Origin of the sequence: Pseudomonas sp. WS 5071 (assembly GCF_012985765.1) — a bacterium.
Lineage (GTDB): Bacteria > Pseudomonadota > Gammaproteobacteria > Pseudomonadales > Pseudomonadaceae > Aquipseudomonas > Aquipseudomonas lundensis_A.
The window spans coordinates 1-85,398 of record NZ_JAAQWY010000025.1; the positions used below are offsets into that span (position 1 = coordinate 1).

The window sequence follows — 85,398 nt, forward strand, 5'->3', positions numbered from 1 at the left end:
TCGGCGGGTTTGCTTGCGCTTGCCGGCGTACTCAAAGTCGGAAAAGCTCATCTGGCTCATGGGCGGCTCGGATCAGGTGTTGCGGGGATTCTCGCATAACTGAAGGCTTGTTCGGAGATTCCTTAGTTTTGCACTAATTCTGTGAAATTCTGACTCACTGATAATCGCAGGATAGTAGTTTTTAATCTCTTTGTTAACGATTGTTCGCCTGCCATTTTCATCGTTTTTCATCGCGAGAAAAGAGCCGTAAATTGCTGGTTTGTGAAGAAATTTTCCGACACTGCTATCCGTGTATTTCCTTGCGTTGCTCTCTTTGTTTAGTTCTTTTGAAATTAATTGAAAACCCATTTCAAAGCACAACTCTGTCGCTTTTTTTACTGCTTTTGCGTGTTCGTTTAATACAAATTTTCCGTCAATAAAATCAATCCAAAAAGGGCAGCGCTTAGTTACTATTCCACCATTAGCCCCTTTTTCGAGATTTCGGGCTTTTGCGTCTAAAACTCTGCTGCTCTTCGCTCTGCTCTCATCATTAGCACGTTCAAGAATATTTTGAATAAGATTTATATCTGAACTGCTGTTTATTTTTCGTTTTGAATATAAGCGATTATCGAAAAGTGTATATATTGCACAGTCTGATTGAATTATTGAGATGATTAGTTCTAATGCGTCATACCCGCCGACCCGCGAAATCCTGTCGAATGACTCGACAAGAAGTAAAGCGTTAGGTTGAATTTCTTTTGATTTGATACGTTCAACGAATTTTGCGAGTTGTCCAGATTTGAGATTTTTGCCTTTAAAAGCCGAAACCCCAAGGTCTTCATAGCGTTCGACTTGTCGAGCGCTGGGGTATTGCTCGAAAAAACGGTTGATTTGCTCAATCTGTCTAATCTCGCCAAAGCCTAGGCTCTGGGCTTTTGAAGAGAAACGCACGTAACTGTATACGTTTATCGTTTCATTGCTCTGGAACACGTCAGAGAAGGCGTGAGGCAGTGGATTTTTGAAGGTCATAATGCTCTGAAAGCCCCGGAAATTCTGGATTGTAGCATTTTATACAAAAGGCTCTGTTCATTGCGTTCATCGGCGTACGGATTTCATGGCTCATGGTTGCCAGAAAGGTGCTTTTGGCACGGTTGGCCTCATCTGCACGCTCTTTGGCAGCACGCAGTTCGTCCATCAGTTGACGACGATCACTGATGTCAATCCAGCCCCCGATAATGCCTTGAACTTCGCCCAGAGAATCCCGGTAAGGGAGAATCCAGTGATAGATCGTGATGGCCTGATCGCCCAAGTGCAGTTGACGGTCCATGATCAATGGAGTGCCTTCGCGTATGACGCGCAGGTAGTCCGCCTGGAAGTCGTGTGCTTCGTGTTCATTGCTAATGGCACGCCGGGACTTGATGACTGTCTTGCCGATTACATCCTCGCGTTTGGCTGCAAAGGCTTTCAGGTAACTGTCGTTGCAGGTTTTCAGTACGCCTTCACGGTCACGTACGTAAATGGGATGGGGGGTCTCATTGACCAGTGCGCGCATGAATTCGAATTGGTCGTTTAGCGCGCGCTCCGCCCGTTTGCGATGCTGGATCTGACGGCGCATGTAGGCATTCCAGAGCAGCGACAGTAGCAGCAGCAGCGTGGTACCGATGATGACTTGGTAAATCAGGCGATGATAATTGCGCCAGTAGCTGTCAGAAGCTGGGACATAGCCCCGCCAGCGACTGTTGATAATCCCCAGTTCATCGGGAGCAATGCTGAGCAGGGCTTTATCGAGGATGGTGCTCAATTCGCTGGCATCACGGGCGGTCGCCAACGCGAAAGTGGCGGGTTGGGTTCCGATCGTGGCGCTGATTTGTAAACGGTCCTGAAAAAGCTGGGAAGCCAGCAGGTAGTTGGCAATGACCAACGTATTGACCGCCCCCTCGACTTTTCCTTCTGCCAATAGCTGTGTGGCCTGATAAATGTCGTCGGTTTCAACCAGGGTAATGTCGGGAAATTCTTTTTTCAGGTAATGGGTCAGTGGATTGCCCAACGTCAGTGCAAGACGCTTACCGGCTAATTGTTCAAGATTTGAGGGGTGGTCATGGCCTTTTTCAGTCAGTAGAACAAAAGAGTTTTCGAGGTAGGGGCGGCTGAAGTGGAGCTGGCTCTCCCGGGACAACGAAGGGCTGATCGCTGAAATGATGTCGGTTTCGTGACGCTGGATCATGTCGATCATGTTGCCCAGACTGCGGGTTCGCTGGATCTCGAAACGTAATCCGGTACGCAGTCGAATCATTTCAAGTAGGTCTGCGGTAATGCCCCGAAAATTACCTTCGGCATCGAAAAAGCTGAGTGGGGCCAGGGTTTCGTTGACCACGACCTTGACCGTGGGGTGTTTGGCCAGCCAGCGCTCTTCCCGCTCGGTCAGTTGAAGTTTTTGGTCGGAGAGCAGGATATCGCTACCTGCGCTCCAACGCTTGGCGATGCTTTCACGTTCGCTGTTGGGGATGGCCGCCAGGGTGGTATTGAGAATGTTGAGCAGCATGGGGTTGTCGCGGTGCACGGCGAAGCTGAAACCATACGCTTCATGCTTGCTGAAATTGGCCATTTTGATGTTTTTCAAATAGCCCTTGTTGATCATGTAGTGCGTTGAAATTGTATCGCCAAGAAAGACATCGGCCTGATCGAAGGCTACCGCATTTATTGCATTCTGATAGGACGGGTAGGACTGGATAATTGCCTTGGGATACAGCTTTTTGACATCCTCCAGTGGCAAATAGTGGTACACCATGCTCAGGCGCAGGCCTTGCAGACCTTGGGTCAGCGAGCGATTTTCCCCTTCGCGGCTTACCAGTACAGGCTGGTCAACCGCGTAGGGAATGGACAGGACCAGGTCGGGGTTCGCTGCTTCATAGCCATTTGAGGTACCGAGCATATCGATGGTGCCTTCCACGAGTGCCTGAATCGCCTGGTCTCGTGAAGTAAAGCGTTGAACCCGGATGGACACGTTGAGAGCCTGAGACAAAAGCCCCGTGTAATCGGCGGTAAACCCTTCGTAGTCCTGACCACTGGTGGTCATGTCAAAAGGCGGGTAGTCCGGAGACGAAATACCCACCCGTAATATGCGCTTTTCCTGCAACCAGGTACGTTGATGCTTATCGAGAGGCGCTTCCTGATAATAGATGCCCGAGCGGCTTAGCAATGAATAGTTGTCACGGCCGGTGGCATGGGCCAATACCGGGTAGCACAGGATGAAACCTGCGATCAGTGATAGGAAGTGTATTAACCGCGTGGGCATCCTGTTTCTCACACTAAAGAATTGCGTTTGGCCAATTCGATAAGATCAACCAATGAATTCGCTTTTAGTTTTTGCATGAGTCTCTTCTTGTAAGTGCTCACGGTTTTGTTGCTCAGAAACATGCCTTTGGCTATTTCCTTGTTGGTTTTGCCCTGTGCAAACAGCTGCAAAACCATCAGCTCCCGGTCGTTGACCGATTTGAATAGTTCGATCTCTGAATAATCACCACCCTCGTGGCGTTCTGGTGTCAAGGCCTGGCTGGGGAAATAATTGTAGCCAGCGAAGACAGCTTTAATTGCACTGACAAGTTCGCTCAGTTCTTCTTGTTTACACACATACCCGGCGGCCCCGGATTGCATGCAGCGCATGGCGAACAACGTAGGAGATTGCGCTGTCAGGACGAGTGTTTTAAGGGTCGAATTCATGGCGTTAAAGCGTGCAAGCACTTCCAGTCCGTCGAGTTTCGGGATGCTGATGTCAAGAATGATTAAGTCCGGGACACATTCGCGCACCATTTGCATGGCATCCACACCGTTGTCGGTTTCACCGACTATTTCATACCCTTCATGTTCTAACAACATACGAATAGCGAGCCGGATAACCGGGTGGTCGTCAACAATAAAGACGGTGGTCATAGTTAATTCCTGTTAAGCGCGGTATAGAAAGCGCGCACCATAGCTCAGTTATAGGAGTGGGCACACGAACCCTTTGGCCTACAAACGTAGTATGGGAAAAATCCTACGCAAATTAAGGCGCAAGAGCACGGCTGCTTGATATGAGGAAGTGCCGTTTGTTTAAAGCTTTGGCTGTTTCTTGACTGATATGTTTGATATGCAAAGATTAGGTTTAGTATGTTGAAGGAAATGGACTACAGATATTTAAGTTGTTTACATGTTGTGTTTGGGTATTTGGTTTTAATTCTTTCGCGTGAGGTGTCATTTTCTGACAGTGCAATACAAGGCTAATCGCTGAGCGTGATTAGCCTTGTATTGAGGGCGGGGCTCAGGTAGGGCTTGAGCGGCCAGTCATTTCCCTGGCCATTTCTGTGGCGTAGCTGTCGGTCATGCCGGCGATAAAGTCGATGATGCGCATGAAGGAACGGTGCAGTGGCCAGTGAGGGGCTGGCGCGTTATTACCCAGCAAGTCGAGGATGCGACGGCTCTTGAATGAGGGCGTACGACCTTTGTGCTGCTCCAGCGCTGCCCCGCAAAAGGCATTCAACAAGATCTCCAGCGTCGTATAAGCACCAATCTCATGAAGGGTTTTGCGTTTGTCCTGAAATATCTTGTGCCTGGCCATGTTTTTGGCATCCAGCACGCAACGTTTTGCCGGACCATGCATATGCTCGACCAAATCGCCCGACAGCGTGCCTTCAAGCAATGCATCCTGCTGCTCGACAAATGTACGTGCCGCCGCATTGGTCAAGTGTTCAATGGCTTTGCCGCGCAGAATGGCGAGCTTGCGCCGTTGCGAGTCTTTGGGCCCCAGCTGGCGATAGGTCTGCGGCAAGTCATCGCCTACCAGCCCCAGCAGCAAGGCTTCAACTTCCGGATAGGCCAGTAAATCCATTTCCAAACCGTCTTCGAGGTCAATCAAGGCATAGCAGATATCGTCCGCTGCCTCCATCAGATAGACCAGAGGGTGACGTGCCCAGCGTTCGTCCTCGAGTTGCGGGAGGCCCAGCTTCTGGGCGATCCCTTCAAGCAGGGGAAGCTCGCTCTGATAGCATCCGAACTTGTGTTTTTTGTACCCGAGCGAATCGGCATGCTTTGCCGTCCACGGGTATTTGAGGAAGGTGCCCAGCGTGGCGTGGGTCAGGCGGGTGCCTCCGTCAAACTGGTGATATTCCAGCTGCGTGAGCACCCTGAAGCCTTGGGCGTTGCCTTCAAAACTCAGGAAGTCCAGTCGCTCGGCGTCACTCATGTCATCCAGCCAGCCGCGGCCAGCGGCCTGTTGAAACCAGTTTCGGATGGCGTCTTCGCCCGAGTGCCCGAAAGGCGGGTTGCCGATGTCATGGGCCAGACAAGCCGACTGCACCACCATTCCAAGATCGCCGGGGTCACACCAGTCAGGAAGGGCGCCACGCAGGGTTTCACCCACGCGCATGCCTAAAGAGCGGCCGACACAACTGACTTCCAGTGAATGGGTGAGGCGGGTGTGAATATGATCATTGCTGGTGACCGGATGAACCTGGGTTTTACGGCCAAGACGGCGGAATGCACCCGAGAAGATGATGCGGTCATGATCTTTATGGAAGGGGCTGCGCCCTAGTTCTTCCGGGCTGTGATGGGGTTTTCCGAGACGTTCGCGATTAAGTAGGGTTTGCCAATCCAAGGCGCAGTGCTCCGTCAGTGAGTCCGGGCTCAGCTTCTCGCTTCACGCAGGAGGGTGCAAGGGGGAGGAGGTTGCAAAAAAAGGCGCAGCGCGCAACCGTCGTTCAAACAACGGTCACGCGATGCGCCGGTCAGGCATGTTCAAGGCTTGCGCGCTGTACCCTGGATGACCAGTTTGATCAGCGGCAATAAACCGGTCGTCAGGCCAATCAGGCGTGACATGCGGCCGGTGCCCTTGGAGCGTGCACCTTTGCCTGTCAGAAAGCCCAGCAGGGTAACAGCGGCCACGCCCCATAACGGGGCGTGCTTGATGCCGAGGCTATCTTGCCAGTTAGTCGTCATCCCGCGCATCTTCTGCAGAGGTTGCATCAGTTGCTGGGCTTCGTGGCGTATTTCCTGGCGGTGCATCTCCATGCGCAAGCGAATCAGCACTTTGCGCATTTCACGCCGGGACGCTTTTGGCGGCATTTCAGGCAGGTTCATGGCAACAAACGCTCGCGGTCTTTGGCCAGCTCTTCAAGCGTGGCATTGAAAGGAGAGGACTCATCGAACACCGCCGCTTTGAGGCGCAGGCCGCAGAAAATGGCGGCCAGCGCATAAAACACGCACAGTCCGATGATGCCGGCCAGACGATAACTGTCCCAGACCAGAACCAGCACCAGTGCCGAGAGCCCGATCAGCAACAACAGACCGAACACCAGTGCCAGCCCCGCAAATAGCAACAGACTGACCGTACGCGCTTTCTGTTCTTGAAACTCAATGCCGAGCAACTCGACATGGCTGTGCAACAAGCCCAGAAACGCGGCACCCAGGCGCCGGGGTGAGGAACGAGGGGATCCGGATTCTTCTGTCATATTCAGCGCCGAGTCGCCAGCAAGCCGATCAAAAAGCCCACGCCAGCAGCAATACCGACCGATTGCCAAGGGTTGGCCTGGACATAATCTTCGGTAGCGACCACAGCAGCCTGCCCGCGCTCCTGAAGGGTTTCCTTGGTTTGTTCGAGTGATTCACGGGCCTTTAGCAGGCTGTCCTTGATCTGTGAACGCAGTTCGTCAGCCTGATCGCCAGCCAAAGAGGCTGTGTGTTCCAGCAAACGTTCGGTGTCGGCAACCAGCGTCTGGAAGTCAGCCATCAAAATCTCTTGCGCATTTTTTGCTGTATTGCGGGCCATGATGATCTCCGTGAGTGGCTTCTTGATGGTTCAGAGTGTAGGCATGGATTGAAGGTTCACTGAAAATCTGTCGCCGGGCATGCCGGCGTCTGAGATGTTCACCCTCGGTTGTGACAAGACCTTACCTTAAATTACTCACCTTCGCGGGTGAACCCCGGGGTTTCGCGTGCGTCAGCATTATCCAGGCAGCCGTCCAGCAAGTGATAGCGGTTGTGACGGACCTCATCGACCCGGTGGCGCACACTGCGCTCCGGTATGCCCAGAAGGATCAGTGCGTGGGAGGCCAGCATCAGGCTCGACTCCAGCAGCTCCGGCACCACTTCAGTTGCTCCGGCGGCTTTGAGTTCGGTGAGCAGACTGTCGTCGCGGGTGCGCACCAATACAGGCACATCGATTGTGATTAAACGCGCCTCCTTGAGCACGCACATGGCCACGTCGGTATTGTCGACGGCGATCACCAGCAAGCGCGCACGGTCCAGGCCCACCGCCCGCAGTAAATCCCCGCGGCGAGCATCGCCGTAATGCACGCAACTGTCGACTTTGGCCGCTTCCTGAATGCGATCCGGGTCGTAATCCAGCGCGACGAACTCATGCTGCTCACTGCGCAAGAAGCGTCCGATGGACTGGCCGACACGGCCGTACCCGCACATCACCACATGCCCGTGTAATTCGGCGTTCTGTGCGGCGATTTCTTCCAGTTCCGCTTCCTCGTTGGACTTGCGGTGCAAGCTGGCCGCAATTTGTGGCGCTGCGCGTAACAGCAAAGGCGTCAGCAGCATGGAGCAGAAGGTGGCAGCCAGCAGGTAACCGGCCATTTCTGGCGGGATCAGGGCACTGCTCTGCATCTGCGCCATCAGCGCGAAACAGAACTCGCCGCCTTGGGCCAGGGCCAGGCCACTGCGCCACGCGGTCTCGCCATCGCTGCCGCGCATTTTGACCAGCAGCGCAACCACGGCGCCCTTGATCAGCAACAGCGCCAGGGTCAGCCCCAGAATCAGAAAACCGTCATGCACGAACAACTGCAGATCAATCAGCATGCCGATACTGACGAAGAACAGGCCCAGCAAAATGTCACGGAACGGGCGAATGTCTGCTTCGATTTGATGACGGTAATGGCTTTCACCCAGCAGCATGCCAGCGAGGAATGCCCCCAGTGCCGGCGACAACCCTAACAAGTGGGTAAGCCACGCCGTCAGCAGCACGATGACCAGGGCCAGCAATACAAACAGCTCTGCCGAGCGCGAGGCTGCGACTTCATGAAACAGGCGCGGTAATAGAAAGCGACTGGCCAACAGCAAGCCGACAAACAGAATCACGGTCTTGCCCAGTGTGACGGGCAACGCCCAATACCAGGCCTGATCGCTGCTGCCGGCAAACACCGGCACCAGGGTCAGCAAAAGTACCGCCACGACGTCCTGAAACAGCAAGACGCCAATTGCGTTCTGGCCATGGCGACTGAAAATTTCCCCCAGGCTGGTGAGTTCCTTACTGACGATGGCCGTGGATGACAGCGCGAGGCCGGCACCGAGCAGGAAGGCGGCATTCAGGCTCATGCCAAAGGCGTACAGCAACCCCCCCAGCACCAACGAGGTGCACACCACTTGCAGGCTGCCCAGCCCGAACACCACCTTGCGCAGTGCCAGCATTTTGGGCAACGAAAACTCCAGCCCCAGCGAAAACAGCAGAAACACGACGCCAAGTTCGGCCAGATCGGGCAAGTCCGGGCTGTCGTTGATCCAGTCCAGAGCGGTTGGCCCCACGAACAGGCCCACGCACAGATAGCCCAGCACCGGGGGCAGCTTCAATCGCCTGAAAAAGGCAATCACCACCAGTGATGAGGCGAGGATGATCAATAAATTGGCAAACACAAACGTCTTCCCTGTGAGTTCAAATAAAAAAGTCGCGAGCTTCCAGCAAATGAGGGGGGCTGGCGCTGATATGCATCATTCTTTGAGAGCAAAATTCCAAAATCACGGTCCTTCGCTATGCTCAGAACCAGCAGTTTAATGGGATGTTGAACAAGCGTAGTCGTCAGGAGCGTTATGGAACGTCTGTATTCCCTCCAAGGCTTGAGAGGCGCTGCCGTTCTGGGGGTGGTTGTATTTCACATGGCCTCGGTTGAAGCGAAGTATTCCGGGGGCGATCTTCTATTGCCAGCATTGGTGAATTTTTTCCAACTGGGCGTCGATCTTTTTTTTGTCATCAGTGGCTTTGTTATGGTGATCGTCACCCGTGGCCGTTTTCAAAACAAAGTGCAGACCCAGCGCTTTGTGTTTAATCGACTCTCACGTATTTACCCCAATTACTGGCTGTATTTCTTTATTACTTTGGGGGTGACCCTGGCCCTGCCAGGTGTCGTGAACACCTCCCACGGCAGTTCTAACTGGCTAATGTCGTTCCTGCTGCTGCCCAATGACCGGGTGTTGTTGGTGATGGTGGCGTGGTCACTGGTCTTTGAACTGTGGTTTTACCTGGTGTTTACCGGCTTGCTGTTGTTCAAGGAGAAACACCTGCCACTGCTGCTGGGGGTGTGGGCGATCGGGTTGATTGGCTTCAACGTGTCTGCCAATTGGCAGGACTTCAACCCGGCATTGAAAATCATGCTTCACCCGTATGCGCTTGAGTTCATCGCGGGCAGTGCGCTGGCCTTGTTTTTTTACAGCAAATTCAGCGCCAGGTTGCCGACGCCCTGGGTGTGGGCAACGCTGATAGCCGCTCTGTGTATCGGTTTTCCCTTGATCTATGGCTATCAGTTATTTGCTGCCGAGGGGCTGATGCGCATGCTATCGGTCGGTGGTGTTTTTGGCGCACTGGTGGGCGCACTGGTGCTGCTGGAGCGCCGTAAACGGATCCGCGTGCCTGCGTTCCTGATCTTTACCGGTGATATGTCCTACACGATCTACCTGTCGCACCTGTTAGTGCTGGGTGTGATCGGTCATCTGTGGCAACGGGTCGGGGTGTGGCCTGCCAGCCCTTGGGACAATGCTGTTTTCCTGCTGCTGATGATGGCGGCCGTGTTGTGTTACGGGGCACTGGCGTATCGTTTTTTCGAGAAACCGGTGCTGGATTGGGCAACGGCCTATTGCGCCCGAACATTTGCAGTCAGTCCACGGCATTCGCAAACAGGCCCGGCCAAATGACTGTGCAGTTTGATTGCAGGTCGACGACGGCATGGGAGGCTCTTAAAATGGCGGCTTATTTCCTTCAGGTCGAAAATCATGCTTCCCGAATGTCAACTGTTCGGCACATTGGGCTGTCATCTGTGTGAGATCGCGGAAGCGCAATTGATGCCGCTTATCGAACATGGGCTGTTGGTAGAACTGATCGATATCGCCGAAGAACCCGCGTTTTTTGACACCTATAGTTTGCGTATTCCGGTATTACGCCGTGTGGACACGGGGGCTGAGCTGGACTGGCCTTTTGATGTAGAGCAGGCGATTGGTTTTTTGCGCGTTATGGATTGTTAACCCTCCAGCTGCAGGCCGCACGGCCTGCAGCTGAGAGCCTGCCTATGTGTGTCACGCCCTATAAATAAACCCGGTGGGCACGTCAGCGAGTGGCGTCTGCATGACCCCTCCTAAAAACGCCAGTAATTTACCTTCATGGCGGGCTGTTTTCATGGCCAGCGACAGCGGTGACAACGGGTTGCGCTGGATCATGGCCTCGATCGACTCCGACAGGGTTTTGGCTAGCGAGATCTGCGGCGAGTTGATGCTGTGCAGCTGTAGATAGTTCATGGTTGCGGCCCCCTTGCGGCGGAACACCAATTCAGTGGCACTTGGGATGTCCGGATAAATTTGATAGCCGAGGCGCTCCAGCACACGTCTCATCATGTTGTTCAGGCCCAACGGTTCATTGAGTAGCAAGCGTTCGCTGGCGAGCAGAATCAGATCCAGCTGATTGAAGAATGATGTGCGTGCCAGTTGCCCGAGCGTGAAGGTCTTATTGCCGGCGGCTGTGCCTTTTTGCGCCAGCAGGGCGAGCGGGTCCCCAAGATGGAGATGGTCTGGGACGGCGTTGCCTGTGCGCCAACCATGCAAAGTGTTGTTGATAGTGCGCATGCGTTTCGGGGTCAGGTCGGGGCTGGAGGTATCGGCGAATTGATACAGCCTTTTTGCCACTGCACTCCTTGAAACAGGTGTCAGGGCCGGCAAAAGAGAACCGACAAACTGGGCCAGCGACTTATGGAAAAACGGCGGGTGGACAACCCATTGGCCATTAATGAACTCGGCCAGCCGGGGTTGCAGGTAACGGCTCTGGTGAATCAGCAAACCTAACTGTTCATACGTGTTGCAGGGTTTGTCGGGGTAGCGGATGAACACCCGGTTGCCTTGGGGGAGATTGCCCTGTGGCAATATCTCGTAATACAGCTCGTCAATGTTAATGACCCGGTAAGTTCCTTTTGCATCGGTGACTTTGGAGATGGGCGGGTTCAGGCTGACCGGGGTCAACTGTGTTGCTTCCAGGGCTTGCCCCCAGTGTTTCCAGCTCGTGTTGTTCAGGGGTTCAATCACCACCGTCGTGGTCGAAACCACAGGCTGTTTTGGCGCGTTGCGCGGGAAATCCCCGGCGGGTTCCGCAAGCTTGCGTTTATTGCTCAGGCCCACAGTGCTGCTGGAAGTGCTCGGCTGTACCCGGGCGGCTGCTTCCCCCAGTCCGGGTTTCAAGTACTGCCTGGACCAGATCGGAAACACGTGATGTTTGACCAGGTATTCCGCCAGGTCCAATTCCAGCCGCATTTGACTGGCAGGGGGGAAGTCAAATTGATCAAGCAGTTTTCGCGCTTCTCTAAAGCTGAAATTGGGGAATGCAACACGTACCCGAAACGGCGCGAGTGTGGAGCGAATCCCGCCCAGCAAGCCTGCCTGCGCTGTTTCGATGCGCCACACGCCCTGGCTGTCACGGGCTATGGGGGAGCGATACCAGGCTTGTGGATTGCGCATGTCGATCACCCGCCACAGGTTCAGGTGCGAGTCGTGGACGATTTGAAACCAATGCTCATCTTGATGAATGAAATGCTGTAACGAGCCGCTGCCCGAGGGGGCTCTTTCATAAATGCCCTGATAAATGCCATCGCTGCGCAAGGTCAGGTCAGACACGCTGTGGCTGTAACTCAGTTTTGGATCAAGGGGGGGAGCGGGGGTAGCAATCGTTTTAGGCCCGCGAATGAAGCCAACGCCGATATCAATGCTGGCGTCTGCCCAATGCGCAATCATGCCCACCCAATGCCCGATGGCTTCCCTCTGGCTGTCGCGTTTAAGGGCGTCGATGAAACGCCACAGCGACATCAGGCTGCGTCCCAAGGCGATGGGCGCGGTCACTTTTAAAGGCAGTAGCATGGTCACCACGTCCACCACCGTTTCAATGCTGTTCCAGACCGTGAGCTGATTGATTTCGGAGGTGGAGGTACTCAGTGCTTCGGCATTGGCGATGCCATGCCGCGCTTCGGCCAAGCAGGCTTGCTCGATGAAATTGCCTGCAATAGGTATGAGCTTGATATCGGGTGCTCTCAATCCTTGCTCAAGCAAGAGACGGACCCGCGCCTTATTGCCTTGACTGACGCGCGAAACAAAGTAGTCGAGCAACTGCGGGTTGCCCAGAAAATGCCTAGCAAAATGCTGGCGGCTTTCGAACTCCCTGAATCGTTTTCCGTCCGGCGCATACGGGGTGTACACCACCAGCGACTTGACGGGGAAATGGGGGGGCGGCGCAATAATATCGAGCATCACCAGCGTGCTGTCGATTGGATGGGTTGCAGGTGTACCAAAGATCAATACACCGCGCACGGTGGCTTCGCTGATGAGCAGTTGGAAGGTGGCAAGGGCATGCCCTTCAAAGGTCGCCGTGAGCTCCGGATTTTCGGCCGCTTTAAGCGCCGCTTCCACCCATCGATATCCCCGGTCAACGCGATCGGGCGAAAAATCACCGTTGATCTTGGCCTCCAGTGCATCCACCTGCATTTGCGCATGCATCAGCCGCATGGCGGTTTCACGTCGCGCCACGGCCTTGGGCGAATCGATCAGTGCATCGTGCAGATAGGCGGGGTAGTTATCACCGATATTGACGGTTCGGATAATGGCTTTGATTTGCGCTGCATTGAGCGGAGCTGCGGCGGTATCGCTGTTATGAACGGTGGTCACGCGGGCCGTCAGTGCGTAGTCAATGTCAAATTTGCTGACGTTTTCGATGGCCAGTTCCGTCATTGTTCGTGTGGTGCTGCTCAGCCTGATCGTAGGTCCGGTACGCGAAAGGCTGTTTACTGCCGTGTAGGAGGTGGGGGCCCAAGCTGTCGGCGGAATAACCGGCCCGGCCCCTCGCTCGGCAGCGGTGACGGTGATCAGGACCGTGTCGGGATCTACGTTCAGCCCATAGTGCACCTGAATATGTTGCTGCAATTGTTCACGCGCATAGCGCAGCAAGAAGGGCCTGTCGCCAAATTGTTCGGCTGAAGGCTCACCGTTTTCATTGGCCAGCAGGCTCATCAGGCGATAGTGCTCAGACGCATCCAGCCAGGCCTGACGATCGGCGCTGTTGGCTTTAAGCAGCCATTCACGGGCTTTTAGTGCGATGCGTTTAACGGATCGCGCATTCAGCGCATTGGCCTGTTTAAAACGATGCGCGTAGTCGACAACGTGCGCCAAGCCTTCGCTGATTTGCGTGACTGAGCGGTTAGCCGAATGGAGCAGGACGTGGAAAATATTCTGTTCACGCTGCTGGTCATGGGCGCTGAATAGGTGCTCGAACAGGGAGCCCTCTATCTCGGTGAACACCAGCCCCAGCGGCGCCTGCGGCCCTTTATCCCACGTCAGGACCCGCTTCAGGTCCTGGGTCGAAAGCAGTTCCAGCAGCGACTCAAATTCTGACGTGCTGCGCCAGCGGCGTTCGATTTCATCGTGCAAGGCTTTCAACGAGGTAAAACCCGACAGGCCACCGGAAGGCGTGTACAGCACCACGGTGCCAGCATCGGCGCTGGCGCTGATCTGCACAGCCGCTGTTTTGACAGGAATCGCATACGCCCCGGCTGCATCGTCCGCACCGGTGCCATCCCGGGCGGTAATGACAAATGCGCCCGCCAAATCAGCCAAGGCTGGGTCGTCCTCGGTTTTCAGTGCGAGGGCGTAGACGGCGGGTCGTGAAAACGCGGGCAATGCTCCGCGTGCCGTGACAGTCGGGTAGCGCACGATGTGATCGATCAGCACGCGATGATCCGGAATCAGGGTGCCGTCGAATGACAGCAGTTGAGATTCGACGGTCAGCAACTCACTGAGCTTTTCCTGTAACCAGGCTTTGCGGGTACGGGTGCCGGTCAGAGGTGTTTGTGCGTGCCAGAACGCTGTCGTTTGTTGCTTGAGGTAGCGTTGTAAGTGTTGGCGGACGTCGCCACAAAAGCCCTCAAAAAGGGCGATATCCAGAAGTGAGTTTGTCGCCTCGACCTGCGTGGAAATAAAGGTTCGTTCTTTTGGGTAGCGCGGGTAAAGACCGGTACGGAAGGTATCCAGAACCGTGTCCAACACGCTTAACGGTTGCGGTCTTACAGAGGAGGACGTCTCGCCGCTGGGTTTGACGATCACCAGCAGACGCTCCGGGTCAAGCGGGTCGGTTGCGTCAGGGAAGGTTGTGTTCAACGCTTCTTGCAGCACGGATTCAACGGTGGGCTGTTGCGCCAGTAGTGTTTGGATCTCGACGTCCAGCGCTGTCCACTTCTGGACATGCTGCCGTTCTGCAGGGGGGCTCAACGAAACCAGTTCGGCGCTCAAGGCATCCGACAAATGAAAGACATCACTCATGGGCATCACTCACGAAAATTCTGATACCCCGGCCTTGTATCTCGGTCCAGCCGATAGCCGGGAGGGGGAGGGAAACGTGAGCAGTGTGTACCGGCATAAACGCCGGAAATGGCTACATATATAGGGTGGGATGCGATTGGCGGTTTCTTGAACGGGGACGCTGGGCGATAATCCCGACTGCTTTTTTATTGCCCGAGCCCACTATGTCGCCCCCTGTTTTCAACGCCGCCGCGCATCAAGCCAGCACCCTGTATCTACCGCCCGGCCAGTGGTCGACGGTACTCGACTGCCTGTGTGATCACTTTCGCGCAATCAGCCGCGAGCAATGGCTCGATCGTATGGCCCGCGGTCGGGTGCTGGATGCCCACGGGGAGCCTGTCAGCCCGCAGTTGGCGTACAAGGAAGGCCTGCGCATTCACTATTTTCGTGAAGTGCCCAACGAAACGCCGATCCCTGTGCAAGAGACCATCCACTATGCCGATGAGCATTTGGTGGTGGCCGACAAGCCTCACTTTTTGCCGGTGACGCCTGCGGGGGAATACGTGGAACAGACCCTGTTGCGTCGGTTGATTCGCACCCTGGGCAATCCGAATTTGGTGCCGCTGCACCGTATTGATCGTCACACCGCCGGGCTGGTGCTGTTCTCGGCCAACCCGGCGAGTCGCTCGGCGTATCAGTCGTTGTTTCCGACGCGCAAAATCGACAAGCACTACGAAGCCATTGCGCCAGCGTTGCCGGATCTGCCACTGCCCCTGGTGCATAAAAGCCGATTGATTGATGGCGAACCGTTCTTCCGCATGCAAGAAGGCCCAGGTGTCAGCAACACCGAGACGCACGTAAGCGTGATCGAAAAAAATGGCGACTTGTGGCGTTACGGGTTATCGCCGGTGACCGGCAAGAAGCATCAATTGCGGGTGCATATGGCGGCGTTGGGGGCGGGGATTTGCAACGACCCGTTTTACCCACAGGTGATCAAGGATGCTGAGGATGACTATGCCAACCCGTTGAAACTACTGGCAAAGACGTTGCGCTTTACCGACCCTGTGACAGGTCAGGCGCGTTTTTTCGAGAGTCAGATCAGCCTCGACTGGTAAGAAACAACACGCGGGGAGCCATAAACAACAAAACCCGCACCAGGCGGGTTTTGTCTTAATGCATGAAACTTACAACTCTTTAACGGTGCGAACCTGATCTTTGTTGATGCGGGTTTCTTTACCGTCCAATTGTTTGAACTGGTAGAAGCCCGAATCTTCATCGTACTTAGGCGTGTCGATTGCCTGGATTTCACGACCGTCGTTGAGTGTGATCACGGTTGGCGAAGCACAGCCAGCAAGGGCGGCCAGGCCAGCAGTGAGCATGAGAGCGGCGAGAGTCCGATGAGTCATGGTGTTTCTCCAACAAATGAATGTGCGTGATAGGTAACTGACCCTGAGACGTATACAGCGTCTGCAAGTTCCCTGAAGAGTGGCGCAAGAATAGCTATTGCGGTTAGTCCAGTAAATCCGGGGTATTGAAATTGACCAGCCGCGGGTCATTGTCTACGCACTCGCAAGCGTGTGCATTGAGCTTAAGCATGATATTGCGCGGGCTGCGTTCGCCGTTTGCCCAGGCATTATCAAACACGCCGCGCTGGTTCACGGGGATGACGCAGAGCAAGGGTTCCCACTGTTGGCCCTGGCGCACCATGACCGGTCGGCCGGGGTGCTGACCTGCCGTATCGAGCAACCGGGCAATCAGTGCGGCGTCGATCTTCGGTACGTCACAGGGCAGCACCAGCAGATGGGCATGCCGTGCTGCTGCCAGACCCGCGCGGATCCCGGCCAATGGCCCGTCGAAGTCGTCGTTGCCATCGCTGACCAGTTGATCGGCCAGGGCTGCGTAGCGCTCGCGATTACGGTTGCAGGAAATAATCAGGTCATCGGTGAAGGGACGTGCCACGTGCAGGGCATGGGCGATCAGCGGCTGACCCTGCCATTGCACCAGCCCTTTATCTTGCCCGCCCATGCGCTGGCCGCGTCCGCCCGCCAGAAGCAGGATGGAACAAGGTAACCGGTTCATGAATTGACTCCGCGCAGTCAGGCAAAAGAAGGGCTGTGATATAACACCGGGCTGTTCTTCCTACAACTGGACCTCGTCTATGAAAGCCAAGGTTGATGCGCCTTTCGTACCTTTGAACATCGCTGTTCTGACCGTCAGCGATACCCGCACCCTCGACACCGACACCTCGGGTCAGGTGTTTGTCGACCGCCTGACTGAAGCGGGCCATCGATTGGCGGCACGTGTGTTGCTCAAGGATGACCTGTACAAAATTCGCGCCCAAGTCGCGCAGTGGATTGCCGAGGATGAGGTTCAGGTGGTGCTGATCACCGGCGGCACCGGTTTTACGGCCCGCGACAGTACGCCTGAGGCCGTCAGTTGCCTGCTGGACAAACAGGTGGATGGCTTTGGTGAGTTGTTCCGGCAGATTTCCGTGGCCGACATCGGCACCTCGACCGTGCAATCGCGCGCGCTGGCCGGTCTGGCCAACGGCACGTTGGTGTGCTGCCTGCCGGGTTCGACCAATGCTGTGCGCACGGGGTGGGACGGGATTCTGGCCGAACAACTGGACGCCCGTCATCGCCCATGCAATTTCGTGGCGCATCTGAAGCAGGCAACGGCCTGTGAAACCCGTGGGTAAGCCGGGCCGTACCGGCGAGTTGATGCCGGTTGAAGTGGCACTGGCGCGCCTGCTGGCACTGGCTGAAGCCGCGCCGATTCGCGACACCGAGACGTTGCCACTGGCGGCCTGCGAGGGGCGAGTGCTGGCTCAGGATCTGATCGCCACCCTGGACTTGCCGCCCTGGCCGAACAGCGCCATGGACGGTTATGCGCTGAACCTGGCCGACTGGACCGGGGAGCCGTTGCCTGTCAGCCAGCGTATTTTTGCCGGTCAGGCGCCCGAGGCGCTGACTCCCGGCACCTGCGCGCGGATCTTCACCGGCGCGCCGGTGCCTGCCGGGGCGGATTGCGTCGAAATGCAGGAAAACGCGCAGGTACAGGCCGATGGCCGGGTAGTGTTCAGCCAACCGTTGCGCGTCAATCAGAACATTCGCCCGCAAGGGCAAGAAACCACCGTCGGTGAGGTGGTACTGCCCGCAGGCACCCGCCTTGGGCCGATCGAACAAGGACTGGCCGCGTCGTTGGGCTGCGCCACGCTTGACGTGATTCGCCGGGTCAACGTGGCTGTATTGTCGACAGGCGATGAACTGATAGAGCCAGGGCAGCCATTGGGGCCGGGGCAGATCTACAACAGTAACCGTGTGTTGCTGTGCAGTTGGCTGAGCCGTCTGGGGTGTGACGTGCTCGATGCAGGCATCTTGCCGGATGACCTGCCTGCCACCCGCCAGCGCCTGATTGAGTTGGGCGAGGTGGATCTGATTCTCTCCACCGGCGGCGTTTCGGTCGGTGAAGCTGACTTTCTGGGGGTTGCCCTGCGTGAAGAAGGTGAGCTGGCGCTGTGGAAGCTGGCGATCAAACCCGGTAAACCTTTGACCTGTGGCCACTACCGTGGCGTGCCGGTCATCGGGTTGCCGGGTAACCCGGCTTCGACGTTGGTGACGTTTGCCTTGTTGGCGCGCCCGTACCTGCTGCGCCGTCAAGGGGTGCAGGCGGTCGAGCCGCTGACCTTCCAGGTGCCAGCCGGTTTCGTCTGGGCCAAGCCGGGCAATCGTCGCGAGTACTTGCGCGGGCGTCTGGAGCAAGGCCATGCAGTCCTCTACAACAACCAGAGTTCCGGCGTGCTGCGTAGCGCCGCGTGGGCCGAAGGGCTGGTGGAAGTGCGTGAAGGCAGCACGCTGGCGCCAGGCGATGAGGTCGGGTTTATTCCGTTGAGCGAGGTGCTGGGCTAACCCCTGCGCCGTTACTGACGATCCGCGCGATGGCTGCACGTGATGCAGCCATCGCACGACTCAGGCAAACGGCCCGTCCCAATAGCGTTGGTACATGCCGAGTTTTTTCTTCCAGCGAGTGGGCAAGCGTCGCTCCTGCTGACCCAGTTTGTAAGCCCCCAGTTTGACCGCGTTACGCAGCAGCGAGCCGGGCCAGTCGAGCACGCGCCGGGGGCCCAAAAACGTCAGTTCGGATTTCACGTAGCGCAACCCTTCACCCCCGGCCCCGCCAAACGTCTGCCGGATCCACGGCTCGCGGGCCTGAAAAACGCCAATGTCAAAGTAGCGGCGAAACTCTTCCTTGAGCGAATAGTTGTGCGAGTGCCGACAGCACGCCAGGCCTTCGTACGCGACTTTCCAGCCAGCCAGCAACATTTTGGCGGCGACGTACATGTCCTCAGACAGGATCACATGGTTTGGAAAGCCACCCACGGCGATCAGCGCATCACGCCGATACGCGGAAAACGAGTTGGACATGAACGCGGTCTTGATCCCCAACTGCGCCGCATCGTCGAGGCTTTTGAGCTGCGAGGTGGGCGGATAGTTGAAGTGCCGCGCATGTTGCGCCAACGGCACGGCATCCAAATGCGCTAACTGCCGCCCGCACACCGCGCCCACAGACGGGTCGCTAAACGGGCGAACAAGCGCGGCCAGCGCGTCGGGGTCGTCCAGATAGGCATCCTGGGTCATGAACACGCACACATCGTAGTCCGGGTTGCGCTCGACCATCATCTGCCGCGTGCCGCCGTGGTTAAAGTCCTTGCTGTCGATGCGCTGCACGTTCGGGCAGCGCGCCTGCGCCAGCTCGAAGGTGCCGTCACGGGAGCTGGAGTCGACGATGAACGTGTCGAACTCGGCGTTCTGGCGCGCCAGTGAGTCCAGCAGGCGCTCCAGTTCCTGACGACCGTTGTAGGTCGGGATAATGCAGGCAACCCTGAGCAGCAAATTCATTGAACCTCCGGTTTGTCCGTGCCCCAAGGGCGTAACCACAGGGCCAATGCCAGCATCAGCAATGCGCCGAACGCAGTGCTCAGGCCCAGTTGTAGCCAGATGGACTGCAGTGGGTGCAGCAACAGGGCCGACACCAGCATCATGCCCAACCCGAGCAACCAATGGCTGCGCCACGGCACGTGGGCGAGCAGGTGTTGGCGGCGCATCAGCAGCAGTCCGGTGAGCACCACGCCTCCCACCGCTGCCAGGGCAATCCCGACCAAGCCAAAGAAAAACGGCAATACGGCCAACAGGACCGCGTTGAGCAGGCTGCCGATCAGTTCGCACGTCAGCGGCATGCGCGTGTCTCCAGCAGCGTAGGCATAGCGGGCGAGCAGTGCGTTCCACGCGCCAAACATCAAGGGCACCGAAAACCACGCCAGCAACTCAGGCAAGGGGCTGTCTGCCGCCTGGTTGGGCAGCAGCAGGTGCACCAGCGCTCCAGCGGCGCCAATCAGACCGGCCACGGCGGGCACGGTCAGCAAGGTGGCGCTGGCCAGCCCCTTGCGCAGCAGGCCCAGACGTTGCTCGCCCGAACTGCCACTCATCAGGCCCAGCAGCACTTGATTGAGGCTCATGAGGGCAATCAACGGCAGGTTGATCAGCTTGCGCGCCAGGTTGATCCACGTGACCGAACCTTCGCCCAGCAGCGAGGCGACCATCCGTTCCAGCAAAGCCAGCCCCTGACTGGCCAGGTTACTGCTCAACAACGGGCCGATGCGTTGCAGCAGCTCGCGGCTGGCACCGGGCGCGGACTCAATCTGCCAGGGTTTCCAGCCGTCGCGGTACAGCGTCAGCAGCATCACCGACGGCATCAGCACACTGCCCAATACGCAGGCGCTGGCCAGCCCTTCGGCGGTGGATTGGTGCTTCAAGAGCGCCAGGTACACCACCGGCGGCAGGTTAAACAGCAGCGATCCGAGGCCGGCCAGCACGAACCGTGAGCGGGCTTGCAAAGGGACGCAAAACAAACCGTGGAGCACAAAGCCCGGGGCGCACCACGCCAGAATGCGCAAGCTGTGGCTGGCCAGTTCGTAGCCCTGAGTGTCGAGGCCGGGGCCGATCAGGCGTACCCACAGCAGCGAACCCAAGCCGAGAATCCCGCTCAGCAGCAGTCCGCACAGCAGCAGGCGAGGGGCCAGCGCGCTGAGCCAGGCGCGTTGCGCCAGCGGTGAGCGTTGCTGATACAACGGCAAGGCGGCCGCGCTCAACAAACCTGCGGCCAGCGCCATGCGCAATGCTTCAGGCAGGAACATGGCCACTAAAAAGCCGTCACTGCGCCCGCCCGCGCCCCAGGCAGCCACCAGCAGCCACTCGCGGGCGAACCCCGCCGCGAGCCCGGTAAGGGTTGCCAGGGTCAGCCACAGGGTTGATCCGAACATGGCCCGGGCCTAGTGAAACAACGTGAACAGGCCTTTGCCGCCCACTTTGTAGTTCAGGTTGCGGCAGCGTTCGCCTTTGATCGTGGCGTCAGGGCCGCCGACGATGGCATACGGCGGAATCGGTTTGGACACCACGCAGTTGCCGCCTACCACCGCACCCTCTCCAATATCGGCACCAAAGGAGAGCAAGGCGCGGCTGGCAATCCAGGCGTAATCGCGGATGTACACGGGGCCGCCCACGGCCCAAAACTCGGGCGCTTGCACGTCGTGGCCGCCCGCAATAATCAGGACGTGGGAGGCGATGGTCACATGGTTGCCAATGATCAGGCCGCCCCGTGCGTCCAGCTGGCAATGCCAACCCACGGTGCTGTCGTCACCGATGCGCAAGCTGTCCACGCCGAGGATTTCGGTGTTGCGCCACACCGTTGACCCTTTGCCGATTTTCGCCCCGCCCGCGCGCAGCCACAGCAGGCGCAGGGTGTGGCTGGGGATTTTGCAGATCAGAATGTTGTAGGCCAGCTCCCACCAACGCAGCAGGCGGTCGCGCAAGGTCGGCCAGTTTTTGCCGTACAGCGGGATCAGCGCGCCTTTGAGTTCACGCCCCAGCAACGCATAAAACCGTCGGGCCAGCGGGTGTTCAATACGCGGCTCGATATTCAGGTAGCTGATGAAACACAAGGTATCGCCCTTGAGCGGTTGTTCGAAGCACACGTCATTGGCCAGCATCCAGTCGTAGGCGTCGGTCAGTTCTTCGAGGCTGACGCCCATTTTTTCGGCGTACTCGGGCAGGGCCTGACGCAGGTTTCGCGAGTGGAAAAGGCGGTGTTTCATGGGCGAACTCCTGAATAAGGCGGCGAGGCAGGGTGTTTAAGGCGCCGGGCTTCCTGCAGGCTCAAACCGAGCATCAGCCAGAACAACGCGATCAACACTTGAGTGAAGCTGAAATAGTGGTCGAACAGGCCACTGACCAGCGCGGCCAGCAGGCCGACGGTGGTGCCGAGCCAGATCGCATTGTCGGCAGTCAGCACAATGGGCTTGTGGACCGGGCGCACACTGCGCCACCAACTGGCGATGACGGCGATGAACAGCAGCATGCCGGGCAGGCCGAGTTTGTACATGAAGTTCAGGAACAGGTTGGAGATGCCCAGCAAACCGGTGCCCGCTACCCCGGCTTCGACCTTGAAACCGATGCCCAGCGGGAAGCTCGCGATGGCGTTGGGGAATGCCCGGTATTCATCCAGCCGCACACTGGTACTGCCGGAGTCGGACGTAGAAAAGATGGCGGCCAGACGTTCTTGCAACGGCGGGTACACCAGCAACAGCACCACCACAGCGGCAGCCGCAGCCAGCAGCATGCGCCCGGTGTAGGGCACGCGTTGGCTGGCGCACCAGATCAGTACCACCATCATGCTAATCAAGGCCCCGCGCGAACCGGTCATGGCCAGTGCCAGCACCCCCAGCAGGCCGACACTGAGCCCAAGCGCTCTGAGCCAGCCGCGTCGGGTATAACCGAAGCACAGGGCCAGCGGCACGAGCAAGGCCATGGCGCCGCCCGTCACGTTGGGGTGCATCCACGGCGAACTCATGCGGGTGGTAAAGGACTGCAAACGGTCGTCGAGCATGCTCACGCCGCCATAGCCCAAGTGCCCGAGGATTGAGGTAATGCCGCTGGCAGAACGGTCCCGCAGGTACACCGGGATCGACAGCAGCAACAGCAATAACGTGCCGAGCAGCAGCGCGATAACCATCTGCTCACGTGCTTTGGGCGTATCGAGCAGGCGCGGCACTAAAAACAGTACGGACAAGTTCAACAGCCAGCGCACCCAGTTCACCGGGCCGTTGCCTTCGGCAGTGACCATCCACTGGCCGACCACAAACGGCACGGCACTGAACACCATCAACCCCAGCACCCAGCGTTCGGTGCGCAAGAGTGGGGGGGCGGGTCGCAGGTTGTTGAGGATTTTTTGCACCAGCACGCTGCCCCATACCAGCAGGATCAAAAGCTCCGACACGGTGGTGCGAAAGCCGATATTGATCGTCGTGTAGGGCAGGAAAGTCGCGAGCACGCCGAACAGCAAAAGCCCCCACAGGGGATGGCGCAGCACCGTTACCACTCCGGCGACGCCCACCATCAGGACGATCACAGTGAGCGGCGCAAGCACCCAGGCCATAAGCCCGAATAACAGACTGAACAGCAACGCGAGCGGAAGTGCCAAGGGCATTATCGAAGCTCCTCCAACAGCGTATTGAAGCGCTGGCGATACGCTTCGTCAGCGTAACGGGTTGCCCAGCTCTTCATTTGCCCGGCGTCTTCCGGGCCCTGATTGGCCAAGGTCACCATCAACGCGGTGAGGGCTTGTGTGTCGGTTGGGGAGAAGCGTGGGCTCTGGGCCGGGGTGATCTCATCCAGCGCTGAACCGCTGGCCACGGCCACCGAGGTGCCCACACTCAGCGCCTCGATGACTGGCAGGCCAAAACCCTCGGCATATGAGGGCTGCCACAGGCGTTCGGCGTGCTGATAAACCGCGTGCAATTGAGCGTCTGTCAGGTCGCTTAAAAAATGCAGGCCGGCTAATTGCTGCAAGGGCTCAGGCAGGTGTTCCCGGGCGCCCACCAGTACCAGCTCCGGCACCTGTTCCGAGCGTTGACGCGCCGCCTGCCAGGCACTGACCAGCCAGGGGATATTTTTGCGCGGTTCGCGGGTGCCCACCGCCAACCAATAACGCGCGGGCAGGTCAAGGTCGCTGATGTCCGCCGGTTCACCGACAAAGCCGCTGACCAGATTCGGCAGCACCCTCACTTTGTCTTTGGCCTCGGGGAAGAGCTTCACCACCTCGTCCGCCGTGTATTGCGAGGGCGTCCAGATGCGGTCCGCGACCTTGATCGAGTGCCCGATCGAGAGTTTGTCGCTGGTGCGATACACCTTTTCTTTGAGGCGCGAGCCGTGGTGGTTGATGTGGGTCAGCTGGAACACGTCGTGCAGTTGCAGCACATAGCGCATGCCGGAGGGTTTGGCGCCCAGGGGCAAGCCCATGTTGAAGTTGCAGATGTGAATTTCAATACCGGCCTCACGCAGGGCGCCGGGCAGGAAGCCGCCTTCGAAGCGAATGCGGCCGGGCAGGCGGTGCACGCTTTGCAGCGGCGCACCCCAGCGCGGGCAATGCACGCGGCGGCGCAGCGGATGGTCCTCCGGCGCGACGCCGAACAACTGCAACTGCACATCGGGGTGCGCCCGCAATGCCGCTTCCAGTGCCAGCGTCTGACGTCCAATGCCACTGTTGCCATAGCCCGCAGCGGGGCGGTAATCCAGACCTATGCGCATACGCTGACTTCTTCTTTTAAGGAGGGAAGGCGGGTGTAAACCTGTTCCAGCTGGGCCGCCGCCACCGACCAGTCATGCTCGGCCTTGACGTAGGCGCGTCCGGTCTCACCGATGTGTTGCAACAGGGCGGGGTCGCTCAATGCCGTGTTCAGCAGCTGTGCCAGTTCTAGCGGGTGTTCGCTGCCCAGGTAGTGCTCGCCGTTACTGACGTTCAGCCCTGAGCGGCCTTGGGCAGTGGTGACCACTGGCAAGCCTGCGGCCATGGCTTCGAGCACTTTGAGCTTGGAGCCGCCGCCCTGACGCAACGGGGCAAAAAACACGGCGGCCTGACGCTGCAAGTCGCGTAAATCCGGCACGAAGCCTTGCCATTCAATGCGCGGGTCGGTCCAGCGCTGGCGCCAGTGATCCGGCAGGCCAAAGCCGCAGATGGCAAAACGCACGTGGGGATTGAGCGCCCATAACTCGGGCAGGATGCTGTCCAGCGCCCATTCCACGGCATCGACGTTGGGGTGGTATTCGTAATTGCCGACAAACAGTAAACGTTGGCTGTGCAGGTCGGGCTGTACCTGAGCGTAATGCCCGCTGTCGACGCCGTTGACCACCACCGACACCGGCGTGTCCGTCAGTTGGCGCATGGCACGCGCGTCCTGCTCGGTGACAGCAATCAGCTCCTTGGCCAGCCCGAACACGCGTTTTTCCCAGCGCCGATAGCGCCACTGGTCATAGGACGTAAAGGGTTTGAGCCAACCCGGCAAGCGATCATAGCTGGCGGCGCCAAGGGCTGATTCGAGGTTGTGCTCGGTGAGGATGAAGTCGCGCCCGGCGGCGCTCAGTGCCCGCTCGAACGGCTGAAAACTGTAACTGTGTTCGATCTGGATCACGTCCCACGGCTCTTGCAGGAGTTGCCCTATTTGCTGTTCCAGCGGGGCCGTCACGCCGTTGATGCCGGCCAGCATCGGGTAGGGCGCCAAGGCCACGGCCAGAAGGGTCTTAAGGCTGCGCAAAGGGCGGCGGCGGAGCACGATCAAACGGTCGAGAAACGGCTCAAGCGCTGCCCGGGTGGCGGCGTCGAGGGCTGTTTTTGACTGCACCAGCAGGGTGATTCGATGCCCGCGCGCGGCCAGGCTGCGCAGCAAATGGTATTGGCGGGTCTTGCCGCCACTGGTGGTTGGCCAGGGCAGATAGGGCAACGTCCAGAGTATTTTCATGGCGTCCATACCAACAGTTGCAAACTGGATTTAAGCGGCACGGTGATCGCCGCCGCATCGTTTAGCGGGGTTTCAGTACCGGAGAGCGGGTTGTAGAGGGTGGCCTGAGTCACGCCTGGCAACTGCACCTGATTGCCGCTGGCGCTCCAGAACATCCATAAGCGTTTACCGTCGCTGCGGGTCCAGCCAATGCTGTACAGGTCGTTTGGCGCACCGTCGACAACGGGGGGGTCGGCCGGGTCGAGGCGCGGGCCGGTGACCTTGAACACATGCTGCAACGCTACGTATACGGGCTTGGGATTGCCCTGCAGGTCCAGCAAGCCGTAGTACTGGTCGCGCGGCGTGGCGCGGCTGTCGAGGTCGCTGAGGTTGAACAGGAAGATGCGCTGAAAATCCATCGCACTCATCAGCGCTAGCCGACGCAGGGTGAAATCCGCCTGCCCGTCGACGCCGATCAGCAGTTGCATTTCCTGTGGGCCGTTGTAGCTCGACCAGCCCCATTCCGTGGCCCACACCTGGTCAATGCCTTTGGCGTGCAAGGCGTTGTTGAGGAAATTGGAACGGGTCAGAAAGTCGTTGTCGGCGGGGTTGTCGCCCTCCGGGTACTGCGAATACGGGTGGTATGCGGTGATCAGGTGTTGCTCGGCCAAGCCCTGCTCCAGCATTTTTTCCAGCATCAGGCCCGGTTGCTTGGGCATTTGGCTGTAATACGCCATCCCGGCCGTGGCGATGGGGTGCTCTGGCAACGCGGCGCGAATCGCCCTGACGGTGGTGGTCAGCAGGCGGTAGTACTCGGCAGGATCGGCCTGGGGCAGCCACATGATGTTGGGCTCGTTCCACACCTGCCATACGTTCACTTGCGGGTAACGCTGGGCCAGCATCAGCATGCGTTGGGCAAAGACTGAAAAATCCTTGGGCGGATAAAGGTCAGTGGTCGGTTCGCCGGGGGGCACGCTGCTGGCGAACGGCGCAGAACCCACCAGATAGGCCAGGGTCTTGAAATGATGCGCGCTGATGGCCTGCATCACGCCATCGAGCGGCGCCAGTTGCAGGTTGTTTTCTTCGGGCTCGATCATCGCCCAGTGAATGGTCAGGCGCACCCAGTCCAGCCCCAGCGCATCGAGGCGCTGCATTTGTTTTTCATACACCGGCTGCGGGAAGTACTGGAACTGCGCGTTAACCCCCAAAAAGTCCTTCCATACCACCGGGCGCGGGGCGCGTAACGTTGTGCCCTCGGCTTCGGCGGGCGGGCTCCATGGCAGCAGGCTGACCCCGATAACCACGATCAGCAGTGCGGGGAGCCAGAACACAGGTTTACGCCACATGGGTGCGCCCCCAGCAGGCGGATTTGAACATCTGGTGAAAGCGCTCGGCGGTGTTGCTCCAGACGCGTTCATTGCCGATCTGTTGGGCGTGCTCGGCCCAGCGAACAGCCATCATCGGGTCGGCACACAAATGGCCCAACTCGGCGGCCAGCGCGGCCACATTGCCTTGGGGGTAAATCACCCCGTTACCATGATCGACCTCCTCGGCAAATGAACGCGCATCCGACGTAATCACCCCGCGCCCACAAGCCGCGGCCCATGACAGCGCCCCGCTGGTGCCGCGCAACTGGCCCAACAACTTGAGTTTGCTCGACTCGCGGTAGGGCAGGACCATCACGTGGTGCGCCTGAATGACCGTGGCGATGTCGCTGGCTGGCAGGTCAAGGCGCCACGCGATGCTCTTCTCCAGCCCCAATTGCTCAATGCGTTGACGCAGCAGGTGCAGGTAGCTGCCGCCGGATTCGAAGGCCATTTCCGGTTCGCTGCCCCCGGCCAGTGTCAGGGTCAGTTGCTGCTTGAGTTCGGGCTTGTGCATGAAAGCCATGGCCAGGGCTTCGAGCAAATCCTCGATGCCTTTGCCGCGATAAATAAAGCCGAAATACAACAGCTTCACCGGGTTGAGATCAGGCAGCGGCGCAGGCGGAATCAGTAAGTTGCCATGGGGGATGACCACCATTTGCTCGTTATGCAGGCCCATGCGCTGTTTCAGGCAGTCGCTGCCTGACTGCGTGAGGGTGACCAGGCGCGTCAGGCTGCGGGCCAGTTGTCGTTCTTCATACAGGCACAAAGGGTCGGCCAGCACGGTCGCCAGTTGCGGCAACGGCGAAGGCAGGCGGCTGGCCAGTGACAACGGCCAGGGCAGCCGGGCGCGGCGCCAGACCAGCCGCTCCGGGTCGTGCACCGTGGCGGTCAGGGGCAGTTTCGGGAACCGTTCGCGCAAGGCATGCAGGGCGTGGAACTCTGCCAGACGCCCGCCACCCAGTTCGGCGTGCACCAGATCAATGCCGCGCCAGTCCGTGCTGGCCACCCGTTGCAGCGCGCGTTCGGGATCGTTGCCGATGCCAGCCAGCGGCGTACTGACTTCAATGCCTTGACTCTGCAGGGCGGCCTTGAGGTGCCCTGCGTAGTCGGCGATACCGTTTTGTTCAGGCGCCAGGGGCGCTAGCAGGGCGATGTGCATCAGGCTTTACCCCGAATCCGCGCCAGGAAGTTCAACACCTTCTCGGGGATGTCGAAACGACGGCGGTTAATGATGATGCCATCCACCCGCTTGAACGCTGTGTTCAAGGTGTTGAGCGCGGTTTGCAGGATCGGCACAGTGGTTTTTTCAGCCTCGACGATCAGGCAGATCAAATCGGCCTGACGCAAGATCACGAAGGCTTCCTGATTGGAGAAGAACCCGGAAGCGTTCAACAGCAAGATTTCTCCCGGCGCCGCAGGGCCGGTACCCTCGACCCGCACCTGATGGCCGCGCTCTTCCAGCAGCTTGCGCAGGTGCTCGATGACGAAACTCACGCCTTCGCCCCTGCGCGCAGAGGTCAGGCCAATGCTCAACCCGCGTTCGGCCACTTGTTCCAGCGGCAGCACCCCATACAGCCGGTACATGCTGGCGATAAAGGCGCTGCGCCGCTGGGGCTGGTTATCGCTAAGGTCTTGCAGGCTGGTCCAGACCTTGACCCCAAAGCGTTCTTCGATGTGGTCGCCGTCGTGGATGCGTTGGTCCAGCAGGTAGAAGAAATACAGCGCCAACAGCCCGACTGCGAGGCTGATCGGAAGGGCTAGAAACAGCATCAGCAAGCTTTTCGGGAACACGCGATTGGGGTTGAGCGTGGCTTGCTCGATCACCGCGATGTTACTGATGCGGCTCTTGTCCAGTTCACGGTCAATACGCGCTTTTTCAGTACTGTCGCTGTACAGGGCAAAGCTTTTTTCGGCGGCGGCCAACTCACGTTGCAAACGTGACAGTTCAGGCTCAAGGGCCAGCGCCTCGCGGCGATCTTGCTCAAGTTTTTCCAGTTGTACTTTTTGCTGGGCAGCCTGGGTTTTGAGACGACTGAGGCTGGCCTGCTGATCAGCGAAGCTGTTTTGCAAGCGCGTGTACACCGGGTTGGGCGCAAGGTTTTCACTGCGTTGCACCACGGACTTCTCGCTGTTGAGCAGCGCTTGCAGGTTGGCGATGGCCGCGTCCAGCGCTTTGACCGGCGGCGCGGTTTCTTTGAAGGTGCGGGTCATTTCCTGACGTTCGATCAGTTTGGCGTTGATACGTTGTGCCAAATCCTGGCGGTCCGGGTTAATGCTGATTTGCCGCCCGATGCTGATCTCTTTTTTCATGCTGTTGAGCTGCGCCTGAATCGTGTCCAGGCCGCTCTGGGTCGAGGCCACCGCGCGGGTAGTGTTGAGGTGCTCGCCCTTCAGGTTGTTGAGGTTGCGGGCAATGTCGCTCAGGCGTTCGTCGATGCTGACGGCGCCCAACTGGTTGAGGATTTTTTCGATCTGGCGCTGGTAGTCGAGGATCCGCGCCTGAGTGGCGGCCGCTTCGGTTTCATAAAAGCCGTAGAGGCTCTTGCGGCCCATGGTCGAGGTGCGTTCCTGCTCGTATTGGTCGATCCACGATTTGACCACCTGCTGGGCCACTTCAGGGTCATTCCAGGTAAAGCTCACTTCCATCACCGATGAGCCGGGGGCATGGGTGACGCTGAAATTTTTGCTCAACTGATCGGCCAGGCGCTCAACCGGGGTTTGTTTCTCCACCAACCCGAGCATTTGCAGGAACCCGCGACCGATGTCCACCAACCCTTGCACGGTGGCTTTGAGCGTATTTTTGAGGGTCGCAACGACCCCGGTGGGTTGTGGTTGACGCGACAGGTCGTCGAGGTATTTCTCGGCCACCATGCGCACGATCGGGCGCCCGGTGAGGATGCGTTCTTCGTCAATGATCGGATCGCGCATGGCACTGGGGATCACAACGGCCTGGCGATCGGCAATTTCGATCGGCAGGGTGCTGGTGTCGCGGCCGGGTTTGACCAGCAGCAAAGCGGTGGACTCAAAGCGGTTGGGCAGCAAAAAGGCGCCCAGCACAATGATGATGAAGGTCACCAGCACGGTGATTTTGACTTCGCGCTTGAAGATGAAGAACAGGCGCAATAAATCGCGGAAGGAACGGATATTGATCATGTCTGCAGTCCTTTGGCGATTAGTTATTGTCGTTTTTACGCAGTTCGTAGGACGCCCCAATGCCAATTGATTTGGTAAACGGAATCAATTGGTTGAGGTAAAGATCGACCCACTCGATGCCATTGCCCACGGAGGACTTGGGCACAAACACAACGTCGCCGCGCTGCAGCAAAACAGGTGCCTGCTGACTGTTGCCCCGCGCGATGGAGTTTTTGTAATCGAAGAAATACGTGTTGTAGCGCCCGTCGTCTTCCTGACGCAGCAGCGCCACGTTGTTGCTGTCGCCCACCGGCAACACGCCCCCGGCACCGACGATGGCCTGTTCCAGCGTGGTGGCGATGTTGACTTGCAGGGTGGCCGGGTTTTGCACCGCGCCGCCCACATAAACGGTGTTGCTCGGGGTTTGCGAGAAGTTGATGGTCAGTGACGGGTCTTGATAGACGTGGGTCAGTTTCTTTTCCAGCACGGCCGTCAGTTGGTCGGGGGTCATGCCCGCCGCCTTGACGCTGCCAATATAGGGATAAGAAAACGTGCCGTCGGTGCGCACATTGAACAAGGTCAATTCGTAGATCGAGTTGGCGGTAAACGCCGAAATCGACGGCGCTTCACCGGTGTTGCGCACAATGCGCAGGGTGTCGCCGGCGCGTATGCGTTCAAGGGGGAGGAGTTTTCCGGCCAGGGCCTGTCCGGCGCGGTGGCCTTCACGCAAAACAGCATCGTCCGGCAGCGTCACTTTGGACGGCAAACCGCACGCACTCAGCAAAACAACACTCAACAGCAACAGGATTTTTTTCATTATTCGCGCTTCCTGGCATGCAGGGTCACAGCCCTCTTGCGGGGCTGGGACAAATGGAAAACGGTGTTTAATGCGTGCTGGCATCGACCGGGACGCGCCCGTATATGTCAGTAAAGCGTACGATGTCGTCCTCTCCCAAGTACTCGCCGCTTTGCACTTCGATCATCACCAGATCAACCACCCCGGGGTTGAGCAGGCGATGGGTTTTACCGGGTTTGATAAATGTGGATTCGTTGGTGTCGAGCAGAAACTCGTCGTCGCCATTGGTGACCCTGGCCATGCCGCTGACCACGATCCAGTGTTCACTGCGGTGGTGGTGCATTTGCAGGGACAAGGTGCCCTGCGGCTTGACCACGATGCGTTTGATTTTGAAGCGGCGTCCCTCTTCGAGCACGGTGTAGGTGCCCCACGGGCGGGTCACCGTGCGGTGCAGGCGATACGCGTCATGGCCCTGAAGCTTGAGGGTCTGGGCGATGTATTTGACGTCCTGACTGCGGCTGGCGTCAGCGATCAGCAGGGCGTCCGGGGTGTCGATGATGATCAGGTTATTGAGCCCGACCCCGCCCACCAGACGCTTGGGCGAATCGATGTAGCAGTTGTGTACGTCATGCAGCACGTTTTCGCCGTTGCACTGATTGCCATTGGCGTCTGCCGGGCTGAGTTCGCGCACCGCCTCCCATGAGCCGATGTCACTCCAGCCCAGATTGCAGGGGACCACGGCGACTTTCTTCGAGCGTTCCATCAACGCATAGTCGATGGAGATGTCCGGGACCTGGGCGAAGGTGCTGCTGTCCAGTTCGAGATGGATTTCCTGTTTGCCCTGAAACACCTGGCTGTGTTCCAGGCAGTGGCTGACCGCCGTCAGCACGTGCGGGGCGTAGGCTTTGAACTCGCGCAGCACGCTGTCCACGCGCATGCAGAACATGCCGCCATTCCACAGGTGCAGGCCGCCGTCCAGATACTGTTGCGCGGTGGTGGCATCGGGTTTTTCCACAAAGCGCGCGACTTCATAGGCGTCACTGTTCAGCGCGGGGCCTTTCTCGATGTAACCGAACCCGGTTTCCGCCTTGGTCGGCAGAATGCCAAAGGTCACCAGCCAGCCCTCATCGGCCAATTGGCGCGCACTGTCCACCGCGTTGGCGAAGGCGTCGATGTCGCGGATCAGGTGATCGGCGGGGAGCACCAACAGCTGAGCGTCTTGGCCATAACGTTGCGCCACGTGCAGGGCCGCCGCGGCAATCGCGGGCGCGGTGTTACGGCCAAAGGGTTCGAGGATGAAATCCAGCTCGACCCCGCCTTTGTTCATGTGCCGGTAGTCGTCGAGGGTGCGGAAAAACACCTCGCGGTTGGTCACGGTCAGCACTTGCCCCGCATCGCGCAAGCCGCAGGCACGGCGGAAGGTCTTTTGCAGCAGGCTTTCACCGTCGGGCAAACGCATGAACGGTTTGGGCATGGCCTCGCGCGAAACAGGCCACAGTCGCGTACCGGCGCCGCCGGCGATTATGCAAGGAATGAGTAGGCTCATTCAGAACGCCTCTTTAGTCAGGAGCACCGCCGGAACTGTGCGGAACAGGATGTACAGGTCGAACCAGACCGACCAGTTTTCGATGTATTCGAGGTCGAACTCGACACGTTTTTCGATCTTTTCCAGGGTGTCTGTTTCGCCCCGGTAACCATTGATTTGCGCCCAGCCCGTAATGCCGGGCTTGACCCGATGACGCGAGGTGTATTCCTGCACCGCTTCTTCGAACAGAATGCCTGCGGCCTTGGTTGCCGTGGCATGCGGGCGCGGGCCGACCATGGACATGCTGCCGGCGAAAACGTTGAACAATTGCGGGAGTTCATCAAGGCTGGTCTTGCGGATAAAACGCCCGACGCGGGTGACACGCGGATCGCCCCGGGTCGTTTGCTTGTCGGCGGTGAAGTCTGACTGGTTCTGGTACATCGAGCGAAACTTGAATACTTCGATCAACCGGTTATTGTAGCCATAACGCTTTTGCCGGAACAGCACCGGCCCCGGCGAGTCGAGCTTGATCGCCAGTGCCACCAGCAGCATCACCGGGGACAGTACGATCAGTGCGAGGCTCGACAGCACCATGTCTTCAATGCGTTTGAACACGGGCGACCATCCGCGTAAAGGCACTTCGGAGGCGTTGAACATCGGCAGGTTGGCCACTTCACTGATGCGATTGTGGGCATGGCGAAAGGCAATCATGTCGGGCACCAGCAGTACGTTCACCGGGAATTTGCGCAGGTTGCGAATGATGTAGTCCAGGCGGTTTTCCGCCGACCACGGCAGCGCCACCAGAATCTGCGTGACGCGCTCTTCGCGGATCATTTTTTCCAGGTCCTGGGTATTGCCGAGCACAGGCAGGTGAGCCACGGTGTCGGGCAGGCGTGCCATCCGGTCATCAATGAAACCGATCACGCCGGAGCGGATGTCTTGATGCTGGGCCAGGTATTCGGCCAGGCGTACACCGTTTTCGGTGGCGCCCAAAATGACTGCTTGTTGCAGAAAGATCCCGCGGCTCATCAGGCGCTTGAACAGGGTCAGCAAAATCATCCGCTCGACACCAAACAACAGCAGGCTGCCGAGGTACCAGACCAGTAATTCGGCGTTGCTGATGTAGTTGAACAAGTCCAGCGCGCGGTGCATGAACAGCAACAGGCAAAACGCCGCCGACCAGGCGAACAGGGTGAGTTGCAGGCGCCAGCGGTTGCTGAAGATGTTTTCGGCATAGACCCCCAGTGCCTGGAAAAACAGCACGCTGACCACCCCGAAAAATATCAGTACGGCGAAGTAACTGTTGGTGGTTTCCGGGTGTTGTTCGCGCAAATAAAACAGCAGCAACAAACCGGGCAGGATGGCGGTAATGCCGTGTACCACGCGGATGGCGAACAAGAAGTACTCGACCATGCTCGGGCGGGTAAGGGACAAGCTGTCAACGGGCTGCAAGCGCATAAGGATCCCTTCTTAATCGCTACCCCTGGAAAAGGCGCGGACTGCAAAGCAATGTCGTTCATCCATGCTGCTTAACGCCAAATGACGGCTAGATACGGAAGTCGCCATAGAGGGTTTTATGACTATTTATTTGGCGTTCTGCGTCTGACACTGCAGTGTAGACGCGATATTTTTTTGTGTGCTTGATTGGGTGCAGGCCCGTGTTTTCGGGCTGTTAGCAGCCTCTGTGCGGGTTTGCTTTGCTAATGGTCTGTAGTAAAGGACATGAAACAGGTTGTTGCGAATCGAATTTTTGGATCCGCTTTCCGGCTGCGTTTTGGGCCCGATGGATCGGGCTTGAAGCAGCAAAAAAAAACAACAGGCCATTTTCATTTGGCTGTTGTCCAACACCCAGACTCACTGTTTGAGGGACGATGAATGAGCGCAGCAAAGGCCTTTTTAATCTTGCATGGCAAGCAGGCACTCAATGAAGACGTGCGTGCTGCGGTTGAACACCAGCGGACGCAGGGCTGGGACCTTGCGGTGCGGCTCACGTGGGAAGCCGGGGATGCGCAGCGTTTGGTGCATGAAGCGCTGGCCGCCGGTTACACCCACCTGATCGCCGGGGGCGGAGACGGCACCCTGCGTGATATTGCCGAGGCCATGGCTCAGGCGGATGCCCGGGCCAGTCTGGTGTTGCTGCCTTTGGGCACCGCCAACGACTTCGCGCGGGCCGCTGGCGTACCACTGGACCCGGCCCAAGCACTGGCGCTGCTCGATGCCCCGGCCTGCAGCATTGACTTGGGCGATGCTGACGGCGAGCTGTTTTTGAACATGGCCACGGGCGGCTTTGGCAGTCAGGTGACGGCCAACACGTCAGAGGACTTGAAAAAGGTTTTGGGCGGAGCAGCGTACCTGTTTACCGGTCTGACGCGTTTCAGTGAGTTGCACGCCGCCTATGCTGAGTTGCAGGGCCCCGATTTTCACTGGAAAGGCGATCTGCTGGCGTTGGGCATTGGCAACGGCCGTCAGGCCGGGGGCGGGCATGAATTGTGTCCGTCGGCGGTGGCCGATGACGGGCTGCTGGACATCAGCATCCTGCCTGCGCCGCAAGAAGTGGTTGGCACCCTCAAGGGCCTGATGGAAGGTGGCTGGGGCATGGACAACCTGTTTGTGCGCGCGCGCCTGCCCTGGGTGGAAATCAAGTCCGCGCAAGGGCTGTCCATTAACCTCGACGGTGAGCCGATGGCGCAGGAAGCGAGCCGATTCTCTGTGCGCAAGGGCGTTTTGCAGGTGCATTTGCCCGAAGGCTCACCGCTGGTCAGTCGTCAAGGCTGATGATTTGCTCGCGCACAGCAAACAGCACAAGCCCGGCAACGTCATGGATGTGCAGGCGCTTCATGACCTGAGCGCGATGGGTTTCGACGGTTTTGATGCTCAGGCCGAGCCCGCACGCAATTTCGCGGGTGGACTTGCCGCGCACGATCAGGCGCAGGATCTCCAGTTGGCGTTCGGTCAAGTTGTGCTGCCTGGCCTGCGTCGTGCAGGGGGCTGGGCCGCGGTTGAGCGCCTGATTGATCACGGTATGGGCGATGGCCGGGCTCAGGTAACGCTCGTTGTTGCGCAGTGCGCCCAAGGCCTGTTCCAGCTCCACGGCGCTGGTGTCCTTGAGCAAGTAGCCGTGGGCGCCGCTTTCGAGGGTTTGCATGATCAGGGACGGGTCGGTGTGCATCGACAGGATCAGCACTTTGCAGCGCGGCATAACCGCTTTGAGCTGACGCAAGGCTTCCAGGCCGCCGGTATGGCGCATCGACAAGTCCAGCAGAATGATGTCCGGTTGAAGTCGTTCGGCCGCCTCAACCAACTGCCCGCCATCTTCAACTTCGCCAATCACCGCGTAGCCCGGCAAGTCATTGACCAGTGCCTTGACCCCGGCCCGAATCAACAGGTGGTCATCCACCAGCAGCAGATTGCACGTCATGAGGTTTGGCCCAACTGTGCACGTGGATGAGTGCGCTGGGGCCAGGGCAACAGGACTTCGGTATGCGTCCCGGTGCCGGGTTCACTGATGACGCTGATGCTGCCATTCAACTGCTCGACCCGCTCAAGCATACCGGCCATGCCCCGTTGCCCGGCCTGTCTAGGGTCGCTGGCGGGGACGAAGCCGACGCCATCATCGCGAACGCTCAAATGCAGGCCGTCCGCCTGGCGCCGCAGTTGCACCAGCAGGTTGCTGGCCCTGGCATGACGCAGCACATTGGTGACGGACTCCTGGGTGACGCGAAAGATAACCACGGCCATGTCTTCCTGAATATCGCCCAAACGCGGGTGGCACTCGAAGGTCCAGCGAAGCGATGCGTTTTCGAGGGTTTTCATCAAGTGTGCCCGCAGGCTGACGTCGAGGCCGAGGCTGGCAATTTGCGTTGGGTTAAACGCGGCTGAAACATCGCGCACCTTGGCCAGGGTTTCTTCAAGCAACGTGCACAGGCTCAGGCAGTGCGCCTGCAAGTCTTCGGGTGCGCGGCGTTGCAGCCAACGGGTTTGCAGGGTGGCAGCTGTCAGCAGTTGGCCAATGTCATCATGCAGTTCGCGGCTCAAGTGTTGGCGTTCGCTTTCCTGTACCTCAATCATGCGGGCCGCCAGTTCCTTGGGTTGCAGTGTGATGGCGTTGCGCGAGTCCCGGTGAAGCCACCAGATGCTGGCCAGGGTGGTCAGGTCGAGCAGCATTAAAACGGTGGGCAAGGAGTCGCACGCCCAGTAGGCGACGATGCTTGAGAGTGCAGAGCAAAGACAAAGCGCTGCCGTCAGCCGGCGAGCGGTTTTACCCGTAGGGTACAAAGGCTTGAATGACTTGAGGCTGGCGTGCATAGCGTGTGGAGCCAAAGGTGTTCGCTGAAGGACCTGGCAGGTGGCTGGCAGGTAAAGAGTTAACGGGATCAACGTTCATGGCTGATGCCAAGCCTGAACGGATTTACACACAGGCGTTCGGCTTAACGATCGGCGCGCATGGTATCACTTCATTTAAAGCGGGTCGCCTTTGACATGGGTTAAATGGCATTTTGCACAGCATGGTTAGTTGCGCATTACAGGTTTTGCCTGTGCGCTTAAATAGGAAATAAGTCGATAGCTTAGTTGGCCCTTAGATGCAAACGCCTGAACCGCGCTGACAGTCTGATATCAGAATTAACTTACAGGATAGTCGACATGTAATGTATTCACGGCGCAGGACGTTTTAATGCGTCATTGAAGACGTGGACCGGGATAAGGCATCGGGGATGCGAGGCTAACCGAGTGGCGGCGGGGCCGTTCGCATGGCTTCGACCTGTTCGGTGAACGACGTGATCAGCATCTCTTGCTCACTGTCATCGAGGCTCAGTTGGCCTGTAGAGGGGTCTATCAGTTCAACCTGCCATGCCAGCAGGCTAAAGCAGTCTTTGAGGATTTCAACCGCTTGGTCGTGCAGGGTACCCAGGTTTCTTGCCTGCCTGAGCAGGGTGCGCAGGGTTCGGCAAAAGCCCGCAATGGGGGCAATGGTCAATGCTTTGGCACGCTTCTCCAGCCTGGAGAGGGTATTGACCATGCAGTCGATCGCGTCCTCGTCATTGTGAATCAATCGCAAGTGGGTCAGGCATTCTTCTGCGGTGGTCAATAACACCTGGGCTTCGATTAAAAAGTCGGCTAGCGCTAATGGCCGGTCATTGCCATTGAACATGCTTATTCTCACTCTTCTGGAACGCCTTTTAAGTAATGTCCGGGCTCATCGTGCAAAAGCCCTCAATGAGCATGGCAACTGGATCAGCGTTTTGGGTGACTTTAAGTGCAACTTTTTGGGTGTGAGTAATGGGTGCGTTCACATAGAAAGTTTTAAAGCGTTGTGTGCAGATATGTAAAACCCGGCACAAGACAGCGCTGTTTCAGTAATAAAAAGTTCCTGCGGTGATTCATATAATGCGAAGGGGGTCACAATAATGGCAATCGAATAGCACGAATATCAGGTCGCTCCTGAGCACTGCTCAGGGAATCCCTTAGAGAGAGGCAAGGGGGAGAGTTGCGAGGGGAGGTCGGACGAAAGACGAAACCGATAATGGCACTGGATGATGTTAAAGTGCCACCACTTTTATGAGGCAGATTTTCGCAGGGGGTCAAGCTCGCGTTTTTTCTGCCGATAACGCTAGACATTCAGTACCCACGCCCAGGAGTTATTCATGGCCGGCATTCTCGACGCGGTAGACCAGCGCACCCAGTTGGTCGGTGAAAACCGACTGGAAATTCTCATGTTCCGTCTGGCGGGTCGGCAGCTGTTCGCGATCAACGTGTTCAAGGTGCAAGAGGTTCTGCAATTACCCAAATTGACCTTGATGCCGCAGCGACACCCGTTTGTGTGTGGTGTGGTGAATCTGCGTGGCCAGACCCTGCCAGTGATTGACTTGTCGCAGGCCATCGGCATGCGCCCTCTGGTGCCTGGCCCTGACAGTACGATCATCGTGACCGAGTACAACCGTTCGGTTCAGGCATTTCTGGTGGGCGGAGTTGACCGCATCGTCAACATGAACTGGGAAGCCATATTGCCCCCGCCCACCAGCGCCGGTCGCCAGCATTACTTAACGGCCATCAGTAAGGTCGATGAGCAACTGGTCGAGATCATTGACGTTGAGAAAGTGCTGGCGGAGATCGTGCCGTACAGCGCCAAGGTCTCGCGCGAGAAGCTCGAAGACCCGATCCTGGAGCATGCGCGTGGCCGGGAAGTGCTGTTGGTCGATGACTCGAAAGTCGCCCTGTCTCAACTGCGCGAAACCCTTTCGCAGTTGGGGGTCAAGATGCACGTGGCCAGCGATGGCCTCAAGGCACTGAACATGCTCAAGGGGTGGGCAGACGCCGGGCAGGTCATGACCGACAAACTGTTGATGATCTTTACCGATGCCGAAATGCCCGAGATGGATGGTTATCGCCTGACCACCGAAATTCGTAACGATCCGCGCCTGCGGGGGCTGTACGTGGTGCTCCACACCTCGCTGTCGGGCAGCTTCAACGAATCCATGGTCAAGAAGGTTGGCTGTGACAATTTCCTGTCCAAATTCCAGCCGGACAAACTGGTGGATGTGGTGCGCCAGCGCCTGATGCTGGATCAAGTACCCGCCTGATTCTTTGCACGCGGGATCGGCTCGTATACTGTGGCGTTTTTAATCCGCAGGGAGCTGATCCATGCTGCATCTAAGTTCGATTTACCGATTCCCGCTCAAGTCCGGGAAAGGCGAAAGCTTGTCTCAGGTGCGCCTGGACAAACTGGGTGTGGAGGGTGATCGACGCTGGATGCTGGTGGATGAAGCCTCCGGGCGCTTTTTGACCCAGCGCTCCCACCCGCAGATGAGCCAACTCTCTGCCTTGTGGAATGCCAATGGCGGCCTGACGTTGACGACCGAAGGTTTTGAGGCGCTGGACGTGCCGTTGCCGCAGGCCGACAGTGACCTGCGCGGTGTGACCATCTGGCGCGATACGTTGCGTGTGCCCGATGCAGGCGACGAGGCGGCGCAGTGGTTGAGCCGCTTTATCAACCAGAGCGTGCGACTGGTGCATGTGCCGCTGGAGCGGGCGCGGACCACCGAAGCCGGTTATGGCCGCGATGATGACAAAGTGGCGTTCGCCGATGGTTACCCGTTGTTGCTCATAGGTCAGGCATCGCTCGACGACCTTTCACACAAGGTCAATCGAACGTTAGAGATGCTGCGTTTTCGCCCCAACCTCGTGGTGTCCGGCAGTGAAGCGTTTGCCGAAGATGGTTGGAAACGGGTGCGCATTGGCGAGGTGGAGTTTCGCGTGGTCAAGTCATGCTCGCGTTGCATCCTGACCACTATCGATCCCCAGACCGGCGTGCGTGACGAGCAGCGTGAGCCGTTGCAAACCCTGATGAGCTACCGCAAGCAGGAAGGCGGCACGATGTTTGGGCAGAACCTGGTGAACGACAGCCATGGCCTGCTGGAAGTCGGCATGCCGGTCACCGTGCTGGAATAAAGCGCGGCACTTGCAGGTGCGTGCGCACCTGCAAAGTGTTACCCACGATCACTGATCGTCAAAATACCGCTCATGCCAGTCCACCAGAGGTTGAGGCACGTTGAGTTTCTGGCCGTAGATCACCGAGTACGACAAAACGTTCTGCACGTATTGGCGGGTTTCGTCGAAGGGAATACTTTCAATCCACACGTCGAAGCCCAGGTGGTTGGCGCCCCGCAGCCATTGGCGAACACGCCCCGGCCCTGCGTTATATGCCGCTGAAGCCAATACCCGGTTGCCGTTGAACTGGCCATGCACCTGACTCAGGTAGGCTGCACCCAGTTGGATGTTCTTGTCCGGGTTCAGCACTTGTTGGGGCGATGCCAGCGGAATGCTGAATTTTCTGGCAGTTTCTTTGGCTGTGGCCGGCATCAATTGCATCAAACCGCTCGCGCCTACGCCGGAACGTGCGTCATCCATAAAAGCACTTTCCTGACGGGTAATGGCGAACACCCAACTTGAATGCAAACCGCGCACTTTGGCCTCGCGCACCAGTGTGTCGCGGTGCGCCATCGGAAAGCGGATGTCCAGATCGTCCCAGTACTGAGCCTGACTGATGGTGCGGATGGCCGGGAAATACCATTTGCGGTCGTAGGCTAATTTAGCTTGCGCCACCATTTCGTCGCGGTTGAAGTGACGACTCACGTAATACCACTCACGACGGCCATCCACGATTTGCCCGCGGTCATGGAACTCGAGTGCACGCTGCACGCCGGGTGTGTTGCGCACTTTGTTGATCAGTTGCGGGCTGAGCACGAGCGGTTTGTTGTTGAGCTGATAAGGGGTCTGCGCCCGATCGGCTGCCAGGAAGCCGTAGAAATCACGTTCGCGGGCGACATTTTTGAACAGCACCTGCGCTTGCGGATTTTTCGGTTCGGCCAGTTCCAGGCTGCGCGCCTGCCAGTAACGCCAACGGTTGCTGGTCGCCAAGTCCTGCGGCAATTGGCGGGTCAGTTGATAGGCATCTTCCCAGCGAGCCAGGCGCAATAGCAGGCGCAGGCGCCATTCGGTGACGGTGTTGTCGCGCAGCTCGGGGTCATATTTGGTCATGATGTCCAGGCCACGGCTGTCATACCGGCGGGCGAACGTCAGACCAATCTCACGGGCGATGGCGACCTTTTCATCCCGCGAGAAGTGCATGTTGGTGGCGTATGTATCGAGCAGTGCTGCCGCTTTTTCAGGGTCCTGTCGCGCTAAACGACGCAGGCCCAGTCCCACGGCATCAGACATGGCTTCACTGGCGGGCAGAAAACGCGAGGGTTGACTGAGAAGATCAGGCTTTTGCGCTACGTCAATCATCACTTTGGCTTGTGGGCCCAGCGTGTTGAGGCCATTGGCCAGTGTCGTGGCCAAGCCGTAATTGCGTGCTTCAGCCGCCAACTTCACGCGCTGCCACCGCTTTTGTTCGGTCAGTTGACCTTCAGCGGCCCACTGGCTGAACAGGGCGTCGCATGCCGCCGGTTGTGCTTTGCCCACCAGCCAGAGTTTTTCCGCGCTGGCGTAGCCTTCGGCCTTCTGGTTGTGCGCCAGTTGGTACTGGCCATTAAGGCAGTCAAGCTCGGTGAAGTTGAGCTTGGGGTCGTAATATTTGGCAAAGGTCGCCCAGTCGCCGCGATCAGCCAGCCAGCGCAACCAACGCAGTTTCATCCAGTTGGCTTGCGGCAGATCGCCATGCGCCGCCAAGAACTGCTCAATTTCAGCGTTACTGGCGCTTTTCAAGCGGGCGGTGAGTTCGTCGTACGCCAGGTACGGTGTCAGCGGATAGCTGCGCAGGGCGTCGGCATTTCGGAAATAGGGGCCGGAGTCGCCTTTGGCCAAAGCGCGCTTGGCCTCGTCGTACAACTGGCGTTGTTGGGTCAAGTCGGCGGCCTGTGCGGCTTGCACGGCGCAACTGGTGAGAAGCAGGCAGGATAAAAAGTTGAAGAGACGACTGCGCATGGGGCTTCCGTACAGATGAAAAACGCGGCGTGTGCAGGGCGGGCCCGGCACTGATTGAGTCGTAGCTTAGCCTTTTGCCAGCAGCGCGTGAACGCCTTGCAGGCCCAGCGGTGAAACTTGCGACTAAATGGAGCTGCGAGCAGGGGCAGCAATAAATAGCCGGCCGCCTGAGGGCGCAAATCAGGTAGAATGCGCGCCCAGTTTTTGGAGAAGCTCATGACCCTGCTCAAATTCAGCGATGTGTCCCTTGCTTTCGGCTCTACGCCGTTGTTGGACAAGGTGTCCTGGCAGATCGCCCGTGGAGAGCGGGTGTGCATCATCGGCCGCAACGGCACCGGCAAGTCCAGCATGATGAAGCTGGTAAAAGGTGATCAAAAGCCTGACGACGGCTCTGTCTGGCGCGCACCCGGCCTCAAGATTGGCGAATTGCCGCAAGAGTTGCCGGTTGCCGACGGACGGACCGTGTTCGATGTTGTGGCCGAGGGCCTCGACGGTGTGGGCGAGCTGCTGGCTCAGTACCATCACCTCAGCCAGAACATCGTCACCGATGCCGACCTGGACAAGCTGATGCACGTCCAGCAAGACCTTGAAGCCCGTGATGGCTGGCGCTTGCAGCAATTGGTCGACAGCACCCTGAGCCGCCTGCAATTGCCGGCGGACAAAACCCTGGCCGAATTATCCGGCGGCTGGCGTCGTCGCGTTCTGCTGGCGCAAGCACTGGTGTCCGAACCGGACCTGCTGCTGCTCGACGAACCGACCAACCACCTGGATATCGGCGCCATTGCCTGGCTGGAAGAAGCCCTCAAGGACTTTCAGGGCGCTGTGCTGTTTATTACCCACGACCGTTCCTTCCTGCAAAATCTGGCCACCCGGATTCTGGAACTGGACCGTGGCGGTCTGATTGACTGGAACGGCGACTACGCGAGCTTCCTGGTCCACAAGGAAGCCTCCCTGGCGGCGGAAGAAACCGCAAACGCGCTGTTCGACAAGCGCCTGGCCCAGGAAGAAGTGTGGATTCGTCAGGGCATCAAGGCGCGTCGCACCCGTAACGAAGGCCGTGTACGTGCCCTCAAGGCCCTGCGTGTTGAACGCAGCGAGCGCCGTGAGCGCACCGGTAAGGCCAACATCCAGCTGGACACCGCCGACAAGTCCGGCAAGCAAGTGATGGTGCTGGAAAACGTCAGTTTCGCGCACCCGGAAGGTCCGTTCCTGATCAAGGACTTCTCCATGGTGTTGCAACGCGGCGACCGCATCGGTCTGCTGGGCGCCAACGGTACGGGCAAAACGACACTGCTCAAGTTGATGCTGGGCGGCTTGCAGCCTACCAACGGCAAGGTGGAAGAGGGGACGCGCATCGACGTGGCGTACTTCGACCAGTTGCGTCACCAGTTGGACCTGGAAAAAACCGTGATCGATAACGTGGCCGAAGGTCGCGACTTTATCGATATCGATGGTCAAAGCCGCCACGTCCTGAGCTACCTGGGTGATTTCCTGTTCAGCCCGCAGCGTGCCCGCACGCCGGTCAAGGCGCTGTCAGGCGGCGAGCGTGCGCGCTTGCTGCTGGCCAAGTTGTTCAGCAAGCCTGCCAATCTGCTGGTGCTCGATGAGCCGACCAACGACCTCGACGTCGAAACCCTCGAGCTGCTGGAAGAGGTGTTGCTGACCTTCAAGGGCACGGTATTGATGGTCAGTCACGACCGGGCATTCCTCGACAACGTGGTTACCAGCACGCTGGTCTTTGAAGGCGAAGGCAAGGTGCGTGAATACGTGGGCGGTTATCAGGACTGGCTGCGTCAAGGCGGCTCGCCGCGCTTGCTTGGTGTGACTGAAAGCAAATCCGGCAAGGCTGACCTGAACTCTGCCGTTGTCACGGCCGCCGCAGCGCCAGCTCAGGCTGCTCAGGCCCCTGCTCCGGCGAAAAAGAAGCTGAGCTACAAGCTGCAGCGCGAACTGGAAGCGCTCCCTGGCGAGATCGATGCCAAAGAGCAGGCGATTGCTGCCGTGGAAGCTGAAATGGCTGACGCAGGCTTCTATCAGCGTCCTGCTGCACAAACGGCTGAAGTGATTGCCAAGCTCGAAACGTTGCAAGCTGAACTCGAGCAACTGGTTGAACGTTGGGCTGAGCTGGATGCCTGATTGAGCAGTCGCTGAACTGAAAAAGCCCGGCCTTTTTAATCAAAAGGTCGGGCTTTTTTGCTGTGGAGGGTGGTGCTCAATCGGTTTTTTTGAGGCTGACAGCCAATACGTCGCACGGCGCGCCATGCAGCACGTCATTGGCGGTGGAGCCGAGCAGCAGCGCCAGGCCGTGGCGGCCGTGGCTGCCGACCACGATCAGGTCGCAGCCATGATCTTTGGCGAAACCATGGATTTCTTGGCGGGGTTGGCCGTACGCCAGCTTGCAGTTGTCTTTTGTGAGTTGCGGATAGATATCGATCAGCCGATCGAGGCGTTCTTTGGCCTGATCAAACTGTTGCTGCTGCAACTGCGACAGGTCCATGGGCACGTCGCCCCCAAAGGCCATGGCCATGGGTTCGACGATGTGGATCAGGGACAGCTTCGCGCCGTTGGCTTCAGCGCTGGCGCTGGCACGGTAAATCACCGGGTCGCACTCTTCAGTCAGGTCTACGGCAACCAAAATGTGCGTGTAGGGTTTGGGTGTGGACATGTGAGGCGCTCCTGTAAACAGTAATTGGCGATGAGTATGGCCCTTTTGCACAGCCTTGGTTCAAGTCAGGGTCAATGCATTAATTTGAAGGCAGTGAGAGTACACATATGACGGTATGGATAGTGGTGTCAATCCTGGCGCTGATTTTGAGTCCGCTTGCCTGGCTGCGTCCTTCGCGTCGCCAAAGCGGGCGTATGGCGCTGCGTATGGAGGCGCGTCGTATGGGGTTGGCCATGCAATTGACGCCTCAGCAATGGCCGCATTGGCTGGAGCCCGAGCCGCCCGGCTCGTGCGCGCAGTTTCATCGTCCGCGGCGCGGCAGTGACCCTGATGTGTGGTGCTATTGGCAATCTGCGCCGGGAATCTGGGTCAATCAATGGCGTGAAGTCTGTACAGACGAGCGCTTGCTGGCGCAGTTTCGCAAGTTGCCAGCGAACGTTTACAAGGTTGAAGCAGGCAAGCAAATGATTGCGCTGTATTGGGGCGAGAAGGGCGAATCGCAGGTGTTGGTGGCGATCGACGAAACGCTTAAAGCCCTTGCCTGAGCAGGCGGCAACTGCCCCGAGCCTGCGTGCTTGACAGCAGCGCCTGCCATTCGCAGGCGACCAGGAACTGACTGACAGGTCGTTTTGTCATCGTTGTTTCGGACAATTGACAAGCGCACGCTTTTCCGTGAAGGTGTCGACACCCAAATCAAACGGGCGTATGAATCGAGTGTTTGCCACACAGGCAGCATTCGCATAACCCCGAATATCGCGTTGGCGGGTGTGCCTGGTGGATTGGCGTTAGCATTGACGGTGTCGTCATTGCCAGCCAGACGCTAGCGTCCGACGTGTACTGTTCAGCTTCCATATCCTGGAGATCAGTTGATGATTTACGAAGGTAAAGCCATCACGGTTACGGCTCTTGAAAGTGGCATCGTCGAACTGAAGTTCGACCTCAAGGGTGAGTCCGTCAACAAGTTCAACCGTCTAACCCTGAACGAATTGCGTCAGGCAGTCGATGCGATCAAGGCAGATGCTTCGGTCAAGGGCGTTATTGTTTCCAGTGGCAAAGACGTCTTTATCGTCGGCGCGGACATCACCGAATTCGTCGAAAACTTCAAGTTGCCGGATGCCGAGCTGATTGCTGGCAACCTCGAAGCCAACAAGATCTTCAGTGACTTCGAAGACCTCAATGTTCCAACCGTAGCAGCCATCAACGGTATTGCACTGGGCGGTGGTCTGGAAATGTGCCTGGCGGCGGATTTCCGTGTGATGGCCGACAGCGCAAAAATCGGTCTGCCGGAAGTCAAACTCGGCATCTACCCGGGCTTCGGCGGCACTGTTCGCTTGCCGCGCCTGATTGGTGTGGACAACGCTGTTGAGTGGATCGCGTCCGGCAAAGAAAACCGTGCTGAAGATGCCTTGAAAGTCGGTGCCGTTGACGCTGTAGTGACAGCCGACAAGCTGGGCGCCGCAGCATTGGACCTGATCAAGCGTGCCATTAGCGGCGAGCTGGACTACAAGGCCAAGCGTCAGCCAAAACTTGAGAAGCTCAAGCTGAACGCCATCGAGCAAATGATGGCATTCGAAACCGCTAAAGGTTTCGTGGCCGGTCAGGCCGGTCCAAACTACCCGGCACCGGTTGAAGCGATTAAAACTATCCAGAAGGCTGCGAACTTCGGTCGCGATAAAGCGCTGGAAGTTGAAGCGGCAGGTTTTGCAAAACTGGCTAAAACCTCAGCATCGCAATGCCTGATCGGGTTGTTCCTGAACGATCAGGAGCTGAAGAAAAAAGCCAAGATCCACGACAAGATCGCCAAAGACGTGAAGCAGGCTGCCGTTCTGGGCGCAGGCATCATGGGCGGCGGTATTGCCTATCAGTCGGCCTCCAAGGGCACGCCGATCCTGATGAAGGACATCAACGAGCACGGCATCGAGCAAGGGTTGGCGGAAGCCGCCAAGTTGCTGGTGGGCCGCGTTGATAAAGGCCGTATGACGCCAGCCAAAATGGCTGAAGTGCTCAATGGCATTCGTCCTACTCTGTCCTACGGTGATTTCGGTCACGTGGACCTGGTGGTTGAAGCAGTCGTTGAAAACCCGAAGGTCAAACAAGCGGTGCTGGCTGAAGTTGAAGATCACGTCAAGGAAGATGCCATTCTGGCGTCGAACACCTCGACCATTTCCATCAGCCTGTTGGCAAAAGCCCTCAAGCGTCCGGAAAACTTCGTCGGCATGCACTTCTTTAACCCGGTGCACATGATGCCGTTGGTTGAAGTGATTCGTGGCGAGAAATCCAGCGATCTGGCCGTAGCCACTACGGTTGCCTACGCCAAGAAAATGGGTAAAAACCCGATCGTCGTTAACGACTGCCCGGGCTTTTTGGTCAACCGTGTGCTGTTCCCATACTTCGGCGGCTTCGCCAAGCTGGTCAGCGCTGGCGTCGACTTCGTGCGCATCGACAAGGTCATGGAAAAATTCGGCTGGCCAATGGGCCCGGCGTACCTGATGGACGTGGTCGGCATCGACACTGGCCACCATGGTCGCGACGTGATGGCGGAAGGTTTTCCGGACCGTATGAAAGACGACCGTCGTTCAGCGATTGATGCGCTGTACGAAGCCAAGCGTCTGGGTCAGAAAAACGGTAAGGGTTTCTACGCTTACGAGGCTGACAAGCGCGGCAAGCAGAAGAAAATCGTGGACTCAAGTGTGCTTGAGGTGCTCAAGCCGATCGTTTATGAACAGCGCGATGTCACCGACGAAGACATCATCAACTGGATGATGATCCCGCTGTGCCTTGAAACCGTGCGTTGCCTGGAAGACGGCATCGTTGAAACCGCAGCCGAGGCCGACATGGGCCTGGTGTACGGTATCGGTTTCCCTCCATTCCGTGGCGGCGCCCTGCGTTACATCGACTCGGTCGGTGTTGCAGAGTTCGTAGCCCTGGCTGATCAGTACGCTGAACTGGGCGCGCTGTACCACCCGACTGCGAAGCTGCGTGAAATGGCCAAAAACGGCCAGAGCTTCTTCGGTTAAGCGCCCCATTAGAGTGAGAGTGAAATTATGAGCTTGAATCCTAGAGACGTGGTGATTGTAGACTTCGGTCGCACCCCGATGGGCCGCTCCAAGGGTGGCATGCACCGCAACACCCGTGCTGAAGACATGTCTGCGCACCTGATCAGCAAAGTGCTGGAGCGCAACAGCAAGGTTGACCCGAACGAAGTAGAAGATGTGATTTGGGGCTGTGTTAACCAGACCCTGGAGCAAGGCTGGAACATTGCGCGCATGGCGTCGTTGATGACCCAGATCCCGCACACCTCGGCTGCCCAGACCGTGAGCCGCCTGTGCGGTTCATCCATGAGCGCTTTGCACACCGCTGCGCAAGCCATCATGACCGGTAACGGTGACGTATTTGTGGTGGGCGGCGTCGAGCACATGGGTCACGTGAGCATGATGCATGGTGTCGATCCCAACCCGCATATGTCGCTGTATGCGGCAAAGGCGTCGGGCATGATGGGCCTGACCGCTGAAATGCTGGGCAAGATGCACGGTATCACTCGCGAACAACAGGATGCTTTCGGCGTTCGTTCGCACCAGTTGGCCCACAAGGCGACGATTGAAGGCAAGTTCAAAGACGAAATCATCCCGATGCAGGGATATGACGAAAATGGCTTCCTGAAAACCTTCGACTACGATGAGACCATTCGTCCGGAAACAACCATGGAAAGCCTGGCGGCGTTGAAACCTGCGTTCAACCCTAAGGGCGGCACTGTTACCGCCGGTACTTCGTCGCAAATCACCGATGGTGCTTCGTGCATGATCGTGATGTCGGCTCAGCGTGCAAAAGACCTTGGTCTGGAGCCGCTGGCGGTGATTCGTTCGATGGCCGTTGCAGGTGTTGATCCGGCAATTATGGGTTATGGTCCGGTTCCAGCGACGCAAAAAGCCTTGAAGCGCGCGGGCTTGAGCATGGCTGATATTGACTTCATCGAGCTCAATGAAGCATTCGCTGCACAGGCTCTGCCAGTGCTGAAAGATTTGAAAGTGCTCGACAAGATGAATGAGAAGGTTAACCTGCATGGCGGCGCCATCGCTCTGGGTCATCCATTTGGATGCTCAGGTGCGCGTATCTCCGGCACCTTGCTCAATGTAATGAAACAAAATGGCGGCACCTTCGGGTTGTCCACCATGTGCATTGGTCTTGGCCAGGGCATAGCAACTGTTTTCGAACGCGTCTAAGCGTTGCGTTGACAGAAGCCGGGGCCAAGTGCCCCGGTTTTTGTTTTTATGACTTTTTAATCGTTATGAGCTTTAATTTTTTTATCCGTAAAAAAGGTGTTGCAACATGCCGCTACAACCTGGCCTCTATCAACATTACAAAGGGCCACACTATCGGGTATTCAATGTGGCTCGCCATTCTGAAACCGAAGAAGAAGTGGTGTTTTACCAAGCCCTGTATGGGGATTTCGGTTTTTGGGTGCGCCCATTGAGCATGTTTTTGGAAACGGTCGAAGTGGATGGCGAGCAGGTACCGCGCTTTGCACTGATTGAGGCCGAACCCAGTCTTTTTCCCCGGCCATAAGTGGGCGTCGCGCAGCACCCTGCGCTTGACCTCACCTTGTTGCCACTATATATAGCGGTGCCGCGTCAGGCGCGAACCGCCTTTCACTTCTAGAATTCAGGAATTTTCTGATCCATGGGCAAATCGCTGGTCATTGTGGAATCCCCGGCTAAGGCCAAGACCATCAACAAGTACTTGGGTAACGAGTACGTGGTGAAGTCGAGTATCGGCCATATCCGAGACCTGCCCACCAGCGGTTCGGCTAGCGCCAGCAAAGAACCGGCTGCCAAGCGTGGCAAGGCCGCGGCGGGCGAAGCGCCGGCTTTGTCGCCGAAAGAGAAAGCTCAAAAGCAGCTGATCTCACGCATGGGCGTCGATCCGGAGCACGGCTGGAAAGCCAAGTACGAGATCCTTCCCGGAAAGGAAAAGGTCATCGAGGAACTGCGCCGGCTCGCCAAGGATGCTGACACCATCTATCTCGCAACCGACTTGGATCGCGAGGGGGAGGCCATTGCATGGCACCTGCGCGAAGCCATCGGTGGTGATGACAGTCGCTACAAGCGCGTGGTGTTCAACGAGATCACCAAAAAGGCTATTCAGGAAGCGTTCTCCAAACCGGGCGAACTCGACATCAACCGTGTCAACGCCCAGCAAGCGCGCCGTTTTCTCGATCGCGTGGTGGGCTATATGGTTTCGCCGTTGCTGTGGGCAAAAATTGCCCGTGGCTTGTCGGCAGGTCGTGTGCAATCGGTGGCCGTGAAGCTGGTAGTCGAGCGTGAGCGCGAAATTCGGGCATTCAACCCTGAAGAATACTGGGAAGTTCATGCGGACCTTGGCACGGCCAAAGGCGCAAAAGTGCGCTTCGATGTGGCCCGCGAAAAAGGCGAGGCCTTCAAACCGCTGAACGAAGCCCAGGCCATGGCCGCGCTGGAGAAGCTCAAGGCGTCCAGCTACACCATCGCCAAGCGTGAAGACAAACCGACCAGCAGCAAGCCGTCGGCACCGTTCATTACCTCCACCCTGCAACAGGCCGCGAGCAATCGCTTGGGCTTCGGGGTGAAGAAAACCATGATGATGGCCCAGCGCTTGTACGAAGCGGGCTACATCACGTATATGCGTACCGACTCCACCAACCTGTCGGCGGATGCGGTTGAAATGGCCCGCACCTACATTGAAGGTGAGTTCGGCGCGTCTTATCTGCCGCCAGCCCCTAACGTGTACAGCAGCAAGGAAGGCGCACAAGAGGCTCACGAAGCGATTCGTCCTTCTGACGTGAACATGCACCCGAGCAAGCTGTCAGGCATGGAGCGGGACGCTGAGCGCCTTTACGAGCTGATCTGGCGCCAGTTTGTGGCGTGCCAGATGCTGCCGGCCAAATACCTGTCTACTACCGTGAGCGTGGCGGCCGGTGATTTTGAGTTGCGTGCCAAAGGTCGCATCCTGAAGTTTGACGGTTACACCCGTGTCATGCCGCAAATTGCCAAGCCGGGCGACGACGATGTGTTGCCTGACATGGCTCAGGGTGACGTGCTGAAGCTGATCAATCTCGATCCTACCCAGCATTTCACCAAGCCCCCGGCCCGCTACTCCGAAGCCAGCCTGGTCAAAGAGATGGAAAAACGTGGCATTGGTCGTCCATCGACCTATGCGGCAATCATTTCGACCATTCAGGATCGCGGCTATGTGGCCTTGCACAATCGCCGTTTTTACTCCGAAAAAATGGGCGATATCGTTACCGAGCGTTTGTCCGAGAGTTTCTCTGACCTGATGGACTACGGCTTCACCGCCGGCATGGAAGAAAACCTCGATGACGTGGCTCAGGGTGAGCGCGACTGGAAGAACGTGCTGGACGAGTTCTACGGCAGCTTCAAGAAGAAACTTGAGGTGGCGGCTGACCCGGACAGTGGCATGCGTGCCAACCAGCCGGTGATGACCGACATTCCGTGCAAGGAATGTGGGCGTCCGATGCAGATCCGTACGGCATCGACCGGTGTATTCCTCGGTTGCTCGGGTTATAGCCTGCCGCCGAAAGAGCGTTGCAAGGCCACCGTGAACTTGGTCCCTGGCGATGAGATCGCAGCCGACGATGAGGGCGAGTCGGAGTCGCGTGTTTTGCTGGGCAAGCACCGTTGCCCGATTTGCAGTACCGCAATGGATGCTTACCTGCTGGATGAGAAGCACAAGCTGCACATCTGTGGTAACAACCCGGATTGCGCTGGCTACGAAATCGAAGAGGGCAGCTACCGCATCAAGGGCTATGAAGGCCCGAGCCTGGAATGTGACAAGTGTGGCAGCGAGATGCAGCTCAAGACCGGTCGTTTCGGCAAGTTCTTCGGCTGCACCAATGCGCAGTGCAAAAACACCCGCAAGCTGCTGAAAAGCGGTGAAGCGGCGCCGCCGAAAATGGACCCGGTGAAAATGCCGGAGCTAAAGTGCGAGAAGGTCAACGACACCTACATTCTGCGTGATGGTGCTTCGGGGTTGTTCCTGGCAGCCAGCCAGTTCCCGAAAAACCGTGAGACCCGTGCGCCGCTGGTGATTGAAATCATCCCGCACAAGGATGAGATCGATCCGAAGTATCACTTCTTGTGCGAAGCGCCGAAGAAAGACCCCGATGGTCGACCTGCTGTGATCCGCTACAGCCGTAAAACCAAAGAGCAGTACGTGCAAACTGAGGTGGACGGCAAGCCGACAGGCTGGCGTGCGTTTTACGACGGCTCCAGCTGGAAGGTTGAAGACAAGCGCAAAGAAAAAGACGCGTGATCAGTTGCTGAACGACTGAAAAACCGCGCGATGGCATCATGCCTCGCGCGGTTTTTTTTTGGCTCAGGGGTTGAGGTCTACGGTAGGTAAGGTGGCTGATGCGTTCTCACGACGACTTCGTGGTCGGACGCCTGGCGCGGCGCATTCATAGCGCCACCCTCTTGCGCCTGTCACCTCATTTCCCGGAGACTGCTCAGCCTGCCCTCATCCTTTTGCTGTGGAGTGCCTTTATGGCTCACGAACTCTATACCCGCACCAATCAGAAAATCTATTTTGCGGGCCTAGCGCTGGAAACCATGAACAAAGCACTGCAAGGTGGGGCCATGAACGCGCAGGCATTGCTGCAGGCAGAGCGCGAATCAGCGGTATTTCACTTGTATGGCGCGTTGCTCGGTTTATGTCATGAAATTGCAGGTTTCTATCGATTGCCGCAGGCCCATGCCAATCGTGTGGAGTTGTTGCTAACTCAAGAGGTGCTGGACGCTAAAGCTATTCCAGAGCTTGCGGAGATGGTTGAGCTGGCAAGATCGCCGGGCACTTGGCTGGCTCAATTGGTGGCAGCGCATGCAGCCCTGTATCAACCGTTGCAGGCGCCTAAAAAGATCAAGGTCGATGTGTTTCAACCCTTGATTGAAGTTGTCAGTGTGGAAGGCGACGGGCCGGAAACGCTCAGTCGCGACACCCTGGAAGAATGGCGTCAAAACCTTAAGAAAATGGCCATACGCTTTCGCGATGGACTCAATGAGTGCTAAAAGTCGGGTTCGAAACTGTACGGTCATTCATCAGGACGTCATTAAAGCGTCATAGAACGTGGCAAATTTCTGAAGGATGACTGATATAATCCCGCGCTTTCGTGGAGAACCAACTTTTATGCCAACGTCCTTTCTAGAAATTGTCGAATTGCCTGACGGCCGTATCGAGTTGCGCCGGGCTGAGGACGAGGGGTCTTTGGTGACGCTGAACTTCTCCGAAGATGCCAAGGCCTTTCTTCAGGGGCAGCATGTTGAAGTGGCAAAGGCCATGTTGAGTGTTGGTGTGCAAATGGCGGGGCGGCTGGCCGAGGGCGAGCTGGAAAAAGAGGATGAAGGACCGCGCATCCTTCACTAAGTGTTTCTGGTTGAACCTCTAAACGGCTGGCTTCTGTGTCCTGTAGAAGCCCCGTGCTGCTCGCGTCTGGTTAGCCCAATCGAATATTCAGGCTTTGCCCTTGACCCATCAGCGCTGAGCCGATCAATTGTTGGCGAGCCGTGCTATTGAGTGGGTTTATCCAGCTCACCACCGTGTGGCTGCGGCCCAGGCGCAGCGCTTCGCAAGTCAATTGCAAGGCGCTCTTGTTGCCGTTGGGTTGGAGCAGCAAGATGCGTTCGCGGTTCAGTCCGGCATCACGCAGCCAGGTTTGTGTCAGGCTGGCCGGTGGTGCGATCAGTGTCAGCCAGCGCTCATCTTGTTGCTCGCTGAGTTCGCGAAGCATGGGGGCCAGCAGGCTCAAGCAGTTCTCGGCAGCGCCGCGTAGCGACAGTTCACTGAAAACTTCAGGTTCTGCGCGCCAGGGTGAATCAAGCACGGTCTTGATCGTGGCTGGCATGGGTTGAGCCATGAATGCCTCGAATAAAGGGAGTTGTGCGGGTAGCGATGTGTGCGGGAACTGCATGACGCCTCCTTATTAACGGCGAATAACGCCGACACTCAGGCCTTCGATAACCAGCTCCTGCTCTTTGAGGTTGACCTCAATGGGCGCGAAATCGGGGTTTTCGGCGATCAGCCAGACTTTGCTGCCTTCTCGCTTGAATCGCTTGACCGTTACTTCGTCATCAATACGTGCAACCACAATTTGCCCGTTTCTGGCCTCGCGGCACGTGTGAACGGCAAGCAGGTCGCCATCAAAGATGCCAACGTCCTTCATGCTCATGCCCTGGACGCGCAATAAGTAGTCGGCCCGCGGATGGAAGAAGGTCGGGTTGATGTTGCAGGATTCTTCAACGTGTTCCTGCGCCAGTATGGGAGCGCCAGCCGCCACTCGACCGATGATGGGCAGGGTGGACTCGTCGGCGCTGGCCTCGAAACCGGGAATCCGTATGCCCCGTGAGGCCCCCGGCGTCATTTCGATGGCGCCCTTGCGGGCCAGGGCCTTGAGGTGTTCCTCGGCGGCATTGGGCGACTTGAAGCCCAGCTCCTGTGCAATTTCGGCACGGGTGGGCGGGTATCCGTTGTCATCCAGGCAGCGTTTGATAAAGGCCAGGATCTCAGCTTGGCGTGGCGTCAGTTTTAGCATATTGATCGCTCTGTCTTTTTATACAGTGACTGGGATTATATACAGTGAAGGCTCATTGGCAATGCTCCATTTTTAACCGTCCGCTGGACGGTCGTCGATGAGCAATGAGGCGGCTACTTTATCAGCACAGGCCACGTCGTCCGAGGCTGTGGTTAAATGCGGGACTGGCCGGTCGCAAAAAGAATGCCCACCTTGACTTTTAACAAACTGAAACGTATGTTTCAAACAACTGTTTAAGTGTTTGTCAGCCGGAGTAGACATGGCCCAGTCGGAAACCGTTGAACGTATCCTTGATGCTGCCGAGCAGCTGTTCGCGGAAAAAGGTTTTGCCGAGACTTCATTGCGGCTGATTACCAGCAAGGCCGGGGTTAACCTGGCAGCTGTGAATTACCATTTCGGGTCCAAGAAAGCGCTGATTCAGGCAGTTTTTTCGCGCTTCCTCGGGCCTTTCTGCGCCAACCTCGATCGTGAACTGGAGCGGCGTCAGGCCAAGCCGGACAATCGTCCCGAGCTCGAAGAGTTGCTGGAAATGTTGGTGGAGCAAGCGCTGGTGATTCAGCCGCGCAGCGGCAACGACCTGTCCATTTTCATGCGTTTGCTGGGTTTGGCGTTCAGTCAGAGTCAGGGGCATTTGCGCCGTTATCTTGAAGACATGTATGGCAAGGTCTTTCGCCGCTACATGCTGCTGGTCAATGAGGCTGCGCCGCAAATCCCGCCGATTGAACTGTTTTGGCGTGTGCACTTCATGCTGGGTGCGGCTGCGTTCAGCATGTCCGGGATCAAGGCGCTGCGGGCAATTGCCGAAACCGACTTCGGTGTTAACACCTCGATTGAGCAAGTCATGCGCTTGATGGTCCCTTTTCTGGCCGCTGGCATGCGTGCGGAAAGCGGCGTGCTCGATCCGGCGATGGCGGCGGCGCAAATGCGTCCGCGCAACAAATCTTCTCAGGCCAGCCCCAAGGTTTGACCTGACGCGGGTGGGCGAGGCAGCGCAGTTCCGCTAAGCTTGCCGCCATGCTCATTCCCGCCTTGTTTCCCTGTGTCCTCTTTACGGGTGCTGCCAACACTGCTGGCGCGCGCGCCGCTGTCTGCGTGCGGGACCAGGAAGCAAGCGCACTTTCTTTGAAGGAATACCCATGAGTTCTGCCTTGCAAGGCTCCTTGATGGTGGACGTCGCCGGCACTTGGCTGACGGCCGACGACCGACACCTGTTACGCCAGCCTGAAGTGGGCGGCCTGATTATTTTTGCGCGTAACATTGAGCACCCGCGTCAGGTGCGTGAGCTGTGTGCTTCGATTCGGGCCATTCGCCCCGACCTGCTGCTGGCGGTGGATCAGGAAGGCGGGCGGGTTCAACGCTTACGCCAGGGGTTCGTCCGATTGCCCGCTATGCGCGCTATCGCGGATAACCCCAATGCAGAGTACCTGGCCGAGCAGTGTGGCTGGATCATGGCTACCGAAGTCCTGGCCGTTGGCCTGGATTTGAGCTTCGCGCCGGTGCTGGACCTGGATTACCAACGCAGCGCCGTGGTCGGCAGCCGCTCATTTGAGGGCGATCCAGAGCGCGCTGCAGCCTTGGCCGGCGCTTTCATCCGTGGGATGAACGACGCTGGCATGGCCGCCACGGGTAAGCATTTCCCGGGGCACGGGTGGGCAGAAGCCGATTCCCACGTGGCCATTCCTGTCGATGAGCGCAGCCTTGAACAGATCCGCAGCCACGACCTGGTGCCGTTCGCACGTTTGAGCCGGCAGTTGGCGGCGGTCATGCCCGCTCATGTGATCTATCCCAATGTTGACAGCCAGCCTGCGGGCTTTTCCCGTCGCTGGTTGCAAGACATCCTGCGCGGCGAGTTGGGCTTTGATGGCGTCATTTTCAGTGATGACTTGTCAATGGCCGGTGCCCATGTGGTGGGGGATGCGGCCAGCCGGATCGAAGCCGCCTTGTCGGCCGGCTGTGACATGGGGTTGGTATGCAATGACCGGGCAGCGGCTGAATTGGCCCTCACGGCGGCCCAGCGCCTGAAGGTCACGCCTTCGGCCCGCATTGCACGCATGCGCAGTCAGGCCTTCGCCAGCACGGACTACCGCCAAGACCCGCGTTGGCAGGTGGCGATTGGTGCGCTCAAAGATGCTCAGTTGATTGATTAAAGGATCGCGTTGATGACGGTTTACGCAATTATTGGTGGCACAGGCCTGACCCAGCTTGAAGGATTGACCATTACGCGCTCATTGGCGCTGGATACCCCGTATGGCCCAACGTCAGCCGACATTCAGATCGGCGAATTCGCGGGACGTGAAGTGATGTTTCTGGCGCGCCACGGCCACCCGCATCGGGTCCCGCCCCATCAGGTGAACTACCGTGCAAACATCTGGGCGTTGAAACAGGCCGGTGCGCAGGCCATTTTGGCTGTTAATGCCGTAGGCGGGATCCATATGGCCATGGGCACCGGGCATTTTTGCGTACCCCACCAAGTGATTGATTACACCAGCGGTCGTGAACACACGTTTTTTGCGGGTGATCTGGAGCATGTGACGCACATTGACTTCAGCTATCCCTACACGCAATCCCTGCGTGAGCACTTGATTGACGCACTGGCTGCCGAGGGTTGTTCCTACAGTTCTCATGGTGTGTATGCAGCAACCCAAGGGCCGCGTCTTGAGACAGTGGCCGAAATTGCCCGGCTTGAGCGTGACGGCTGTGACATTGTCGGCATGACCGGCATGCCAGAGGCGGCACTGGCCCGTGAGCTGGAACTCGAATACGCCTGCCTGGCGTTGGTCGTAAACCCGGCAGCGGGCAAGTCCACGGCGATTATTACCATGGCCGAAATCGAACAGGCCCTGCACGACGGCATGGGTAAGGTCAAAGCGACGCTGGCACGTGTGCTGGCAGGGTAATCCCTTTCACCGTTGTAGCCGCCAGACGGAGCTTCGCGCTGTTTGTCAGCGGCTACAGGGTTGGGGTTGGGCTTAACGCTTTTCGTTTTTGGGTGGCAGGGGCGCGAACAGGGCTTCGATATCGTCGTCCTGCAACTTCCAGTCTCCCGCAATACGGCCGTCCAAAACGCCTGCGGCCAAATCCGATTTTTCCTGCTGCAAGTGCTGGATTTTCTCTTCTACGGTACCGCGGGCAATCATCTTGTACACAAACACCGGTTTTTCTTGCCCGATGCGATAGGCGCGGTCGGTGGCCTGGTTCTCGGCCGCCGGGTTCCACCACGGGTCGTAATGAATCACGGTGTCCGCTTCGGTCAGGTTCAAGCCCACGCCTCCGGCCTTGAGGCTGATCAGGAAAATCTGCAGTTTGCCGCTCTGAAAGTCTTTGACGGGGGTACGTCGGTCCCGCGTTTGACCGGTGAGCAGGGCATAGGCAATGTTGCGCTTCTTCAATTCCGCTTCGATCAGCCCGAGCATCGAGGTGAATTGCGAAAACAGAAGAATGCGCCGGCCCTCTGCGAACAACGCGTCAAGCATCACCATCAAGCTGTCGAGCTTGCCCGACGTACTGCCTTTTTTCGGCGGGTTATCACTCACAAGCCGCAAGTCGCAGCACACCTGACGCAGCTTGAGCAGCGCTTCAAGAATGATGATCTGGCTGCGCCCGACCCCTTTGCGGGTGATTTCATCGCGCACTTTCTTGTCCATCGCCAGGCGCATGGTTTCGTATACATCCCGCTGCGCCTCGTTCAGATCAACCCACTGGATGATCTCGGTCTTGGGCGGCAGCTCGGTGGCGACCTGCTCTTTGGTGCGGCGCAGCAGAAACGGTTTGATGCGTGCGTTCAAGTGTTGCAAGCGCTCATCGTTGCCCTGGCGCTCGATCGGCACCCGATAGTCGCGATTGAAGGCTTTGACATCCCCCAACCAGCCGGGCAGCAAAAAGTGAAACAGCGCCCACAGCTCCCCAAGATGGTTTTCCAGTGGCGTGCCACTCAGGCACAGACGTTGCCGGGCCACCAGTTCGCGCGCGGCCTGGGAAGCCTTGCTGTTCGGGTTTTTGATGTACTGCGCTTCGTCGAGGATCAGGATGTGCAGCGGCACCTTGGCCAACAGGTCAATGTCTTTGGGCAACAACGCATAGGTGGTCAGGATCAGGTCGTATTCGTTGAGGTGTTCGTAGTGTTTTTTGCGGCTGGCCCCATACAGCGCCAGCACCTTGAGCTGAGGTGTGAAGTGCGTGGCTTCGTCCATCCAGTTCGGGATCAGGCTGGTGGGCATCACCACCATGGCCGGACGGTCCAGTCTTCCTGCGTGTTTTTCACACAGAATATGCGCCAGGGTTTGCAGGGTTTTACCCAGTCCCATGTCATCCGCAAGAATCCCGCCCACCTCAAGCTGGCGTAGCGACTGCATCCAGCTCAGGCCTTCCAGTTGGTAGGGGCGCAAGGTGGCATTGAGCCCCTGTGGTGGCTCCACGCTGAAATCCTTGATGTCGCGCAAACGCTGAGCGAACCCGCGAATCTGTTCGCCGCCCTCCCAGCGCAGCGGTAGAGCGTCCAGTGCATTGAGCCGTGGCGCGTCTGCGCTTTTGATGCGCGACGTTGTGGCGCCCGGTTCGCCCAGGTAAAACTCACCCAACGTGGCCAGCACGGGCTTCAGACGTCCGTAGGGCAGGGCGACTTGCAGCGGTACTTGGGTGCTGTTGGGGATGGCGGGGATGTTCACCAGAATCAGTTCGTCATCTCGGCGTTTGGCCAGTTTTTCCGGACTGAGAATCTCGGTGTGCGAGCGCATCAGGTTCAGCAGGATCGGTAGCAGGCTCAGGCGCTGGCCATTGACGATAATCCCCAGTTCCAGGTCGAACCAGTCACGTTCCGGCGCTTCGTCGACGTTGGCATACCAGTCTTCGACAGGGCTCAAGTCAAAGCCGAAATGCTCGTCAATCTGTAACTCCCAGCCCTTGTCACGCAAGCTGTTCATCTGATTGAGGGTGAAGTTCAGCCAGGCACTGTCGTTGACCAGTTCAAACAGTTCACCGGCGCTTTCAGGCAGGGCTTTGCTCTGGCGGGTAGCGATTTTGAAGCCGAGGGCACGCAGTTGCTCGCGGCAGGCATGTTCTGTTTCCGGGTGACGCTTGATGCGCAGGACGTGGTCATCCTGGCGAATCAGCACGTCGGCGTTTTTCTGTCCCGAAACGTACTGTTCCAGGTATTTGAAAGACAGTGCGGCACGGTGCTGGATGTAACGCTGCATTTTGCCGTTGCGCGGCTCGAACGCACTGAACTCGGCACTGGCCAGCCATAAGCGCGGCACCGGTTGCACGTCGTCTATCAGTTGTTCGGGCAGGTTGGCAGGGCGACGCGAGTCGAGCACGGCTTGCAGTTTTTCCAGAAGCTCGGCGTCCTGGGCAGCAGCAGGGTAGTTCAAAGTGTCTTCAATCTTCAGTAGTACGGCCGCTGTGTGCTTGCAGTTGGTGCGCACAGGGCAGGTGCAATTCGCGCTCACCAGCAGCAACGAGCCTTTGGCCGACTCGCGCAATTCGATGGTCTGGCGGTAAGGGTTTTCGCCTGAGCCCTGACAGCTGGACGTGATCAGGCTGTCACCGATCTGGGCGATTCTGACGCGATTTTCCCGGGCGTAGCGACGGCCACGCTCAAGGGTTTGCTCTTTAAACCGACTGACCCAGGTTGGCGCCAGCGGTTTGGTCAGTCGGGGTGTCGAGTTCAGGGGCATGTGGACTTCATTGTGCGGGCCCCATCAGGAAGGCTTCGGTGTCAGGCGCTCAAATAGCGCCTCGATGGTGTTGAAGCGTTCATCCGGGCGTTCCATGGGCACCATGAACTTGAACAGCGTCGCGCCTTCAAACTTGTAGCGATTGGGTTGGCCCTGAATCAGTTTGATCAGTACCAGCGGATCGACCGGCGTGTCGGCGGCAAACTCAATGCGCCCGCCTTGCGGCCCGGCATCCACTTTTTTGATACCCAGTTGCTCGGCGTGCAGCTTGAGCAAGGTAATGCGCACCAGATTTTTGGTCGGCTCCGGGAGCAGTCCGAAGCGGTCGATCATCTCGACCTGCAAGTCCTTCAAGCCCTCTTCGTCGGTCGCTGAAGCGATGCGCTTGTACAGGATCAGCCGCGCATGCACATCTGGCAGGTACGACTCGGGAATCAGCGCTGGCACGCGCAGGTTGATCTCCGGGCCACCGCCCAACGGCTGGTCGAGGTTCGGTTGTTCGCCCTTGCGGATCGATTTGACGGCGCGTTCGAGCATTTCCATGTACAGGGTGAAACCCACGGCCTGGATCTGCCCACTTTGACCGTCGCCCAACAGCTCACCGGCGCCCCGGATTTCCAGGTCGTTGGTGGCCAGTACAAAGCCGGCACCCAGGTCCTGGGTATTGGCGATGGCCTCCAGGCGCTTTTGCGCGTCCCCGGTAATTTGCTGGCGTGGCGGGGTCAACAGGTATGCGTAAGCCTGGTGGTGACTGCGACCCACACGGCCGCGCAACTGGTGCAATTGCGCCAGGCCGAACTTGTCGGCGCGTTCGATGATGATTGTGTTCGCACTGGGCACGTCGATGCCAGTCTCGATGATGGTCGAAGCGATCAGTACGTTGAAACGTTTGTGATAGAAGTCGCTCATCACTTGTTCGAGTTCACGCTCGCGCATCTGGCCGTGACCGATGCCGATACGGGCTTCGGGAACGAGTTCAGCCAGATCGGCCGCACATTTCTCGATGGTCTTTACATCGTTGTGCAGGTAGTAAACCTGCCCGCCGCGCAGCAGTTCACGCAGCAGGGCTTCTTTGACCGTGCTGTTGTTTTGCTCCATGACGAAAGTGCGCACCGACAGCCGGCGGGCGGGCGGTGTGGCAATGATCGACAAGTCGCGCATGCCCGAAACCGCCATGTTCAGCGTGCGCGGGATCGGCGTGGCGGTGAGGGTCAGGATGTCGACTTCGCTGCGCAGGGCCTTGAGCTGTTCTTTCTGACGAACGCCGAACCGGTGTTCTTCGTCAATGATGACCAGCCCGAGGTTTTTGATTTTGACGTCGTCTTGCAGCAGTTTGTGGGTGCCGATCACGATGTCGATCTTGCCCTCGGCCAGATCGGCCACGGCCGCATTGATCTCTTTTGCCGATTTGAAGCGGCTCATGACTTCTACCCGCACCGGCCAGTCGGCGAATCGGTCGCGGAAGCTGTTGTAGTGTTGCTGCGCCAGCAGGGTGGTCGGGACCAGAATGGCAACCTGACGTCCGCCATGTACGGCAATAAACGCCGCGCGCATGGCCACTTCGGTCTTGCCGAAGCCCACGTCGCCACACACCAGCCGGTCCATGGGCTTGGGCGCGAGCATGTCAGCGCGTACCGCTTCAATGGCCGTCTGCTGATCGGGCGTCTCTTCAAACGGGAAACCCGCGCTGAAGGTTGCGTAGTCGGCTTTCGGATCGTCGAACGCATAGCCTTCGCGGGCGGCGCGACGGGCATAAATGTCGAGCAGCTCGGCGGCCACGTCACGAACTTGTTCGGCCGCTTTGCGTTTGGCTTTTTGCCAGGTTTCGGAGCCCAGTCGGTGCAGTGGCGCCAGCTCGTCATCACTGCCGGTGTAGCGTGCGATCAGGTGCAGGTTGGCCACGGGCACATAAAGTTTGGCGCCTTCGGCGTACTCGAGGGTCAGGAATTCGGCCACCTGATTGTCGACTTCAAGCGTCGCCAAGCCTTGATAGCGGCCTACGCCATGGTCGATGTGAACCACTGGCGCGCCTTCGCGCAGCTCGGTCAGGTTTTTGATGACGGCGTCGTTGTTGGCATCGGCGCGTTTTTCACGGCGGCGGCGCTGCATCACCCGCTGGCCGAACAGCGGGCTCTCTGCAATCAGGGCCAGTGCCGGATCGTCCAGCAACAAGCCTTCATCGAGCGGGGCAATAGTGATTGCCAGGCGGTGTTTGCTGGACACGAAGTCCGGCCAACTGTCGACGGTTTTGGGGCGCAGCTTCAATCGCTCGAGCAGCTCCAGCAACACTTCGCGGCGACCGGCGGACTCGGCCGTGAACAGCACGCGGCCTTCAAATTGTTCAAGAAACCCGGAGAGGGCTGCCAGCGGCTGATTGGCCTTGGCCTCGATGGCAAGATTGGGCAATGGCTGCGCCGGGAAGCGTTCGCGGCTGCTGCCGGTGTCCAGATCATCCTGACTGGCGACCACCCGCGGCCAGCTCTTCAAGCGGGCAAAGCAGTCTTCGACCGGCAGGAACAGTTCGGCCGGCGGCAATAAAGGACGGGAAGGATCAACCCGACGCTCTTCGTAGCGGTTGCGCACGTCGGACCAGAAGTTCTCGGCGGCTTGTTCGATACCGGGCAGCGAAAATACCTGAGTGTCGCCGGGCAGGTAATCGAACAGGGTGGAGGTTTCATCGAAGAACAGCGGCAGGTAGTACTCGATACCAGCTGGTGTAATCCCGCTGCTTAAATCCTGAAAGATCGGGCAGCGTCGGAAGTCGACGTCGAAACGTTCGCGGAACCGTGCTTTGAAACGCGTCACGGCATCCTTCTGCAGGGGGAACTCCCGTGCGGGAAGCAAGCGAACCGAATCGACCTTGTCGATGGAGCGCTGATTCTCTGGATCGAAGGTGCGCAAGGTTTCGATTTCGTCGTCGAACAGGTCGATCCTGTAAGGCAGCTTGCTGCCCATGGGAAACAAGTCGATCAGTGCGCCGCGTACGGCGAACTCCCCGTGCTCGTAAACCGTATCGACACAGCGATAGCCGCTGGCCTCCAGGCGGGTACGCATCTGCTCGACATCCAGCTTTTGGCCAATGTCCAGCACCAGGCTGCTGCCAAGTAGAAACTTGGTCGGCGCCAGGCGGTGTAGGGCAGTGGTGATCGGCACTACCAAAACGCCATGATCCAGCTCCGGCAAGCGGTAAAGGCTGGCGATGCGCTGGGAAATGATGTCCTGATGCGGCGAGAACAGGTCGTAGGGCAGGGTTTCCCAGTCCGGGAAGTGCAAGACCGGCAGTTCGGGCGCAAAGAACCTCAATTCTTGCTCAAGGCGCTCGGCGCTTTGGCTGTCTGCGGTCAGAAGCAGGGTGAAGCGCTTGGCGGCGCTGGCCGCCTCGGCAATTGCGAGGCTCAGGGCGGCACCGGGCAGGTTGCCCCAGTGCTGTTTGCCTGCCGTAGCAGGAAGTTTGGGTAGTCGCAGGACGGGCACGGAAGGTTGAGCTCCAAGCGTTGCGGCAAAGAGGTCGATTGTAACGGGCCTGGGGGCTGGCTGTCAGTTGTCGTCTTAAGTGGCGCGGCAAATCCTTCGGGTAAACAGCAAAATGCAGCCCGTGACCCCTTGCCACGCCCCTAAAACGCACTGCAAAAACGCGGATAGCGATTTTTTTCACCTGTAAATATTGAGGCTTAATCGTTTCAGTCAAGCCTCATGACAGGCGCACATTGCCCATGGCCAGAGCCGGCGGCATAATGTAGCCCCTTTTTTCAGCCCCTACATGTGGAAGGTTCCCGTGACTCAGAAGCCCGACCAGTGTCTTGGTGAATGGATCGACCGTGAAGCACTCGCAGAAGCGATGATTCCGCTGATTGGTCAGCTCTACCGCAATAACAACGTGGTGAGCTCGATCTATGGCCGCAGCCTGATCAACCGTTCAGTCATTGCGATTCTCAAAGCTCACCGCTTTGCGCGTCATCGCCAGTCCGATGACATCGAATTGTCCGTGCACGAAACTTTCCCGCTGCTCAAAGCGATGAGCGAACTCAAGCTGGGTGCTGCTTCGGTAGACCTGGGCAAGCTGGCCGTCAAGTTCAAGGCCGAAGGCAATGGCCGTACCGCCGAGCAGTTCGTGCGTGAAGAGCTGGCCGACGTGGTAGGTCAGCAAAACGCCGAAGCCCGTAAAGGCACCGACGTCGTGCTGTACGGTTTTGGCCGTATCGGCCGCCTGTTGGCGCGCATCCTGATCGAAAAAACCGGCGGCGGCGACGGTCTGCGCTTGCGTGCGATCGTTGTGCGCAAAGGTGCCGATAATGATCTGGTCAAGCGTGCCAGTCTGTTGCGTCGTGACTCGGTGCATGGCCCGTTCGACGGCACCATCGTGGTGGACGAAGAAAACAACACCATCACCGCTAACGGTAACCTGATTCAGGTGATCTACGCGAAGAACCCGACTGAGGTGGACTACACCCAGTACGGCATTCAAAACGCATTGCTGGTGGACAACACCGGTGTATGGCGTGACGCCGACGGTCTCGGCCAGCACCTGGCGTGCCCTGGCGTAGATCGCGTGGTCCTGACGGCGCCTGGCAAAGGCAAACTCAAGAACATCGTTCACGGCATCAACCACGGTGAAATCACCGCTGACGACAAAATCATTTCGGCTGCTTCTTGCACCACCAACGCCATTGTGCCGGTGCTTAAAGCTGTGAATGACAAGTTCGGCATTGTGAACGGTCACGTTGAAACGGTTCACTCGTACACCAACGACCAGAACCTGATCGACAACTTCCACAAGGGCGACCGCCGTGGCCGTTCGGCTGCGCTGAACATGGTCATCACCGAGACCGGCGCTGCCACGGCTGCCGCTAAGGCGCTGCCTGAGCTGGCTGGCAAGCTGACCGGTAACGCGATCCGCGTGCCGACGCCAAACGTGTCAATGGCCATCCTCAACCTGAACCTTGAGAAGCCGGCCACTCGTGAAGAAATGAACGAGTACCTGCGTCACATGGCGCTGCACTCCGAGCTGCACAAGCAGATCGACTTCGTCAGCTCGCAGGAAGTGGTTTCCACTGACTTCGTTGGCTCGCGTCACGCGGGTGTAGTTGATGCCGAAGCCACTATCTGCAACGACAACCGCGTTGTGCTGTACGTGTGGTACGACAACGAGTTCGGTTACAGCTGCCAGGTAGTGCGCGTGATGGAAGACATGGCCGGGGTTAACCCGCCAGCGTTCCCGCGCTAAGCGTCTGCTGCAAGTGAAAACGCCCCGACCGGTTCGGGGCGTTTTTGTTTCTGCTCTGTAACGTTTACAGAGGTGTCACGCGTTGCCCGCCACAGCCGATTTGGCTGTGCGCAGTTCATGCGTGTTGCCACGAAACAGCACAACGGTCGCAATCAGCCCAAGCACCGCCGCCCCGGTCAGCCACAGGCCCGGGGCTGCCTTGTTGTCCAATACGTGGATCAAATAGGTGCACGCTGCCGGGGTGAACCCACCGAAGGTTGCGGTCGCCAGGCTATAAGCCAGCGAGAAGCCAGTGGTTCGTACTTCCACCGGCATGATTTCGGTGAGTGCCACCACCATCGCGCCGTTGTACGAGCTGTACAGGAACGACAGCCACAGTTCGACGATCAGCAAATGGCTGAAGCTCGGGTTGGCCACCAGCCATGACAGCGATGGGTAGGCGGTCAGAATCGCGAGAAGGGTCGCACCCAGCAGTAAGGGTTTGCGCCCGATCTTGTCAGACAGTGAGCCCATCACCGGTAGCCAGAAGAAGTTGGAGGCACCGATACAGACCGTCACCAACAGCGCATCAAAATCTGACAGATTCAGCTCTGCTTTCCCGAAGGTCGGGGTGTAGGCCGTGATCAGGTAAAACGACACAGTGGTCATCACCACCAGCGCCATACCGCCCAGTACCAGTCCAAAGTTCTGACTGATTGAACGAATGATTTCCCGCAGGGTTGGGCGATGTTCGCGAGCTTCAAATTCTGGCGTTTCTTCCATTGAGCGGCGAATGACAAAGATCACCGGCACAATCAGGCAGCCCAGCAAAAATGGAATTCGCCAGCCCCATTCGCCCATGTCTTGTGGGCTAAGCCAGTGATTCAAGCCGACACCAAGCAGCCCGGCAAAGACCACGGCGGCTTGCTGGCTGGCGGACTGCCAGCTGACAAAAAAGCCTTTGCGGCCCGGTGTGGCAATTTCTGACAAGTACACCGAGACGCCACCCAGCTCTACACCTGCGGAGAACCCTTGTAACAGGCGGCCTAACAGCACCAGCAGTGGCGCAGCTACGCCCAGCGTGGCGTAACCCGGTACACAGGCAATCAGCACTGTACCCATGGCCATCAGGGCGAGGGTGATGATCAGGCCTTTGCGTCGGCCATGGCGGTCAATGTAGGCGCCGAGGAAGATCGCACCCAGCGGGCGCATCAAGAAGCCAGCGCCGAACGTGGCCAGCGCGAGCATCAAGGAGGCGAAGGCGCTATTACTTGGAAAGAATGTGTTGGCAATGGCCGTGGCATAAAAGCCAAAGACCATGAAATCGAACATTTCGAGGAAGTTACCGCTGACAACGCGAAAAATCGCCTTGCCTTTACCTGCACTGGAGGCCATCAGAAATCACCCGCTGTTATCTGTTTTATGCGTATCCATGTTTTTAGTCGTCCACACTGCCTGTTCCGGGGCTGCGCCGGTCAGCAAAACAGTTTTGTAACCATATGTGTATCAAAATGTGTAGGCAACTAATGATGTGACTACCGATTGTTCACGGGGTTTGTGCCAGGAGTGTTTGGCGCAGTGTTTCGGGCAACCCTTCAGGGGCGAGCCAAATGCCCAGGTACGCTTTGGCAAGCGCCCTGTCTTTGGTGTTGAAGATGACCCGGCCATTGCGTTCAAGGTTCAGGCCCCGAACGGGGTCGTAATCCAGTGCATAGCGGTCACCGCGTTGGATATTGGCGAAGCTGCCTTGCAGTTTCTTTAATCCCGGGTCGAGGGCGCTGAGTGTGGCAGGGGAGTGTTGGCGCTTGAGAATGGCAGCAGAGGCCGTGGTGATGTCGCTGTGATCAAGGTCGCGCAAATAAAACAGTTCAAGGCGCACGTCACGCAGCTGTTCATAGGCGCGTTGGGGGCTGAGGTTGGCAGGCGTAAACAGTGCTGCAGCGTAGATGTCGGCCCACAGGTAGGTCAGCACGATTTGACCTTTGCGTTGCAGGGTTTGAGAACCATCTTGAAGCTGGGTGGGAAAATTCGCCTCCTTGATCGGTTTTGTCTCGTCTGCCAAGCAGTTAATGCTGTTCATCAACAACAGAGCGATCAATAGCGGGCGCATGAGGGGGCTCTCTGAATGATTAAATGGGACCAGTGGCGCGGGACTGCGATCAAGGCAAAGGGGCCTGCGGCGTTTACATTTCACGCAGCCCGTTTCTGTACCTTGAAGAGAGTTAAGGCCACTTCTCGATGTAGTGAACACAAAATTAGCCTACGACGAGACCAAGGGTTAATGTTCGCCGCGTTCAGGCTTCTATAGACTGTGCCCCACGTTTTGATCCTTCATGGCGCCGGCCGCGTCATGATTTAGCCGCAGGCGCCTGAAAATGCGCCGCGGCCCGTTCTGAGGAGTACGCATGGCTGTCTACAACTACGACGTAGTGGTACTGGGTTCCGGCCCGGCAGGAGAAGGTGCGGCAATGAACGCCGCTAAAGCAGGGCGCAAGGTGGCGATGGTCGACAGCCGGCGTCAGGTCGGCGGCAACTGCACACACTTGGGCACCATCCCGTCCAAGGCGTTGCGTCACTCGGTCCGGCAGATCATGCAGTTCAACACCAACCCGATGTTTCGGGCGATCGGTGAACCTCGCTGGTTTTCCTTCCCGGATGTGCTGAAAAGCGCCGAGAAGGTGATTTCCAAGCAAGTGACCTCTCGCACCGGTTACTACGCCCGTAACCGTGTGGACCTGTTCTTCGGCACTGGCAGTTTTACCGACGAGCAAACCATTGAAGTGGTCTGCGCCAATGGTGTAGTTGAAACGCTGATGGCCAAGCAGATCATCATTGCTACCGGTTCGCGCCCATATCGCCCGGCCGATATCGATTTCACCCACTCGCGCATCTACGACAGCGACACTATCCTCAGCCTGGGTCACACCCCGCGCAAGCTGATCGTCTACGGTGCTGGCGTGATTGGTTGTGAATACGCGTCGATCTTCAGTGGTCTGGGCGTACTGGTTGAGCTGGTGGATAACCGCGAGCAACTGCTGAGCTTCCTTGATTCCGAGATCTCGCAGGCGCTGAGCTACCACTTCAGCAACAACAACATCACCGTGCGTCACAACGAAGAGTACGAGCGTGTTGAAGGCGTCGAGAATGGCGTGATCCTGCACCTCAAGTCGGGCAAGAAGATCAAGGCCGATGCCTTGCTCTGGTGCAACGGCCGTACTGGCAACACTGATCAGCTGGGGCTGGAGAACATTGGCATCAAACCCAATGGTCGCGGCCAGATCAGCGTGGATGAGAACTACCGCACTGTGGTGCCCAACATCTACGCGGCAGGCGATGTGATTGGCTGGCCGAGCCTGGCCAGTGCGGCGCACGACCAGGGCCGCTCGGCTGCGGGCAGCATCGTGGACAATGGCAGCTGGCGTTTCGTGAATGACGTGCCGACCGGCATTTACACCATTCCGGAGATCAGCTCGATCGGCAAGAACGAGCAAGAGCTGACCCAGGCTAAAGTGCCTTACGAAGTGGGCAAGGCGTTCTTCAAGGGCATGGCGCGTGCGCAGATTGCAGGCGAGCCGCAAGGCATGCTGAAAATCCTGTTCCACCGCGAAACCTTGCAAGTACTGGGCGTACATTGCTTCGGCTATCAGGCATCGGAGATCGTGCACATCGGTCAGGCGATCATGAATCAGCCGGGCGAGCTCAATACCCTGAAGTACTTCGTCAATACCACGTTTAACTACCCGACCATGGCTGAAGCCTATCGGGTAGCGGCTTACGACGGCCTTAACCGGCTTTTTTAAGCGGCTCCGGCCGGTGGCCTGAGCCGGCCGGGGAGACCGATTTCAGCCATTCCCGAGGGTGGCAGTGGCCAAACCGGGAAAGTCTGTAATCAGGCTATCTACGCCGAAATCAGCGAGTCTGCGCATCAATGCAGGCTCGTTGACTGTCCATACCGACACATGCAAACCCTGACGCTGGGCTTTTTCCAGGCGCTCCGGGATGCAGAGTGTCCAGTTCAATGCCAGCATCTCGCAGCCATAGTTTTGCGCGACCTTCAACGGGTCGAGCCAGGCGTACTCTGCAACCAGTCCGCGGGACAAGTCCGGTGTCAGCTCGATAGCAGCCTTGAGCACTTCACGGGAACTTGAGGTCACGGTGACTTTATCCATCAGGCCGTGACGCTGGGCCATGTCGCGAATCGCCAGTACGGTGGTCGCCGCTCGCGTGCGTGACGCGCTTTTGACTTCCAGCTGCCAGTGTTCGAAGTCGCATTTTTCAAACAGTTCTTCGAGTCGTGGAATCGGACACGGATGCACCCAGCCAGGGCCGCCTTTGCGTGCGTCATAGGTCGCCAGGTCCGCTGCGGTGTGTTCAATCACCTTGCCGCGTCGGTCGGTAGTGCGCTTGAGCGTCGGGTCGTGGATCACCATCAGCTCACCGTCCTTGGACAGGTGCAGGTCGAGTTCGCAGCGGCGCACGCCGTGCTTGAGGCATTGCTCAAAGCTGGCGAGGGTGTTTTCGGGTGCTTCGCCTTTGGCGCCGCGATGGCCATAAATCAGGGTCACAATTGCTCCTTAATACACAATTCACAGCGTTGGGACGCGCTTACTCTTCTTCGGCTGCTTCGTTTTGTTCTCGGGCCAGACGGCGTGCCTGAGCCTGTTTCTGCAATATGTAACGGGCCAGCAACTGGCGCTGTGCGTCGGTGATGGCTTCGAACTCGGTGCCTATCTCGAATTGGCCGCTGCGCGGGGTGCAATGCGTGACCTTGGCGCGCAACAGCAGCCCCAACGCTTGCGGCATCAACACCAGTTTGATTGAGAGGTGGGTACCCGGTGAATAGGCGTTTGCATGCTGGAACTCGATACCACCTTCGGAAAGCTTGACCGGTTGCAGTTCGCCGATCTTGCCCAGTACGGTCTGCGCGACCACCTGGCTTAGCAGGTCGACCCGTTTGTTCAGGGTTTTTAGGTAACTGGAGAGGGTGCGGTCGCGTTCGCTGATCTGGCGCAGCAGGTGCTGCGACTCGAATTCACTCAGGTGTAACTCACTGAGTAAATTGAATAAAGGCGAAGCATCCTGCAACACTTCAGTGCTCGCGGCTTGAGGTGCCGACAGCGGGGTTATTTCCAGTGCGATCACATCATCGATACGGTAGTATTCGCGGCGATCTGCTTCATCTAATGTCGACATGGCGAACCCATGGTGGCGGCTGTGGTCTGAGTGTAAAGCTGCTTATCAGGCCCCGCCACAAGGACGTCTTCTTTTCCCTCGAACAAGCCCCGACATGTTCAGACCTCTCTTCGTATTTATCGGCACGCGTTATACCCGTGCAAAGCGTCGCAATCATTTTGTGTCGTTCATTTCTCTGACTTCAATGATCGGACTCGCCCTTGGCGTGATCGTGATGATTGTGGTGTTGTCGGTGATGAACGGCTTCGATCATGAGATGCGCACCCGTGTGCTGGGCATGGTGCCCCACGCGACCATTGTCGGCGACCAGCCGATCAGTGACTGGCAGTCGTTGGCCGCTCAGGTCAGGCAGAACCCGAAGGTGGAGGCGGTTGCGCCGTACACCCAGATGCAGGGCCTGCTGACCCATGACGGTAACGTGCAAAAGGTCCTGCTCAATGCGATCGATCCCGCGCAAGAACGCAAGGTGTCGATCATTGACCGGTTCATGTTGCAAGGTCAGCTCGACTCACTGGCGCCCGGCGGCTTCGGCATCATCATTGGCGACAAGGCGGCGAAAAAGCTCGGCGTGGCGGTTGGCGACAAACTGACGTTTGTGGCCCCGGAAGTCACGGTGACCCCGGCAGGTATGTTTCCGCGCATGAAGCGGTTCACGGTGCAGGGCATTTTCCATGTGGGCGCCGGTGAAATCGACGGCTATCTGGGCATTACTAACCTGCAGGATCTGGCGCGTTTGCAGCGCTGGAAGCCGGACCAGGTGCAAGGTTTGCGCCTGAAGTTCGACGACCTGTTCCAGGCACCTCGCACGGCGTGGGAAATCGCACAAAAGCTGGGCGATGACCGTTATTACGCACGTGACTGGACCCGCACCCACGGCAACCTGTATCAGGCCATCCGCATGGAAAAAGCCATGATCGGTCTGCTCCTGTTGCTGATTGTGGCCGTGGCGGCTTTCAACATCATTTCCACGCTGGTCATGGTGGTGAACGACAAGAAGGGCGACATCGCGATCCTGCGTACGCTGGGCGCTACGCCGGGCACGATCATGGCCATTTTTATGGTGCAGGGCACCGTGATCGGCGTGGTCGGCACTGCCATTGGCGCGGTGTTGGGCATGCTGGCAGCCTTGAATGTGAGCGCGGCGATCGCGGCCCTTGAAGGGCTGATCGGCCACAAGTTTCTGAACGCCGACGTGTATTTCATCGACTACCTGCCGTCGCAATTGCAGATGCAGGACGTGTTGATGGTCTGTGGCGCGGCATTGGTTCTGAGTTTCCTCGCGACCTTGTACCCGGCCTGGCGTGCTGCGCGCACCCAGCCTGCGCAGGCGCTTCGTTATGAGTGAGTTGGGCATGAAAGAACAAGCAGTGTTGAGTTGCCGCGACCTGGGCAAGTCCTACGAGGAAGGCCCGGAGTCAGTGGTGGTGTTGTCGGGCCTGCAACTTGAGTTGCACCCGGGTGAGCGCGTAGCCATCGTCGGCACGTCGGGCTCGGGCAAAAGCACCTTGCTTAATTTGCTCGGTGGCCTCGACACGCCGTCCTCCGGCAGTGTGTGGCTGGCGGGTGAAGAACTGTCGGCGCTGGGCGAGAAGGCCCGTGGCCAATTGCGTAACCGTTCATTGGGTTTCGTCTACCAGTTTCACCATTTGCTGCCCGAGTTCACGGCGCTGGAAAACGTGTGCATGCCGTTGTTGATCGGCAAGACATCGATTCCTGAAGCGCGGGAGCGGGCCATGGCACTGTTGACCCGTGTCGGCCTGAGCCACCGTCTGGAGCACAAGCCGGCCGAGTTGTCCGGTGGTGAGCGCCAACGCGTGGCCATTGCTCGTGCGCTGGTCAACAAGCCCGGGTTGGTGATGCTCGATGAGCCGACCGGCAACCTCGACGCCCACACCGCGCAAGGCATTCAGGACCTGATGCTCGAACTCAGTACCTCGATGCGCACTGCGTTCCTGGTGGTGACTCACGACATGAACCTGGCCCGTCAGATGGATCGTGTGCTGCACCTTCAAGAAGGTCGCCTGACCACGATTTAATCGGCCAAAACCCGGCGCCCTGACCGGTGCCGGGTCTTTTATTTTTTTACGGTGCCCGCGAATGTTCAGACCGTTATCGATTTTTATCGGCACGCGCTATACCCGCGCCAAGCGCCGCAATCGTTTTGTTTCGTTCATCTCCATGACTTCAATGATTGGCCTCGCCCTGGGCGTGCTGGCGATGATCGTGGTGCTGTCGGTGATGAACGGTTTTCAGCGTGAAATGAGTAACCGCATCCTCGGCATGGTGCCCCATGCCACCATCATTGGCGTAAAGCCCATTGATGACTGGCGCCCGGTGGCCGAAGCCGCCATGAAAAATCCAGAGGTCACGGCGGCGGTGCCGTTCACCGAGATGGAAGGGATGCTGTCCTACAAGGGGGCTATGCAGCCTATCCAGATCAGCGGCGTGGACCCGGCACGGGAAGGCGAGGTGTCCATCGTGACCCGGCACATCGTGCAGGGGCGCATGGAAGACTTGAAACCCGGCGAATTTGGCGTGGTATTGGGTGATATTACCGCGCGCCGTTTCCGCTTGGGCGTGGGCGACAAGATTACCTTGATCGTGCCGGAAGCCAGCACCGCGCCGGGTGGCATCACCCCGCGCCTGCAACGCTTGAATGTGGTGGGGATCTTCAAAGTGGGCGCCGAACTGGATGGCTCGATGGGGCTGATCCACGTCGCCGACGCAGCCACCATGCAACGCTGGGAGCCGAATCAGGTACAGAGCGTGCGCCTTGCGGTCAAGGACCTGTATGCCGCGCCGAGCGTCTCGGCTGAAGTAGCCGCCGGGTTAGGTGACGGCTACCGCGCGGATGACTGGACGCACACCCAGGGCAGTCTGTTCAGCGCCATGAAAATGGAAAAAACCATGATTGGTCTGCTGTTGTTGATGATTGTGGCCGTGGCCGCGTTCAACATCATCGCAACCTTGATCATGGTGGTGAATGACAAGGGCGCTGACATCGCGATCTTGCGCACCATCGGCGCCACGCCGCGTCAGATCATGGCCATTTTTATGGTGCAAGGCACGGTGATCGGCATTGTCGGCACCCTGATCGGTGGCGTGCTGGGCGTGATTGCCGCACTGAATGTCAGTGCGCTTGTGGGCTGGATGGAGCGGGTTTCGGGGCAGCACATCTTTAGTTCTGACGTTTACTTCGTCAGCAACCTGCCGTCCGAGTTGCAGGGCGCAGACGTGCTGCTGATTTGCACGGCGGGCTTTGTGCTGAGCTTCCTCGCGACGTTGTACCCGGCGTACCGTGCGGCGAAAATCCAGCCGGCCCACGCCCTGCGTTACTCCTGATCCTCGTACGTGTGCGCAGGCTGCTTGCTTGATGATCGAAGCATCGCAGCCTGCGGCAGCACCTACACCGACTGCGGCCTGACCGGCAGTTCAATCACAAACCGCGTCATCCCTTCCTGTGACTCACACCCAATCTGCCCGCCATGGGCGCGAATGATCGATTGGGTGATTGCCAGCCCCAAACCTGCATGCTCACTGCTGCCTTCCCGGCGTGCCGGGTCCGCCCGGTAAAACCGGTCGAACAGGCGTGGCAGTAACGCTGCCGGGATGCCGGGTCCAGTGTTTTCAAGGGTGATACGCACGCTTTGTGCTGACGGCGTCATGCGCACCCGGATCTCGCCGCCTGCGGGCGTGTAGCGCAAGGCGTTATCCAGCAGGTTGGACAGGGCCCGGCGCAGCATGCTGCGATCGCCTGCCAAGTGGCCGCTGCCTTCGTGGGTCAACTGAATGTGCGACTCTTCTGCCAGCAACGCATAAAACTCCAGCAAGGCTTCCACCTCTTGTGCAAGGTCCAGCGGTTCGCGCCTGGGTGTCAGCAGGCCGTGGTCGGCTTTGGCCAGGTACAGCATGTCGTTGACCAGCTGTGCCATCCATTGCAGCTCTTCGAGGTTGCTGTGCAGGGCTTCACGGTAGGCATCAATGTCGCGCGGCCGTGTCAGCGTGACTTGGGTGTGGGTCAGCAGGTTGGAGAGCGGTGTGCGCAGCTCGTGTGCAATATCGGCGGAGAAGGCCGACAGGCGCTGAAATGACGCGTCAAGCCGCTCCAGCATGGCATTGAAAGCACGCGCCAAATCTGCAAGCTCCGTAGGCATTTGCGCTTCGGGCAAGCGTGAATTTAGCGAATCAGCCGAGACGCTGGCCGCAATCGCGCTCATGCGGCGCAATGGACGCAAGCCACTGCGCGCGGCCCATGCCCCCAAGATTGCCGTGGCCAGCGCTGAGAGGCCGACGGTCATCCAGATCAAGCGTTGCATGCGCTGCAAGAAATGTTGGTGATGGGTGATATCCAGCAGCAACGTCAAGCGTGGCGCGTCCGGGGATTCCGGCTGGGGATTGAGTACGCGATAATCGGTGCCGTTTATTTGCAGGCTGCCCAATCCGGGTGAGGTGGGCAAATCGTTGGGCAGCCGGGATGAGCTGTCGAACCATACGTGACCGTCCGGGCCACGTACGCGAATGCTCAGATCGGGCTGATGACTCAAGTCTTGCAGCAACACCGGTAAACGCAGGGAGAACTGGTCCAGAGTGCTGACCCTGTGCAGCGTGCTGCGCAGTCCGGCAAGCCGGGCTTCCATCAGTTGCTGATCCAGTTCAACGAAATGCACCTCGCTGGCGCGTCCGAACAGCACCCCGGCGAACAGCGACACCACCGCCGTGCAACCCGCGAACAGCAGCGCCAGACGACTGCTCAGCGACAGACGACGCATCACGGCGTGCGCTCTTCGAGCACGTAACCCATGCCGCGCACGGTGTGGATCAGCTTTTGTTCGTGGCTGTCATCGATTTTCAGGCGCAGACGGCGGATGGCGACTTCGATGACATTGGTGTCGCTGTCGAAATTCATGTCCCACACCTGAGAGGCAATCAGCGATTTGGGCAGCACTTCACCCTGACGCCTGAGCAGCAACTCCAACAGTGAGAACTCCTTGGCAGTGAGGTCGATGCGCTGGCCGTTGCGTTCGACACGGCGGCGGATCAAGTCCAGACGCAGGTCGGCCAGTTGCAGGCTGGTTTCTTGGGGGGTACTGCTGCCTCGCCGCATGAGGCTGCGCACGCGTGCCAACAGCTCGGAAAAGGCAAAGGGCTTGACCAGGTAATCGTCGGCCCCCAGTTCCAAGCCATGAACGCGGTCTTCGACAGTATCACGGGCGGTGAGAAACAGCACAGGCATGTCCAGCCCGGCGCTGCGCACCGCTTGCAGGATTTGCCAGCCATCGCGTCCGGGGAGCATCACATCGAGGATCAACAGCGCATAGTCGCCGGTCAGGGCGAGGTGCTGACCGGTAATACCGTCAGCAGCCAGCTCGGTGATGAAACCCGCCTCGCTCAAGCCCTGACGCAGGTATTGCCCGGTTTTGGGCTGGTCTTCAACAATCAGCAGTTTCATGGGCGACCTATTTAAAAAATACCTCAGCCTTATACAGCGGTGCTTGCGGCGAAGGGTAATCCTGACAAAGTTGTAATCTTGCGGTCAGTTGACTGCCAGTGCCGAGGCTTAAAGTGGGGGAGTGTTCGAATAGTAGCCTTCTGGAGTTCCCATGACCCGACGTAATCGTGTAGCCCTTGCGGCATGTGTGCTGGCATTCAGTGTCTCGGCCGGTGCTTCACCGAGCAGTCATTCTGAGATCGGCCAGCCTGCTCCGGCTGCCAGCGCGACACGCACGATCAATATTGAAATGACTGATCTGGCATTTTCGCCCAAGACCCTGAATGTAAAGCCGGGTGAAACTGTGCGTTTTGTGCTGGTGAATAAGGGGCAGCTGCTGCATGAATTCAACCTGGGCGATGCGGCGATGCATGCCGAGCATCAGAAAGAAATGCTCAAGATGCAGCAAAGCGGGGCGATGACCACCACGGGCATGAACCACTCGGGTATGGATCACTCGGGAATGGACCATGGCGCGATGGGGCAGGGTTCGATGTCGATGACCGGGATGGTCCACGATGACCCCAACAGCGTGCTGGTTGAGCCAGGTAAAACCGCAGAGCTGACCTGGACATTCAGCGGTGCTCGCGACCTTGAATTTGCCTGCAATGTGCCCGGTCACTATGAGGCAGGCATGGTCGGGACGCTCAAAGTGGCGCCTTAAATCGTGAAGTTCGTCTGCGGGCGCTGAAAGCCGGGCGTAAACCCGATAGAATTGCCGGGTTTTTCTAGCCAGGTTTTTTGTCATGCATCCCGCAGCCGAACATTCGCCGCTGGGCAAGTCCAGTGAATACATCAGCACCTACACCCCGTCCCTGCTATTCCCCATCCCGCGAGCTGCGAAATGGGCAGAGCTGGGGCTGAGCGCCGAAACGCTGCCTTATGTCGGGGTGGATTACTGGACATGCTTCGAGCTGTCCTGGCTATTGCCGTCGGGTAAACCAGTCGTTGCCATTGGCGAGTTTTGTTTCGCCGCCGATTCGCCCAACATTGTGGAATCCAAGTCCTTCAAGTTGTACCTGAACTCCCTCAACCAGACCGTGTTTACGGATACATCAAGCCTGCTTGAGACCCTGACATCCGACTTGTCAGAAGCTTCGGGCAAGCCTGTCATCGTTCGCGTACGGACGTTGGATGAAGTGCAAGCTGATGGCGTAGGTGTTTTGCCGGGTGTGTGCATCGACGGGCTGGACATCACAGTCAGTGACTATGCGCAGCCGCGTCCTGAGCTTTTGGAGTGCGATGATTCGCAGGTGATTGAGGAAAGCGTTTACAGCCATTTGCTCAAATCCAACTGCCCGGTGACCAGTCAGCCCGATTGGGGCACCGTGGTGGTGCAATACCGTGGCGCTGCGCTGGATCACGCCAGTCTGCTGGCGTATCTGGTGAGCTTCCGCCAGCACTCCGACTTCCATGAGCAGTGCGTTGAGCGGATTTTTCTCGACCTGCAACGCCTGCTCAAGCCCGAGAAGCTAACCGTGTATGCACGTTACGTGCGTCGCGGCGGGTTGGACATCAACCCGTACCGTTCTACTGAAACGGTCGAGTTCAACAACGTGCGCCTGGTGCGTCAGTAAGGACCATTACCCGCAGGAGCAGGCTAGCGCCTGCGGGTCATCTGGCGTCAGGCGTTATTTAGCGCCTTCGCCCGTTCCAGCACGGCTTCAACGTGACCGGGAACCTTCACGCCACGCCATTCGTGACGCAACACGCCTTCTTTGTCGATCAGGAAGGTACTGCGGTCGACGCCCAGGTATTCCTTGCCATAGAGCTTTTTCAGCTTGATCACGTCAAACAACTGGCACAGGGCTTCCTCATTGTCGCTCAGCAGCTCGAACGGGAAGCCTTGCTTGGCCTTGAAGTTTTCGTGTGATTTCAGGCTGTCTCGTGAAACGCCAAAAATGTCGGTATTGGCTGCCTGAAAATCGGCGTAATGGTCGCGAAACCCCTGACCTTCGGTGGTGCAGCCCGGCGTGCTGTCTTTGGGGTAAAAGTAAATCACCACCTGCTTGCCTTTGAGGTCCGACAGTTTGACGGTTTTCTCACTGGTGGCCGCGATCTGGAAGTCGCTGACGGGTTGATCAATTGCAACAGCCATGGGTCGCTCCTTACATCGGGTTCTGTGGGCGCCAAGGTTCAATTAGCGCATCCAGGTTCAGCGCGTCGGCAAAATCAAGGAACTGATCGCGCAGCCAGCTGATTTGCACGCCTGCCGGCAAGGTCACGGTAAACGTGGCGTTGAGCATGGTGCCGCCGGTTTGCGGGGCTTGGTAGGTGTCGCAGGTCAGGTTTTCGAGTTCGACGTTGTGGTCGATGAAGAACTGGCACAGCTCATTGATGATGTCCGGGCGATACGCCGAACTGACATACGCCACGTAAGGCAAGGCTTGCGGGCGGGTTTCGAGCGCTGCACTGCGGATCACGTTGACGGTGAATGCGTGTTTTTTGGCCAGTGTTGGCAAACCGGCCTCAAGGCGCGCCAGGGCATCCCAGCTGCCGGTGACTTCCAGTACCAGTGCGCTGCACTCGCCGTGGCGCGTCAGGCGCGAAGTCACGACAGCGCAGCGGTTCTCATGGCTGGCACGGCACAGGACGTTGGTCAGCTCCATTGGGTTGGCGCCAAGGGCACTGATGACAAGGAATTGTTCGCGAACTGTGGGGGTGGACATTCAGCCTTCCTAAAACGATGAGTGGTCGGTACGGTCGGTGCACGCGCTGTCAGGGACCGCTGAATAGAGCGCGACTTGCTCGCACACAGTGGCCGTCACACAAGGTTTGGAAAATTGCAAACCTGGCACGGCGGCGTTTGGGTGGGGCTTTGAGCGCGATATAAAGAGCCGTAAAACAGGCCCGCGTGCACATCAGTACCAATCAAAGGCTGAAGGGTAGCGAAAAGCAGCGCGAAGGGGAATGCTCATCGGGCGCGCTGTTGCTTGTGCAAGGGTCAAGGCGCCAGTACCATTACGGCTCTCTTTTTCCGGCAGGAGCGGTTGCATGATTGCGGGCAGTATGGTGGCACTGGTCACACCTATGGATGCACAAGGTCGCCTGGATTGGGACGCTCTGAGCAAACTGGTGGACTTTCACCTGCAAGAGGGCACCAACGCCATTGTTGCCGTTGGCACTACAGGTGAATCGGCAACGCTGGATGTGAACGAACACATCGAAGTGATTCGTCACGTTGTCAAACAAGTCGCAGGGCGTATTCCGGTCATCGCCGGTACGGGCGCCAACTCGACCCGTGAGGCGATCGAGCTGACCACCAATGCGAAAGCGGCAGGTGCAGATGCTTGCCTGCTGGTCACGCCTTACTACAACAAGCCAACGCAAGAAGGCTTGTATCAGCACTTCAAAGCCATCGCTGAAGCGGTCGACATCCCGCAGATCCTCTACAACGTTCCGGGTCGTACCGCGTGCGACATGCTGCCTGCCACGGTAGTGCGCCTGTCGACGGTGCCGAACATCATCGGCATCAAGGAAGCCACAGGCGACCTGCAGCGCGCGAAGGACATCCTGGCCGGCGTCAACAAAGATTTCCTGGTGTACTCCGGTGACGACGCTACGGCTGTTGAGCTGATGTTGCTAGGCGGCAAAGGCAATATTTCCGTGACCGCCAACGTCGCCCCGCGCGCCATGAGCGACCTGTGTGCTGCCGCGATTGCGGGTGATGCCGTCAAGGCACGTGGCATTCACGAAAAGCTGATGCCGCTCAATAAAACCCTGTTTATCGAATCCAACCCTATCCCCGTGAAGTGGGCGCTGCATGAGATGGGCATGATGCCGGACGGTATCCGTCTGCCGCTCACCTGGCTCAGCGAAGCCTGCCACGAACCGCTGCGTCAGGCCCTGCGCCAGTCCGGCGTATTGGTTTAATTGAGGAAGCACTACGCATGAAGCGATTGGCCGGACTTTCCGCACTAGCCGTGATTATTTCCAGCACCAGCGGTTGCGGTTGGCTGTGGGGTCCAGAGGGTTATTTCCGGGACCGTGGCAGCGACTATCTGGAGGCGCAACAAACGGCGCCAATGCAATTGCCGCCGGGTGTGCAGACTGACAAGCGCCTTGTGCCGCTGTTGCCGATCCCGAGCAACGTGCCGGATGACAACGTTAAGGGCGAATTTGAAGTACCGCGTCCGCAGCCTTTGTTGGCTACCACCAGCGTCAGCGATTTCAGCCTGCAAAAAAGCGGCGACAGCCGCTGGTTAATGGCGCAGCGTTCTCCATCTGAAGTCTGGCCGCTGGCCATTCAGTTCTTCCAGGACAACGGCTTCCGTATTGATGAACAGCGCCCGCAAACCGGCGAGTTCACCACCACGTGGCAGGGCGCCAGCGAATTGTCCTCCCCGATGGCCCGTCACCTGGGCAGCAGTGGTCTGGCCGCAGACAGCGAAACCCGTCTGCGGGTCCGCATCGAGCCTGGCGTGCAGCGCAATACCAGCGAAATCTATGTGGTCAGTGCCAACCGCCCTGCGGGCAGCACGGCCAATGTTGATTTCACTAACCGTTCAGTCAACACCGGTCTGGATGCAGCGCTGGTTAATGAAATGCTGGTCAGCATGAGCCGCAGCGCCGACAAGGGCGGTACGGTGTCACTACTGGCGGCCCGCGATTTCGACACGCCGACCCGTGTGACCCTGAACGAAGATGGCAGCGGCAACCCGGTGCTGACCCTCAACGAAGACCTCGACCGTGCGTGGTCCAGCGTGGGCCGTGCGCTGGAGCAGGGCGAATGGCGTGTGGAAGATATCAACCGCACGTTGGGTCTGTACTACATCAACCTCGCTGAAAAAGCCCAGAAAAAAGACGATAAGCCTGGTTTCTTCGCCGGTATGTTTGGCAGTAAGCCCGACAAGGAAGAAGTCGAAGCCCGCGCCGAGCGCTATCAGGTTCGCCTGAGCAAGGTGGGCGACGCGGTGCAAGTGACGGTCGAAGAAAACATCAATACCGTCGCGTCGCCAGAAGTGGCACGCAAAGTGTTGAGCGTGATCCAGGACAACTTGGGCTGATCCTATGCGTTTTGCCGTTCTCGGCAGTGGTAGCCAAGGGAATGGCACGCTGATAGCCAGCGACAGCACCTATGTATTGGTTGATTGCGGTTTCTCTCTGCGGGAAACCGAACGCCGCCTGGTTCGGTTGGGCGTTAGCCCACACCAGCTGAGCGCGATTCTGGTAACCCACGAACATGCCGATCACGTGCATGGCGTGGGTTTACTGTCTCGGCGTTACAGTTTGCCGGTTTATATGAGCCGTGGCACCCAGCGCGGGATGCGCAAACCCCTTGAGCCTGCCGGTTATGTGGCGGGTGGCGAAACGTTGCAGATTGGTGCGTTGAACATCAGCGTTACCCGGGTCGCCCACGATGCACAGGAGCCAACGCAATACGTATTCAGTGATGGTCAACGGCGTTTCGGTTTGTTGACTGACCTGGGGTCCTATTGCGACGGCATACTGCACAGCTATCGTGATCTGGATGCGTTGATAATTGAGTCCAACCACTGTCGCGACATGCTTGCCCGTGGCCACTACCCGTACTTTCTCAAGCAGCGGGTGGGCGGTCAGGAAGGACATTTGAACAACCATCAGGCTGCAAACCTGGTGGCCGAGTTGGGCTGGAAAGACCTGCAACATCTGGTGCTGGCCCACCTGAGCAGCAAGAACAACCTGCCGCAGCTGGCCCGGCAATGTTTCGTCGACACCCTTGGGTGCGACCCGGACTGGCTGCAACTGGCCGATCAAGATTCAGGGCTAGACTGGCGCACAATCGCCTAGCCCACCTACTTAGCATGCGGAGCCCATCATGGAAAAACGTGAAGAACTCTATCGCGGTAAAGCGAAATCGGTTTACAAGACTGACGACGCCAACCGCTTGATCCTGCTGTTCCGCAACGACACCTCGGCGTTCGACGGCAAGCGCATCGAGCAGCTCGATCGCAAAGGCATGGTGAACAACAAGTTCAACGCCTTCATCATGCAGAAACTCGAAGAAGCCGGCGTGCCGACCCAATTCGACAAACTGCTGGGCGACAACGAATGCCTGGTGAAAAAGCTCGACATGATCCCGGTTGAGTGCGTCGTGCGTAACTATGCGGCGGGCAGCCTGGTCAAGCGCCTGGGCGTTGAAGAGGGCATGAAACTCAACCCTTACACTTTCGAACTGTTCCTCAAAGACGACGCCAAAGGCGACCCGTTCATCAACGAATCCCACGTAGTGGCGTTTGGTTGGGGTACGGCCGAGCAACTGGTGCGCATGAAAGAGCTGTCGCTCAAAGTCAACGAGGTGCTGAGCAAGCTGTTTGACGACGCCGGCCTGATGCTGGTCGACTTCAAACTCGAATTCGGCGTGTTCCATGACGGCTCGATTGTACTGGGCGACGAGTTCAGTCCGGACGGCTGCCGTCTGTGGGACAAAGCCACCGGCAAGAAGATGGACAAAGACCGTTTCCGTCAGGGGTTGGGCGACGTCATCGAAGCCTACGAAGAAGTGGCAAACCGCCTGGGTGTTCCGCTTTAAGCAGTAAAAACGCGCAAGCATCTGATAGCACGCAGTTTTTTTGAAAATAAGGTTTGCCTGAATCAAAAGTGCTGTTATGATGCGCGCCGTTGGAGAGATGCCAGAGTGGCCGAATGGGACGGATTCGAAATCCGTTGTACTGGCGACAGTACCTAGGGTTCGAATCCCTATCTCTCCGCCATATTTTACTGAAAAGCCCCGTTTTTACGGGGCTTTTTTGTGCTCGCTGCATTTTGTTCCCCCATTTGTTCCCCCATCTGGATTTCGGTGATATTCGATCCGTGAAATCCGTCCTACTTTCCGCCGTAGGCGTCACCCATTAATGCGACGTGTGGGATTTTCTGCCTTGTTCAATTTGCAGGTGGTTTTTCGGCACGCGTCTGTGTTTGCGCTCAAATCAACCTTTCGCTAACAAAGTCATGCTCAAACGCAATGAAGTTGAGCGACCTCTTCACCCCCTTCATCCGCTTTTCGACCTCTCGACGTGCATCAGTCTCGTCGCCATTGAAAGGGGGATGGTTGGTCTCCATCGACGATTCCCACATCACTAGCAGCTCCACGTGGCGTTCTAGGTGCTTCATCGCCACGTCCAGTTGGCGTTTGAGCATGGCGTTCGCTTGCTTAGCTGCTTTCTGCTCACTTTGTGCGGCTTCCTTCAGTTGTTTGGCTTTCCTTTGCTGATCCTGGGCGAGGCTGTGCAGGCCATCAATGAGTTCGGTAACGATCGATGTTTCTGTCTGGCCGGGAGCGGCAGCCAGACGACGGAGTTTCTTAACGGTGGAGTTGGGTAAGGAAAAGGTGCATGCCTGTTTGCCATTGCTCGGTGACCGGTACCTGCGCTGTCGTAGGGCATTTTTCATGCGCTCGATCAGCTTGAGCCCGGCGGCATGCTTCTCAAAAAATCGGATGAGTTCGACAGTTCCGCTATAGCCCGGGTTTCTGCGTCGAGGCATTGACGCTGCGCTGGAACCAAGGCTGTTGGCGCGTTCTTGCAGGTAATGTTCGGCCCATGCCCATTCATCCCGGTGCAGCCACTTAAGGTCATTTTTGGCTGCTTTTTCCATCGGACTTCACTCCTCCTAAATGCCTTTTGTACTGTGACTTGAAGACGTTTTCAATAGTGACGATTAGCGTTACGGTAACGTTATGCGTTTTGATGAGCTATTTGATTAAGTTATTTTACAGGTGTAGAAACAGATGCTTAATTCATGGAGACTCCGGTTTGGCTTTGCATATCCAGCGAATGATCAAGGAGTTGACCGCCTGTGGTGCGGCGGCGCGTTTTCTCTTGGAAGCTATGGCATGCGCTGTTCTTCAGGATCCCAACGACCGCACTATCTACAGCGCCAAGGCGCTAGCTAAGCAGTTTCAGCTTTCTGAAACGCTGGTCAGTGCCGCTTTAGCTGAACTCCTGTCCGTCGGTCTAGTGTGTCGGTTGTCGCAAGTGGCCGGACGAGGCCGGCCGACAATTCGTTACCTACTTGCAGCGGGAGCGATCGCTACGCTGAGGGCCAATCAATGCCCATACAGGCTCCACTCCCAACACCTGCAACGGCTCTTCTCTGGAGCCGCAATGGTGACGGATAGGTTAGGAGAGCCTAAGGAGGGGCGGAAAGAGAGGGCGGCCATTACCAGGCTGGGTAAACCCGCACCCCGTGGTGCTCGCGGTCAATTGAGTGCCTGTAATCGTTTATTGCTGGGTGTTTTGCTGGCGCATGCGGACCGCTTTGGCGTGGTTCAGGGGGTTGGTAACGTAGATTTACGCCGTGCCACCGGGCTCGATACCGATAGCCTTAGGTATCGACTTCAGCGGTTAGTCGCCTTGGGGTTGGTCCGTCGGTGGGTGCCGGGATTATCCAGTTCGGTGTTTAGCGGTGGGAAGATCAGCAGTACGTATTACCTCAATCTGAATCATCCGATATTCGCTGTGAAAAGCAGTACTGCGGTAATGGTGCATGTGGCCAGGGACTGGGATGGCAAGCGTATTGATCACGGGGAAATTCTTCGGCGGGATATGCAGGCCCACAGAAGTAGGCACGGTGAAACTCAGTCTGAAACTCCCGGTGCGGTGATTCGATTTCTAGCAGGGCAAAAAATCGAAGTTTTCGAGCTGCTTCAGCACATGCTGTTGCGCCATGCCTCTGATCTGCTTTCTCGGCATTGGCTTGACCTTGATCGTGTTCACCCAATTGACGCTGGCTGGCTGCTGGCAAATATCGCTGCGGCGCTGCGCAAATCATTGGCACTCGAAGACGGGCAAGCGAACACTGAGTTAGAGGAGGTGGTCGAGCATTTTGGCCGTCTGGTGTTTGATATAGCCCGGGAGTTCAAGGTTAGGTTTGATCAGGTGACTTGGATCGGGTTTGAGCCAGGATGCCTGAGCATCCTGCCGGCATCGGCGAATGCGGGTTATCAAGTCATTACGTTGGTGCTGCAGCCGCCACCGTTGGGCGCTCCTGAGTGCATGGTCCTACGAGAAACAAGGCATGGTGTGGTTGAGCCTAAAACCTGGGAAACCGAGGCTGAGATGCCGCTGAAGGATCGACAATTCTGTGGGCTGGCTTCATCTCCGGCGAGACGGCTGGTGATGGGGTAAGTCATTTTTTACTAACCCTGCCTTTCCTCTGAGCCATACAGAGGAGCCCCGCTCATGCGAATCATCCGCCTTAAACAAGTCATCGATTCCACCGGCCTGGCACGGTCGACCATCTACAAATACATTGGGGAAAACACCTTCCCCAAACCAGTTTCGTTGGGTGACCGCTGTGTCGGCTGGGTTGAAAGCGAAGTGCACGACTGGATCCTGGCAAGGATCGAGGAGCGTGATCTGGCTGAGGGGACGGCGATCCGACCTAACCGCCTGAGTATGGCCAGCTAGGAAACCACCATAAACGCCATGACCGGCTGCCCACCGGTCATGGCGTTTATGCCGAAGGGCGGTATATCCACTTTCGGACGCCCTGTGCAGACCGAGCAATGTTGCTCCTCACTGCCCGGTCCACTGGGAGGCAGGAGGCTAGGTTTCCGACTGTGCCAGGGTCAGTGATCGATGGTTTATCACCGGAGTAGGTGCGTGAGTGAAACACACGGTGTGACCGTGAAAATGCACTCGGCGATCACGGTGCAGTCGAGAGTGTCATTTGCGGCACGGGTATTATGCTTTTACTAGCTATTCCTAACCTACCAATGGGCCAGAGTTGCACTAGCTCTCCTACCGGTACTAAGGAATCTCCGAACAAGCCTTCAGTTATGCGAGAATCCCCGCAACACCTGATCCGAGCCGCCCATGAGCCAGATGAGCTTTTCCGACTTTGAGTACGCCGGCAAGCGCAAGCAAACCCGCCGAGAGCGCTTCCTCGCCGAAATGGATCAGGTGGTGCCCTGGGCAGGCCTGCTGGAGCTGATCGAACCGTTCTACCCCAAGGCCGGCGGCGGTAGAAAACCCTATCCTCTGGAAACCATGCTGCGCATCCA

The 85,398-nt window shown here is 57.9% G+C and carries 73 protein-coding genes, 1 tRNA gene and 1 pseudogene; 34 read left to right on the forward strand and 41 right to left on the reverse strand.

Going from position 1 to position 85,398, the window contains the following annotated elements; genetic code table 11:
• Positions 1 to 72: 72 nt before the first annotated feature.
• The 8 genes and pseudogenes from HBN61_RS15740 to HBN61_RS15775 form a co-directional block, all read right to left on the reverse strand.
• The gene (locus HBN61_RS15740) at positions 73 to 1,008 is read right to left on the reverse strand and encodes a recombinase family protein (RefSeq protein ID WP_262498783.1); all 936 of its coding nucleotides are present in this window, start codon (positions 1,006 to 1,008) and stop codon (positions 73 to 75) included.
• Between the two features lie 58 nt (positions 1,009 to 1,066).
• A pseudogene (locus HBN61_RS15745) lies at positions 1,067 to 3,274 on the reverse strand (transporter substrate-binding domain-containing protein); the annotation flags it as partial.
• An 8-nt stretch (positions 3,275 to 3,282) separates the two neighbouring features.
• Positions 3,283 to 3,909, reverse strand: coding sequence for a response regulator transcription factor (locus tag HBN61_RS15750; RefSeq protein ID WP_094995009.1), 627 nt, complete (start codon positions 3,907 to 3,909; stop codon positions 3,283 to 3,285).
• A 367-nt stretch (positions 3,910 to 4,276) separates the two neighbouring features.
• A complete protein-coding gene (locus tag HBN61_RS15755) occupies positions 4,277 to 5,608 on the reverse strand; it encodes a deoxyguanosinetriphosphate triphosphohydrolase (RefSeq protein ID WP_170047119.1) in 1,332 nt (443 codons plus the stop codon).
• Positions 5,609 to 5,748: 140 nt separating this feature from the next.
• Positions 5,749 to 6,090, reverse strand: a complete 342-nt coding sequence (locus HBN61_RS15760; protein WP_094995011.1) for a hypothetical protein — start codon at positions 6,088 to 6,090, stop codon at positions 5,749 to 5,751.
• A complete protein-coding gene (locus HBN61_RS15765) occupies positions 6,087 to 6,461 on the reverse strand; it encodes a phage holin family protein (RefSeq protein WP_094995012.1) in 375 nt (124 codons plus the stop codon). Before HBN61_RS15765 ends, HBN61_RS15760 begins: the two co-directional genes overlap by 4 nt.
• A 2-nt stretch (positions 6,462 to 6,463) precedes the next feature.
• Positions 6,464 to 6,778: an ElaB/YgaM/YqjD family protein gene (locus tag HBN61_RS15770; RefSeq protein ID WP_094995013.1), complete on the reverse strand. Its 315-nt coding sequence runs from the start codon at positions 6,776 to 6,778 to the stop codon at positions 6,464 to 6,466.
• Positions 6,779 to 6,909: 131 nt separating this feature from the next.
• On the reverse strand, positions 6,910 to 8,646 hold the full coding sequence (locus HBN61_RS15775) for a monovalent cation:proton antiporter-2 (CPA2) family protein (protein WP_170047121.1): 1,737 nt from the start codon (positions 8,644 to 8,646) through the stop codon (positions 6,910 to 6,912).
• A gap of 174 nt (positions 8,647 to 8,820) precedes the next feature.
• Between HBN61_RS15775 and HBN61_RS15780 the strand changes: the two genes are divergently transcribed.
• Both HBN61_RS15780 and HBN61_RS15785 read left to right on the forward strand, forming a co-directional pair.
• Positions 8,821 to 9,918 (forward strand): acyltransferase family protein, encoded by a 1,098-nt coding sequence (locus HBN61_RS15780; RefSeq protein WP_170047123.1) that lies wholly within the window; start codon positions 8,821 to 8,823, stop codon positions 9,916 to 9,918.
• A gap of 78 nt (positions 9,919 to 9,996) precedes the next feature.
• A complete protein-coding gene (locus HBN61_RS15785; protein ID WP_170047125.1) occupies positions 9,997 to 10,245 on the forward strand; it encodes a glutaredoxin family protein in 249 nt (82 codons plus the stop codon).
• Between the two features lie 51 nt (positions 10,246 to 10,296).
• Here HBN61_RS15785 and HBN61_RS15790 read toward each other — a convergent pair whose 3' ends face one another.
• Complete coding sequence (locus HBN61_RS15790) at positions 10,297 to 14,565, reverse strand: dermonecrotic toxin domain-containing protein (RefSeq protein ID WP_170047127.1); 4,269 nt, start codon at positions 14,563 to 14,565, stop codon at positions 10,297 to 10,299.
• A 203-nt stretch (positions 14,566 to 14,768) separates the two neighbouring features.
• Here HBN61_RS15790 and HBN61_RS15795 point away from each other — a divergent pair, with 203 nt between their 5' ends.
• Positions 14,769 to 15,659: a pseudouridine synthase gene (locus HBN61_RS15795; protein ID WP_170047129.1), complete on the forward strand. Its 891-nt coding sequence runs from the start codon at positions 14,769 to 14,771 to the stop codon at positions 15,657 to 15,659.
• 69 nt (positions 15,660 to 15,728) lie between these two features.
• On the opposite strand, the gene HBN61_RS15800 is transcribed toward HBN61_RS15795, so the two are convergent.
• A complete protein-coding gene (locus HBN61_RS15800) occupies positions 15,729 to 15,950 on the reverse strand; it encodes a YgdI/YgdR family lipoprotein (protein ID WP_094995019.1) in 222 nt (73 codons plus the stop codon).
• A 103-nt stretch (positions 15,951 to 16,053) separates the two neighbouring features.
• Positions 16,054 to 16,623, reverse strand: coding sequence for a molybdenum cofactor guanylyltransferase MobA (mobA, locus tag HBN61_RS15805; protein ID WP_169965761.1), 570 nt, complete (start codon positions 16,621 to 16,623; stop codon positions 16,054 to 16,056).
• A 79-nt stretch (positions 16,624 to 16,702) separates the two neighbouring features.
• Here mobA and moaB point away from each other — a divergent pair, with 79 nt between their 5' ends.
• Both moaB and HBN61_RS15815 read left to right on the forward strand, forming a co-directional pair.
• A complete protein-coding gene (gene moaB, locus HBN61_RS15810; RefSeq protein ID WP_094995021.1) occupies positions 16,703 to 17,242 on the forward strand; it encodes a molybdenum cofactor biosynthesis protein B in 540 nt (179 codons plus the stop codon).
• 22 nt (positions 17,243 to 17,264) lie between these two features.
• Positions 17,265 to 18,452 (forward strand): molybdopterin molybdotransferase MoeA, encoded by a 1,188-nt coding sequence (locus HBN61_RS15815; protein ID WP_169965820.1) that lies wholly within the window; start codon positions 17,265 to 17,267, stop codon positions 18,450 to 18,452.
• Between the two features lie 60 nt (positions 18,453 to 18,512).
• On the opposite strand, the gene HBN61_RS15820 is transcribed toward HBN61_RS15815, so the two are convergent.
• From HBN61_RS15820 to HBN61_RS15875, 12 genes are all read right to left on the reverse strand, one after another.
• Positions 18,513 to 19,442, reverse strand: a complete 930-nt coding sequence (locus HBN61_RS15820; RefSeq protein WP_170047131.1) for a glycosyltransferase family 2 protein — start codon at positions 19,440 to 19,442, stop codon at positions 18,513 to 18,515.
• Positions 19,439 to 20,863: a lipid II flippase MurJ gene (locus HBN61_RS15825; protein ID WP_169965758.1), complete on the reverse strand. Its 1,425-nt coding sequence runs from the start codon at positions 20,861 to 20,863 to the stop codon at positions 19,439 to 19,441. Before HBN61_RS15825 ends, HBN61_RS15820 begins: the two co-directional genes overlap by 4 nt.
• Before the next feature lie 9 nt (positions 20,864 to 20,872).
• Positions 20,873 to 21,694: an acyltransferase gene (locus tag HBN61_RS15830; protein WP_094995025.1), complete on the reverse strand. Its 822-nt coding sequence runs from the start codon at positions 21,692 to 21,694 to the stop codon at positions 20,873 to 20,875.
• Positions 21,691 to 23,085, reverse strand: coding sequence for an O-antigen ligase family protein (locus HBN61_RS15835; protein WP_169965754.1), 1,395 nt, complete (start codon positions 23,083 to 23,085; stop codon positions 21,691 to 21,693). The genes HBN61_RS15830 and HBN61_RS15835 overlap by 4 nt, the downstream gene beginning before the upstream one ends.
• Positions 23,085 to 24,185 carry a glycosyltransferase family 4 protein gene (locus tag HBN61_RS15840; RefSeq protein WP_170047132.1) on the reverse strand — a complete coding sequence of 367 codons (1,101 nt, stop codon included), beginning with the start codon at positions 24,183 to 24,185 and terminating at the stop codon, positions 23,085 to 23,087. The genes HBN61_RS15835 and HBN61_RS15840 overlap by 1 nt, the downstream gene beginning before the upstream one ends.
• A complete protein-coding gene (locus HBN61_RS15845; protein ID WP_170047134.1) occupies positions 24,176 to 25,393 on the reverse strand; it encodes a glycosyltransferase family 4 protein in 1,218 nt (405 codons plus the stop codon). The genes HBN61_RS15840 and HBN61_RS15845 overlap by 10 nt, the downstream gene beginning before the upstream one ends.
• Positions 25,390 to 26,718 carry a cellulase family glycosylhydrolase gene (locus HBN61_RS15850; protein ID WP_170047136.1) on the reverse strand — a complete coding sequence of 443 codons (1,329 nt, stop codon included), beginning with the start codon at positions 26,716 to 26,718 and terminating at the stop codon, positions 25,390 to 25,392. The genes HBN61_RS15845 and HBN61_RS15850 overlap by 4 nt, the downstream gene beginning before the upstream one ends.
• Positions 26,708 to 27,898, reverse strand: coding sequence for a glycosyltransferase (locus HBN61_RS15855; RefSeq protein WP_170047138.1), 1,191 nt, complete (start codon positions 27,896 to 27,898; stop codon positions 26,708 to 26,710). Before HBN61_RS15855 ends, HBN61_RS15850 begins: the two co-directional genes overlap by 11 nt.
• The gene (locus HBN61_RS15860) at positions 27,898 to 29,892 is read right to left on the reverse strand and encodes a GumC family protein (RefSeq protein WP_170047140.1); all 1,995 of its coding nucleotides are present in this window, start codon (positions 29,890 to 29,892) and stop codon (positions 27,898 to 27,900) included. Before HBN61_RS15860 ends, HBN61_RS15855 begins: the two co-directional genes overlap by 1 nt.
• Before the next feature lie 19 nt (positions 29,893 to 29,911).
• Entirely contained in the window at positions 29,912 to 30,688 is a 777-nt protein-coding gene (locus HBN61_RS15865) for a polysaccharide biosynthesis/export family protein (protein WP_170047141.1), read from the reverse strand.
• A 67-nt stretch (positions 30,689 to 30,755) separates the two neighbouring features.
• Positions 30,756 to 32,213: a mannose-1-phosphate guanylyltransferase/mannose-6-phosphate isomerase gene (locus tag HBN61_RS15870; protein ID WP_170047143.1), complete on the reverse strand. Its 1,458-nt coding sequence runs from the start codon at positions 32,211 to 32,213 to the stop codon at positions 30,756 to 30,758.
• The gene (locus HBN61_RS15875) at positions 32,214 to 33,650 is read right to left on the reverse strand and encodes an undecaprenyl-phosphate glucose phosphotransferase (protein ID WP_169965742.1); all 1,437 of its coding nucleotides are present in this window, start codon (positions 33,648 to 33,650) and stop codon (positions 32,214 to 32,216) included.
• Between the two features lie 417 nt (positions 33,651 to 34,067).
• On the opposite strand from HBN61_RS15875, the gene yegS reads away from it, so the two are divergent.
• The gene (gene yegS, locus HBN61_RS15880; protein WP_094995034.1) at positions 34,068 to 34,967 is read left to right on the forward strand and encodes a lipid kinase YegS; all 900 of its coding nucleotides are present in this window, start codon (positions 34,068 to 34,070) and stop codon (positions 34,965 to 34,967) included.
• Here yegS and HBN61_RS15885 read toward each other — a convergent pair.
• From HBN61_RS15885 to HBN61_RS15895, 3 genes are all read right to left on the reverse strand, one after another.
• Positions 34,951 to 35,610, reverse strand: a complete 660-nt coding sequence (locus HBN61_RS15885) for a response regulator (protein WP_094995035.1) — start codon at positions 35,608 to 35,610, stop codon at positions 34,951 to 34,953. The two genes, yegS and HBN61_RS15885, sit on opposite strands and share 17 nt — an antisense overlap.
• A complete protein-coding gene (locus tag HBN61_RS15890) occupies positions 35,607 to 36,497 on the reverse strand; it encodes a sensor histidine kinase (RefSeq protein WP_170047172.1) in 891 nt (296 codons plus the stop codon). Before HBN61_RS15890 ends, HBN61_RS15885 begins: the two co-directional genes overlap by 4 nt.
• Before the next feature lie 415 nt (positions 36,498 to 36,912).
• Positions 36,913 to 37,341: a hypothetical protein gene (locus HBN61_RS15895; protein ID WP_170047145.1), complete on the reverse strand. Its 429-nt coding sequence runs from the start codon at positions 37,339 to 37,341 to the stop codon at positions 36,913 to 36,915.
• A gap of 493 nt (positions 37,342 to 37,834) precedes the next feature.
• Here HBN61_RS15895 and HBN61_RS15900 point away from each other — a divergent pair, with 493 nt between their 5' ends.
• A complete protein-coding gene (locus HBN61_RS15900) occupies positions 37,835 to 38,770 on the forward strand; it encodes a chemotaxis protein CheV (RefSeq protein ID WP_094994780.1) in 936 nt (311 codons plus the stop codon).
• A gap of 61 nt (positions 38,771 to 38,831) precedes the next feature.
• Positions 38,832 to 39,638, forward strand: coding sequence for an MOSC domain-containing protein (locus tag HBN61_RS15905; protein WP_094994779.1), 807 nt, complete (start codon positions 38,832 to 38,834; stop codon positions 39,636 to 39,638).
• Between the two features lie 48 nt (positions 39,639 to 39,686).
• Here HBN61_RS15905 and HBN61_RS15910 read toward each other — a convergent pair whose 3' ends face one another.
• Entirely contained in the window at positions 39,687 to 41,615 is a 1,929-nt protein-coding gene (locus HBN61_RS15910) for a transglycosylase SLT domain-containing protein (protein ID WP_094994778.1), read from the reverse strand.
• 216 nt (positions 41,616 to 41,831) lie between these two features.
• Between HBN61_RS15910 and HBN61_RS15915 the strand changes: the two genes are divergently transcribed.
• A complete protein-coding gene (locus HBN61_RS15915; RefSeq protein ID WP_170047147.1) occupies positions 41,832 to 43,751 on the forward strand; it encodes an ATP-binding cassette domain-containing protein in 1,920 nt (639 codons plus the stop codon).
• Between the two features lie 76 nt (positions 43,752 to 43,827).
• Here HBN61_RS15915 and HBN61_RS15920 read toward each other — a convergent pair whose 3' ends face one another.
• Positions 43,828 to 44,280 carry a universal stress protein gene (locus tag HBN61_RS15920; protein ID WP_094994776.1) on the reverse strand — a complete coding sequence of 151 codons (453 nt, stop codon included), beginning with the start codon at positions 44,278 to 44,280 and terminating at the stop codon, positions 43,828 to 43,830.
• Between the two features lie 107 nt (positions 44,281 to 44,387).
• Here HBN61_RS15920 and HBN61_RS15925 point away from each other — a divergent pair, with 107 nt between their 5' ends.
• From HBN61_RS15925 to HBN61_RS15955, 7 genes are all read left to right on the forward strand, one after another.
• Entirely contained in the window at positions 44,388 to 44,825 is a 438-nt protein-coding gene (locus HBN61_RS15925; RefSeq protein WP_094994775.1) for a hypothetical protein, read from the forward strand.
• Positions 44,826 to 45,149: 324 nt separating this feature from the next.
• Positions 45,150 to 47,297 (forward strand): fatty acid oxidation complex subunit alpha FadB, encoded by a 2,148-nt coding sequence (gene fadB, locus HBN61_RS15930; RefSeq protein WP_094994774.1) that lies wholly within the window; start codon positions 45,150 to 45,152, stop codon positions 47,295 to 47,297.
• A 27-nt stretch (positions 47,298 to 47,324) separates the two neighbouring features.
• On the forward strand, positions 47,325 to 48,500 hold the full coding sequence (gene fadA / locus HBN61_RS15935) for an acetyl-CoA C-acyltransferase FadA (RefSeq protein WP_047274026.1): 1,176 nt from the start codon (positions 47,325 to 47,327) through the stop codon (positions 48,498 to 48,500).
• 106 nt (positions 48,501 to 48,606) lie between these two features.
• Entirely contained in the window at positions 48,607 to 48,843 is a 237-nt protein-coding gene (locus HBN61_RS15940) for a DUF1653 domain-containing protein (protein ID WP_094994773.1), read from the forward strand.
• Positions 48,844 to 48,957: 114 nt separating this feature from the next.
• Entirely contained in the window at positions 48,958 to 51,585 is a 2,628-nt protein-coding gene (gene topA, locus HBN61_RS15945; RefSeq protein WP_094994772.1) for a type I DNA topoisomerase, read from the forward strand.
• Positions 51,586 to 51,815: 230 nt separating this feature from the next.
• The gene (locus HBN61_RS15950; RefSeq protein ID WP_170047174.1) at positions 51,816 to 52,337 is read left to right on the forward strand and encodes a DUF6586 family protein; all 522 of its coding nucleotides are present in this window, start codon (positions 51,816 to 51,818) and stop codon (positions 52,335 to 52,337) included.
• A gap of 118 nt (positions 52,338 to 52,455) precedes the next feature.
• Positions 52,456 to 52,692, forward strand: coding sequence for a hypothetical protein (locus tag HBN61_RS15955; RefSeq protein WP_047275661.1), 237 nt, complete (start codon positions 52,456 to 52,458; stop codon positions 52,690 to 52,692).
• A gap of 70 nt (positions 52,693 to 52,762) precedes the next feature.
• Here HBN61_RS15955 and sulA read toward each other — a convergent pair whose 3' ends face one another.
• Both sulA and lexA read right to left on the reverse strand, forming a co-directional pair.
• Positions 52,763 to 53,236, reverse strand: coding sequence for an SOS-induced cell division inhibitor SulA (gene sulA / locus HBN61_RS15960; protein ID WP_094994771.1), 474 nt, complete (start codon positions 53,234 to 53,236; stop codon positions 52,763 to 52,765).
• 12 nt (positions 53,237 to 53,248) lie between these two features.
• Positions 53,249 to 53,857, reverse strand: coding sequence for a transcriptional repressor LexA (lexA, locus tag HBN61_RS15965; RefSeq protein ID WP_047274037.1), 609 nt, complete (start codon positions 53,855 to 53,857; stop codon positions 53,249 to 53,251).
• 259 nt (positions 53,858 to 54,116) lie between these two features.
• Between lexA and HBN61_RS15970 the strand changes: the two genes are divergently transcribed.
• The 3 genes from HBN61_RS15970 (at position 54,117) to HBN61_RS15980 (ending at position 56,754) form a co-directional block, all read left to right on the forward strand.
• Positions 54,117 to 54,824: a TetR/AcrR family transcriptional regulator gene (locus HBN61_RS15970; protein ID WP_094994770.1), complete on the forward strand. Its 708-nt coding sequence runs from the start codon at positions 54,117 to 54,119 to the stop codon at positions 54,822 to 54,824.
• 181 nt (positions 54,825 to 55,005) lie between these two features.
• A complete protein-coding gene (gene nagZ / locus HBN61_RS15975) occupies positions 55,006 to 56,004 on the forward strand; it encodes a beta-N-acetylhexosaminidase (protein ID WP_169965818.1) in 999 nt (332 codons plus the stop codon).
• Between the two features lie 12 nt (positions 56,005 to 56,016).
• Entirely contained in the window at positions 56,017 to 56,754 is a 738-nt protein-coding gene (locus HBN61_RS15980; RefSeq protein WP_170047149.1) for an S-methyl-5'-thioinosine phosphorylase, read from the forward strand.
• 72 nt (positions 56,755 to 56,826) lie between these two features.
• On the opposite strand, the gene HBN61_RS15985 is transcribed toward HBN61_RS15980, so the two are convergent.
• Together HBN61_RS15985 and mfd are read right to left on the reverse strand one after the other, a co-directional pair.
• A complete protein-coding gene (locus HBN61_RS15985; RefSeq protein WP_170047151.1) occupies positions 56,827 to 59,529 on the reverse strand; it encodes a DEAD/DEAH box helicase in 2,703 nt (900 codons plus the stop codon).
• A 24-nt stretch (positions 59,530 to 59,553) separates the two neighbouring features.
• Positions 59,554 to 63,003 (reverse strand): transcription-repair coupling factor, encoded by a 3,450-nt coding sequence (gene mfd, locus HBN61_RS15990; protein WP_047274045.1) that lies wholly within the window; start codon positions 63,001 to 63,003, stop codon positions 59,554 to 59,556.
• A gap of 286 nt (positions 63,004 to 63,289) precedes the next feature.
• Here mfd and HBN61_RS15995 point away from each other — a divergent pair, with 286 nt between their 5' ends.
• Positions 63,290 to 64,753 (forward strand): glyceraldehyde-3-phosphate dehydrogenase, encoded by a 1,464-nt coding sequence (locus HBN61_RS15995; RefSeq protein WP_094994766.1) that lies wholly within the window; start codon positions 63,290 to 63,292, stop codon positions 64,751 to 64,753.
• Between the two features lie 75 nt (positions 64,754 to 64,828).
• Here the strand turns inward: HBN61_RS15995 and tcuC are convergent, their stop codons facing one another.
• Together tcuC and HBN61_RS16005 are read right to left on the reverse strand one after the other, a co-directional pair.
• The gene (gene tcuC, locus HBN61_RS16000) at positions 64,829 to 66,127 is read right to left on the reverse strand and encodes an MFS transporter (RefSeq protein WP_094994765.1); all 1,299 of its coding nucleotides are present in this window, start codon (positions 66,125 to 66,127) and stop codon (positions 64,829 to 64,831) included.
• 151 nt (positions 66,128 to 66,278) lie between these two features.
• Complete coding sequence (locus HBN61_RS16005) at positions 66,279 to 66,842, reverse strand: chalcone isomerase family protein (RefSeq protein WP_170047152.1); 564 nt, start codon at positions 66,840 to 66,842, stop codon at positions 66,279 to 66,281.
• 295 nt (positions 66,843 to 67,137) lie between these two features.
• Between HBN61_RS16005 and sthA the strand changes: the two genes are divergently transcribed.
• A complete protein-coding gene (gene sthA, locus HBN61_RS16010; RefSeq protein ID WP_047275673.1) occupies positions 67,138 to 68,532 on the forward strand; it encodes a Si-specific NAD(P)(+) transhydrogenase in 1,395 nt (464 codons plus the stop codon).
• A gap of 42 nt (positions 68,533 to 68,574) precedes the next feature.
• On the opposite strand, the gene HBN61_RS16015 is transcribed toward sthA, so the two are convergent.
• A complete protein-coding gene (locus HBN61_RS16015) occupies positions 68,575 to 69,297 on the reverse strand; it encodes a glycerophosphodiester phosphodiesterase family protein (protein ID WP_170047154.1) in 723 nt (240 codons plus the stop codon).
• 40 nt (positions 69,298 to 69,337) lie between these two features.
• Complete coding sequence (locus HBN61_RS16020; protein WP_070413007.1) at positions 69,338 to 69,925, reverse strand: PilZ domain-containing protein; 588 nt, start codon at positions 69,923 to 69,925, stop codon at positions 69,338 to 69,340.
• A gap of 94 nt (positions 69,926 to 70,019) precedes the next feature.
• Between HBN61_RS16020 and HBN61_RS16025 the strand changes: the two genes are divergently transcribed.
• The 3 genes from HBN61_RS16025 (at position 70,020) to HBN61_RS16035 (ending at position 73,267) form a co-directional block, all read left to right on the forward strand.
• Entirely contained in the window at positions 70,020 to 71,270 is a 1,251-nt protein-coding gene (locus HBN61_RS16025) for a lipoprotein-releasing ABC transporter permease subunit (RefSeq protein ID WP_094994762.1), read from the forward strand.
• 7 nt (positions 71,271 to 71,277) lie between these two features.
• Positions 71,278 to 71,961 carry a lipoprotein-releasing ABC transporter ATP-binding protein LolD gene (gene lolD, locus HBN61_RS16030; protein ID WP_170047176.1) on the forward strand — a complete coding sequence of 228 codons (684 nt, stop codon included), beginning with the start codon at positions 71,278 to 71,280 and terminating at the stop codon, positions 71,959 to 71,961.
• A gap of 61 nt (positions 71,962 to 72,022) precedes the next feature.
• Positions 72,023 to 73,267: a lipoprotein-releasing ABC transporter permease subunit gene (locus tag HBN61_RS16035; protein WP_094994760.1), complete on the forward strand. Its 1,245-nt coding sequence runs from the start codon at positions 72,023 to 72,025 to the stop codon at positions 73,265 to 73,267.
• 62 nt (positions 73,268 to 73,329) lie between these two features.
• Here the strand turns inward: HBN61_RS16035 and HBN61_RS16040 are convergent, their stop codons facing one another.
• Complete coding sequence (locus tag HBN61_RS16040) at positions 73,330 to 74,694, reverse strand: heavy metal sensor histidine kinase (RefSeq protein WP_170047178.1); 1,365 nt, start codon at positions 74,692 to 74,694, stop codon at positions 73,330 to 73,332.
• Positions 74,694 to 75,374, reverse strand: coding sequence for a heavy metal response regulator transcription factor (locus tag HBN61_RS16045; RefSeq protein WP_170047156.1), 681 nt, complete (start codon positions 75,372 to 75,374; stop codon positions 74,694 to 74,696). Before HBN61_RS16045 ends, HBN61_RS16040 begins: the two co-directional genes overlap by 1 nt.
• A 151-nt stretch (positions 75,375 to 75,525) precedes the next feature.
• On the opposite strand from HBN61_RS16045, the gene copI reads away from it, so the two are divergent.
• Positions 75,526 to 76,077, forward strand: a complete 552-nt coding sequence (copI, locus tag HBN61_RS16050; RefSeq protein ID WP_170047158.1) for a copper-resistant cuproprotein CopI — start codon at positions 75,526 to 75,528, stop codon at positions 76,075 to 76,077.
• Between the two features lie 82 nt (positions 76,078 to 76,159).
• The gene (queF, locus tag HBN61_RS16055; protein ID WP_094994756.1) at positions 76,160 to 76,990 is read left to right on the forward strand and encodes an NADPH-dependent 7-cyano-7-deazaguanine reductase QueF; all 831 of its coding nucleotides are present in this window, start codon (positions 76,160 to 76,162) and stop codon (positions 76,988 to 76,990) included.
• A 47-nt stretch (positions 76,991 to 77,037) separates the two neighbouring features.
• Here queF and HBN61_RS16060 read toward each other — a convergent pair whose 3' ends face one another.
• On the reverse strand, positions 77,038 to 77,511 hold the full coding sequence (locus tag HBN61_RS16060) for a peroxiredoxin (protein WP_170047160.1): 474 nt from the start codon (positions 77,509 to 77,511) through the stop codon (positions 77,038 to 77,040).
• Between the two features lie 10 nt (positions 77,512 to 77,521).
• Positions 77,522 to 78,082: a glycine cleavage system transcriptional repressor gene (locus HBN61_RS16065; protein ID WP_094994754.1), complete on the reverse strand. Its 561-nt coding sequence runs from the start codon at positions 78,080 to 78,082 to the stop codon at positions 77,522 to 77,524.
• Between the two features lie 325 nt (positions 78,083 to 78,407).
• Between HBN61_RS16065 and dapA the strand changes: the two genes are divergently transcribed.
• The 5 genes from dapA (at position 78,408) to HBN61_RS16090 (ending at position 82,105) form a co-directional block, all read left to right on the forward strand.
• Positions 78,408 to 79,286 carry a 4-hydroxy-tetrahydrodipicolinate synthase gene (dapA, locus tag HBN61_RS16070; protein ID WP_094994753.1) on the forward strand — a complete coding sequence of 293 codons (879 nt, stop codon included), beginning with the start codon at positions 78,408 to 78,410 and terminating at the stop codon, positions 79,284 to 79,286.
• 17 nt (positions 79,287 to 79,303) lie between these two features.
• Complete coding sequence (bamC, locus tag HBN61_RS16075) at positions 79,304 to 80,419, forward strand: NlpB/DapX family lipoprotein (RefSeq protein ID WP_170047162.1); 1,116 nt, start codon at positions 79,304 to 79,306, stop codon at positions 80,417 to 80,419.
• A 4-nt stretch (positions 80,420 to 80,423) separates the two neighbouring features.
• On the forward strand, positions 80,424 to 81,182 hold the full coding sequence (locus HBN61_RS16080) for an MBL fold metallo-hydrolase (RefSeq protein WP_170047164.1): 759 nt from the start codon (positions 80,424 to 80,426) through the stop codon (positions 81,180 to 81,182).
• A gap of 28 nt (positions 81,183 to 81,210) precedes the next feature.
• Positions 81,211 to 81,924, forward strand: a complete 714-nt coding sequence (gene purC, locus HBN61_RS16085; RefSeq protein WP_047274084.1) for a phosphoribosylaminoimidazolesuccinocarboxamide synthase — start codon at positions 81,211 to 81,213, stop codon at positions 81,922 to 81,924.
• Between the two features lie 91 nt (positions 81,925 to 82,015).
• A tRNA-Ser gene (locus HBN61_RS16090) sits at positions 82,016 to 82,105 on the forward strand.
• Positions 82,106 to 82,316: 211 nt separating this feature from the next.
• Here the strand turns inward: HBN61_RS16090 and HBN61_RS16095 are convergent.
• Positions 82,317 to 82,988 (reverse strand): hypothetical protein, encoded by a 672-nt coding sequence (locus HBN61_RS16095; protein WP_170047166.1) that lies wholly within the window; start codon positions 82,986 to 82,988, stop codon positions 82,317 to 82,319.
• Positions 82,989 to 83,146: 158 nt separating this feature from the next.
• Between HBN61_RS16095 and HBN61_RS16100 the strand changes: the two genes are divergently transcribed.
• The 3 genes from HBN61_RS16100 to HBN61_RS16110 all read left to right on the forward strand — a co-directional run.
• Complete coding sequence (locus HBN61_RS16100; protein WP_170047168.1) at positions 83,147 to 84,520, forward strand: helix-turn-helix domain-containing protein; 1,374 nt, start codon at positions 83,147 to 83,149, stop codon at positions 84,518 to 84,520.
• Between the two features lie 54 nt (positions 84,521 to 84,574).
• Complete coding sequence (locus tag HBN61_RS16105; protein WP_170047170.1) at positions 84,575 to 84,802, forward strand: helix-turn-helix transcriptional regulator; 228 nt, start codon at positions 84,575 to 84,577, stop codon at positions 84,800 to 84,802.
• 408 nt (positions 84,803 to 85,210) lie between these two features.
• Positions 85,211 to 85,398, forward strand: a 188-nt coding sequence (locus HBN61_RS16110; protein WP_524539063.1) for a transposase, incomplete at its 3' end; no start/stop codon positions are given.

Bases quoted from the DNA above. Each gene is read 5' to 3' on its own strand.
- HBN61_RS15900 (WP_094994780.1), top strand. From the start codon at position 37,835: ATGGCCGGCATTCTCGACGCGGTAGACCAGCGCACCCAGTTGGTCGGT.
- purC (WP_047274084.1), top strand. From the start codon at position 81,211: ATGGAAAAACGTGAAGAACTCTATCGCGGTAAAGCGAAATCGGTTTAC.
- HBN61_RS15885 (WP_094995035.1), bottom strand. From the start codon at position 35,610: ATGACGTGCAATCTGCTGCTGGTGGATGACCACCTGTTGATTCGGGCC.
- lexA (WP_047274037.1), bottom strand. From the start codon at position 53,857: ATGCTAAAACTGACGCCACGCCAAGCTGAGATCCTGGCCTTTATCAAA.
- HBN61_RS15770 (WP_094995013.1), bottom strand. From the start codon at position 6,778: ATGGCCCGCAATACAGCAAAAAATGCGCAAGAGATTTTGATGGCTGAC.
- topA (WP_094994772.1), top strand. From the start codon at position 48,958: ATGGGCAAATCGCTGGTCATTGTGGAATCCCCGGCTAAGGCCAAGACC.
- HBN61_RS15760 (WP_094995011.1), bottom strand. From the start codon at position 6,090: ATGAACCTGCCTGAAATGCCGCCAAAAGCGTCCCGGCGTGAAATGCGC.
- HBN61_RS15860 (WP_170047140.1), bottom strand. From the start codon at position 29,892: ATGATCAATATCCGTTCCTTCCGCGATTTATTGCGCCTGTTCTTCATC.
- HBN61_RS15915 (WP_170047147.1), top strand. From the start codon at position 41,832: ATGACCCTGCTCAAATTCAGCGATGTGTCCCTTGCTTTCGGCTCTACG.
- HBN61_RS15830 (WP_094995025.1), bottom strand. From the start codon at position 21,694: ATGAAACACCGCCTTTTCCACTCGCGAAACCTGCGTCAGGCCCTGCCC.
- copI (WP_170047158.1), top strand. From the start codon at position 75,526: ATGACCCGACGTAATCGTGTAGCCCTTGCGGCATGTGTGCTGGCATTC.
- bamC (WP_170047162.1), top strand. From the start codon at position 79,304: ATGAAGCGATTGGCCGGACTTTCCGCACTAGCCGTGATTATTTCCAGC.
- HBN61_RS15750 (WP_094995009.1), bottom strand. From the start codon at position 3,909: ATGACCACCGTCTTTATTGTTGACGACCACCCGGTTATCCGGCTCGCT.
- HBN61_RS15845 (WP_170047134.1), bottom strand. From the start codon at position 25,393: ATGAAAATACTCTGGACGTTGCCCTATCTGCCCTGGCCAACCACCAGT.
- moaB (WP_094995021.1), top strand. From the start codon at position 16,703: ATGAAAGCCAAGGTTGATGCGCCTTTCGTACCTTTGAACATCGCTGTT.
- HBN61_RS15890 (WP_170047172.1), bottom strand. From the start codon at position 36,497: ATGCACGCCAGCCTCAAGTCATTCAAGCCTTTGTACCCTACGGGTAAA.
- HBN61_RS16060 (WP_170047160.1), bottom strand. From the start codon at position 77,511: ATGGCTGTTGCAATTGATCAACCCGTCAGCGACTTCCAGATCGCGGCC.
- fadB (WP_094994774.1), top strand. From the start codon at position 45,150: ATGATTTACGAAGGTAAAGCCATCACGGTTACGGCTCTTGAAAGTGGC.
- HBN61_RS15780 (WP_170047123.1), top strand. From the start codon at position 8,821: ATGGAACGTCTGTATTCCCTCCAAGGCTTGAGAGGCGCTGCCGTTCTG.
- HBN61_RS15800 (WP_094995019.1), bottom strand. From the start codon at position 15,950: ATGACTCATCGGACTCTCGCCGCTCTCATGCTCACTGCTGGCCTGGCC.
- HBN61_RS15790 (WP_170047127.1), bottom strand. From the start codon at position 14,565: ATGAGTGATGTCTTTCATTTGTCGGATGCCTTGAGCGCCGAACTGGTT.
- yegS (WP_094995034.1), top strand. From the start codon at position 34,068: ATGAGCGCAGCAAAGGCCTTTTTAATCTTGCATGGCAAGCAGGCACTC.
- HBN61_RS15970 (WP_094994770.1), top strand. From the start codon at position 54,117: ATGGCCCAGTCGGAAACCGTTGAACGTATCCTTGATGCTGCCGAGCAG.
- fadA (WP_047274026.1), top strand. From the start codon at position 47,325: ATGAGCTTGAATCCTAGAGACGTGGTGATTGTAGACTTCGGTCGCACC.
- HBN61_RS15985 (WP_170047151.1), bottom strand. From the start codon at position 59,529: ATGCCCCTGAACTCGACACCCCGACTGACCAAACCGCTGGCGCCAACC.
- HBN61_RS15855 (WP_170047138.1), bottom strand. From the start codon at position 27,898: ATGCACATCGCCCTGCTAGCGCCCCTGGCGCCTGAACAAAACGGTATC.
- HBN61_RS16035 (WP_094994760.1), top strand. From the start codon at position 72,023: ATGTTCAGACCGTTATCGATTTTTATCGGCACGCGCTATACCCGCGCC.
- HBN61_RS15820 (WP_170047131.1), bottom strand. From the start codon at position 19,442: ATGAATTTGCTGCTCAGGGTTGCCTGCATTATCCCGACCTACAACGGT.
- HBN61_RS15835 (WP_169965754.1), bottom strand. From the start codon at position 23,085: ATGCCCTTGGCACTTCCGCTCGCGTTGCTGTTCAGTCTGTTATTCGGG.
- HBN61_RS15955 (WP_047275661.1), top strand. From the start codon at position 52,456: ATGCCAACGTCCTTTCTAGAAATTGTCGAATTGCCTGACGGCCGTATC.
- sthA (WP_047275673.1), top strand. From the start codon at position 67,138: ATGGCTGTCTACAACTACGACGTAGTGGTACTGGGTTCCGGCCCGGCA.
- HBN61_RS15895 (WP_170047145.1), bottom strand. From the start codon at position 37,341: ATGTTCAATGGCAATGACCGGCCATTAGCGCTAGCCGACTTTTTAATC.
- HBN61_RS15740 (WP_262498783.1), bottom strand. From the start codon at position 1,008: ATGACCTTCAAAAATCCACTGCCTCACGCCTTCTCTGACGTGTTCCAG.
- HBN61_RS16080 (WP_170047164.1), top strand. From the start codon at position 80,424: ATGCGTTTTGCCGTTCTCGGCAGTGGTAGCCAAGGGAATGGCACGCTG.
- HBN61_RS15910 (WP_094994778.1), bottom strand. From the start codon at position 41,615: ATGCGCAGTCGTCTCTTCAACTTTTTATCCTGCCTGCTTCTCACCAGT.
- dapA (WP_094994753.1), top strand. From the start codon at position 78,408: ATGATTGCGGGCAGTATGGTGGCACTGGTCACACCTATGGATGCACAA.
- HBN61_RS16095 (WP_170047166.1), bottom strand. From the start codon at position 82,988: ATGGAAAAAGCAGCCAAAAATGACCTTAAGTGGCTGCACCGGGATGAA.
- HBN61_RS15850 (WP_170047136.1), bottom strand. From the start codon at position 26,718: ATGTGGCGTAAACCTGTGTTCTGGCTCCCCGCACTGCTGATCGTGGTT.
- HBN61_RS15980 (WP_170047149.1), top strand. From the start codon at position 56,017: ATGACGGTTTACGCAATTATTGGTGGCACAGGCCTGACCCAGCTTGAA.
- HBN61_RS15950 (WP_170047174.1), top strand. From the start codon at position 51,816: ATGGCTCACGAACTCTATACCCGCACCAATCAGAAAATCTATTTTGCG.
- HBN61_RS15905 (WP_094994779.1), top strand. From the start codon at position 38,832: ATGCTGCATCTAAGTTCGATTTACCGATTCCCGCTCAAGTCCGGGAAA.
- HBN61_RS15795 (WP_170047129.1), top strand. From the start codon at position 14,769: ATGTCGCCCCCTGTTTTCAACGCCGCCGCGCATCAAGCCAGCACCCTG.
- HBN61_RS16040 (WP_170047178.1), bottom strand. From the start codon at position 74,694: ATGCGTCGTCTGTCGCTGAGCAGTCGTCTGGCGCTGCTGTTCGCGGGT.
- HBN61_RS15785 (WP_170047125.1), top strand. From the start codon at position 9,997: ATGCTTCCCGAATGTCAACTGTTCGGCACATTGGGCTGTCATCTGTGT.
- HBN61_RS16105 (WP_170047170.1), top strand. From the start codon at position 84,575: ATGCGAATCATCCGCCTTAAACAAGTCATCGATTCCACCGGCCTGGCA.
- HBN61_RS15870 (WP_170047143.1), bottom strand. From the start codon at position 32,213: ATGAGCCTACTCATTCCTTGCATAATCGCCGGCGGCGCCGGTACGCGA.
- HBN61_RS15765 (WP_094995012.1), bottom strand. From the start codon at position 6,461: ATGACAGAAGAATCCGGATCCCCTCGTTCCTCACCCCGGCGCCTGGGT.
- HBN61_RS16025 (WP_094994762.1), top strand. From the start codon at position 70,020: ATGTTCAGACCTCTCTTCGTATTTATCGGCACGCGTTATACCCGTGCA.
- HBN61_RS16045 (WP_170047156.1), bottom strand. From the start codon at position 75,374: ATGAAACTGCTGATTGTTGAAGACCAGCCCAAAACCGGGCAATACCTG.
- HBN61_RS15865 (WP_170047141.1), bottom strand. From the start codon at position 30,688: ATGAAAAAAATCCTGTTGCTGTTGAGTGTTGTTTTGCTGAGTGCGTGC.
- mobA (WP_169965761.1), bottom strand. From the start codon at position 16,623: ATGAACCGGTTACCTTGTTCCATCCTGCTTCTGGCGGGCGGACGCGGC.
- HBN61_RS15995 (WP_094994766.1), top strand. From the start codon at position 63,290: ATGTGGAAGGTTCCCGTGACTCAGAAGCCCGACCAGTGTCTTGGTGAA.
- HBN61_RS15940 (WP_094994773.1), top strand. From the start codon at position 48,607: ATGCCGCTACAACCTGGCCTCTATCAACATTACAAAGGGCCACACTAT.
- HBN61_RS15815 (WP_169965820.1), top strand. From the start codon at position 17,265: ATGCCGGTTGAAGTGGCACTGGCGCGCCTGCTGGCACTGGCTGAAGCC.
- HBN61_RS16005 (WP_170047152.1), bottom strand. From the start codon at position 66,842: ATGCGCCCGCTATTGATCGCTCTGTTGTTGATGAACAGCATTAACTGC.
- HBN61_RS15925 (WP_094994775.1), top strand. From the start codon at position 44,388: ATGACGGTATGGATAGTGGTGTCAATCCTGGCGCTGATTTTGAGTCCG.
- queF (WP_094994756.1), top strand. From the start codon at position 76,160: ATGCATCCCGCAGCCGAACATTCGCCGCTGGGCAAGTCCAGTGAATAC.
- HBN61_RS15840 (WP_170047132.1), bottom strand. From the start codon at position 24,185: ATGCGCATAGGTCTGGATTACCGCCCCGCTGCGGGCTATGGCAACAGT.
- HBN61_RS16065 (WP_094994754.1), bottom strand. From the start codon at position 78,082: ATGTCCACCCCCACAGTTCGCGAACAATTCCTTGTCATCAGTGCCCTT.
- lolD (WP_170047176.1), top strand. From the start codon at position 71,278: ATGAAAGAACAAGCAGTGTTGAGTTGCCGCGACCTGGGCAAGTCCTAC.
- HBN61_RS15825 (WP_169965758.1), bottom strand. From the start codon at position 20,863: ATGTTCGGATCAACCCTGTGGCTGACCCTGGCAACCCTTACCGGGCTC.
- HBN61_RS15875 (WP_169965742.1), bottom strand. From the start codon at position 33,650: ATGCGCTTGCAGCCCGTTGACAGCTTGTCCCTTACCCGCCCGAGCATG.
- HBN61_RS15920 (WP_094994776.1), bottom strand. From the start codon at position 44,280: ATGTCCACACCCAAACCCTACACGCACATTTTGGTTGCCGTAGACCTG.
- sulA (WP_094994771.1), bottom strand. From the start codon at position 53,236: ATGCAGTTCCCGCACACATCGCTACCCGCACAACTCCCTTTATTCGAG.
- HBN61_RS16020 (WP_070413007.1), bottom strand. From the start codon at position 69,925: ATGTCGACATTAGATGAAGCAGATCGCCGCGAATACTACCGTATCGAT.
- tcuC (WP_094994765.1), bottom strand. From the start codon at position 66,127: ATGGCCTCCAGTGCAGGTAAAGGCAAGGCGATTTTTCGCGTTGTCAGC.